Below are 115,343 nucleotides of genomic sequence, written 5' to 3'. Positions count from 1 at the left end.
CGTGATGCCCGAGACAGAAACGGAATCTATACTCTTCCATGCTTGGAAGGAGATTTTACAACACGAAGAGTTTGGTGTCGAAGACAGTTTCTTCAGTATTGGTGGCGACTCCCTGCGAGTCATCCATGTACTGGTTCTTCTGAAACCACATTATCCGCAGCTGAAAATCGCTGATTTCTTTGCAGAAAAAACAATTCGTGCTCTTGCTCGCCGAGCCATACTTTTAACGGAGCAACGTGAACCAGCGAAACGGACATCCACTGCAAATGGCATCATCACGCAACTTTCCGAACATCCGGTGGAACTGTCTACACAGCTTGGATATCCGAACATTCTTCAGCCTGAGCATGTGCTATTGACGGGTGCGACCGGTTATCTGGGCTCACATGTACTGCAACAGTTAATTGTGACGTCTTCGGCACGGATCTACGCGCTTGTTCGTCGCCCAAGCGATGGCACGACAGCAATGGCACGTTTAAGCAAAGTGATGCAAGGTTATTTCGGCAAACAACTTGCTGACCAGCTTGAAGATCGTGTTGTGATTGTTGAGGGGAATTTGGAGGAAAAGAACCTGGGTCTTGACGCTGAGCAACAATCGTTGCTTGAGTCAAGGATTGACCGTATCATTCACTGCGCGGCTGATGTTCGTCATTTCGGGGAGGCGGCGCAGTTCGCTAAAACCAATGTCGAAGGCACAGTTGCTCTGTTAGACCTGATACGTAACAAAAAAGGGGCTTCGTTCCATCACATATCAACGATGGGCATACCCGAAGATCTGGCCCTCAGTGGACAATGGGAATCGACATTGCAATATGACCGTTTCCCGGAAGATTTACATGTGGACAACGTTTACTCCGACAGTAAGCTCGAAGCGGAGAAAGTACTCATGACCGCCGCAGAAGAAGGCGTGCCAGTCAGTATCTACCGTGCAGGCAACCTGACATGTGATTCTCGTACGGGTCGTTTTCAGACCAATATCGATAGCAATGCGATCTACCGCATGATCAAAGCAATGTTATTGCTGGGCAAAGCGCCTGCCGCGGACTGGCTGATGGACTTTACCCCGATCAATTATGCCAGCGAAGCAATCGTGCATCTGGCCTTACGTCAGGATACGGCTGGACGTGTGTTCCACATCTGTAATCCGGAGCCGATCCGGTATGATGCCTTAGTAGAAGCCGTGAAACGTGCAGGTTACGATGTCGAAACGATGCCGTTTGAAGACTATCACCACTGGCTGTTTGATACAACCATTGCCAAAGAGCCAGAAGCTCTGCAACTTGCGATCGCTCAGTTGGAAGGTGACGGAGCGAAGGATTCAGCATATGCGTATGCATCGCCGGTAACAACGGCTTATGTCGAACCAGCAGGAATCTTCTGCGCCAAGACCGATGAGCGATTCATTCATACCATGCTGGGCTATGCGGTTCAGATCGGTTATTTCCCAGCAGCAATTCGTCCGAATTATGGTACAACCACGGTTGCAGATTAAACGATATGTTGGATAACGATATCAATAGAAATTAATAAAGCAAAAGCCACTTTATCGCGTTACGGCGATAAGTGGCTTTTTTGCATAAAGATGAGTCAAAAATGGCTAGCCCGTCATCATAACGTTCCCCTTTATACGCTATCTTTGCATCACAAAAACTATAGCCAGCGGATTATTGCAATGATAGCAAGATGAGCCGGATAGAAATAACGCCAGATCCACCGGGGTCCTTTCAAACGGAAACCTGCTTGGTAGTACTGTGCGATGGCAATACCAGTTGTTGCAATTACGCTGTACATCTGCAGAAAACTATGGTGCAGCATCAGGTAAAAGGCATTTAATATAACATGTGCCATAACCAGCATCGGCCCTTTGAAATAACGGAATAACAGCACGAGAAGCAGGCCATACATACCATAATCCATATGTGACCATTCCATTAACCATCCCGCCCCGATCGCAATCGGGATACTAATCAGCTTCGAAGGAAGCTTATCTAGGGCCAGCAGAACAAGCAGTGCCGACCACAGGGTCCAGACCACATTTAATGAAAAATGATTAAACGCAGCCATAAACGGAACTTGGGAAATCACTGCGATCCAGAATAACCGCCATATGTATTTCTGAACATTACGTGTATGCTTGTAGCCGATAAATACGGCAAAGGCATAGATTGGAAAAGCAATACGACCGATGATTCTCAGTTCAACCACATGTGGAAAAAACACAGCTCCGATATGATCTATCAACATCGTAATCATCGCAATCCACTGCATCATATCTGGTTATCCCTCCTCATCCCGACAATACCAGATGATCTATAGCATTTTAATCAGGATTCATGTTCACGCTCGACGTTACATTCATAATACATGAAGCTCTGATCCTGTGTATATCCTTCGGATTCATATAATGCTTGTGCCTGCCGATTGCTGATCGCCGTAGAAAGTACAATACGAAGAATCTGCTGTTTCTTCGCTTGCTTCATCACGGCCTGCATCAGCTTTCGGGCTATCCCCTGCTGCCGATATGTTGAGTCCACGAACAGGTCGTTGAGAATCCAGATCAGTCCCATCGAGACGGAACTATAACTGGGATAAATCTGTACCAAACCCATGACTGTGTCTGCGACTGAACCTTCTTCTCTCCCTTCGTTACACTCAGCAACAAAAATCATTGATTCTTGCTTACTCATTCGTTCTTTAATGAAAAAGGTCGCTGCCTCTAGATCCGAATGTTGACCATAAAATATGCGGTACTCATTAAAAAGCCTCGATACTTCCGAAATATCATTTAAAGTCGCTTGTCTAATTTTAATTGTCATTCTCTTTGTATTTTCCACGTACTTTTTCCCCCTCTTTCACTTCATTCATTTGCTTACGATACACATCCATCGAATCAAATCTTCCTTAAGTTCATTGTAAAAGAAATCATACCTTTCCCCCATTCATCAACAGGAGTAAAGTTTGCATTTATGTCCCCTTTCCCGAAACATGCCAGGCATAAAGTATATTTCTACCCAATTGTTGCACACTATAGTGATCGTTGTTCACTGACAGATGCTGTTTCATCTTGCAGTCAGGAGGAAAGCTCTATGAAAGAAAACATGCTCTTGCAAGTACAGTCCAGACTTATCGGTGTATCCGATATGATGTACCAGCCACTTCAGATTGGGCCCGTTTCCTGTACCGTGCTCTACATTCAATCCATTATTGATAACCAGGTCCTACGGGAAGCGATTGTCAAACCATTGCTTGAAGCGGCTGTACGAACCGAGGTCGGCTCCGACTTAATCGGCCAGATCGTAAGCGGGACTTTTTTTTCAATCGAAAATAGGCTCGCGGATACTGCGGAACTTGTTGTGAATGACCTTGTTTCCGGGAATGTTGCACTGTGGCTGGAAGGCATGTCAAGCATGCTTGTTTTTTCTATACCTAGTTATCAAAAACGTTCTGTTCCCGAATCCACCAATGAAGTCGTTGTCGTTGGCCCGCAAGAAGCTTTTATCGAAGATATCCACGTAAACATGTCGCTGTTACGTCACAAGATCAAACACCCTGATCTCAAGATGATTCAATTCAGCATCGGAAAATATACAAAAACTGAAGTATATGTAATCTACATTCAAGGACTGTGCAAACCTGATATTTTGGAAAATGTATTGACGAGTCTAGGTGAAATCAACATGGATAGTAGTCTGGGCGTGAGTTACCTCTCTGAATTCCTTGAAGATCATCCGCTCTCTCCTTTTCCACAATATCAATATACGGAACGGCCCGACTCGGTTGCGGCCGCTTTGGTTGAAGGACGGATCGCTGTAATGCAAGATGGTACTCCCTTCTCCCTGCTTATTCCGGTTACGTTCTTCTCTCTGATGCAATCATCCGAGGACTATTATCAGCGGTTTCATTCCGCTACGTTTATTCGGCTGATTCGTTTATTGTTTGCCATCGTCGCTTTCTTGCTACCCTCAGCCTATGTGGCGGTCACGACTTTTCATCCGGAGATCATCCCCACCAACTTGTTAATTACCATTGCATCGGCTAGAGAGAATATCCCGTTCCCGGCGCTGGTTGAAGCACTTCTGATGGAAATTACGTTTGAAGGGCTGCGGGAGGCCGGAATACGTATTCCAAAGCCACTGGGGCAAACGGTGTCCATTATTGGTGGAATCGTGGTGGGACAGGCCGCTGTTCAGGCGGGCATTGTCTCTGCACCTCTAGTCATTATCGTTTCGATTACGGGCATCGCCTCGTTTATCATTCCGCATTTCGAGCTCGGGCTAGCTTTCAGGTTACTGCGTTTTCCAGTGTTACTTATGGGCGGTACCCTTGGTTTGTTCGGGGTGGTCATCTCTGTCTACCTGATCTATTGGTACATGGTGAGTCTTCGCTCGTTCGGCGTTCCCTATATGCAACCCTTTGCTCCTTTCGTCTTGCGAGATCTCAAAGATACATTTATTCGTGTCCCTTGGTTCGGCATGAAAAAAAGAACCCAGGCTTACACACCGGATAATGAACCACGGCAGGATACGACATGAGAAACATCAGGGCTGCGAAAGATACGAATATCCAGCAGTGGTCACTAAAACTTGGACTAATCTGCATGTTTTGCATCGTCTGCACCGGGTGCTGGTCCAAAGTAGAAATTAATGAACGCACCTTTATAACCACTCTTTTTGTTGATACCACAGACAATCCAGGGGAGATCGAGGTCACGCTAAGCATGCCCCTGCCCAATCGTCTGTCTCCCGAAGGAAGCGGAACAGGTAAAGCTCCTTATGCATCGGTTTCCGCAACTGCGCCCACCATTGCTGATGCTATCGAGAAAATTCAGACGGATTTAACGCGGAAAATTTCATGGGGGCATACTCGTGTAATTGTCTTTGGACAAGATTATGCACGGGAGGGAATTGATGACACGATGGCCTGGATTTCACGCCAGCCACTCTTTCATCTAAGCAGTTACGCCATGGTTGCCCAAGGCAAAGCCAAAGACATCTCCGATTTGACACCTGTTTTTGAGGAAACCCCCAGCGATGTGTTACGGGAGTTTTCCACCGAGGAAAATTTGTTAAAGACACAGATGCTGAACATCCTTGCCGCTGACAAAATGAATCAAGGATTTGCCGCCTCCATATTAGACTCCCGGATAAAACCTATGGCGAGCGAAGAAGGCGAAACTAAAAAGTGGGTCAGCCAGATTGGTGGCGCTGTTTTCAGGCAGATGCGAATGGTTGATACGCTGACAGAGCAAGAGGCTCGCGGGGTGGCCTGGGCTTCAGAGAAACTGGATACATTGACACTATCCGTGCGTACACGCAAACAAAAGGCTAGTATGTCACTGTTTGATATGAAGTCCAAGATACAAGCTGAGCTCCGGAATGGCGAGCCTTTTTTCACCATTCATCTTACAGGGAAGGCTGAATTGATCTCCGTGATTCCCGTATTAAAAGTAAAAGATGTCCTCAGTGTTAAGGATATCGAACAAGCCGTCAATGAACAGATTACTGCATACCTAACTTCTGCGTTGCATAAGGCGAAGCGTCATGGGGCGGATATCCTTTCGCTCGGATATCGGCTTGAATGGAGGCATCCTGCAACCTGGAAAAAACTTCGTCCTGTCTGGAACCAGTATGTTAAGAATGAACTGCAGTTTGATGTGCATACCGCTGTCGACATCCAGTTTGTCGGCTCAGAGTCCAGTTTCTAGAATCTAAAATGTACAGCTGTCTGGGCTCTTTCAAGGAGGTTTGATCTTGTGTTTGCTGTCTTGCTCTTCGCGGGCCTATATTTACTGGATTGGCCTGCTGTTAAAACGAGTAAAAAATCCATAAAACGATCCTATTTTGCCGTACTTACGCTGTTCCTCGCTTGGAACACACTGGCATTGATCTGGCCGACCTGGCCCAATCCCAATCAGGTACTGTTGCTGTTATTCGGATGGGTTGACCATCTCATGTTATAAAGAAAGGGGAAACAGCCGTGAATCACCTTACCTCCGGACAGGCATACCGTTTTATGTTTGTGTACCTGTACTCCGAGCCTGTGGCTTTTCTTCTGCAGCGATTGTTCAAAATGAGCGGATATCAAGGCTGGATTTCAACCATTGGTGGGTTCCTGATTAGTTTGATCCTTCTGATGTTCACGTATCGTTTGGGCTCGCTCTACCCTGACCGAGCTTGGCTCTCCTATGGTGAAGAAGTGGTCGGCAAAATGATACATCGTTTTTTCACCAGTTTAATCGCGCTGTTATGTCTGTATCTGCTCTCCATTGATGTGGAGAACTTCATTATCTTTTTGCAATCGATGTACTTGCCCCAGACACCGATCTGGCTAACGTCCTCCATTACCCTTCTGTGTATTTGTTTGACAGCACGTTCAGGACTGGTAGCGATCGTTTTTATATCTGAGGGCATATTTCTGGTTCAGCTTCTCACCTCATCCTTGTTAATGCCCTCTGTGGGAGGCGGAGGTAACCCGGAAATCTTGATAGCTATGGCAACTCATCATGACTGGTCCGAAATTTTTATGGGCTCTATCTCCACTATGCCGTGGTTCTCTGAATGGATGCTGTTTCTATTCCTTGCTCCTGCTGTCGCATTCAGGCGTCCCATGTTTACAAGCATGGTGTGGGCAGGGTGCACTGTTGTCATCTTTATTCTGTTCTTCTGGGTCTTTATCCTGATGAATTTCGGTCCTTATGTGGCAGCGAGTCTAAGGTATCCTTTACTGGAATTGGTCCGTTTTGCACGATACGGTGATTTTCTGGACAACCTTGATCCTGTTCTGATCGCCATCTGGTCAACAACGATGTTTACACGCAGCTCCTTTCTGTTATACGTCTCCTCGGTCTGTCTATCCAGCATCAGCGGTGTACGGCAACACAAGTCCCTTACGTTTATTATTGCAGGGACGGCTGCCGTCATTGTGATGCAATATGCCAGAGATGCAGCTGCCTACGAGCTTGCAATCCGTTCCTACGCCATACCGGCTTTCACCCTGCTTGTGGAATCCATGCCCATCGTATACGTCGCCGTCTACTGGCTCCGATCAGGCAAACGTAAAAAAACGACGAAAGCCTCGCCAGCTCCGTCGCCCTAAACGCATATGGATTTTAATAGGTTTCTGAATTCAGCCGCTCTTGAACATGTCCTGGTTCAGGGAAAATAACTCCCTTTTTCAAAATGAGGTTTGCATACTGAGCACGTTCACCCGTTGCCACAATGACATAAGCTTTGGCGGCACGATCATAAAAATCAAAACGATCCTCGTATTCGAGTGCTTCGCTCATATCCTCGTATTCCTCGATTAACCGCCGATAATCTTCCCAGATGATCGGAATGACCGGATCACCTTTAACCACCTGCATGACAGCGGCTGGTCGCTCTACATAGGTGTCTAGCGGAAATAGCTGTAATATAGCTTCCAATAGCTGCACAGTGCCTATGCCATCACAACGTACTAAACGTTCAGCATGACTGGCAGCAGGGAAGTTCGCATCCGTTAGCACAAGTTCATCCCCATGTCCCATTTCGGACATCAATTTAAGTAACTCTGGCGGAAGAATCGCAGGAATATTTTTCAGCATTATTAAACGCTCCTTACATAACAAATTTTTTATTACTTTGGAAGCCGTTTCATCCCTATTCTAGCAGGATTTTTAACGTTTTGCATCGATGTGCTCCGCTCCTGCGGCACTACCATTTCCTTTGACAAAATTACTTGTTCCACATATAGTTGTTATAACAACTATATGAATTTTAGAGACATTTTCTACGGAAGCGAGGTTCATCAATTCATGGATTATTCTTTGGAGCAGTCCGTCGGATTTATGCTCGGACTCACCCACCGCAAAACATCTGCCCTTCTAGCGGCACAATTTAAACCCTACGATATTACCACAGAGCAATTTTCTGTGCTTTTTAATGTGGTACGTAAGGAAGGCGTTAATCAGAAAGAAATGGCAGGGTTTGTGTTCAAAGACCAGCCCACCACCGCACGGATTATCGATTTACTGGAGAAAAAAGGCTGGGTCGAGCGCCGCACGAGCGACCAGGACCGTAGAGCCTATCTGCTGTATCCTACCAAAGATGGCAAAGCATTAATTGATGTGCTTGTTCCAATTGAAAGAGAAATGAATAAAAAACTTGCTGAAGGTATACCGGAAGACCAGATGGAAGCATTTAAACATACTCTTTCCCTCATTAATCACAATCTGTAACTATTACAACTCAGGGGGAATGTTTCACCATGAAAGAACAATCTGCACCTGTCCGATTATGGACGACCGATTTTATTTTGCTCATGCTGTGTAATTTTCTATTATTTCTGCAGCTACACATGATCGTTTCACCATTACCTTCCTATGTACAGGATCGATTCCATGCCAATGCATTTCAAGTCAGCCTGTTCACCTGCCTGTTTGCATTAAGTGCCATCGTAGCACGACTCTTTTCTGCGAAAGCGCTTGAGAAAGGTTTTCGTAATGCGATGATCTATATTGGCTTGTCTGTAGCCCTGCTTGCTACGCTCGGCTATTATTTTGCTGCGGGTATCGCTGTTCTGCTTCTGCTCCGCATGGTGTTTGGGGTTGGATTCGGGCTCAGCAGCACTGCATTTCCAACCATGGCATCTGATATTGTACCCGTCAAACGAATGGGCGAAGGCATGGGTTACTTTGGATTGTCCACCAGTCTGGCGATGTCCATGGGGCCGATTATCGGTGTCACTTTGCTACAAGGAGCTGGGTTTGTCACCCTTATGCTCAGTACAGCCGGAGTGATTGCTGTGATCTATCCACTCAGTTACAGCCTGACACGTAAAAAAATAGCCAAGAAAAAGACTACGCAGGCTATTTCGATGCAATCGTCACATCAAGAGCAAGCTACTCGCGATGTTGCATCTGTTTCAGGAGCAAAACCGAGTTCTAAAGAAAAGGCTCCGTTTAACCGAAAACTGATCCTTCCAAGTGTGCTGAACGGTTTGCTGTCTATTACCTACGGCGGATTGGTTGGATTTATCGTTTTGTATGGCAAAGAAGCGCATCTCGCTAACCCAGCGCTGTTTTTCCTGTTTAATGCACTGGCTGTTCTACTCGTCAGACCGTTCGCCGGTCGAATTTACGACAGTAAGGGTCCTAAAGCTTTATTGATTCCTGGGGCAATATGTATCGCACTTGGACTTGTCACGCTTTCCTGGGCAACGACGATGCCCATCTTGTTTGTCGCTGCTTTTATCTATGGTATTGGATATGGCTCTATGCAATCATCCATACAGACCTGGATGATTCAAGTCGTCGCCCCTGCTCAAAGGGGGATGGCGAACGGGATGTTTTTGAACACACTTGATTTTGGTATTGCTACGGGTGCAATTCTGCTTGGCGCTATCGCTTCCTTGACAAGTTATACGGAAATGTACCGCTACTCTGTTTTATTTATGGCATTGTTCCTGCTGATCTATCTGATTCAGGGTAAACGAAGTGGCAGTTTCCAGATCGAAACACATCCGCTGTTATCCCATACACATATCACGGCAACGGATAGCGCTGCTTCACATGATACGAGTGATGTGCAAGTAGCACCTGATAAAAGAAACTAATAGATAATTACGTTTTCCTTCATAATATGTATTTACTGAGGCCTTACCTTAACATGGGTGTTCATAAAAATATCCACACTGACAATATCACCTGTGACGTATTCAGTACAAAAAACGCGTTTACATCTGGCAAGCAGCTACGCTGCTTTCTGAGACGTAAACGCGTTTTCAGGTTTCCCTTTAAAGTAAGGGAGTATTCCATCCACCCGTCAGTAAGGACTTTTTTTGCGGCGCAGTGGCGAAGGTCTGTATCCTTGGTCGGTTTCACTTTCTTGCACACGCCTTTTGCGTAGCTTGTCTTGACCGTCTTGCTTCTCTTTATTACCGTGCTTGTCTTCTTCGTCCTGCTTCTCCTGATCATCTTGCTTCTCATCACTCCCAGAAGTAGGCTCGCCTTTTTTCTCTGGTTTAACCGCCAGTAATGTGAGCAGACCTCCGACAGCACCTGACGCAGCCAGAATGCCAAAAAGCAAAAAATGGTGAGAACCGATCAACAAAGAAACAATGGGTGGACCGAGCGATACGCCGATAAAACGCATGCTGCTGAACAGGGCTGTAATGGTACCACGTTGCTTTTTGTCTACACCTTCTGTAATCAACGTGTCGAGGCATGGCAGTGCAGCACCAATACCCGCACTCCCTAGGGTGAACAATCCCACCACAACGTAAATATTATCGAACATGCCGATGATCCCCAGCGATACCGTTACCAAGGCTAGTCCGGCAAAACCGAGCCATTTCATGCGTGATTTATTTTTACCAATCCACTTGCCTGCGAAAAACGAAGCCAGACATAACGAAGCCAAAGGGATGGCCAAAACCAGTCCTTTGACTACACCTTTGAGCGCAAACTCACTCTCCAGCGTCTCAGAAAGATAATATAGGACGCCAAAAATAAGAAACATACAAATTCCACCGATCGCAAACAAAGCGTACAACCAGCGTCCCTTTACTTTGAGAACGTCACGGATAGAAGCAACAAATTCCGAAAATGTAGGCGGTTTTTCCTTCCTCTTCGGTGTTTTCACCAAAAATACTACGAGCACAAGTGAAATGAGGCATAGTACTGGAATCGCTAAAAACGGCGAATACCACAACCACACCGCCAGCGCAGCACCTAGAATCGGACTAAGCACTTTGCCAAAGGTGTTTGAAGTTTCAATAATACCCAGACTTTTGCTAACCTCATCTTCATTCTTGAACATATCTCCAACAAGAGGGATGACAATCGGAAATGCGCCTGCTGCACCCACTCCCTGCAAAAACCTTCCCCCAAGAATCGTCCAATAGGCGATATTACCGCTCATGAACCATGCGGCAATCCCGGCCACAGCACCTCCGGCTGCTGCAATGACAAGACTGGGAATAATCACGGCTTTCCTGCCGAATCGATCCGATAAATATCCTGCCAATGGAATGAGCAAGATGGCCACTACAGCATATACCGTTATTAGCATACTGACCTTGAATGAAGATACCTTCAATTCCCGTTCAATCTGTGGCAAAATCGGTATAAGCATGGAGTTCCCCAGTGTCATAATAACAGGGATGGAAGCAAGTGCGACAAGGTCCCACTTTTTATCAGACATACCCTAACCACCTTCGCAGATTCTACACACAACAGCGTTATTGTTGGTTAATCCGGGGGCGATTATTCAGCATATGTCAAAATGGATAGGTTCCATTAGCGGAATTGTTCGATCTTCCACTTTTCCAACAAATCCAACGTACGCTCCTCAAATATTCGGCCATCTTCCGGTTGGTCTACCTGATGCTGATGAACGTAGGCGTTAAAGTATGAGGACAATAGACGATACGCAAGCCGGCGTGCTTGCCCTTCTGGTGAGGATTCAAGGGAACGGCCGTAACCTGCGTGAAATGCGGCAGAATCCGTGTTGAGGATGGCCTCGTATTCCCGATCGGCGAACATCGAGCGATCTCCGTCAATAACAGCGGCAATGCTCATTCCCCCTTGTTTACCGTGCACGAGCACATTTGCTGCCCATAGGTCATTATGGACAAGCACAGGTTGTTTAATTTGATCAAAAAGAGCTTTATTTTGCTTGAAGATTGCCGTAATCTTTTCGCCTATGCCAGGCATAAACCCTACTAGGGCCGCTTTTTTGCTTGTTTCATCTGCGATAGCTATCAAGACCTCAGACCAGTGATCCGATCCACGAATCGTGCCATCCGCCTGAGGCCAACCGAATAATGCTCCTTCGATCCGATGCATGGTGGCTGTGTACATGCCTAATTGGGTATACAAATGATTTTTATCTTTCTCTTCGATAGACGCATGATCAAGCTGCACGCTTGGGATAAACGCCATAAACATATAGGTTCGCGGAACATCCTGAGCGCTGTCATCACAAGCCAGTACTTCCGGTGCAGGAATACCTGCCTTACGGTAATGCTCATAGACGACAGGTTCCGAGGCCATCATTGTGCGTTCAAATGAAAATAAAGGATCACACTCGGTTATCGGCTTACGATTTTCGTTCGTCAGTTGCAGTGGTTGTACACCCTCCGGTGCAAGGCGCAAAATGACGTCCGTAATCGCCGTATGCTCCAGTTGGATGCGATACGTCGTGTTAAACAGACCACCCTGCAGCAGTCCGTACTGTTTTACGACAACGTGATCTCCAAAATGTCGATGTACCAGTGCATGCAAAACTTCTGCTGATATTGGGCTATGTAAGCCCGAATGTTGGTGTTGGTTCTGATTTGCATGCTGTTGGTTATCTGAGTGTTGGTGTGCCATATTGTATTGCCTCCCTCTTTCCGTTCTCTCCTTGAAGGAACTATGCATTTATTTCGTATAAATAAACGAACAGACGGCGCCTTCAGGCACCGTCCCTTTATGGTCTATTCTAACATGTTACAGCTCAATTGTAAGTTTGCTTGCACCTGCTGATACCGTTACGATGATGCCTTGCTCGCCAGCTTCTTGTGATCCGCCATCCACGTTGGATACGGAATCAATGCCCCGAAGCACGATTTTCCATGGCTTGCCTGCACCTTCAGCACGAACTTCCAGCTTCGAACCGTTACGTGTGGCGGTCACTTGCAACTCACACTCAGCACTTTGATTTACAACAACCGCTTGCGCTGTCTGCCCGTCGGCAAGTTCAAACAAATGCAATGATACGTTGTCCGCAAAATCGTAATCCGGCTTGCTGTCTATCGCACCTACCGCGATCAAACTGTTCGGTCTGATCATCATTGGCAGTGTTTTGAAGTCATGATTTTCACTGATCCAGCGCCCACCTTGAACTTTTACCCCTGTCAGATAATTGGTCCATGTACCTTCTGGCAGGTAATAACGAACGTTACCTTCTTTGTTGAAGATCGGTGCAACCAGGATAGAATCTCCGAACATGTACTGTAAGTCAAGTGTCGCACAAGTCGGATCATCTGGATATTCCAGCACCATCGCCCGCATCATTGGCAATCCTTGCACAGAGGACTCTACCGCGGAATTAAACAGGTACGGCATCAGACTAAGCTTCAGCTTCGTAAAGTCACGCACAACATCGACAGCCTCTTCATCGAACAACCAAGGCACACGATACGATTCGTTACCGTGCAGGCGGCTGTGTGAAGAGAGTAACCCGAACTGTACCCAACGTTTGTATACATCAGGCTCGGCTGTCGCTTCAAAACCGCTAATGTCATGGCTCCAGAAGCCAAACCCGGAAAGACCGAGCGACAATCCACCGCGCAGTGATTCTGCCATGGACGAATAGTTGGACGAGCAATCGCCACCCCAGTGTACGGGGAATTGTTGACCACCTACGGTTGCTGAGCGGGCAAACAGAGCGGCTTCGTTTTTACCCAGGTTTTCTTCAAGTACATCAAATACCGCTTTGTTGTATAAGAAGGTATAATAGTTGTGCATTTTCACCGGATCGGAACCGTCATAATACACAACATCGGTCGGAATTCTTTCGCCAAAGTCGGTCTTGAAGCAGTCCACGCCCTGGTCAATCAAACCTTTCAGCTTGTCTTTGTACCATGCAGTTGCCTCTGGGTTCGTGAAGTCCACCAGCCCCATGCCCGCCTGCCATTTATCCCACTGCCATACACTGCCATCGGCTGTCTTGACAAGATAACCTTTTTCCATACCTTCATCGAACAGAATGGATTTCTCGGCAATATACGGGTTAATCCACGCACAGATTTTGAGTCCCTTGTCCTTCAACCGTCTCAACATGCCTTCCGGATCAGGGAACATATCTTTGTCCCATTCAAAATCACACCATTGATATTCCTTCATCCAGAAGCAGTCGAAGTGGAATACGGATAGTGGCAGATCACGATCAGCCATGCCATCAACAAAATGATTAACGGTCGCTTCATCATAATCTGTCGTAAACGATGTTGTTAGCCACAAACCAAATGTCCATGCCGGCGGCAGAGCCGGTTTACCTGTGAGCTTAGTGTAGTTATCCAGCACCTCTTTCGGATTAGCACCGCCGATAATGAAATATTCCAGCGTCTCACCCTGAACACTGAACTGCACTTTCGATACATTCTCGGAAGCGATCTCGTAGGATACCTTCTCAGGATGATTGACGAATACACCGTATCCTTTGTTCGACAGATAAAACGGAATGTTCTTGTACGCCTGTTCACTGCTTGTACCGCCATCCTCATTCCAGATATCCACAACCTGGCCATTTTTCACAAACGGGGTGAATCGTTCACCAAGGCCATAGACATACTCGCCCACACCCAGCTCCAGTTGTTCCCGGAAGAACGTACCTTCTGATGCTGACTCAATGTACGCCGGGCCTCTCCAGCCGCTTCCTGTCAGGCGTTTTTCATTATAATGGAAGCCGATATCCCAGCCTTTTGTTTTGTTCACGGTTACACGAAGATTTCCGCTTTTCAGCTCTGCACCGTTCTCATCCTGGGCAATTTGCACATCGGTATTCAGCGTGTTCAGTGCAAACTCGGGACCTGGATTAACTTTGCCCTTATGGTGGTTCAATTGCACACGAATAACATCAGGCATCGGGGAGCTGTAGGTTGCTTTGAGCAACGTTCCGTTCAGTGTATCGCCTTTGCGCTCAATGCGTTTCGTTGCTGCATATACAGTAAAGGAATCACCCTTTTGTACAATATCTCGAATATCCGCCGGATTTTGAACATGATATCCATCACGGATCTGCCAGTAGCCATCGGTAAATTTCATCTTGGATTACCTCCTTCAGTTATACTATAATGATATTGATATTAATGACGATTTTCTTCTTGGATTTTGATCATTTATATCAGTATTTTGATATTTCAAACGTAATTCTGACGAATTCCTATAATAATTTGCAAACGATTACATCTATTTATATGCATAAGGAGGTTTCATGATGGAACGCGAGCATTTACGGGAAGATCGAATCCACGGCAATGCCATGTATCCGGTCAGTGTGTACCCCGATATTCAGCAATTAAATGGGGACAGCATTCTCGATTGCCATTGGCATGATGAGATGGAGTTTACGATGGTGACGCAAGGCTCTGCTGTGTTTCAAATTGACATGAACCGGGTTGAGGTGAAGGCCGGAGAGGCTGTTTTTATTCATCGAGGTGAGATTCATGCAGGATATCTAATGGGCGATGAGCCTTGTATATTTTCTTCCATTGTGTTTCATTCGGATCTGCTCGGTAGTCATACGTTTGATGCGGTGCAGGAGAAGTTTATTGGACCTATTTTGCGAAAAAGTATACAGCTCCCCTATCACATCACAGCTGATGAAGCTTGGGGTTCAGAAGTTCTGGCCTATCTGAAACGCATCTTCGCAGATCACGCGAGCGGGACAGACACCTGTGAGATATCCACGAAAGCCTATCTCTATCTCATGCTTGCTCGCATGTTTGAACAGCGGAAGGTGCTTCCGCTCAAAAGCGCAGTTAACGGGGGCACACCGGATAAGATGGAGCGTCTAAAATTAGTGCTCAGTTACATTCATAAGCATTATCCTGAACCGCTGAAGCTGAAAGACCTGGCGGATGAAGCCAATATGAGCGAGGGACATTTCTGTCGTTTTTTCAAAAAGTTGGTGCAGAAGAGCCCTGTCGATTACATCAATTATTATCGGGTTCAGCAGGCCTGCGCACAGCTGGAGAATACGGATCATAAGATTGTTGATATCGCTATGGATGTTGGATTTGAGCATTTGAGTTATTTCATTACTACCTTTAAGAAACACAAGAACACAACACCGTCTCAGTATCGTAAAATATTTTCCGAAAATATGACACTGGTGCCTGTTACGTTTACAGAGACTTTGCTGGTTTAAAAAAGGAATGAATCACATCGACGGTTACCATTGATGAGTTTTTGATAGAATATATGTTTACAAGGTCAACAAAAAGGTGCCTTCAGCACGTAAGCTGCAAGCACCTTTTATTTACGTTAACCTCTATGGTTTGGTGGGTTGCTCTACTTTCTTAACGTCTTCCATGAAGAATACTCATGTACAGAAAAACCATTAAAGGAAGTGTGGACACTCGCCATTTTCTCTACCAGCTTCAACTGTTCTTCCATGTAGGCGTCTCCCTCTTCGTAAAAGGTAATGAAGTCGCCTTCCTTGCTTTGCTTCGTTTCCACCGCAATCGATATTTTCTTACCTACAGAAGCCGCATCGATAAGTTCATCCTTTGCCACATTGTAGATAGCAGCAGCTGTATCCCGATAAGCCATAATCGTAATGGAATCAAATTTGCGGATCATCCAGCTGCTTACCGCCATCGTTGAACCCGGAATTTTGTAATTGTCCAGCCAGAACGGCAGATCAGCGGCCACAGGCATTTTCATACGCGCAGCACGGTCTATAATATAATTCACATTTCCCTGCCACTGCGTAATGACGCTGGCTTGATTGATCTTCCACTGCGGATGCACATGAGGTTCAATGTCCAGATGAATCCCTGCAAATTTCTCGTTAGCCAGTGCCTGTGCTTGATAAGCTTCAATCCAGTCCATAAAGGAAGCTATCTGTTCCCTGCTTTCAGTCAGTCCCCAAGCGGAACGTCCGTCCATGATATCCACAGCGATATTTTGAGCCCGTGCAAGACGGATAAAGTTCTTATATTCAGGGATTTTAATGTCCCGGTTCATCTGCAGATAGATCGTATTAATGTTGTTGGCCTTCGCAAAACTTAAAATATCCTGCGCATTATTTCTAATTTGAGTCGTATCCCACACCCACGTCCCCCGCACTGGCCGATCCAGCTTGCCATGTATTGTGGCATAACTATCCACAGGTTCTACCGAACCTACCGCATCCACTCGGGTAGAACAGGCTGTGCTTAAACACAGTACCAGACAACTCATAAGCAAAATAAAACGAAATTCTTTTTTGATTTTCATATTTGTACACTCCCTTGAAGTTATGGCAGCTCTTACGTATAAATCCGGGTAAAAGGATGTCGTTTAAGATTCATTTTTCGCACGATTACGGAAGTACGATGAATTCAAACTGCTTTTATACGCAACATCAACTTTAAGACTCACGACGAAAGAATCATATAACTTATTTCGGGAATTCACAGTTCTGAATATATAGTCCAAAAGTCACAAAATTTAATGTTATATGTAAAAAATCAGAATTTCAATTACGACTTCAGTCTATATTTCCTTTTAATACTTCGATTCTGTAGACCCAGGAAGCGTTTTCTTCTCCAAAACAAAAAACCGCCCGAAGGCGGCGAGGCTTGCAATGAAACATCGATATTTATTACTCGATATACTCTCATTTGATGCTTTACCTTTGCTTTATCTGCTTAATCCACATTCGTTTCATCAAACAAAGAGACCCGTTCAATGCCCTCTGCAGAGATGCGTACCAGTCCGATGTCAGACAAACGCAGTTCAGGAATAACCACCAGCGCGAGCAGCGATAAGGTCATAAACGCATTGTTCAACGTACATCCAGCCGATTGCAGTGCTTCACTGATTGCTGCCGATTGTTCCGCTACCACCTCGAAAGGTTCCACCGACATCAGTCCCGCGATCCGAAGAGGAAACTCGGTTACACCCGAATCTGTTACAACAGCTACACCGCCCTGCATACGAATGACACGATTACCGGCCTCTGCCATAAGTGCATCATCGTTTCCGATGATTAACAGATTGTGGCTGTCATGGGCTACCGTCATGGCTATAGCTGCTGGCGAAGTGAACCCGATCCCGCCGACCAATGCCACTGCGCGATTTCCCGTTTGTTTATGGCGTTCCAGCACGGCAATTTTGCATACCTCACCAGCAGCAGGCAGAACCACCTTGCCGCCTTGCACATTCACTTGCACATGCTTCTCCTTCGTTTCCACATGATTTTCCGTCACATGGATGATGCGTGCGCCTATAGTTCCCTCCACAACAGGTGCAGACAGTTCCAGATCCTGCGGCTGGATGTTTGCTTCCAGCTTCACCGTATTGAGCGCTTCCTCAGGATAAGTGAACGTGTCCCACACAGCTGTCATTTTACCGTTCTCGGCTACGACTTGCCCTGCAGCAATCGTTGTGCCTACACGTACATCCGCAAGGCGTCCATCTAACAAAATAATATCGGCAATGTTACCCGGAATCACCGCTCCGATATCACGCGCCACACCAAAACGTTCTGCCGTATTAATCGTAGCCATCTGGAATGCTGTTACCGGCTTCACGCCCTGAGAAATGGCAAGTCGAACGACAAAGTCCATATGACCCTCTTTCAGCAAAGATTCCGAGCTGCGATCATCCGTTACCAGCATCATTCGCCGAGTATCGAGTCCAAGCTCCGTACATGCTTTAATCGTCTCCGCGACATCATGCCATGCAGAACCCTGCCGCATCTTCGCATACATCCCCAGCCGCAAGCGCTCCACTACATCTTCTTTCGTAACACACTCATGATCTCCTGTCACACCGCTCGCCGCATAAGCAGGCAGACGCCAGTCGTCCGAGGCCCAAGTAAAATGTCCATCAGCCACTTTGCCAGCGCGCAGAGTCGCCTGAATCTCCCCAATCATGGTCTCATCCCCGTACACCACTCCCGGGAAGTTCATCACTTCACCAAGGCCGATCATGTCCGGTCCCCATGATAGTGCCTCTGCTACCTCTTCCGGCCCAATATAAGCTCCTGTAGTCTCCAGCCCTGGATGAGTTGAAGGTACACATGAAGCTACTTGCATATAGGCTGCCATCGGTGTGGTACGTGCTTCATCCAGCATGAGCCGCAGTCCTTTAAGCCCAAGCACATTGGAAATTTCATGTGGATCAAAGAATCCACCTGTCGTACCGGAAGGCAGTACAGCTCTTGCAAACTCCGATACTTTCATCTGTGTGCTCTCAATATGGCAATGACCGTCTAATAGTCCCGGAGCAATATACTTTCCATCTGCCTCAATAATGCGGGTATGTTCTCCGATCGTATGGCTTACATCTCTGCCAACATACGCAATTCGTGCCCCTTGCACAGCGACAGACATATCCGGCAAGATTTCCCCTGATATCACGTTAACCAGAGTACCGCCCCGAATCACCAAAGTTGCCTTCTTATCTCCTCGGGCTGTAGCGACCAGATCCGGTACACAATCGGCCATCAGCGGCCGCTCAAAAGCTGTTGTTTTCAAATTACCTGCCTCCTTCGTTAGATTCCCTGTTCCGTTGCCTGCTCTTAAAATTTAAGTATTTGTTACTCATACAATGAATTTTTTTCCCCATCATCATGCAACGCTCCAAAAAATAGATTGTTACGATTATATGAGCCTGAGCTTCGTGTGTAAAGAAAAATTACATCTATTGAATACATGCACAAGGAGATTCACCTTATTTATCAATAACAACTAAGATATGTCTGCTCATGTCACTATTGTTAGCAACTTTCTCTTCATAGCATACACAAAAAAAGGCCAACCAGAACATGTCTGGCTGACCTCATCTTGCAAGAGTATTCACCCCAACATATCGCTCGGAGATTAGTGCTCTTTTTACTCCACACGAGTTGCAGGAATATCTTTCATCTCGTACCACTCTTCTGACTGTGAGGTGATAAATGGACTTGGTTTTCCTAAAGAGTATACATGCAGTAAATGCATTGCCCGGGTACAGGCGGTATAGAATAGCTTACGTTCCTGCTCACGGGAATAGGCATCAGCGGAGCCATTATAGATTAAGACTGCGTCAAACTCCACACCTTTCGCCAAATAAGCAGGAATCACATGAACGCCCTGTTCAAAAGCCAGCGTTGTTTTTTTGATCAGCTTAGGGGCAGTATTCAGCTTTTGACTTAGTAGGTTGTGAACTTCCTGGCTCTCTTCTGCCGTCTTGCAGATGACCGCTACGGATTCATACCCCTCCTGCATCAGATGATGAAGATCTGCCGTAATTTGCTGCACATGCTGCTTGGGATCAGAAGTCACGATGACTTTAGGTTTCTCTCCATTTCGGTTAAACGGGATGATCTCCTCCCCACCAGGAACCATGCCGCGTGTAAATTCCACTATCTCCATCGTAGAGCGGTAACTGCGTGTCAGCACAATGACCTCCGTGTTCTCTGGCCCGTATAAGTCACTTAATGGTCCAGTGCCGCTGAGTACGGATGAATGGGCATAAATAGCCTGGTTAAAATCACCCAGAGCCGTAATTTTCGCGTGTGGAAAGAGTCTTTTCATAAATGCGAGCTGAAAGGCAGAATAATCCTGAGCTTCATCAATAATGACATGGCGGATGTTCGAATTAATATGGAATCCTAGCAACAGTTCGCGCAAATACAGGTACGGCGTAATGTCCTCATAAGCCAACTCCTGGATCTTTAATCTGCGTAACGTCATGGTCGAGATTTCTTCCCAGTGGACAGGCAAAGGTTCCCTGTCAAGCAGACGAACCATCTGCGCCTGATCCTCGAACAGGTTTGCATACAACTGACGGACATCCACAAAACGTAGTGATTTGATCCATTTACGCAAAGGCTTCAGTCGGTCACTGACCACCATTCTCGCCAGAATCTCTCTTTCTTGCTGAAAATCATCAAACGTATGTGATTTCCCCTTTTGTTTACGTTTCAAGCGTTGGTAAGCGCGCTGCAAATCTTCCGCTTCCATTAGATCAAGCTGCTGATCAACCCACGGTGCACCTAGTTCACCTTTACCAAACGTCGAAAGTTCCTTAAGCAACCAATCGCGTAATAGTTCCAGGCGGCTAACAAGTTTGACAGACGAACCGAAGCTGTAAAATTTCGCTGCCATCGCTTCCGCATCGACAATCGCCTTACCCTGAAAACGAACTGGCTTGAATTTCATGCCTCCGGTTAACATGCTTTCTTTATAACGTGTAATGACTTTCAAAAATGATGCAGAGGACTTGAATCGTATGCTAGACATTCGTGCATCGTAAGCAGGCTCCTCCGTTCCTGTCAGCACATATTCCAGCTGGATGAATGGGTCTTCAAGCTGATATTCCCGTCCCAAACGGCGTTCCAGATACTCCTGAAACGTCGTCTGCAACATATTCTCTTCCCCAAGCTCTGGAAGTACCGTAGATACATAACTGTTAAACATCGGGTTCGGTGAAAAAAGAACCATCTGATCTGCTTGCAAATGCTCGCGGTATTTATAGAGAAGATAAGCGACTCGCTGGAGAGCGGCAGAGGTTTTGCCACTTCCTGCTGCGCCCTGAACAATCAGCATACGCGTCCGGTCATTACGAATGATCCGGTTCTGTTCCTTCTGGATCGTTGCCACAATGCTCTTCATCTGTGCATCAGACGTTCGGCTCAGCACAGCCTGAAGCAACTGATCTCCGATCGTTACCCCTGTATCAAACATGAAACGGATACGCCCATCCCGAATGACGAATTGACGTTTCATTTCTATCTCTCCACTAATCTCGCCGCTTGGGGTACGGTAAGAGATCGGTCCAGGCGCACCATCATAATACAGGTTGGAGATCGGTGCACGCCAGTCGTAGATCAGGAAGGACTCCTCTTTCTCGTCCAGCAGGGATGCAATGCCCAGATAGATACGTTCCGATTCCGGATATCCATCCTCCTTGAAATCAATTCGTCCGAAATAAGGTGAATGATGCAGTCGTTTCATTTTATCCAAAGCCGCAGCTGTATTCAGATGACTTCGTTCACGATCGGACAAAACCTGCGATTGTTGCCGCATACTCGTTGACGTCTCCCCGACATCATCGGCTTCACTAAAGTTCATTGTGACTTCATCCCAGAAATCCTTACGCATCCCCACCACTTCGTCACGGAAGGAGCCTACCTCTTCTTCCAATGTAGCGATTTTGCGCTCAATCTGATCAGTTACGGTATTCACCCGCTCCTGTTCCTGGTTCCACTGTTGCTCATTACTCATATGTTATGCGCCTCTCTTTCCCCGGATTGTGTCTTCGAATATCCATTTGACAAGCCCGAAAAGGCAATGGTATAATTATTAGAAAGTAAACATTTTAACTTTATGTTAATTAATTCTAATTTTCTGAAAACCATTTTATATTGTACCAGTGACAACGTCCCGATGCAAGCGGAGACGTTATTTGTTATTTTTGCTTGTGGTCTTGTCGCTTTGTTCATTGATCTAGGAGCTTTACCGCGTCACACAGTATTACCCACATGTGCCCGTCCCTCTACTTCCTCAAGTCCTCAATGGTTGCATTCCAGCGTGCTAATGCCCCCGTTTGATCTTTTAATTGAAACGTAATACCAGACGTAATTTCTGCATATGGTGCCTGATCGATCCGAATATGAAGGATGTTACACTCATACCGATCTCGCGGGTGAATCGTGTCCCCGAGTTCAGGAAGTAAACGGACTTCAAGCCGAATATGCAATATACGCTGACCATGCACTGCAATTAACGTAGCCTTACCCGTTTCCATCATATTCATACTCGTTTGTGTCCCTTGCCAGAGCGCCAACCGAAGGCAATCAGGGCTTATAGCGATAACTTCTCCCATGCTGATCATCGCCAGATGAGGCCATTGTCCACCAGTGACGGTTAATAACTGTATCGCTTCATGCTGTTTGCTCTCCAGATCGCTTCCGCCTAACCATTCCAAGAGTTCTCCATCCAACTGCCTGATCTCCATTTCTACCCCTCAGTTCATTCATAATGGTTACCATTGATTCCTATCGATTTTCAGCGATTCAGGTCACTTGCATTCACCGATAGAACAAACAACCCGGACGCTACTGTCCGGGCTTTATATTGCCTATATTGTATCTTATTTTGCCATCTAAGGCCATTTCAGCCAGTTTAGCATGTGGTCATGCGACTCTTTATCTTCACTTGAAGTGCGCACATGGTCCGCAAGTCGATTCAACCGCTCCAGCTGATATCCGTAATCGTATATCGCTGCAGCCACAATAGATAACCTTAACATGCCGTCCTTATCGACATCAAACTGGGTAATGGCCTGTTCCATGAAATGATCATTCTCGGTTACAAACAGTGCGGCCTCTTCGCCATTTGGTTTGAGTTTGTCTTCAAATTTGAGCAAGGCATGCTCATGAAATTTAATAACCCGTTCGAGATGAGTATCAAAAAACAAATCCATTTCCGGTGTTCGCTGTGCCTGAAAGTAATGGCGTTCTACCGAATCCAGTACATCATATCCTTTTTGCAAACTTAACAGCATTTGTTTATATACAACCATCTGACGGGTTTCACTGAATTTGGCACGTTTCATCTTCTTCTGCTCTTCTTCAAACAAATGATACTTGTCAGATAAAGACTTGATCGATCCGCCTAGATTACTTTTCTCTTCCCGAAAAACAACCTCTTTGATCTCATCGGAGATCGATGTACGAAGTAGCAGTGACATCCCATTAAACACACTCTGAATCTGCTTCACAAACTGCACCTTCGGTTTAGGAGGAAACACCGAGATATTAATCAGGAAGGCGGATATAATGCCCACGAGGGTTAACAAGAAGCGATTCAGCGCAAAGTGCCAATCTCCTGAAGCTTCCATAATCGATACCACCGTGACCAGTGTTAGCCCAACCGTTTCACCCATATTTAATTTAAGACAGATCATAATAACCAGCACAATAATCAAGCCCACGGCAATGGGCTCGTTGGACAGCACCATCCCACCCAGTAGCGCTACAATTGCGCCCAGCGTGGTCGTCTGCAACTGATCAAGGAAATATTTCCATGAACGATAGATGGAAGGTTGCATGGCAAATATCGCTGCGATCGCGGCAGGCACAGGAGATTGCGGGTTCAAGAACAAACTGCTCAGATATAAAGCCAGCGTGACCGCTATACCTGTCTTAAGTACACGTGCTCCAAATGACATGGCATCTCCCTCCTCTTTCCCGACCTGTTCGTTTACGTTTGATGATGATCATGTTCATTATTACCCCATATTTCTTATTTTGCCCGAATGAGTTCAGGAGAACGATTTATTGTACCATGAGAGCTTATGGCTTTGCATCTTCATTCTCATAAGTCTTAGACACGATTTCAAATAAGTAAATTATTTATATCGCCACTACGAAGACAGAAGAAGCTTCCTTCCCGTTTCTTTTGTCCTGAACCTTGGTTATGTAAGGGTTAATCTAAGAAAGAAAGTCACCACTTAGCCTTTAAAGACCTATGGTGACCTTCTATACATTTATACGTCCGTGCCTTCCCATTCCTGCTTGAACTGCTCCACAAACTGCACCATATACTCATGACGCCGCTGCGCCAGTTCCTTGCCGTAGGATGTATTCATCAGATCTTTAAGCTTGAATAACTTTTCGTAAAAATGATTGATCGTCGTGCTGCGCCCATTGCGATATTCCTCACGGGTCATCTGTTCCCGAGGCGGTAAGGATGGATCATACATTTCACGCCCACGGGCTCCTGAAAAGGCAAACGTACGGGCAATTCCAATCGCCCCCAGCGCATCAAGCCGGTCTGCGTCCTGCACCACTTGTGCTTCCAACGATTCGACTGCAGCCCCTTGCCCACCCGCATAGGATATCGTACTGATTATGTTTACTACCACTTCCCGTGTGGAAGGCTCTAGTAGTGGCTGGTTGTCCAGCCAAGTGTTCAGCTTTGCCATACCGGCCTCCAAGCTGTCATTGAGCTTCTCATCCGGTACATCATGCAATAGTGCAGCCAGCTCGCATACAAACGGATCTGCACCCATGTGCCGTGCTAGCCTGACCGCCAGGGCAGTGACACGCTGAATATGTGTCCAGTCATGTCCGTCGGAATGTTTGGAAGCCTCATCTTGCACAAAGATACGAGCCGCTTCCAAAATGCTTTCATTAGTGGATGAATCTAATGTCATCAGGATTCTCCGCCTTCACGTGCTTGTTCACGCGGGACACGTCTCGCCACACCTGTCTTGATTGCCGCTTCAATAACACGATTGCGCATCGATTTGACAATCTTATCATTAAATACACTTGGGATAATGTAATAACGTGTACGCTCTTCATCTGAGATGGACGAGGCGATCGCTTGAGCAGCAGCCAGTTTCATCTCTTCATTAATTTCCGTCGCCCGGCAATCGAGAACAGCTCTGAACATACCTGGGAAACAAAGCACGTTGTTAATCTGGTTCGGATAATCCGAACGTCCGGTTGCCATGACCGCAACAATATCTTCAACCAAAGCCGGCATAACCTCAGGTACCGGGTTCGCCATGGCAAATACGATAGGATTGTCCGCCATTGTCTGCACATCTTCACGTGTCAATAGATTACCGCGGGACAATCCAATAAATACGTCGGCATCACGGATAACTTCGCGGAGGGAACCTGTCTCCAGATCGGGATTGGTACGTGCCGCATATTCCGTCCATACATCATTATCATAGGAATTCGTACGTACGATCGCTCCGTCGCGATCCACACCGATCAGCCGCTTCGCTCCTGCAGATAATAAGATATTACTGCAAGCTACACCCGCCGCTCCGATGCCACACACGACAATTTTCACCTCGTCGATAGACTTGCCAACCAGTTTGAGCGCATTGATCAGACCTGCATACAATACAACGGCTGTACCATGCTGATCATCATGAAATACCGGAATATCAAGCTCTTCATTTAACCGACGTTCGATCTCGAAACAGCGCGGAGAAGAAATATCCTCGAGGTTAATGCCGCCAAATGCAGGTGATATCGCTTTCACAGTGCGAATGATCTCTTCGGTATCCTGTGTATCCAGGCAGATCGGGAACGCATCCACACCTGCGAATTGTTTGAACAGCATCGCCTTTCCTTCCATTACCGGCATGGCTGCACGCGGGCCAATATTACCAAGTCCAAGCACTGCGCTACCATCAGAAACCACCGCTACGGTATTCCGTTTAATCGTTAATGAAAAAGCTTTGCCGGGCTCTTCTGATATAGCCGAACATACCCGAGCCACATCCGGTGTGTACACACGGGACAGATCTTCCCGGTTGTGAATCGGTGTCTTCGGTGTAACTTCAATCTTGCCGCCCAGATGCAGCAGGAATGTACGATCTGATACGTTAACGATGGACACGCCTTTAAGCTGGCGTACTGCTTCTATAATTTTGCTGTTATCCTGTGAATCGGTGACCGCGACAGTCAAGTCGCGCACACTGACATCCTGATTGGTCGAAATGACGTCGATGGCAATAATGTCTCCTCCAGCTTCCGAGATGGCCGAGGCCACTTCGCCAAACTTGATATCTTTCGTTGTCATTTCCAGCCGTATAATAATGCTGTTGCCGTCCAGATTTCTCTGATTCATTTCAATTCCTCCCAGACAATGAAAGTCTTAAGTTGACAAGTTACGTGTTTGTCTTCGCTACGTGGACACGATTATCCTTTATCTTGTCCAAAAAAAGCCCTCAAGTCCCATAAGAGACAAAATAAAATGGATTGTCCTGGCACCTGTTTGAAGGCTCAAGACAATCCATTTTAATATCTCTCTAGGTGTAACATTCGTTCATTTATCGGAGTGCATTCCTAAGGCTCATGTTTCCGATAAACTCCAATGCCCTATTCATATCTCCCGTTAAACTTACTTACGATTCGCCGCTCTGCGCAATACACGAATGTCGTATGGCTGTAAGTCCAGACTTGATTCAACCGCTTCTCCACTAAGTACATCTGTATACGACGGACCGTCCAACTGAACCTGTTTCTCGTGCTCGGTGTAGTTCTGAATGAACACATAATCGGAATTACCGTCGGTACGAACATGTGCAGTAGTCCCTGCAGCCAAGTCTGATTTCAGACCACGCTCCAGATCCAGTTTAGCAATCAGCTTGCCGTAAAAGTCATCATAGAACGGCGCTTTCATCCGTGCAGCCATATAATAAGCTTTCCCTGAACCAAGCTCGTTCACCGTCAAAGCTGGACGGCCAGCGTAGAAATCAGAACGATATACCGCAAGTGACCTCGCACCTTCTAGATGGATTAGATCGCAAAGCTCAATTGCATCATACTCCGAAGTGAGTCCCAATTCATTCCCCTGCGCTGGAATAATTCCATTGAGTTCACGATCATGCAATCCGTCGATCTCTTCTGACCAGATGCCGAGCGTTTTACGAAGCGGTCCCGGGAATCCACCCAGGAAACACAGATCATTCTCGTTTACAATGCCAGACCAGTAGGTTGCCACAAATGTACCGCCCTGCTCTACAAACTTCTCGATCCGTTCGCCTACTCCTTCACGAACGAGGTAAAGCATCGGTGCCACTAACACTTTGTACTTGGATAGATCAGCTTCCATATCGATGACATCAACCGCTACGCCCTTTTTCCAGAACGCTTCGTAGTGAGCTTCTACTGTCTGCTCGTATTTCACCCCGATGTTGCGTGGACCTTGGGAGTCGTTGACAGCCCAGCGGTTCTCCCAATCAAAGATAATTGCAACTTCAGCAGGAACCGTAGTTCCTACAATATCCTCCATGCTCTGCAGTGCTGTACCTACATCGGTCACATCCTGAAACACACGGGTATGCTCTGTGCCTACATGGTCTACTACCGCACCGTGTAACTTCTCACTTGATCCGCGGCTTTTTCTCCACTGGAAGTACTGAACACTATCTGATCCATGAGCTACCGCCTGTAAGGAGGACAACAGGTGCATGCCAGGACGCTTCAGCTTGCTTACATCCTGCCAGTTCGTAGAGCTTGGCGTGCTCTCCATGAGCAGGAAAGGCTGTCCGCCTTTGATTGAACGAACAATATCATGCATCATCGCAATCCGGGATGCCTGTTTCGCATCGTCCTCTGCATCATGCCATGTCGGATAACTGTCCCAAGAGAGGAAATCCAGAATATTTGCGAACTTCCAATAGTTCAAACCGCCGTAAAATTCCATCAGATTCGTCGTTACCGGCAAGTTTGGATTTTTTGCCTTAAGCGGCTTCGTTTCGTGTACGATGAAATCCGCTGTCTGATCCGTTACGAAACGACGCCAGTCCAGATTCATCGCATGAACCTGAGTTTCGCCGTGTGGTGCCGGAGACTCGACTTGACTCCAATCCGTTACCGTATGGCTCCAAAATGTTGTCCACCACGCGTGATTCAATTCATCTAGTGTTTTGTACTTGTTTTGAACCCATCCGCGGAAGGCTTGCTGACAATAGTCACAGTGACAATCCCCACCAAACTCATTTGAAATATGCCAGCCGATGACAGCCGGGTGATCCGAGTAACGTTCCGCCAGCTTGCTGTTCATCGCCGTTACTTTTTCCCGGTACACCGGAGAGGTATAACAGTGGTTATGGCGGAAACCATGCAGATTACGAACCCGATTTTCCGAGACACGCAACACTTCAGGATATTTTGCCGACATCCAGGCCGGTCTGGCACCGCTTGGTGTTGCGAGGAACGCATAGATCCCGTTCGCGGCAAAACGGTCCAGCACCTGATCCAGCCATTCAAACGTATACACGCCTTCTTCCGGCTCTAGGGATACCCAGGAGAAAATACCGATGGACATCACATTACACTTCGCCAGTTTCATTAAACGAATGTCCTCTTCAAGTACCTCTGGATAACGAAGCCACTGCTCCGGGTTGTAATCAGCACCATGAAGCATGTGCGGGGCTTTGGAACTTACGGGTGGAAATTTGTACGTCATTTATGAAAACTCCCTTGCTGTTGAATTACGATAATTTACCTATGCATATCTTTTAAACAAAAGTTGTAACATTCAATTCTTGCGTCGCAGTTAATGCTTTAAATGATTCAAGCTTGCGCCCTTTAAAATCAAACATCGTCAGATTACCCCAGTTGTTCGGGTGCCCCACAGACCATTCTTCTTTACTCGGAATCCACGCAGGCTCCCAATAATAGAATCCATGGCCCAGACCGCCGGGAACATCACGAATAATCTGTAACATATCCTTCAGATATCGGGTTTGTCCTTCTACCGTTGCAGGATAACCTGGCAGTAGCATGTCTTCCTGATTCATGATCCATTCGATGCCTTCTGGCTGTTCCAACGTCCACGGGTATGCCGTTTCAACCACGTTGATTGGTTTGCCGTAGCGTTTGGCCAGATCATTCAAGTTATCACGCAACGCGTCCAGTGTTCCATGCCACCAAGGATAATAAGACAGACCGATGACATCAAACTCTACACCTAACGCCTCGAAACGATCGTAGAACTTACGGCTTTCGGCATTGTCGCCACCGCGGTCAATATGAATCATGATTTGAATGGAGGGATCAACGGATTTAACCGCTGCAATACCATACTTCACAAGCCCTGCAAAACGTTGCCACTGTTCGTCTGTATCATGCTCTTCACCACCGACACGTCCATCATCCCATAACATGCCTGGCGTAATTTCATTACCAACCTGAACCATATCCGGCAAGGCATCGTGTTCTTTCAATGTGCGAAGCACATCCGCCGTATATGTGCATACAGCCAGTTTAAGCTGTTCGTAGGACAGGTTCTCCCATGCTTTCGGTTTCCACTGATTCGCCGGATCGGCCCAGCGATCAGAGTAATGGAAATCGAGCAGAAACTGTAATCCCTGTGCCTTGATTCGTTTGGCTACTTCTACCGTGCGCTCCAGATTACAGTATCCGCCGATGGGATCATTCCAGATGCGAAGACGGATCGCATTCGCATCATTCAGTTTGAGAATGGTCAGCAAATCTTCCTCTTTGCCATCCACATCACAATATGTTCCCCCATGCTGTTCGATCTCGTCCATAAATGACACATCCATGCCGAGAACAAATGGTTGATTGGTTGATGAATTCAAAATATCAGCCTCCAGTGATTAGGGATTGAGGCTCAGCCTTTTACTGAGCCCAGTGTCATACCTTTTACAAAGAAACGTTGCAGGAATGGATACACAATGAGAATCGGCGCACTTCCGATAAAGATTTGGGCTGCACGCACCGTCGTTTGCGAGATCGTTGCCATTTCCTGCGGATTCATCGCCATCGTGCTCATGTCACGTTTGATAATGACCGTCTGCATGAAGGTTGCCAAAGGATAATCTTTCGCATTGTTCATGTACAAGAGACCGTCAAACCACGAATTCCAGTGAAACACCATGCTGAACAGTGCAATCGTTGCAATGGAAGGCATGGAGATCGGCAGGAAGATGCTGAACAAGGTTCTGAAATGGTTCGCTCCGTCAATCAGTGCCGCCTCTTCCAGCTCTTTCGGAATGCCGCGGAAGAAGTTAAGCATCAGGATGACCAGGAACGTATTGACTGCACCCGGAAGCACCAGCACCCAGAAGGAATCCATTAGACCAATCTTTTGAATAACCATGTAGAACGGTACCAAACCGCCGTTGAAAATCATGCTGAAGACGAAAATCCAGGAGTATACCGTTCTGCCTTTGAACTCACTATTTTCCTTGGATAGCGGATATGCCGCCAGGAAAGTAATCAGGAGTGTAATACCTGTACCAATGACGGTACGAAGCAGTGAAATCCAGAGTGAGTTCAGGAAAATCGGATTATTCATTGTTTTTTTATAGGCTTCGAGGGAAAACCCTACCGGCCAGAGACTGACCAGATTTGCATCTGCCGCAGCCTTGTTACTGAACGATACAGCCAGTACATGAATCATTGGCACAATACACATGATAGCAATCAGAATAAGAAAACTGATATTGATGACATTGAAAATGCGATATGATGGTGATTTATGATACATCGTAGTCCCTTCCTTCTCTGTTCATTCGATTAGAATATGCGGTATCCGGCGTATTTCTTAGCCAGGCTGTAGGATACGAGGATCAGAACCATACTGATCACGGATTTGAACAATCCGATCGCAGTTGCAAAACCCATCTCTCCATTTTCCAGCGCCGAGCGATATACGAATGTATCGATGATGTCTCCTGATTGATATACGAGCGGATTGTACAGGTTGAAGATCTGATCGAATCCAGCGTTGAGTACGTTACCCAAAGCCAGCGTTCCAACGACCATCAACATCGGTACAAGCGAAGGAATCGTAATGTGAAGTGTTTGCTTCCAGCGGTTTGCTCCGTCGATCTCTGCCGCTTCATACAGCGCCGGGTTAATGCCCGCGAGGGCTGCCAGGAAAACAATCATGTTATACCCGAATTCCTTCCACACATCCGTCAAAATGATCGTTGGTCGGAACAAACTGTTATCTCCAAGGAAGAAGTAGGGTCCGAGGCCAAATGTGCCGAGCACCCGGTTTACAAGTCCTCCCGTCGACAACAGATCAAGCAGAATTCCGCCCAGGATAACCCAGGACAAGAAGTGAGGCAGATATACGAGCGTCTGGATCGTACGCTGAATGGCCATCTTGCGAACTTCATTGAGCAGAATGGCGAACACAAACGGGACAAACAAATTAAAAATCAGTTTGAGTACCGCGATGATGAGGGTATTCCAGATAACCTGCAAACTATCATCACGTTCAAATAAATATCTAAAGTTATCAAGCCCGACCCAATCCGAGCCGCTGATACCCATCCATGGTTTGTAGTCTTGGAATGCCATAACGATTCCGCCCATAGGCACATAACTGAAAATAATCAGAAAGATGATGGCTGGCAGCAGCATTACGTGGAATGGCCAAGTTCGTTTTAAAGTTCTCATGATTGCTCCCCCTGTAATTCTTCCTACTCAAGTACTCCTGAGTGGCTCTATAGGCAAATTATATCAACCTACCAGCACCCCAAAACAGCGCATAAAAGCAATATAAATGGCACAAAAGCAACTACTTTGGACATGTACTGGAAAGAGGGACTCTTGGAGCTGTATTCCCCCGTTTCGCAGGTTTTTTTATGCATTCTTCAAGGTTTGAAAAATGAAAAAACGCACAGACTTTTATCGTCTGTGCGTCACGTTTGGCTTTACATTTTCATCGTGTATAGCCGATTATTTTTTCACGCCGTCATACCATTCGTTCACTTCTTGAGTGATCTGATCGCCGCCACCGGATTTCCATGTTTGAACAAAGGTATCAAACGAATCGACCGGACTCTTGCCATAGATGATCTCATTAAAGGTCTGGTTCTCGATTTTGTTGAGGTAATCCAGTTTGGACTTCATCGTTTTCGTTGTAGGCCCTGTGAACATGTCTTTGAAAGAAATATCTTTCTGTTCCAGCAACACTTTCGCTGCTGCAGGCGTTTCAGGTCCGTAGTTCACCGCTACGTCTTTTTCCAGCTTCGTTTGCGGCTCTTTACCGTCTGCAAGATTCATCAATGCTTTCATCTGAGCATCCGGAATACGCGCGCCGTCACGAACAAGCAGGTAACGTACGACGTTGACATATCCACCATCGATTTCATCCGGTTTTTTCTGTTTGCCGCTCGCATCCAATTGATAGTCGTATCCATCGAACAAACCGTTATCATATTCACTTCCTGGCTTCGGATCTGCATAATTATCAAACAGGTAGTTTTGATACGTAAAGAATGCTTCTGGATGTGCCATATCTTTTTTGATCAATGTCACACCGTTAACAAACTGTGTTCCGTGACGCATCGCTTTACCATCGGGTCCAGCCGGGATAGCAATGGGCTTCCATACGGCACTTGGTACGTTCTTCACGGTATCGATCAATGGCCATCCACTCATCCAGTAAGGGCCAGGGATAATTCCTGCTGTACCTGCCACTGCCGGCTCAGCCGTTTTGTTCTCATCCCACAGCGCTGCTTCCTGAGGAATGTATCCTTTTGTCAGCCATTCATTCAGTTTTGTCAACCCTTGTTTCATGCCTGAGTTAATCGAACCATACTCCAGCTTGCCATCTGCACCTACATTCCATTGGGAAGGCAATGTACCATAAGCGCCGAAGATCCAAGATGGATCACCCATCCATGTATTCATGGATTTCTTGAAACCAATGCTCAGGGGTGTTACTTTATCCGGCGCAAGACCATCCGGATTTTTGTTTTTGAATGCATCCATAACCACTTCCAGCTCATCAATGGTTGTTGGTGCTTTCAAATTCAGCTTGTCCAGCCAGTCTTGACGAATCCAGAGCAGGTAGTCGTTGTTGTATGCGTAATCCAGTACGGGAATACCCATTCTTTTACCGTCACGGCTGTATTGATTCCATACGTTTGGATCTTGCTCCATCGCTTTTTTCCATGTGTCTGAAGCATATTTATCGAACAACGGTCCAACTTCCTGATACATACCCGAGTCGATTAAGTCTTGAGCCACCAGATTGTCCGGTTGTCCAATCGTAACGATATCAGGCATTTCCTGACCGGAAGACATCGCCAAACGCAATTTTGTTGCGAATGCACTGTTCGTATCCGTCACGGACCAAAGGGATTTGATATCAATACCAAATTTGTCCTTTGCCCATTTGGTAGCTACGTTATTTTCCATGGATTCACCGTTTTTAAATTTCAGTTCCGGGTCAATCCCCCAAGCCGTCGTGATCGTTACTGCAGGATCATACTTTTCTTTGTATTCATTTTGAGCTCCTGTGGAGCTGGGTGTTGCACTCTCTTTGCTTTCATTGCCACCTGAACATCCTGCAAGCACGACAGTCAGACACAGCGTTGTAGCGAGAAGCGACAAGAATCTCTTTTTCGTTGATTGCGCTCTCATGTTGTTCCCCCTTAAATCGTTTTGGTTACCCTTTCATTATAGGACGGGTCAGGTACATCAGCCTATGATACGAAATCAAGATTTCTGCACCTTTGCCAACCTATATGCTCGAATGATGTTGTATTTATGTCTGATCCCGGAATTCATTCGGTGTCAACCCATAATGTTTTTTGAACATTTTGCTGAAATATTGCGGATTTTGATATCCAAGTTCACTTGTGATCTCATATATTTTTTTATTCGTATTTTTAAGCAAATACAGCGCCCGCTCCATACGCATGCGAATCATATAATCTCCCAGGCCCTCGCCTGTCTCTGCTTTATATATTTTCGAAAGATATACCGGATGTAAATAGACTTTATCCGCAATCATCTTCACGGAGAGGTCTTGCCCGGTGTCTCTGGTCACCAGTTCCTGCACCTGTTTAATGACATGTCTACGACTCTGTGCTCCCTCCTGATCGGACAATTCCTCCTGCAGCTTCGCCAGCATATCCATGGCCCAGCGCCTTAGCTTCTCTGGAGATTGGATCAATTGATGAGCCAGCAACAAGTCAAACCCCGCATGGTCGATCTCGTGCACCAAGTGACCCTGTTTGTGGGCGATGTACATAAAAGCATTGGTAACCGACAAGTACATCTCATACACATACTCTCTGGACAAGCAAACCTGATCCGCCGCGTCAAAAACGGCATTCAACTTGGCGGCTGCTGTCCCCCATTGTTTGGTCTCCAGTAGCTGCGGCAGTACCGGTGGCTTGTACAACTCTTCAAGAGCCTGAGCCGCATCATTTTCGGGGCGCTTGTTGATGGTATTTTCCATATCCATATAGATGATCTTGTGTTCTTCCGGTCCAGAAAGGACAAGAGAACCCAGGCTTTTTCGATAAACGTTGGTGAGTTCTTTAAAAGGAAACGGAGGGGTCACAACGATGGATAAATCTCCTTGAAGATAACGCACCACATGCTCCCGGAAGGTCTCGGCGACATTACGTAATGGACTGTTAACCAACAGGGATTCTTCCGCCTGTTCCCTGTTCTGTAGGAACATCACCAAGCAATCATGTGGCCCGCGGCTGAACCAGACATGATAGGTCTCCCCGAGCACTTCCTCGGCGATATTTCCAACAGCAAAATCCATCAAATCAATGGACTGCTGATCCATGGATGCAAAACGTCCAGCAAGACGAATCAGCATCATCGCAGCAGGGTGTTCCGGCTCTATATGAAGCTCATATTGCTCTAATTGCTCGCGCAGCGCTTTCGACGAAACCTCTCGGCCAAGCAGCAAATCATGCATAAGGTTCTCTCTCAGAATCTTGTAATCGGATTTACGACTGTACAGGAGACGATGATATTTGTCGAACTCATCCCACTCATCCCGCAGAGAGGTAATCGCCGCTGATACCGAATTCATAAACTCATCATCATTAACAGGTTTTAAAATATAGTCAGCCGCCTGCAATTGAATTGCCTTTTTAGCATAATCAAAATCACTGTGACCTGTCAGCAGGATACAGCGCACATGAGGCCAGCGCCGGTTTACTTCCGAAATCAGATCAAGGCCTGTCATACCTGGCATGCGAATATCCGTCACGACGATGTCCACTGCATTTTCTTCCATAATCTCCAGCGCTTCCTTGCCCGATGCTGCACGCAACACCGTTGTGACTCCAAGTTCCCCCCAAGGAATCGTTAACTCCAAACTTTCTGTTACATATGTTTCATCATCCACAAGCAATATATCAATCAATGTGGTCACTCCCTAGTCCCTTATATTCACTCTTTGTCTTTCAGCAGAGGTTGCTGTTCCACTGGCCATGACAAGGTCACACGAATTCCCCCGAGCTCTGATTCCGCCAGCTCAATGCCACCCTTCCCTCCATACCTGAGTTGTAACCTCTGATTCACGTTCCACAATCCGCAGCCCATCTCCTGATCCATCGTACCTGCAAGTTTGATCAGCATCGCTTCTCGCTCTTCTTGCGTCATTCCTTGACCATCATCTTCGACAATCAAAAAAAGTGTACCGTCTCGTTGCTCACCGGACACCCGGATCTCTCCGGCTTCTGCATCCGCTTCGATACCATGGATGACCGCATTTTCAACCAGAGGTTGTACGATTAGCGGTGGCACTTCGATCCGCAACATATCTTCTGGCAGGTCCAGCGTGTAGTGGATACGTTCCATACGCATACGTTGAATTTCAAGATAGTTGGTCACAAATTCAATCTCTTCAGATAACGGAACAACATCCCGCTCCTGTCTTGTAGTGTACCTGTAATACCTCGATAGATTATGCGACATAGCCACAACGGCATCGACTCGCTTCAGCTTCGCCATACTCGTAATGAACGAAAAGCAATTATAGAAGAAATGCGGGTTAATCTGTGACTGCAATTGCTTTAAACGTGCTTCCCGGACATGGATTTGCTCAAGGTATACATGCTCAAACAACTGCTGAATCTTTTCCACCATGGAATTAAAACGTTCAGACAAAAAACTGAACTCATTACGGCCTTTGGGCTCAATACGAACCGAATAATCTTCTTGCTTCAATCGCTGGAAACCGCGAATCAGTTGCTTTACTGGTACTTGAACTTGCACATATAACAAGTACGCCGCAATACAACTCATCAGCAGCAGACAAATCATTGCAGAATAAAACAGCTGATTCGACTGGTGAATCGGTTTCAAAATATCTGAAAGCGGCATGTAATCGACCAAATACCAGCCGGTTGTACTCGATTTCACAGAATTGACCATGTATGGCTCATTTCCAATGACGATCGTGCGATTTTCTACGTCTTGCAGTGTGTGGCTAGATAATTCTTTGATTAATTGATTAGTTAACGTACGATCTGATGTCCGGTTATAGATCACCCCTGTCCCTTCGCGAAAATAGAACGGGTCATGCCTGCCGTCGCCTTTGAATTTATCGAGCATGTCACGGATATTATCGCTATCGAACTCCAGCTTGATAATCGTTTCTGCATTCTCCGCAGGATTCTCGATGCCATAAGGCGACACCGTAATCCAGCTGAATTTGAACCGATCATTTTGCCCGTCCTTAATCTTGTGCACATCCCAGCCAGAGATGAGGCTTTCTTTTAAAGCCTGCTTGTCATAAGTACGGGCATCCCTTTCCGAGATCACCCTGCCAAGCGATGGAGAGTACAGATATAATTTGGTCTCCCAGTTAGAAGAGCTTTCCTGGATACTCAGCTTGTTCTGGATTCGCTTGACGAGATTGATGGCATCCAGATCAAAATAACGGCTCTCCGCAAATATGCGCCGAAAGCTTGCAATATCGGGGTCATGAATCAGCAGGTTCGGCCAAGACGATAATAATTCAATATGGGTATTGACCTGATTCTGGAAAAATTCAAGCTGATTGCTGTTCGAACGATTAAGCTCAGTCCTTAGTACGGCTGTTGTTTTATGATTGGAATACCAGTACAGGAGCACAACGGGAATAAGCATGATCAGAATTAAAATGACCATCTTGGAAAACAGATTTGTCCGGTATGACATGGAAGTTTCATCTCGCTTTATTTGTTTTCTACTTTTACTATAGAAGTGGAACTAACGATTTTACACAATCCACTCCGATGACAGAATAACCTTCCATTCGCTGTTATCCCCAGATTTTTTGATTCCTTTTATAAAAGGGGAAATCCGGTGATAAAGGCGACCGCTTCGCTCTCCAGGTTTTTTCTGTCCTCTCCGTTAACGTGTAAAAAAGAGTTAACTTATATCGTGACATTAATTGTAATCAAATTGGTTGTAAATACAATCTATTTCTTGAACGAGGGCAAACCAAATCAATAGAGTGCCCCACTATCCATTTTAAGCGTTAAAGCCCCTATGAAAAAGGAGATAAAACCAATTTATCAGCACTAAATTCAACTTCTGTTCACGAAAAAAACCGGCATATCTGCCGGTTCCGTCCGTATAAGCCAAGCTTGTTTTTTATGTTTTCCTTCTGCAAGTGATTCATTATATATGTTATGTACTTGAAACTAGAGTCTGTTTATCACGAACTAAGGAATGTCATAATCAAAAACCGTATTTCTTCCATCGACTTCCACATCTAATACAATATCCTTCAATCTGCCCCTCACTTCGAGCGGGCTTTCCGCCACACCTGAAAATTCAAGTGTACCCGTGAATGTCTTCCTCGGCTCAATCCGAATCGGTCTCGCCTCTAGATGAACCGACTGTAATGATTCGGACAGCGGATCATCCTGATTTGAATAGCTTCCATACAAATCAGGTTTAACCATTACAGCAACCGCAGAGTTACTGTAATTTTTCAGCGTCAATTCACAGGTTGCCAAGGCATATCCATTAGATGACACATCATAGGTGCATGAGCTGTCATTCTGCATGTAAGATATGCTATTCATACCTGTTGCTCCCCATTTCACCACGTACATCAACTTGTCTGTCATAAATGAATAACAGAGTATGATAGCCAGAACAGCAATCCATAACGTTTTTGCTACAAGTGGAAACGTACACATGATCTCTTTACGCGTAAGATAATATCCACAGGCAAGCATTCCAAGTCCAAAGTACATCGTGATGTGTACACCACTTAAATAGGATGTGGTATACGGAGAAATACCAATGAATAATAACAGCGAATCCCCTACTGAGAAACCGAGATGATGTTTAAAGGTAAAGATGATGGCAAACAGCAATAATCCCCCTGAGAACACAAGCCTGGTTCTCGACACGAAAGCACCTCCTAATCAACCACCTGATTATATCATATTTTTCCTATTTTTGATTAACGATCCAGACACAAAAAAAGGAGTTATCGGTTTTTACCGATAACATCCCTTTTGGAGTCCTGCCTGATGAGATGCATTGGATGATGGAATCATGCGATCTCTCAGGACAGCTCTTTTATTATTTTTGAGCCAAAAATGCATCCAGTTGCTCTTGTTTGGCTGCGATAATCTTATCGATGCCTGCTGCTTTCAATTTTTCCAAATACTTCGGAATCATTTCATTCGGATCAACGGCACCCGAAGTCATTCCCGGCTTAAATTGTTTGTTGACGTTATTTACGGCCGCAATTTCATTTTTAACCGACTGGCTGTTAAACGTGAAACCAAGGGCAGGAGATTTTACACCTTTTGCGTTAAACTCTTTGAACTTTTCCCATTTCTGTGGATCTTCGTTATCCCACAGATAGTTCAGGAACTGGTTACCCAGTTGCCATTGTGCACCTGGATTGTAGGTACGGCTGTTTGCATCTACGCCGTCAGGCAACTTAATGATGTTCTCTTGACCTTCTACTTTTACATAGTGTTTGCCTTCAATACCGAAGTTGAGCAAATTGTTAATTTCTTTGTCAGAGTGTAACAAGTTAATGACTTGCATTGCTTTCTCCGGTTGTTCGGAAGAACGGGAGATCGCAAGCATTGCACCAGAGGCATCCCCAGTTGTAATCGTTGGACTGGTCATCTCAATTTGCGTGAGCGGATGACCTACATAACCTTCCTCTTCCTTGTCTTTACCTGGCTTCATACCATCCGTCCACATGAAGGCTTTACCGGCTTTCGCCTGATCTTTCGGGAATACATTGGACGTAGCTGCATCACTGTTGATGTAACCCGCTTGATACCATTTACGTGCAAGTTCGGCTGCTTCTTTGAATTCCGGTGTTTCCACCTCGTTCAAAACGGTAGTCTCTCCTGCGGTCTTAGAGATTACGCCAGGTACAGATGCATCACCGAGGTAATCCCAATCCAGATTTTCCAAGAGTCCATTACCATTCGTATTGGACATGTAGAACGGAGTAACAGACGGTTCGTTCTCTTTAATTGTTTTGAGCAGTGGTTCCAGATCAGCCCATGTTTTAACTGCTGTCAGGTCCAGTTTGTATTTATCAGCCAGATCCTTGCGCACCAGCACGCCACGTGTGGCAGCAAGCTCCTTGTTCGTTGGTACACCATAGTTCACGCCATCTACCTGGGAACCTTCCAGGAAAGCAGGGTCCAGATTTTTCTTGATATCCTGACCGTATTTATCAAGCAGTTCATTCAGCGGCAAGAATGCGCCCTTCGCCACGTTTACCGTGTAATTCTGCCAAGCAGCGGTAAAGATAATGTCTGCTTTTTCCCCTGATGAGATCATCAGGTTCAGCTTGTTATCCCACTGTCCCCAGTCCACAGCATTAATTTTGATGGTTGCCCCAATCTTGGGCTCCATCTTTTTATTAATTTCTGCTTCCACAAGAGCGACATCTTTCTGAGGTGTTCCCGGATAGAACAAGGAAACCTCATAAGGCTTTTCATTGTTTGTGTTCGGCGTACTGCCCTCAGCACCAGGTGTTGCAGAGTTTCCCTTGTCTGACGAACAGCCTGCAAGCACCAGTGCCAGTGCCATGGCCGCCGCCGTCATACGTGACCATACTTTTAACGATTGAACCAATTGAACCCCTCCTGTTCATATAATGGACCATTGTCTTCCACACGTTTACCGTTCTTCCCCAATTCCTCATAAACGGCAAGCTTTCTGTATATGCCCTTTCGTCTATCTTCGATTGACCATACTCCCTCCCTAACCGGCCGGAGTTATCCTTTCACAGCACCTACTGTCAGACCTTTGATGAAGTAACGCTGAAAGAACGGGTACGCCAGTACGATTGGACCGATACCGACGACAGCCATCGCCATTTGCAACGTTTTGTTTGGCAGATTGAGAAGTCCGCCCTGCGATGAGATCTGTGAAGAAACGTTAGAGTTGGTTGTTAAATATTGAATATCGAGCAGCGTCCGGTACATAAGGTACTGAAGGCTAATCGTCCGGTTATCCGAAATAAAAATCATACTAAGATACCAGTCATTCCAATAGTTCAGCGTACTGAACAGCGCCACGGTTGCCATAACCGGCAATGAAAGCGGCAGTACGATTCGCAAAAACGTTTTCAATTCACCTGCTCCATCGATACGTGCCGATTCCAGAATCGAAACGGGAATGGAGTTCGCGAAGAAAGTACGCATGACAAGTACAAAGAACGGTGATAAGAGCAACGGCAAGATCAAAGCGAGAATCGAGTTTTTCAAATCCAGCACGTTGACGTAAACCAGATACCAGGGAACAAGTCCACCGTTAAATAACATGGTGAAGAAGATGAAAAAGGCGAACCAACCTCGGTATGGCAGATCTCTCCGTGATAGTGGATAAGCATATAATGCGGTCAGCGCAACACTCGTAATCGTACCAACAACCGTTACGATGATAGAAATTCCATACGAGTGGATGATCTGATCCATATCTTTAAAGAGGAATTCATAGGCCGTGAGGCTGAATTGCTCCGGTATAAGCTTGTAGCCATTCGCAATAACCGTTGTTTCGTCCGAGAAAGAGATGGCGAAGACCAGTATGATCGGCACGATACAGGCAATGGCATAGAATAAAAACATGAAATGAATGACAGCAGCAGAACGCTTGGATACAGCTAATGGATCACGTGTTTTCACAACTGACTTGCCTCCTCTCAAAATAGTGCATTATCTTTGTCGATCCGTCTGACGATGGTGTTGGACACCAGCACCAGTACAAATCCGACAATCGCTTGATATAGACCTGCTGCAGATGACATCCCGATGTCTCCACCAATGAGGAATGTCCGATATACATACGTATCAAGAACGTTGGTTACAGGGAACAACGCACCTGATTCCAGCGGAACCTGATAGAACAAGCTGAAGTCTGCATAGAAGATCCGGCCAATCTGAAGCAATGTCATAATGACAATCAGCGGGATCAAAAACGGAATGGTGATAAAACGAATCTGATGCCACTTCGATGCACCATCCAGCACAGCCGCTTCATAATATTCTTCATCAATGCCCACAACAGCGGCCAGATAAATGACGGCATAATAACCGATATTTTTCCACGTATTCACAAGCGGCAAGATGTACGGCCAATACTTCGGTTCCGAGTACCAGTCAATTGGCTGTCCTCCGAACATTTGCAGTATGGTTGAGTTCATGAATCCCGAGTCCTTGCCGAGGAAAGCCAAAACGAGATAACTAACCACAATCATCGATAGAAAATAAGGTAACAACATCAGCGACTGATACAGTTTGGACATCGCTTTGTTTTTAACTTCGTTAAGCAAAATGGCGAGACCTACACCGACAGTAAGATTGAGTGCAATAAACACGGTGTTGTATGCAAGGGTGTTTCGCGTAATTTCCCATGCATCGCTGGTCGAGAACAGGTATTTAAAATTGTCCCACCCGCTCCACGGGCTTCCCCAGATTCCATCCGCGTAGTTTACATTTTTGAATGCGATCAGAACGCCGAACATCGGCATATAATTGTTTACCAGCAGAAACAGAATGCCTGGCAAAAACATCAGGTAAAGTACCTTGTACTTGCCAAGATTGTACAACACGGACTTGCGCTTTCGAACCGTGCCTTCCGGTATCTCCGATATCCGTACGCCCTTACCCGCTTGGGGTTGTGTCTTCATAACGTGTTCTCCCTCACTCCTCTTGAATTCTTCCTCAGGATGAAGCTCCGTGCGCCTCCTGTGGTTCAAGTATACGGCGGGGCGATCAAGTCCTCTATCTGCTGTGGTGACCTATTCAGTTATCAAATTATGACTTTGATGCCATAAAAAACAAACAAAAAGCGCAGCATGCTGCGCCTGATTACATGGTTCTGGATTGTTTGCGAAACTCCTGTGGTGTAATGCCGGTACATTTTTTGAACATTTTCGTAAAATGAGAGTAATTATAGTATCCGACCTTACCCGCAATATCCGTTACCTTGACGGTGGATTGAGATAACAACGTTTTCGCCATGGCCACTCTGCGCTGAAGGATAAACTCGGACAGAGACATTCCCTTTTCTTTACGGAACAAACGTGACAAATATGCCGGGTTAAATCCGGCAAAAGCAGCCAGTTCCTCCCGCATCAGTTCTTCTCCAATGTGGTTTTCAATATAGATACATAACTGATCTACAATCGACATCGGGTTCTGATCATCCGGGTACAATACGGGAATGACACGATCTATGAGATCCAGAGTCCATTGTTTCAACTGCGGTAATGACCTCGTGACTACGGCTTCTTCCGGCTCCCGTTCTCCGGGGTACAAGCTGCGGATGGATACATTTTTCTGATGCAGCAGCGGGTAGACAACGTGCAACATCGCATGATAATAGAGCCGTAACATCTCTGGAGATAACCCATCCTGGGCAGCAAGTAAATCAAAAATTTCATCCACACGTTCACGCAAATCTTCTACCTTGCCGGTTTCAAAAAGGATAGACAGCTCCGAGAACCACGGGATAGGCAAAAACCGATCCTCCTGATCCCGCTCATCATACACAAAAACCTCTTCGAGCTCTTTAATGTTGCGGCGCTCCATGTCCATGAGTTCATTCAACATGCCTTGCAATTCGGTTACAGCTACCGGTGCACCTACATAACAGGATAGCCGGCAGTAGAAGTATGTGCCGCACTCCTGAATGTAACGCTGACAACGTTGCTCCGCTTCACTAGCTGCAAGGATGACATCATCTTGCTCATAGGCTAGCACTATATTTAAGCCACTGTGATCCTGGAACACTTCACCCGGTTTCTCTCCGAGTAATATTTCTCTCGCTGCATTGCGTAGAGCATATTCCAGTACCTCTTCATCGCGCAGATTAAATTCACGTACCCACTCTTCAACGGAGATTACGATGGGCAGTACACGAACCTCAGGATCAATCTCTGCACCGTACAGTTCGGCAAGTTTTTGCAGCCGTTGTGGAGTAAGTGCACTTCGCTGAGATACTGCGTCCTTCCAGAAACGTTCCGTCAGGAGTGGTTTATGGGTTTTCCAGCGTTTGTATACGGTTTCGTAAACTTCGTTCGTTCGTGTGCGTTGCTCTCCGTCTCTAATCTTCTCCAATGCTCTTGTAACTACTTTGAGCAGTTGGTCTGCGGGAGCAGGTTTCAACAGATAATCAAAACTATTCAGTTTGATGGCGGTCTGGGCATAATCGAAGAGCGCATGACCTGTCAGAAAAATCGTCAGAATGCCAGGGTCATGCTTCAATACCCAGCTCTGCAGGTCGAGCCCGGTTTCCCCGGGCATCTCGATGTCGCAAATCAGAATGTCGATAGCATGGGTTCGGATGACCTGCCGGGCTTCCTCCACATCACATGCACCGAATACCTGGTCAATTCCGGCTGCATTCCAGTCCACTCCCTCCAGCATGGCTTGCAGGGCATACACTTCATCATCCACGATCAACAGGTTCCGCATGATTTCCTCCTTCTTGCTCCTCGGTCTGAGCAGGCAAATAAATGCTTACTGCAGCGCCTCCGTCTATCCTATTTTCAAACGTTAACCCGGCCTCCGGACCATACTTCACCAGTAACCGATGTGCAACATTCCATATCCCGATGTGTTGCCCCCCGGGATCTTTGGCATATTCTCCCCGTTGTAGTTGTTCTAGTAGCACGGGCTTGAACCCGACCCCGTTGTCCACAATCTGTAGCAGGAGCATACCATCTTCGGCCTGACTACTGGACGTTTCCGTCAGACGCGCGGTAATCCGAATCACAAACGACTGCATTCTGCGTTGAAAACCATGGATAATTGCATTTTCGACAAAAGGCTGAATTGTCAGCGGCGGAAGCACAACATGTCCCACTTCTGGATCGATATCCAGTTCAAAATCCAGCTTGCTCGGGAACCTTAACTTCTGAATTTCAAGATAATGTCGAATGTGCTCCATCTCTTCGTTTAGCGTGATCACTCGTTTGCCAGCCCTTAAGCTGGATCTGAAATAATCAGCCAGATGACCAGCCATCTGTTGCACCAGTTCATGTTTTTGCAAGGAAGCGAGGCTATGAATAATATTCAGGGAATTCAGATAAAAGTGAGGATTAATCTGCATCTGCAATTGCTTGAACTCCGCCTCTCGCGTACGCAGTTGCTCTTCATATACATCAATCTTCAAATGTTGAATTTCCTGAATCATCTGATTGAAGCTACGTGTCACAAACTCCAGTTCAGACGAAGACGGTGCCTCCAGCGTTACATCGAGTTCCCCTCGGCTAACCCTTCTCATTCCCCGAATAAGCGCATTCATTGGACGGAACAGAAGCTGTCTTAGGAAGAAAAGTGCTGTGATCAAAATAACGGCCGCCCCGATCGGAAGTAGCCTGATGATCTGTTGGAAAAACGGCAGGTTACGCATCATATCTTCCTCTGGCAACAAGACGATATAATTCATATCCGACATGGCTGAGGGAATACCCACCATTAAATACTGACGAGCAGTACTATCCGGCTCCGAGATGACCTGATACGGACTCTCCAAATCGGTCAAATGATCGCCGACCAGCTTGATCTGCCCCTTATTTAACGTAGAATCAGATAATGCTCTGCCATCAGGTGTAACGATCACCGCTCCACCTCTGTCACCTGATTCAGCAAACTGTTGTGTGTCATTCAGCGCATTCATATCGACCAGTGCGCCAGCATAGAACTGCTGATTGATACGTACCGTTTTCACAAGTGCATTAAATGATCCTCCGCGGACGATGCTCCATTCCGGCCTTTGGATATCCCCTTCGAGCTGCCGCATCTGTGCAGGCATATTGCGCTGTACCACCGATTTTTTAATATCATAATTGCCCGCGGTTGCCAGCAACAGGTCATCATTCACCGCATCATACAAATAAAAAGAATCGATAAGATTATAGAAACCGATATCGGTCATAAACTTGTTCATGATTCGCTGCTTGGCAATGATGTAATCTCCGCTTCCGTATTCAAGAAAAAACAGCGAGATAATATCAGGGTCACGCTCACCCAAGCTGTATAAATATCGATTGGTTTCCTGTAATACACGCTCATTTTGTTCCACGTTTTTGGCCAAATGATTCATATTGGTGAGGGATACCTTATCACGTACGACCTTCATGGCATACACATTGTTATAGTACAACAGCATAAACAGCGGTAGCATGATTAACGTAAGTCCCACAATAAATTTAAAGCGTAATGAACGGATCAAGTTCATACATTAACGTCCTTTTGATTCAGGCTGGCTGAATTTTTTCTAATTTCTACCTGAAGATGGCATGTATATTGTAATCACCTCAGTTTGCCGTTGTCTATCAGGTTCGGTGACCCGCTGATGTGTGTTATCGTGACTTGCTATAGTCGTAGTCCCCTGTCGTGTGTTTGCTCGTTTCACTCATATAATTCTCTGGATGTAAAAAAAATCCTGCTCTATAAGTTGAACTAAAGACGTTTACACCGGGGCACTCCAATAACAGAATAACCTTCCAATCGCTGTTATCCCCAGATTTTTTGATTCCCTTTTATTAAAGGGAAAATCCGGTGATAAAGGCGAGCGCTCCGCTTTTCCAGGTTTTTTCTGTCCTCTCCGTTTTTGTGTAAATGAATAGTTCAATTTATAAAAGCAGGACATATCCTTAGATAATCACCACCTCCTTGAACATGCGGGTCTGACATGCATAGGATATAGCACTCCCAGGATCAATGACCAGGGAGTGCAGGAGGCTGTCATCATGATGAATATTCAACTTGTCCCGTTGCATTATGTATATTTGGCATTTATTGTCCTGATTATCGCTGTCATGGTTCGGCGCAAAGATACAACCATTATCTGTGTCGCAGGCATTATGACCATCGGACTGCTGGCAACTGAAACATTAAGTGGCTCCGTCACCGGGGTTTTTAACAGTTTTATCTATGCAACGAAGGAATTGTTAAGTACAATCTTTATCATCTCAATTATCGTAGCGATGAGCCGTGTTCTGATCCGTACAGGTATTAATGAAATCATGGTCACACCGCTCACCCGATTTATTCGCACGCCTCAAGCTGCATACTGGGGCATTGGACTTATCATGATGGTCGTATCTTTATTTTTCTGGCCATCTCCTGCAGTAGCCTTGATTGGAGCAGTACTTTTGCCGGTAGCGGTTCGTGTAGGTTTACCTCCGATTGGAGCCGCCATTGCAATGAACCTGTTTGGGCATGGCATTGCCTTGTCAGGGGATTACATTATCCAAGGTGCTCCCAAACTTACTGCAGACGCAGCAGGTATTCCAGTTACGTCAGTAATGGTTGCGAGTGTTCCTCTCGTCGTCGTCATGGGCACGGTATCTACTCTTACCGCCTTTTGGATGCTTCGCAAAGAAATGAAGACCCCCAAATGGAAGGAACAGGAGTTTGCTCCACGGCAGCAGCCGGCGTCTAAGTCACAGTCAGAACCAAATGAGTCTGCACCAGTTACCACATTGCCTCTTCGTCTGAGAAAAATATTCGCTATACTCATTCCGTTGTTATTCGCACTGGATGTCGTACTGATGTTTGTGCTGAACCTTCAGGGCGGGGATGCAACGGCACTAATCGGGGGAACCGCCGTCGTTATTCTGATTGCTGTTTCCATTGCCGCACACCGCCATAACGGATCAGAGGAAACGACTAATTATCTTATCGAAGGATTCCAGTTCGGATTCAAAGTATTTGGTCCGGTCATTCCGATTGCCGCATTCTTTTATCTCGGGGATGCTGCTATAACGGAGTTATTTATGAATCCACTTCCTGAAGGCTCACACGGGATCGTCAATGATCTTGGCGTTGCATTTGCGGGGATTGTGCCAATGAATGGAACCGTCGGGGCGATTACGATGACCGTCACTGGAGCTGTAACCGGTCTGGATGGCTCTGGTTTTTCGGGAATTTCCCTCGTAGGTTCCATTGCTGCCATGTTTGCAGGTACGACAAACTCGGCTCCGGTACTTACCGCACTGGGCCAGGTAGCCGCAATCTGGGTTGGCGGCGGAACGTTGATTCCGTGGGCATTAATTCCGGCTGCCGCAATTTGCGGGGTCAGCCCGTTTGAACTTGCGAGGCGTAATCTGAAACCGGTTATCATCGGATTAACGGTAACTACAATTGTAGCGATCTTTCTCATTTAAATGTGACGCGTGATCTGGCAAAGTCCCACAGCTCCGGTTTCTGCAGGCTGGCTAGATCTCTCATTGCTATGTAAGGATCACCCTCTAACCCTAGTACATGGGCGAAGGCAGGCTCTGTTTTCCACCCTGCTTGCTTAAGTCTGCGAATCTCGCGTTGCCCTACCTCTCCCCATAACTGCAACAAACTCCATTCGACCTGCATATGTAAGTAGGCATTCTGCTGATCGACAGGAGTTGCTTGGGCAAATATTTCAACAGGCCATAATCCCAAGCTCAGTTTACATGTGACATATACGTTCTGACCTGAGGCACTATCTCCGAACGTCCACTCTGTCCTTCCGTTCACCGCAATGCTCTCTAGTTGCCTAGCCATCTTAACTTGGAAAGCGTTCAGATCTTCTGAATAACACAGGATGTCCAGATCACTATCAGGAAGATGCACGTCAATCGGTACCGTCCCCGCAGGGAACGCAGCGTGGGCAGAAAGCATGAAAAGTAGTCCGCTCTCGTGCAACACACGGTAAGCATCTTGTTGCTGTTGATTGCCAACCGACAGGTGCGCCATTACTTTTTCGGTCGTATCCAGCCTCCCGTTCACACTCATTGCGGATGATTTCCTGCAGAAATTACTTGTTTCACTCGCCCCACTTGACCGTTTGTCAATCTCACCTTGATTCCATGAGGATGTGAAGGAGACTTGGTTAACAGATCCTTGACGATTCCTCTCGTGAGTTTGCCACTGGATTGATCCTGTTTCAGTACGATATCGACCTCTAAACCAGGTCTGATGTCAGCTCTTTTTTGTCCATTCAACTTGTTCACCTTCTCTATTAACATAATACTGTCTGATATAAAGACTTTATCTATTGTAGACGTTTCGATTGTAAAACAAAAGCCTAGAACTTATTTCCAATCAATTTGCAGCATACCCGCCAAACCGAGGTTCAATGAATAACTTCACGACAAACAGCCGCAAAGCATCATTGGTTCAGCTTGATTGCGGCTGTGATTAGCTTAGACTTACTAAAAAAATCTTACTTTCCAACACATTCTAGGTGCAGCTGATTTTACAGATGAATCTTTCAATCGCTCTCAATCGCCTGCACTACGGATGCTTTCGTGGTAATGAGGACGACACCCCGCCCTTGGCAGCTTCACGAGCTTTCACAGCCAGAAGTTCAGATACGGTAACAAATTGATAACCCTGTTCCTGCAGTTTGGGCAAAATCATTCGAAGAGCATCAATCGTATGGGATTTACTTTCCACTTTGTCATGAAACAAAACGATGTCTCCATTACGAGCATTATTTAATACTTTGTTTGTAATCGCTGATACACCAGGTAGAGCCCAGTCTCGAGTATCCTGATGCCAAGACCATAATACGATCGTATAGCCCTTCTGCTTCGCCGCCTGAATCACCATATCGTTATAATACCCCCCAGGAGGTCTGAACAACAGTGGGCGCTCCGCACCAGCATTTACAATCGAAGCTTCTGCCTCTTGCATGTCTTTCAAGTACTTGTCCGCTGTTGTTGAACGAACCGCATACGTGTGTGCAAATGTATGATTTGCGATCTCATGTCCTTCACGTTGCTCCTGCATGACGATGTCAGGAAATTTCTCTGCCCATTTGCCGAGTACAAAAAAAGTTCCCTTCGCATGATACTGTTTGAGCAAAGCTAAAATCTGCGGTGTCTGAACAGGGTCTGGTCCATCATCAAAAGTCAGAGCGATCAGTTTGTCCTGCGTGGGGACTTCCCATACGATCTCTCCCCGTTCTTCATAATACTGACGGTTCTTCTGCACTGGCTTGGCATACGCCCAACTTGTCGAACTGCCAAGGATTGTTCCAGTCAGTACGAACAATGCGATGAATCGGGTAGCTTTCAGGTTCATGTCATATCCTCACTTTGAATTTCATACGTCAAACTCTACGTTAGCATTGCCCGATTCATGCGAACTCATGAATAATCCATTAATCGTTTTTAAGAGCTGTTGCCTCTACATCATTGATATAACGACGTAATCTGGCTGCAACATCGCGTGTAATCTCTCCGTTCTCATACAGCTGTTGTATTGTATTGCGTTGCTCCTGAATAGCTACCATCTGAAGTTCCAGTTTATCCTGATTGAACGGATCTTCCGTCGTCTTATCCTGATTCCACGCACGTAACTTTGCGATCACCCGTTCATATTTGGAAATAACCGCGAGAGCCGCCACACGATTGGAGTCATTCATATGTGCCCGGATGGCTTTGATTGCTGCCTGAGAGGTGCGTAGCTTCACCTTGCGGAACAGTTCGGCATTTTCAAGCATAAAGGGCTGATCTGGTTTGCTGGAACGGTTGGTGAACAGTTGACCCAGCATTCGTCCAATCTCATTGAGCGACGCCAGCAGTTGAGTGTTCGTCCGGTTGGAGAGCATCATCTCCTTACGATCCAGCCAGTTATCACATTTGAAAGCCGCTTCAGGCCCAAGGGCATTTTCATCCATCATCACTTCAATCTCTTTGCGCTCAGCCCGGGTAGCAATTAGATTGATCGCTGTTTCCTGCTTCTGCATTGCTTTACGATTATCTGCTGTAAACTGCCCTGTCGCCTGTTTAATATATTTGGACAGGTCAGACACAACGGCCAGTGCGGCAGCTTTATTTTCATCGTTCATTTCAGACTTGACTGCTCGAATAGCGGCATTCAGCATAATGTCCTGTGCTCTGCGTTCAGATTTCTGAGGTGTATTTTCATCGGAGGATTTCCCCTCTTCCTTGGCTAACACAGGTAACAACGCGCTCGCCGCAATCAGAGAGAACAAAATAACACCAGCCGCCAGAAAAATAATTAAATCACGTTCGGGAAAAGGCGACCCGTCCTGAAGCACAAATGGAATCGAAAATGCTCCAGCCAGTGTCACTGCACCTCTTACTCCCGATAGAGAGAGAATAGTAATCTCCTTGAAGCGTGGTTTGCCAATAGCGGACTTCGCACGTAGCCATTCATTGACTTGCCAGAACAGATAAATCCACAAGAAACGTAACAACACAAGTAGAACGGAGATGATCAGTACATAACCCAGCACCTCGAAGTTATTGAATGATACGTTAACAAAGATCTTACTAAGCACATCGGGAACCTGCACGCCGAGAATGACAAACACCAGACCATTCAATATAAATAAAATAACAGACCAAGTGCTCGCAGACACCACTTGCATCTTAATCTGAACCGATTCTGCCCGGTCACGCTCAATCGCATGAATGATCCCGCCTGCAACCACGGCCAGAATGCCGGAGACCCCGATTTCTTCACTCAAGAGGTAGATGACGAATGGAGTCAGAATCTGAAGCAACATATGAATCGTTACATCTTCCATGCCCAGTCTGCGAATCCATACCCCGAGCCGAATAAACAAAAAAGACATGAGCGCACCAGCAAGCAGACCTCCTACGGCAATGATAATGAAACTGAATGTGGCTTGAGTGAGTGAGAAGACACCCGTAACCGTAGCTGCGATAGCAAATTTAAATGCAACCAGGCCCGAAGCATCATTCATTAATGCTTCTCCTTCAAGAAGTCTATGTATACTTTTGGGCAGATGTACACGTCCGGCCATAGCACCTACAGCAACTGCATCTGTCGGAGAAAGAATGGCCGCAAGCGCAAATGCGGCAGGAAGTGGAATGGTCGGAATCAGCCAGTGTATGGCATATCCGGCAACAGCAACCGTAACAAATACCAGTCCCAGTGCAAGCAAAAGAATCGGTGCTCGCAGATTCCATAGTTCGTTCCTTGGCGTTCTTTTTCCATCGTTATACAATAAGGGCGCAATAAATAGCACAAAAAACAATTCCGGATTCAATGGTAGATGTACACCTGCTGGTAGCAGGGCTACAGCTACTCCCAGTGCAATCTGAATAAGCGGAACGGGAATAAAAGGGACAAACCGGTTCAACACGTTAGATAGACCGATCAGTCCGAGGAGTGCAAGTACCGCAATGAATAGTTCCATGATGACAACCCTTTCCGCTATATAAGTCATGAATCGTTCGTGATGTCTTTATTTTAACAAAAGCATTGATGTTTATAACAAAGTTTTCATATTCATTTACCCACTTCAATCATGCTGATACACATCGTACCGAAACATTTTGATTGAGTTCATATATAAGATGTACAATATGTTAAGGACATACTCAGTCGGAAAGGAACGTTCAACTATGGCTTTTGGGATTAAACGGCAAGAACTTACAGCTTGGAAAGAACGAGTCGCTCGCGGTGAAATCGCCTATCTCACTCATTTCTGGATCGATTCCAGATTTCCCGGCATAACCAGTGTCACCAAAGTAGGCTGTGCAGACCTTGACCGCCTGGAACAATGGTGTCGTGAACACGGGTTAGACCCGCGTTATATTCACCGAAGACAGCCCTTCCCTCATTTTGACTTAATGGGCAGCCGGCAGAAAGATATTCTTATACAGGAAGGCTTCAGCGATCATGTATCTCGCTTTCATCTATAGCTCTGTTATAACACGCAAAACGCCAGTCTTCACATATTCATACCCGGTACCGGGTACAAATGCATGAGGACTGACGTCTTCAGGTGTCATATGCATTAACGATAGGTCTGCTCGAAAGATTTCATATTTTCCAGCAGCTTCATTTCTATTTTTTTGAGCATGCCCAGCATTAACTGCTGTTCTTCCTCCGTAAGCGCTTGTAACAGTTCCCATGTCATGCGGCCACGATTAGCATTCAACGTTCTGGCTAATTGCTCTCCCTCATCCGTTAAGGATAGCCAGACGATTCTGCGATCTTCCTCGCTGCGTTCACGTTGAATCAAATTTTCGCTTTCAAGTTGATTAAGTACAATCGTCGTAGCTCCAGAGGACAGACTAAGCTGACGCGCAACATCAACTGCCATGCAGCGTTTTTCACGTAAAATCATGCCCAATATATGGCTTTTTGTTGGATTCAGCTTGCAGTTCGTTTCTGACTTTTGCTGTTGATCCAATACTTTGTTTTTATATCTGAAGAAGGCCTCCAACAATTGATCAACGTTTGCCAATTGCGAGTTTCGCTCCGTATTCGGGCTCATATCCGTTCCTCCTGCCTTTCATTGTAACCTGCCTTATATTGTAACATATTTACACACATTTGGTTGTGAAAAAAAAGATTGCCTGGTGAGCAAAATGGTTGCGTCCCTTTATGTTGATAAAAAAATTGAATTTGGCCTATTGTATATAAAGAACACTTTGTTTATAATAACGTATATCTACTAGGTTACTTTTAGTTACTTAATTATTTAAATAAATTTGTTATCATAAAGTAAACTTCCGTCCACTACTAGATTTTCACTACTATATAGCAAGGGAATAATGTACATGAAATTGATGAAATCTCAGACAAACGATACACTCTACACGGATGTCTGCATTGTCGGGGCAGGGCCCGGAGGCGCCTTGCTTTCATATTTGCTTAACCAGAAAGGTATCTCTACATTACTCATTGAGCGACAGCCTCATCTGCATAAATCATTCCGTGGAGAACTGCTGAATGCAGATGGCGAAGCTATTTTGAACAAACACGGATTATATTCCCATATTCAAGAGCAGGGCTTGTTGCATCTAGAGCAGATTCAATATTGGGAAGAAGGAAACATCATCCATACCATTAACCCCGATCCAAGCAAAGGGGAGCATCATGTTGGCGTTCACGTACCACAAGATCATCTCCTCGAAGCGATTACGGCCCAGACTGAAGCGCTAAGCCCGTTATATCAGGTTCGCTTCAATACAGTCATGACCGGGTTGCTTCGGGACAAAGATGGTCATGTTGTTGGCATTAACGTGCGTCAAAACGGTGTTCCTGCCTCCATTAGAGCATCTGTCGTTATTGGAGCGGACGGTAGATATTCGGCGGTGCGCAAACATGCCGGCCTTGCACCCGAGATTCGCAAACACGGCTACGATCTGTTATGGGCTCGTATTCCTGCCCCACCAGGATGGGAACCTGCCGTTCGTATGGCAAGTATGGATGGGCAACAACTCGCGTTATTTTCACAATACGGCGGTTATGTACAGATTGGATGGAACATTCCCGAAGGAGGATATGCTAAGTTGCGTGAACAACCCTTTGCTCCTTTTGTAGGCAAGCTGGTAGCAGCTTTCCCCTGTCTTGCGGATTCTGTCGCTGCGCATATTAAGGACTGGAGTGACTTTGTGCTACTGTCTGTAGAGAGCAGTTATAGCTCCAAGTGGGCGGAGGATAATGTCGTACTCATTGGCGATGCTGCTCATACGATGACACCTACAGGAGCATTTGGCTTGAATGCTGCGCTTGAGGATGCCGATGTTCTTGCCGAACTGCTTATGCAGATGGCACAAAATAAATTCACATCTTCCGATGTGCTACAGCAACTGCAGGTCATTCGTGGCTCCAAAGTACAGCAACAACTGGCACGCCAAGTGCACATGGAGTCCTCTTTTCAGCAACGGTATGAATCCTTTCGCTGATTGCGAATCCATGAATACACAACATCAGCGTATTTCTTTTTTCGTGATATATTTTTCCGTTCAATCTAAAAAACCTCCACGCCAATGGAGGTTTTTCTGGGTTAAATCAAGCCTCGCTTGCATTCATCGCACTTACTCGCAGCTCTTTAAGTGGTAAAGCTTGCATCTCTGGATGCTGTAGCGTTACTGTGCGGCTCTCTCCTGGCAATAGATCAAAATAGTTATCACTGAATCGAACCCGGCCAACCGGCAACTCCAGCTTCACCATACGTGCAATGGCGACACTCGCATTAACGGTTACGGATTGTTCTTCCTCGTTTACATGAACGCTGAGCCGTGAGTGCGGTAACATCACATCTTTGGGATCACGCAAAAAGTAACGATTCATGGGTGCAACAAACCCTTCGGCTTGCAATTCCACCATCACTTCTTCCGCCCGTTTGGTTCCAAGCACTTCGGCTTCCTCTAAAGCTGTGATCTGCATAGATGACTGAGCGGGCACCTTCACTCCATATGCTGAAGTGTACAGTCGCTCTCCAGTCAGACCATAAACATTCAGTCGAAGTTGTCCTCCCACTTCATCCTGTGTATCATTAACTACCCATACGTTAAGCGAATGTCCTGGCTCATGCTCGAGCGACAATAGTACAGGATGAAAGAACGTTTTGGCATAATAAAAGGAAGCCTTCGGCAGCAGTTCATAATCGATCATCGACCAGCTTGTTCCCGGCCAGCTATCATTCAGCTGCCATACCAGCGCACCGCTGTTACGGTCATTGATTCGCCTGAAATGTTCTATCCCATAGCGTAGCCCCTCTGCCTGGGTCAACATGGAGAAGTTCATGTAATCCTCTACATTTTGTGGAATGCCCGTGTACCCTTCCATTAGCAAAATACCTTTCTGATGATTCGTATCCTTATTACGATAGGCCATTTCGGGACTCCCCCAGTAAAACTGGCCGGCAGGTATATTTTTCTCCAGCGTATACCGATTAGCTGAAGCATGCATGCCAAATTCACTGCTGAAGAGTGCTTGATCCTTTTTATAATTTTTGAACGTGACCCCTTCAATGCTATAGTCCAGCACAGGTACTTCTCCCTGTTTCCTCGGGTATACAGAACCGTGCCACACTTGCCAGTTGTGCCGATCTCCGGTATCCGGGTCATTCGCATCCTGTCCATGATCTGCGCCATAAGGTGAAGAAGGCCAGTACGGCCTGGACGGATCAAGCCGCTCCAATGCCTCAGGAATCAGTTCGTGGTAAATCTGTTCGCCGTAGAACGGACTTGTGATATCACCGCTAGCTGTTTTCATGTCATACAGCCAGTCGATTTCATTGTTGCCACACCAGATCGCTAGCGAAGCCCGGTTACGTAAACGAAGTACGTTATTCTCGACCTCTTGCTGTACATTTTGCATGAAGTCACGATTGAAATCCGGAAATAAAGCGTTGGCAAAGGCAAAATCCTGCCAGACAAGTACCCCTTGCCGATCACATTCGTCGTAAAAGACTTCTTTCTCATAGATGCCGCCTGCCCACACACGCAGCATGTTCATATGTGCTTCAACGGACAGTTCCACAAGCTCGCGGTACCGCGAATTCGGAATCGTTCCAATCAGCTGATCGGCAGGTATCCAGTTTGCTCCCTTGGCGTAGATTTTGACCCCGTTCAGGATAAAAGCAAACCGGCTCTCTCCCTGCTCATTATGCAAAGCTAGCTCAATCGTCCGTATGCCATATGACTGACAGTACCGATCCACTGCTATATCATCTGCATACAGCGTAACTTCAAGTGTGTACAGATAGGGTTCCCCCAGATCATGAGTCCACCATAGGCAGGGATGAGCCACATCTAACGTTACCTCTGCCTCCCCCTGTTTTACAGGCAAAGAAATAGCACTGGCTACAACCTCTCCATGCTTATCCAGAAGCCGGATATCACAAGTAGTCACAACTGGTTGTGTCCGTTCTTGCTTGCTACGCAAAGATAAAACAGATTGTACCTCTGCAGTGACTTGTACTTGAGCCTGTTCCTTGCTTACGGCGTTGGTTCGGGCATACACATGTTGCAGTTTGGCAATCGTGCTTCGCTCCAGACGGACCGCTCCCCAGATCCCTACCGTAACGATGCGCGGCCCCCAGTCCCAGCCAAAATTCATAGCCGCTTTACGCAGCCACGGGCGTTCTTTCGTATACGAAGACCAGTCAAACGTCTCCTTCTCACGATGATGAAGATGAAGCGGGTCAAAGCGTACCGCAATCGCATTCCAACCGCTTCGCACCAGACGGGTCACATCCAATGTATGAGACATCAGCATATTAGCGGTTTTTCCAACCTCATGTCCATTGACATATACCGTTGCAAACGTGTCCAAGCCTTCAAACACAAGTTCAATACGCTCCTCGGAAGATGCACCCGCGTCCAAATTAAAGGTGGTGCGATACCACCACTCCTTCTGCTCGATCCAGCGACTCTTGACATCGTTATGTCCAAAATAAATCGGATCTATAATGCCGCGCTCTGCAAGTGCCCCATGAACATCACCAGGCACGGTTGCCCCGATCCAGAATCGGTCATCCAGCGCTGCAGCGGCAACATCCATTGCTCGCTTTTCTCCAACCTCGTAATGTTGTATCTTCCACTGTCCTGATAAATCCTGACTTGTACGACAAACGTTGACCATTGTACTCCTGCTCCTCCCGTCTAGCTGCCTGAAGATTTAAATGCAAGTGCCTGCTCCCGGTATTCACTCGGTGTTTTGCCTGTATGCTTTTTGAACAGTCTGCTGAAATACTTCACATCTTCATAACCGCTAATTGCTGCGATTTCACTGACCTTTGCCGGAGACACAACGAGCATATCCATTGCCCGCCTGATCCTCATATCTGTAACAAAGTCACCAAAGGTTACACCCATTTCTTTTTTAAACAATTCACTAAGATGTCCTGGATGCAAATGAACCTGCCCGGCCACCTGCTGCAAGCTAATATCCTGTGCCAGTGCATTTTCAATATAACCTATCGCTTTCTGCACATGTGCGGCCTGCCCTTGTCCCATACGACTGTGATATGCCTGCATCACATCATATAAATGGTGGAACAATTCATCCCCGATCTCTGCCGGTTTCTTGTCGGTTTCAGGGGTCCATGGCTCAAGCCTGGAGGGTTGTTCCCTTCCAATCGCTTGAAGTGTTCGCGCTAGCCAGCGGTGTCCTGCAATGATCACCGAATGTAGACAAGCTACATATGATCCTGGTGTGACATCAGGTTCTGCAATCAACCTCGTAATCAGTTCACGTATCCATGTTGTAAGTGTGACTGGATCATTGTCCATGAGCAACGTACCGAGGGTGGTCTCCTCCTCATGTGTCAACACCGTTTTGCCACCTCGCCTGCCATTAACCTCTTGATATCGCCACACTTTGGAATCCAGCAGTCCACGGTACTGTAAAGCTAACAACGCCGTTTGATAACTACGGTGCAATTCAGAAGAGTGGTTAACAGGTTCACCAAGCACAGCGCGAAGTGAACATTTCAACCATGCCTCCATACGATCTATGCCTTCCTTGATCCTGTATACGCTTACTTCATTTTCGGAAGCCACAGGTAGAACACAGACAATATATTGTTTGTCAACCTGAGCAATCGTTCCTGGGAGCACTTCTTCAATCATATTCTGCACTGCAAACCGGAGCAGCGCATCGGAAGAGCGGCCCCAACCCTCTGCCTCAATCACAACAACTTGCCTGCTCACAGGCCGTTTGTCCTCACTAACTTGCTCTATGGATTGAACGGGGAGCGCATGTTCCTCATCAAATGCGAGAAAGGATGGGCAACTCCCCGAATTCGTATGACCTTCGATCACCCATCTGGCAAACTTCCTCTCCCGGTTCTCACGTAACAATTGTCCCTCACGGGACTTCTGTGCCCATCGTTCTGTAATTCTTCCTTTGGCCTGCAGCACCGTTTTGATGATCTCTTCCGGTTTGCTCGTTTTCAAGAGATAGTCTGTGACTCCATTACGGATCGCTTGCTGGGCGTAAGAGAAATCATCGTAACCCGATAAAATAATGACCTCCAGCTCCGGAAGCAGATGCTGTACTTCTTCCGCTAGCTCCAGCCCCGACTTGCCGTTCATTCGAATATCGGTCATCAAAATATGCGGGTGTTCCTCCGCTAGTCGAGTTAAAGCCTCCTCGGCAGAAGCAGCTGGCGGAAGAATCTCAATGCCAAGTTCATGCCAGGCGATCACACTCGCGAGCCCTGTGCGAATGATGACTTCGTCGTCCACAATCAATAATCTCATGGCGATTCCTCCAGAATTGGAATGGAGAACGAAATTCGGGTGCCCCCACCCTTTTTGCTGTGTATTTCAAGTAACGCATCCGTCCCATAGTGAAGAAACAGTCTTTCGTTTACATTACGGAGACCATACCCTCCATCGGACAACGACTGCCCCAGTTGCTTCCCTTGGGAATGACTGCCCTGCGGCAACATGTTACTCTCATCCGCGGGGATAATACTGGCCCGCAATTGCTCCAATTGTTCCAGTTCCATGCCCGCACCGTCGTCCAGTACCAAAATGTTCATGCGCTCAACCGCGGAATCCTTCTGAATCATAATCGTTATCGTGCCTTGGTTTCCTGCCTGTTGAATCCCGTGAATCATCGCATTCTCCACCAGTGGCTGTAGCAGAAGCTTTAACATCATTCGTTGCTCCAATGCAGGATCAACAATATAATGCAGCACGAATTGATCCGGAAAACGAATCGACTGTACCCGTACATAATGACGGATATGCGCAATCTCCTGGGCAACCGGGCAGTAATCCTGTCCCTTATTCAAACTGATTCGTAGAAAATCACTTAGTCCCTCTACCATATCCGCGATCCGGTTTTCTTTGGACATCAGCGCGATCCAATGAATGGAGGAGAGCGTGTTATACAGAAAATGAGGATTAATCTGAGCCTGGAGTACACGCAGATCTGCTTCTTTTTTGCGAGCTTCCCCACGAATGATCTCTTCCTTAAGCGATTCAATATGTGCACCAAGCAGATTATAACTTTCCCCAAGCTTGCCAATCTCGTCATCACTTTCTGCTCGAAATAACGGTAAGGGACGCTTCGGGTCAACTCGAGACAAATGTCTGGTTAATACAATCAGCGGCCTCGTAATCCTGCGAACCGTGAACCAGACCAAGCCACCGCTGATTAACGCTGACAAGGCAACCGCAATTGCTGTCAAAATGATAATGTAACTATTCTCTGAACGGTATTGCTCGTAAGGAACCATACCAACCAGCGTCCACCCCGTCAGTTCCTCAGGGTAATAAAGGACCGTACGTTTTCTTTCTTCCTCACCATACGTAGTCGTCCCACTATGCCCCTTCTGAATGCGCGTAATCAGTCCCGGTTCGAGATCAGATACATGTAGCCCAAGCCGGGATTTATCCATGGAGGACAGAACCTCTCCTGTGTTGCCAATCAGTTCAAGGCTACCTTCCCCTCTACCCAGTCCAAATGCTGGCCATCCTTTAGAGATCGCATTTTCATTTAAACTGATGCTAAGCCAGCCGATGGGACGATAATTGTGGATGCTGCGAATTGGCCTGATCAACGTAATAACGTTTTGAATTCCAGCATAATTGCGAACGGGATATACACCCGTCCACCTTTTATCCGCGTTTCCACTAGGGAGAGATGGGGAAAACAGACTACCTCCGTCCGGTTCATACCAAGTGGCCGTGGACAACGCAGCATCAAAGCGTCCGGGGTAAATGGCAATGTTCGCAATGTACTTTTTGGATGCAGCCAGATTGGTCATTCGTCCCACAATGTCCAGACGATCCGTCTCATGATCCTCGTCCCGGCTTAAATACTGCTGAATATCCCGTTCTCCAATGAGGAAAATCGATAAATTCTCTGCATCCTGAAGCATATAACGAAGATTCGCTTCCACTTGCTTGAGTGTATCCATCCCCGATAGCTTCGTTTTTTCCTCCGTGATCCGTGAAGAGAATAGGAAAGCAAATAGTCCAAGCGCTACAAGTGGCACAATCATCGAAGCTGTGACCACCACGGACAATTTTCGTTGCAGTGATGATGTAAGCCAGCGAACCAACTCTGTTCCTCCTTTGGATACGCTCCTCGCTTACCCTTTGACTGCGCCTGCTGTCATGCCCTTCATCACCTGTTCCTGAAAGATTAAATAGACAATGATCGTAGGAATAACCGATAAGGTCATGGCAGCAAGCGTTAGACCATAATCCGTCTGATATCCATCTGCGAAGTTTGCAATGGCAAGCGGTAACGTTTTCAATCCTGTTTTATTAATAAATACAAGGGCAAAGGAAAAGTCGTTCCACGCATGTAAAAAACTCAAAATGGTCACCGTAGACAGTGCAGGAAGCGACATGGGAAGCATGATACGGGTAAAAAGCCCCCAAAGTCCGGTTCCATCCATAAAAGCGGCCTCTTCAATATCCCGCGGAATGCTGACTAGATAAGCTGTCAACACAAAGATTGCCGTTGGCAAAGCAAACGCAGTATACGGCAGGATCAAAGCCCAATACGTATTGAGCAAGGACATCTGTTTCATCAAAATAAACAACGGAACGAGTGTACTATGGATCGGGATGAGCATGCCTACAACGAAAAACGTCATAATCAGCCCTTTCCAGCGAAACTGGAACCGCGCCAGAATGAATGAAGCCAGCGCCGCGATAAACAGCGTCAGGATCAGCGAGCCGATCGATACGGTTAGTGAATTGCCAAAGGCCGTTCCGAGCTTCGAGCTTTCCCAGGCATTTGTAAAATTGACCACATTCCAGTGTGCCGGTAGACCAAAAGGTCTGCTGTAGAAATCCTCATTTGTTTTGAACGCACTAATCACAAGCCAATAAAACGGATACAATGTTAAAATACCATAGACCGTCAGCAGCGTCCAAAAGATTCCTTTACGAATCTGCCGAATGGAATGCCCTGCATGGCCTCGTGGTGTTGATATAGTCACAGGTGTTGTTCGCATAAGCGTGCCTCCTTTCTATCCGTTTTCTTTACGCTTCCGACTGGTCACCCACTGGCTTGTTCCGATGAGTAACAAGGAAATTAGAACAATCGTTGTAGAGATCGCACTACCAAAACCATATCGGTACGTTGTAAACGTAGAGTTATACATATACGTAGCGAGCAACTCCGTTGCGTGAGCTGGCCCACCTTTTGTCATGATATAGACCAGATCAAAGGACTTCAGACTGCCTGAAATACATAAGATAATGGCAACTTGTACCGTGCCCCAAATCATCGGCAGAGAAATAGAAACCAGTTTGCGGATTCCAGATGCGCCATCTATTTTGGCTGCGTCATGGATTTCACCCGGGATGTTCTGCAAAGCGGAGATGAAAATAATCAAATACAGTCCAACAAAACTCCAGAGCAAGGGTGGCACAAGAGAAAATATCGCGATCTTTGCATCGGACAGCCATTGCAGCTTCCAGCTCTCCAGCCCTAGTGCATCCAGCAGGAAATTCAAGATACCGATCTGTGGATGATAGATATACTGCCAGATCATTCCGATGACCACGGTGGACAATACCATCGGCAGAAATACGGCCGAGCGCAGAAAGCGCTGGAGCGGGTTGCTTTTGTGTAACATAACTGCCAACATGAGTGCTAATGGAATCTGGCCAAACACCGAAGCCAGCACAAAAATGACATTATTTTTCAAAGCCCTCCAAAAGATCGCGTCATTCCAGATCTCCACATAGTTGCTGAGGCCAATATATGTCGATGCACCAATGCCAGACCAGTTAAAAAAGCCGTAATATGCAGACCACACAACAGGCACAAACACAAACAATGCATAGATAATAACTGCCGGAGCAAGCCCCAGCATAATAAAACGCCGACTTTGCAATGCGTTCAATGGCTTCACTTCCCCTCGTATTGCCTTTCTAATCTGTCCGGTAACGGACGTTAATCTCTTATCTAAAAACCCCTCCCCTGCCGGGAAGGGGAATGAACTGTACTTTACTTTATTTAGGTTAGGTTAATCAGCCTCTATAAGCAGGAAACAATCTATTGTTTCATCGCATTCGCTTGAGCTGCCTGAATTCGGCCTGCAATATCTTCCGCTTTGCCGCCCATCAGCAGCTCCTGTAACCCGTTATTAATCACTTCAACCGTAGCCGATCCCAGTTTGGAATCGTATACCGGCGTAATCTTCACTTCCTGCATTAGATCGTACAATTCTACAAACAACGGATGAGCTTTGGACTTATCCAGATCAATCTTATAGCTGACCAATGTACTGCTGTCTAGCGTAGCTTTTTGACCTTCCGGACCAGCCAGGGCGTAGAATAGCTCCATCGCGGCGTCTTTTTGAGCACCACTCAACTTTTTGCTAACACCAAGACCCGTTCCTACAACGCCTGATGTTGTTCTTGGTTCACCTTTGCCACCTTCAACTGGAGGCAAAATCGTAATATGTGTATTTTTCAGCACCTCTTCCGGTGCATTGTTAACGAGGTTGGCGAGCGCCCACCCACCGTTCATGACCATCGCCGTTTTCCCTTGAAAATATAGTTGCATCATCTGGGTTTCATCAATACTGTTGAATCCGTCCTGAAAAGCCTTCATGTTTCCAAGCTCCTGCATTTTCTTCAGCGCTTCAACAAATTGCGGATCAGTGAAACTTGCACCATCCTGAGCTACGGCTTTCAAAAACCAGTCTGTACCCGTCACCCGATCAGCCAGCGTACTGAAAATGGTAGACTGGGCAACCCAGTTCGTTTTGTTACCGAGAGCCATCGGAATGATTCCTTTTTCGTTAAACGAAGCAACCGCCTGTTCCAATTCAGCCCACGTTTCAGGAACCTTTACGTTATTCTCTTTGAAGAGTGCCTCATTGTAATAAATAAAAGAGCTGGGCGCTAGATTCATGGGAACGGAATAAATATTTCCATCTACTGTGTATCCATCCAGTGCATTCGGAATAAAATTCTCTTTCCATTCCGGCTTCGCATCCAGATCTGCGTTGATCGGCTGCAACAGATCTCCTTTAACAAACTCCTTGGTCATTGCATCCGGCCACATCACGAAGAGATCCGGCATCTCATTGGCTGCTGCAACCGTACGTAACCTTGTTTTGAGACCGTCCGTAGGCAAGCCTTCATCCACCACTTCGATATCTGGATGCGCGGTACGGAAATCTTCAATAATTTTACGCATCGCTACCGCTTTAGCGTCTTGCCCTGTCCAGTTATGCCAGATGCTCACGGTGACTTTGTCACTGCCGCTACCACCTTCGGAAGAATCACCGCTTGAGCACCCTGCCAAAATGACGGCGAATAAGGTTAGTGCCGCTATGCCTGAAAACCATTTTTTCCACATCGTTATACTCCCCCTTGAGCACTTAATATCTGTATTGTAAATGGTAACGCTACCATAACGTAAGGTGACGATCCACGGATGCAGGGGTGAATAATATCGGTTCACTGTTTACATATCAAAAAAAGCCCTCCCGGGACAATGTCATGAAGTCAAGACTAACTTCAATCCCATTGCTCTCAGGGAGAGACTTTAAAATTGGACGTATACTCCATGTGCTGAACATGTATTGCATGATTCAAAGATATAATAGCTGGATAAGTTCGTATTAAAGGATTCTACATGTTAATCGTTCGGTTATTGAAGACTGTTTTTCACCAATGCTGCAAAAGCTTCAGAACCTTCGGCGGTCAGATGCACCCCGTCTTTTTCAAAATATTCGTCATGCCCTTCACTAGCCTGATTCCAATCAATAAGAGAAACATTACTGTAACTGGAGGCTGCATCCGTCAGAGCCTTGTTCACCGTTCGCTCCCAAGGACGCGGCACACGTACCGTGACAAGATAAACCCGTGTTTTATCCTTCAATCCATCAAGTACGGACTTTAAATTTTTGGAATTAAAGGAACCGTTCGTTCCAAGCTCAAGTACCACCTGATTGCCCATTTGCTTGTTACGCTTCAGATCCCTCAGCACATCTCCAGCCTGCCACATCTGACGGCCGACATGGCCATCTACGTACACACCGGATATGCTCTGCTCCAGATAAGGCTTGGCATCCAGAATAACGGAATCTCCGATAATTGTATATTGGACTTTTCCATTCTTAGTGACAGGTGTCACAGGTTTATCCGTTGCCCCTGAATCCGTTGCATCGGTTGTGCCTTCATCTGGTTTCGAACCCGATGGGTCGGTTTCTTTGTTTCCTGAATCAGACGAATTGGAAGCAGGATTATTGTCAGGATTAGATGGTGAGTTGCCCTGATCCCGGCTATCGCTGGATGAATCGTCCGGCTTGGCCGATTTAGACCCATCTGTAGATGCAGTTCCAGGCTTGTGACTCCCATTCGTTTTCCCGTCTGACGTCGACTCCGTACCTGACTGAACAGATGGATTCTTTTCCCCGGAATCCGAAGGTTTTGTTGTAACGGGTACAACGTCCTGACCCTTTTCTTCAGCAGACTTTTCGCCATTGAACACCGTAGACAGGGACACCGAATGTGAATCTGAATTGGCTGCTACTGGCAGTACCGTCTGCGATATGGCATAACATAGTAACAGGAACGTCATCAGCAGGCCTGTTCGTTTCCACCATACCTGACGGGGAACGAAAGAGGTACGCCCTCTTCCCCACAGTTTTGACAAGGAATCCCGAAAACCGTTATAACGAATCGGGTTTTCAATATATTTTAGCGACATCGATGCAAGTACAACCGTTGCAACGACTTGTAGCAACATACGTACAGGATGTGCACCCCCTGTATTTACAACAGGACTGGTCAGAACAATAATCGGATAATGCCACAGATATATTCCATACGAACGTTCACCAATCCAGCGCAATGGCTTTGCCCCAATAATCCTTGCCAGCAAAGACGAAGGATGGGCAAGTACTGCCACCAGCAGGGTTGCGGCAATCGCTTGTATCACCATGCCCCCCTGATACAGGAACGAGTCGTATTCGCTCGTATTCAGCATCATATAGATTAGCACCGCTAGGGCAGCAATTCCTGATCCGTCCAATACGAGCCGATTCATCGCAGGCAATGTGCCAGACAGCTTCCGGCTTGGCCAGACTACAGCTAACGCTGCCCCGGCAAGCAAGGCAAATGCACGGGTATCTGTTCCATAATATACACGGCTCGGGTCCAAATCCGGGTTGTACATGATGGCCATGGCGCCAGCTGAAAGTTCAGCTGCAACGACAATGGAGACGACCAGCCATCCCTTTCTTTTGAACAAAACGATCGCTGCAATTAACAGAAGCGGCCAAAGCAGATAAAACTGCTCCTCAACAGCCAGTGACCAGAAATGTCCAAAAGGTGATGGCGGACCGAAACTTTCAAAATACGAAACATGGTGAAAGATATACCACCAATTACTTATGTACGTAACACCGGATAAGATATCCCCTTTGAGTGAAGCAAGCCGGGACGAGTCTGTACATAACAGCCAGAGCATCACAACCGCTGTCATGGTTAGCATGCCAGGCAACAAGCGCCTAAACCGCCTTAACCAGAAATCTCCAAGCGCAATGCGCCCATGTTCCCGCCACTGGGATAACAAAATATCGGTAATCAGATAGCCTGACAGAACAAAAAATATACCTACACCGAGCAGCCCGCCCGGAATGAAATCCAAATTTAAATGATAAGCAATCACGCCAAGTACCGCGATGGCTCGTAAGCCATCCAGTCCGTTCATATGCCTCTTTTTTTTCACTGATTGTGACATGCTCGCCCCTCCTTGTTACTGCGAGTCCACATCCATCGAGATCGGGGCATCCTGTTACACTGGCTCATTCTAGTTGTTATTAACATACGTATTGCACCTTCCATCTTTCATTTACAACATAAAGAAGACGAACTGCCTATAGATTTAGTTGTATTGATTGTGAATCTAACTTATATTTTCTCGTGATTTCACGATTACGTTTAGCATTATACGCCTGAAAACAACTTCATAATTGACAAGAATAGTTACAAACCCGTTTAACCGATGTAACCTTTTCTGCCAGCATAATCAGCTGTAAAATCATACTCTATATTTAATGTTTAATATAGTGCTTTTCATCGACTGGACATAATTACCTGAACTTATTCAATAGAAAAAGGCCGCCGACTTGCTCAGCAGCCACTATCCATTATAAACCTAACTCAGAGCGGATTGAAAGTTTTGCTTATAATTGCTTCTTCCTTCCTAGGACTCTAGAGGTGGAACGAGAATATCATTGCATTGAATCCAGCTTGCGTCTGTGAATCATTAAAACAAATAATCCTGCTGTAATCGCACCATATACGAGCGGTATAATTATTACCATTAGCTTCTTAAATAGACTTTGTGCATCATAATTAATTAACACATCTATAGTACTACTTAGAGGAGGCAACAGATAAATCATTGGTGTAAATCCGTCTGGCAACACCTGTTCTATACCTTTCACAGAAAGTGTAATAACAATGAGCACACTCAGCATTAAAAAAGACATGACTCGGGAACGAACAAACTTAGAACTAAACCAGCAGGCTAAAGCAATTCCCAGCCAAGATGAAACCAAATGATAAATCAGGGCCATGCCTAGCTCTTCAACACTCGGAGTTCGATCAAACTTTTGAAAAATGGCTGGGAACGAAACGGCATACAGAGCGAGTGGAATCGTAAAAAGCCAGCAATATAACAATTTCGCAACATAAAGTTTTACCAAACCGCCACTATGCAATACCGTAACCGATTCCTGATTTGTCGTTTCCATATCAATCAACGTATAACAAATAACAACAGAAATAATAAAAATAAATGTTGTTGAAAATGCATAACTAGCCATTACTGGATTCGGAACGACACTGTATACGAAAATAATCCCCATAAAAAATACAAAAGTAGCCGGACCATAGCGATAAGAACGCATGAAACAGGTATGTAAATATGACAGTAATGAAATCATTAGCCTAGCTCCTTTCTCGTTAGACTAACAATCTCTCCACCTTTATTTATAAATTCGGGTAAAAAACTACGATAATCTTTATACATAAAAGTCATGACCATATAACCATTTTCACTTCTTTTATATGTAATATCGGGGAAAAATTCAAGAAGATGATCAACAACGCTTAAATCTATGCTGCCTTCCAGCTCAAAATATACAACCTTCTGCTCAGAAGACGTATGTATACTCTCCTTACTCAGTCTTCCTTGATGAATCCAGTATGTGTTGCTTTCCAATTGACTTGCTAATAACGGATCGTGCACGGCTGCCAAAATCGATGTCCCTTCTTCCTTAATTTTGTTCAGAGAATGAAGCAAATGCCCCGTTGACTCTTCATCCAATCCTGAGAAAGGCTCATCTAATACCAGAAGGTCTGGCGGCTTAATCATAGCTTGCATTACATTTGTTTTCTGCAACATTCCTTTTGAGAAATGACTCATCTTCAACTGATCACTCTGTTCAAGACGAAACAAATCATGCAACTCCTTGATACGTTCTTTCAACTCTTTCTTAGTCATACCTGATATTCTGCCCATGTGTGTCAGATACTCCGTCGAAGTCATCCTTAGTTTCGATAATCGATCCGGGGTATATCCAATCACCAGATTCCTATGCTCAAGTAACCTTTGACCCGACGTTAATGGAATTAATCCACTCACCATTCGGAGCATCGTACTTTTCCCGGAACCGTTGTTTCCTCTTATAATAATGCAATTTCCTTGGCTAATCACAAGCGATACATCTGTTAAAATTTCTCGGCCGCCGTATTTCTTAGAAGCTTCTTTTAATGTTAATAACGCCTTCATTGTCACCTTTCCACCACCCTTTACTAACGATCCCGTTTTCTTTCTAATGTGATCCATGAATAGTAGAGCATCCAAAATAGAGGTGGAAATAGAGCTACTGCAATATATCGATGGTGATATGGGAGCGTAAAAATGGTACCTACTGAGATCGGCACGATCAGAGCAAACAAAAACAAGTACTTTTTCCAATGTTTATTCATGATAGATGCTACCTCCTTCCTTCGTCCAGAACCTGACATGAACATTCATTTAAACGGAATATGTGCCTCTTTTAACTGGATTTGTAAGAACACCGTCCTTATTTTAACATATTTAAGATTAAAGGGATGTCTAATGAATAAATAATTCAGATGAAACTAGATTCAATGTACACCGTTGACTAAAGAGACCTATCGACGTCTAGGCAGTTCGATTGAAGTCTAGCAACACAAAAAACGAAGTGCTGGTATGTCAGCACTTCGTCTGTACACTTTTTAGGTTGAACATCCTTGTTCAGGCTCATTAGAGCAACAATTCACTCCAGATTTGTTCTGGAATAGCTTAATTACACTTGCTGTATCCGCAGTTACTGCATGTTTTGCAGCCCTCCACATTGATCAAGGACGCCGAGCCGCATGAAGGACATAAGTCGATAGATTGTATAGGAGTCTTTTGCCCCTCACCTCCAGCATCGTCCAGTTGTGAGGTCGGTGTCTGCGTGTTCAGCAGAACTTCCTTTGTATTGTTGCTGCTGTTCATACGCTTAGCACTGATCGGATTCTTCACTCCAATATCCTCATTTATCTGAACATGGCTTTCCAACGCTTTCGCGACGGCATCCGCAATGGATTCCACACGATTAGCTCCAAAACCAATGGCCCCTGAACCTCCGATGCCTTTCAGATGTTTGATAAGCAACTCCACCTTATGACCATGATCGCCATATCGCAAGAATAGAGAGCACACCCGGCCCAGTGCCTCCGCCATCGCAAACACGTCGGAGCCTGCCTTGCCTACGTTGAGGAAAATCTCACCCGGTGTTCCGTCCAGATCATTAATCGTAATGTAAGCCATGCCAAACGGCGTATGCATCTTATACGTTGCTCCGCGCAATACTTGTGGACGACGTTTATATTGTTTATCCACCACACCCGTAGTCTGTTCTCCCAAGTCTGGCAAACTGGACTCTCGCTCTGCATACACCGGATTTGCTACCGAAACGGACTCAGCTACCAGACTGTTGAATTCCTCTTTATCCGCATTCTGCCCCTCAATAGCTGAGGTGTCTTCTTTCTTCGAAGTAGAAAGTACTTGAACATCTCTACTGCCGTCCCGATAGATCGTTACCCCTTTACAACCTAGATCAAAAGCTAGCTCATACAGCTCTGCCGTATCCTGCACCGTAAAATCAGCCGGACAGTTTGCCGTTTTTGAGATCGAACTGTCCACCCACTTCTGAATGGCAGCTTGCACGCGAATATGATTTTCGGCCGAAAGATCCATCGCCGTCACATAATAATCCGGTAGGGACTCACCAGGATGTTGCTCCAGCCACTCCTCAGCAATCGGCACAAACTGTTCATCATACCCAAGACGGCTCTGGCGAAAATACTTAAAAGCAAAATACGGCTCAATGCCAGTCGATGTGCCCACCATCGTTCCGGTACTTCCCGTAGGCGCCTGAGTAATCAGCGTCACGTTACGAATTCCTTTTTGACGGATCGCCTCTCCAACCTCTGGGTACGTCGCGATCATCTGTTTCATAAATCCACTTTGTAAGTAAGGTTCTGCCTCAAACGCCGGGAACGCCCCCTTCTCCGCGGCAATCTCCGCTGAAGCGAGATAGACTTCCTTTGCCATAAATCCATACAGTTTATTGAGAAAATCTAGCGATTCAAGACTGCCATAACGGATACGCAGTTTGATCATCAGCTCCGCAAGTCCCATGGTTCCTAGCCCCACCCGGCGTTCACGTTGCTGATTTAATCGATTTTCTTCAAAATGATACGGCGTCGCGTCAATCACATTGTCCAGAAATCTTGCCGAAATGCGCGTCGTTTCCGCCAGCTCTTCCCATGCCACATCGTGGTTTGTTTCATCATAGAATTTGGACAAATTGATTGCTGACAAATTACATACGCCCCAGCCTGGAAGGCCCTGTTCCCCACAAGGATTAGTACAGATGATCGGATTAAAATACCAGCTGTTCGACATCTGATTGTAATACTCCATAAATACAACACCGGGTTCGGCTGATTTCCAGGCGGATTCAATAATCGTATACCATATTTCACGTGCCTTCACTGTCCGGTATGGAATAACGTTATGGCCTGCCTCTTTCCATTTGGTCAGATCCCCATCCCACTGCGAATCATAGTCCGGGTCACTCGTATCGGGAAAAACAAGCTCCCAATCACCGTCCTGCTTCACAGCCTCCATGAACGCATTGCTTACGCAGACCGACAGATTGGCATTGGTCACTTGCCCCATCGTTTGTTTAACCGTAATAAAATCCAGCACGTCCGGGTGCCAATCGTTCATCATCAGCATCAGCGCACCCCTGCGGCTACCGCCTTGTTCGATAAGCCCCGTCGTATAACTGAACAAACCGCCCCAGGATACCGATCCGCTGGACGAGCCGTTCACACCTTTCACCACAGCCCGCCGCGGACGAAGGGATGACAGATTGATACCCACGCCACCGCCGCGAGCCATAATTTCAGTCATTTCGGTCAACGTCTTCATGATGCCGCCCCGGCTGTCTTGCGGAGAAGGAATGACATAACAGTTAAACAGCGTCAACTCATCACTGGCCCCTGCACCAGCAGCAATACGTCCACCAGGAACCAGTTTCCAGTCATCCAGCACCAAGCGAAACTTCTTCTCCCAAACAGCCTGTTGTTCAGGTGTCGATTCAACAGCTGCCATCGCTCGGGCAAGACGATCCCACATCTCTTCCGGTGTTTTCTCTATCGTAAGTGTCAACTTTTCCACATCGGTCTCAATGATCGTATCGCTACGTGTCCGCACTTTAACTAGTTGTGCCTGCCGTTCAACAATCTCACCGACTTCCTTCACCGGAAACTTGGGATCATCTTTCGTTAATACAAGTACTACATCTCCGACTTTTGCATGATTTGAATCGGCGTCCTTCCATGCGTACCGATCGAGAAATATTTTCTCGCTGAGCCCTTCCAGCTTATGTTTGTTCTCATGATGCTTCACTTGTTGGTTCGTTCCTGTATTGTTGGATGCCATCTCTGCAATCAACCTCCCCGAATAAACCGTTCATTTTAAATTCAATGCTGTCTTTGAGAATAATTTATGCCTAGATACTACATGTAGTGATTTATAACCATTATATTACACTATATGTTGATTTTCTATGTGATCTATATCATAGATCCTCTGAAACGGGTTATGAACTTGCCTTCCTTCGTCCATACTATTACCTACGAATAACACAAGAACGGAGAGGAAGCATCATGAACCGGAAACATCCGCATCATATGAATCAACCTGTAGCTGACTTACCTGTTCCTCTTGAGTTTGATCGAAGCTGGCTGGAACAGCTTGAATCTCGTTTGGACAAGGGCGGCCCATGGGGGGATTACCGACTCTTTCAACTCGGTATTCAGGCGGAAGAAACGAATCTCATTCCGAACTTTGACGAAATTCAATGTCTGAAACATTTGCAAGATCTGACCCCACTTCCTCACCAAATGGATACGGCACGCAAAGTATTATTCGAAATGTCAGGCCGAGCCATTCTCGCCGACGAAGTAGGTCTGGGCAAAACGATTGAAGCCGGCCTGATTTTGAAAGAATATATGGTTCGTGGTCTTGTATCTAAAGTGTTAATTCTTGTCCCCGCTTCTCTGGTATTGCAATGGGTACGTGAACTCAATTCCAAATTTGGCATCCCGGCAGTTGCACAGAAAAAGGCTTATTCCTGGCAAAATGACGTTGTTGTTGCTTCTATGGACACTGCCAAGAGAGACCCGCACAAAGATATGTTACTAGGTATGGACTATGACATGATCATCATTGATGAAGCACATAAACTCAAAAATAAAAAAACAACCAATTATCAATTCATGCTGCAATTACGCAAAAAATACTGCCTGCTACTCACTGCTACGCCTGTGCAGAACGACATGAGCGAGCTTTTCAATCTCATTAACCTGCTGAAGCCCGGTCAGCTTGGTCGTCAAGGCGATTTTGCCGCCAACTTTGTCGTCGATAAACGTGTGCCCAAAAATCAGGAGCAGCTCAAAGATGAGCTGTCCAAAGTCATGATCCGTAACAGGCGTGGCGAAGGCCCCGTGCAATTTACAAAACGCAACGTCTCTAACGTGGATCTGCAACTTTCGCCTGAAGAGCAAGCACTCTATGACGGGGTAACCTCGTTTGTCAAAGATCAATACCAGGAAGCAGGCGGCAACCTTAGCAGCATGCTTTCGCTCGTTACGTTGCAACGGGAAGTCTGTAGCAGTCGGGACGCTGTGTTTGTAACACTCGTCAATCTGTCCAAAAAGCTACCGCTGGATTCTCCACTGCGGGATAAAATCTGGGAACTGGTGGCTCATATCAAGGCGATTAAAGAAAATACAAAAGCCGAAAAAACGATGGAACTGATTCGAGATATGAATGAAAAAGTCATTATTTTCACGGAATACCGAGCGACGCAGGAATATCTGCTGAATTATTTTCGTAACAACGGACTAACGGCTGTTCCCTATCGGGGCGGGATGAATCGAGGCAAAAAGGACTGGATGATGGATCTTTTCCGTGGCCGTGTTCAGGCGATGATTGCAACGGAAGCTGGTGGTGAAGGCATCAACCTGCAATTCTGTCACCATATGATTAACTTTGATCTACCGTGGAACCCGATGCGGGTAGAACAGCGGATTGGCCGGGTTCATCGGCTCGGTCAGCAGAATGACGTTAACATTTTCAACCTGTCTACGAAAGGTACGATTGAGGAACATATCCTGCATCTGTTGCATGAGAAAATTAATATGTTCGAGATGGTCATCGGTGGACTGGATGTCATTCTCGAACGGCTCGAGAAAAAGGAATCGATCGAAAAGAGTCTGTACAAAATTATGCTGGAATCGCAGAACGAAGAGGATATTCGCCGTAAAATGAACTCGCTCGGACAGTCGCTGAACACAATTCAGCGCGAAGTTGCTGACGAGGTGCCTTTAATCACCAAACTTGATCTTCACAAAGGGGGTAACTGATATCCATGACAATGTCACCGCATGAGATCCAAGCTTACGTCCTAACCTATCTGGAAGCTTTGGATTGCCAGATCATGGAGCGGTCACCTGCTCATGTGACGGTTAAATTATCACCTGAAGCAGACAAGGCATTAACGAACCGTCCGTATTACTGGGGATTTGTGGAGCGTGTAGGGGTGGAGCCTGAGACCATGTCATTTACTTTTGTTTTTGACCCGGAAGCTTATCAGCAGATCACTGAGGCGGCGGAAGCCAAGGCCAAAGCGTCTCAGCCTGTTCAAACGCCACCTGAAGCGAAGCCTGATGCTCCGAAAGAAACGATACTCGGACGTTATTTTGGCATCACGCCTTCCATGCCGCAGCTTGGTCCCGGACGCATTCTGCGAGAAGATGTCGTGTATGGTAGCCGCAGATTACAGCAGATATTTGCTGCAGCACGCGAAGGTGGCGCCTTCGTAAACCTGTTTGAACAAGCCGCCAAACGCCAGATCAGGGCCACATCTCCGGCTGTGTATGAACCTTGGCTAGGGGTTTGTTTTAAAGTCGAGTTTGCTTGTGACCTGAAACGGGAGGAATTACACTTCCTTGGCATTTCACTAAGATCGGGTGAAATCATCGAAAAGTTCGGAAGCAAGCTGAGCCGGCGTGATCTCAGTCCAAGACTGGCTGAAAATATGCATGCTCAGTCACCGAAAATTTCGCTCGCTGATGCAGGGGCTGCTCTCGAATCACATCTCACCGCTCACTTAAGCAGGCTCGATTATAGCTGGGCGGAAAAAGCGAAAGAACGCCTGCAACTCGAACTCGATGTGGTGGACGCCTACTATGAAGCCGTACTGCGAGAAGACATGCCTGAGACTGAGGTTACTGAAGATGAAACGGTTCGTCCTGTTATTAATCGGGTTCGCGGCATATTAGAACCGGTCCCAGCTGACGTGGAAATGGCCGCCGAATCTACCATACAACAGACGCAAGATGATGTAGACCCTGACCAAGAAAAAGCAAAACAGGCGGTCATAGATCGTGAAGCGATGAAACTGCAGTACGAGAACAGACGAACCGAGATGATCTGGCAATATGAGCCGAAGGTGAAGGTCACTGCCATAAGTAGCGGCATGTTTCACTTAAGATAAGACGAAGACACTACTTTTCCTGCAAATGCTGGCAAAAGTAGTGTTTATTCATAACCATTGAACCGACAGGTTGCATCACCCTTTGCATCCCCTATACTTTACAATGAAGTCAGGAAGAAGGTGTTTACGATGAAAAAACGGCCCCGGTCAAAACGACGAAATATCAGGCATTGCCTATCGGTCTTCTTGAGCATGATCATCTGCTTTGCTCTTCTCTCCATCTGGCCGACGGCTCATGCAGCGGCACCAACTAACAGGTTTGCACCCGCTTCTGTAGAGCAATTCGCGCAACTGCAAGTGAACGCACTCGGTACCTCCAATCCAGATTGGCTTGTAGCGAAACTTGAATATTATCCATTAGGTCCAGGTAACCATGGCTGGTTTGTGCATGCCAGGATTCAGGACAAGCCCGTTGGATATATGATTATTTCCACAACTCCGCAAGGGCAGCTCCTTCTCAGTGAGTATGGTCAGGGAGAACAATCCCTGTATAATAACGAACTACTAGGACAGGCTCTGGAACGACAGGGTTTGGATGTAAAAACATTACAAACCTCAGGCGGAAAGCTTACACTTCTATATGCTCCTCCTCTTTTGGCTTATTGGAAAGTGGAACGTGTAAATCATCCCGCGATGTACATCGATGCATCCAATGGAGACTTGTTGCCAGTTGATCAGTTAGAACGTGTAGAGACTGGCTCTGGAACGAAATTTTTCGAGTTAAAGGAGTTGCAACAACAGATACCCATACTTGATACAACAAGATTGCAGACGAGTCCTGTTATTCTACAGCCTGCTTTTGACCCTTCATCTCAACTAACCTGGCTGACATCTGAACCTCTGCAACCCTCTCAAGTGAAGCAACAGCTCCAGCAGAACTATAGAGAAGCCCTTGTCTTCTCAGCAGAAGAATGGAATCTGTTCTACGGTGGTCCTTTGCCAGTAAGCGGATACCAGATATGGAGTATTGCAGGTTCAACGTTTGATCTTTACGTTGGTCTTGGTGGTTTTAACTCCACACAACGCTTCATTCCCTTGAACAAGCTTTTGCATGATGGACATTTCTACAAGACTAATCCTTAATACATGTACTCATAATCTTTTTTATAACTCAAAATGATTCATAAAAAGACGCATCCTAATACAGGATTGCGTCTTCTTGAATTGGCACTCGTGTTCGTCTTTTTGAAGAATCGGTTCAACTCTTCTCTGATCTTCGTTTTTTCTTGTCTACCCATAAGGATACCGCAAATGGAATCATGCCAAACCATTTCATGGACCAGGGTTCTTTCCTTCTGCTTTGTGCTCTCCGTTCCTTTCGCTCATCTTTCGGCGTGTCGATGTAATGTACTACACGTTGCGTAATATATTTAACCAGTTCATCACTTTTAGCCATATAGCAGCCTCCCTCTTCTTCCGCACCTTCGTGATCTAACGTTATCCCTATTGTGCGCAAGACGTGATTGAACTAAACATTTTTTTGTGCAAATAGCGTATGAAATGATCTAAAATGCACAGTCTAATGCCAAAGGTATCCATCCTGCCTTTTTCTCTTCAACACTTATATTTTGAAGGAGTGTATAATTCGATGTTTAAGCTACTTCTGACAACTTCTATAGCCCTGCTGATTAGTGTTTATTCTATGACCGGTTTCTCCTCTGCTTCTACACTGACTCTTCACGATCCATCTGCCTATCGGCCGTCCATCATGCCAATTACCGATGGCGATGCCTATCATTCAAGTCATCATGCTTTTGCCGCACCCGTTATCCTGCTGGATGTTGGCCACGGAGGTATTGACGGAGGAACATCCGAAGCAGGTGTTCTGGAAAAAGACATTAATTTAGCGATCAGTCAAAAGATATACTTGCTGCTTCGCGGCAAAGGTTACACCGTCATCATTAACCGTCTGGGTGATTACGCACTTAGTGATGAGAACCGTTGGTTAAACAGTCGCTCACGTCACATCAGGGATCTCGCACAGCGCAAAAGCCTTAGTGAGGAAGTCAGCACCGATATCGTCGTTAGCATTCATGCGAACTGGAGCCCTCGTTCAGCTACGCACGGTCCGGTAGTGCTTCATCAGAAAGAGGGACGCAGTTATCTGCTGGCACAATCGATCCAGGATGCCATGAACCAATTGTGCGGTACACACCGTGAAGTGGTCTGGGGCAAACCGTTTTACATGCTAAATTATGTGAAACATCCGGCAGTCATTGTGGAGACCGGGTTTTTAAGCAATCCAGCCGACCGGGCCAGAATCAGTGACCCGGCAGAGCAAAAGCGAATTGCCCAGTCGATTGCGGATGGTATTATTTATTATCTGTCGGTAGTGTAGGTGCAACCTGCCAGTGCCATACATCCCTTACCATATCACCGATTCCTACAAACTGAACTTGATTCTGCAGGCGGGAGACCGACTCCCGTATCACTGCCGAAGTATTCATGCCTGTATGACCGACATGACCAATGACAACACAGCTTTTCTTCTCAACTGCTCGCTGAGCAGCCAAATCAAGTTGCTTGCGAATATGTGCCTTTGAATTTTGATCATCCAAAAAAATGTCATTGCCCACAGGCGGCATATTTTTGGCTATGGCAAGATCGCCAACCACGGAACGAAAATTTGTACGGCTATCCACAAAGAAGAGGCCGCGTTCCAGGCATACATCCAGCACAATGGACATGATGCGTTTATCCGATGTGATTTTAGAACCCATATGGTTGTTCATGCCGATGGCATAAGGCACATCATCAATTGCCTTTTCAACCCGTTCACGAACCTGCTCATCTGTCAGATTGGATGTGATTGCCCCTGGCCCAAGCCACTCCGGCTTGCCTTTCTTGGGTTCCATCGGCATATGCACAATTACATCCATGCCTTTCTCATGTGCAGCAATCGCATCCTTCTTCGTCGTTTTCAAAAAAGGCATCACAGCTACAGTCAGCTTCACAGGCATATCAAGAATCTCCTTCGTACCCTTCATATCGTTGCCCACATCATCGATAATGATGGCCATTCGATTGAACTGAGATGATGATGAAGCCGGCTCCGGTAACATGGCTGGTCTGGCAGAAACCCCAGTTCCTCCTGCTCCAATAATAGCTATGATGAAACACAGGAAGATCCGCATTTGAAACCTCATTTTAACCGAATATCCCTGTTTCGCTTGATTTCGTATCATATCCTGCAGCCTCCTTCAAACGTGGTGTTCTCATTGTTTGATTTCAGACGCAGTTCTATGTAAGCTCCCTTTCCCAATTCATTCTAGGAACATCTGAATGTTGTTGATTGTGTTACACATATAGGAACGGTTCTTTTGCATCGATAAAATGAACCGGAATATCCCCAACGAGCAGCTGTAACCATTCCGCCATATGTTTCATTCCCCATTCTTCGCTTCGTTCATGACCAATGACTAACATAGCCTTGTTTAACCCAAGCATTGATGCATCATTAACATATGCACACAACGTCCATTCCGTAATCTCGCCGCAGATCATGACGTCCAGTTGTTGCTCTTTCATGAGTTCCATCGGCATCGATTCTTTGCCTAATCCGAGGCTTCCGCCTCCAACAAGGATTCCGATACGGGAACATGTCATATCCTGGCTGCCCACGACCTGCAATACATTTATCATTAGCTTTTCCTTTAACTCTTCGGCCAGATCGCGAAGCTGCATGGGTTCAATCTCATAAATCCACGGAAAAGCATAATCAACCTGATTTGGCTCCCAGCCCAGCTCTCGAATCAGACCGGTATAGATTCGATCCGGCTTCGCCATGTGCATATAATCGTGATATCTCCAGATCGCCATGCCGTAATCCTCAATAAGCTTGCGCTTGGCTTCATATACCGGATCTTGCTGTATCCAGTCGAGCTGATCTGCCCCGGTATAAAAGGTAGGCTCATGTGTAATAATCAGATTAGCTCCTGCTGCATGAGCCTGCCGAATAACCTCGACCGTTGCCATATACGTCGTCACAATGCCTGTCACTACAGTGTCCGCTTCTCCTGTAACAAGAACATCGCCCGTTGGTGATAGACGCTGATCTCCACAGGAATCCTGCATAACCGTCTCCATCACTTGCTGTACATTCACGTGGATTCCCCCTACATTTTAAAATGGTTATCAACCTTTAACTGCACCCACAATGATACCTTTGGTCAGGTACTTCTGAAGGAAAGGAAATACGACCAGAATAGGCAATATACCGATAATCGCCATCGCCATGCGGACTGCCGTACTTGGCAGATCAGCAGCATTGGCCCCAAGCATACTGCTGGCCTGACCTGACTTGAGAAACTGAATGTTATTCATCAGACGAATCAGCATGTTTTGTATTCCATAGTACTGGGGCTTCGTAATAAAATAAAGGGCGTTAATCCAGTCATTCCAATACGCCAGTCCCATAAACAGTCCGACTGTTGCCAGTACGGGTACAGACAGAGGTAACATCATACGGTAGAAAATACGGAGCTCTGAAGCTCCATCAATCTGAGCCGATTCGATCAGTTCAACAGGTACATTATTTTTATAAAAATTTCGAATAAGCAGTACATAAAATCCATTCGTTAATAGATTCGGGATAATCAGGGCGGCCAGTGTATCTTTGATCTGAAAGTATTTCGTCCACAGAATGTAGGAAGGTACAATTCCTCCGCTGAACAGCATCGTGAAAAATACAATGAACGCCAGCACATTGCGATATTTGAAATCCTGGCGCGACATCGGGTAAGCCAGCATGCTTGTAATTAACAACCCAAGTGCCGTTCCCAATGTAGTAACAAGAAAAGATACACCGTACGCCCGCACAAATGTAGAAGCAGAAGACCACATGTATACATAAGCATCCACGCTCATTTTTTCAGGAAAGAAACTGTAACCGTTACGAATTAACGAGGACTCTTCCGTAAAGGATGCCATGATGATCAGCATAAATGGTAGAAATGCCAGTAACGTAAACATAACCATAGCGACGATGGAAAACACATGAAAAGCGCGTTCACCTTTAGTTTGTATCACTCGTGTTTCCCCCTAAAATAATGCATTTTCAGGATTTACCTTTTTGACAATTGCATTCGCAGCCATGACCAAAATGAATCCCACAACCGATTGATACAAGCCAGCAGCGGCTGACATCCCAATATCATTGACCTGCATTAGCGCCCGGTACACATACGTATCAATGGTCTGCGTTGTGCTGTACAGCGCTCCGGCATTCATAGGCACCTGATAGAACAAGCCGAAGTCGGAGTTGAATATGCGCCCAATGGACATCAGGGTCAGTATAATAATGGTTGGCTTCAATAAAGGTAGCGTAATCATGCGAATCTGCTTGAGTTTGCCCGCCCCGTCGATCTTGGCCGCTTCATAGATACTTTTGTCAATCCCGGAGATAAAGGCGATATACACAATGGAACCGTAGCCGGCTGTTTTCCACAATTGTATAAACACGAGCAGATAGGGCCAATACTTGGCCTCGGAATACCAGTTAATCTCTGGAATACCAAGGGGTTTCAATATTGAATTGTTAATAAAACCGCTGTCTGCATTCAGGAAGGCAAACACGATATAGGACAGAACCACCATCGAAATCAGGTTAGGTAAAACAAGTCCCGACTGGAACAGCTTAGACCAAACGCTTTTTAACAATTCCGACATTAGAATTGCAATCAAGATCGACAGCATCGTCCCCAGTACGATAAACGCCAAATTGTATAACAAAGTGTTGCGAGTCATAATCCAGGCATCACTCGTCTGAAATAAAAATTTGAAATTATCAAAGCCTACCCAATCACTTCCGAATATGCCCTTGGCATAGTTCACATCTTTGAACGCGATAAAGATACCGGTCATTGGCAAATAATTGTTGATTAGAAAATATAACAGACCAGGAGCAGCGAGCAGCAGTAGCGGCAATGTTTTTCTGAGCCCTCCGGATTTGGTTTTCACAGTCATCGCTCCATTCTCATCCTTAATGCAAAGCGCTGCAATGCTTCTTAGCTATACAGCGCCCCACATTAAACGTTTATCCACGTTTTATTTCTTCTGCTGCGCGATCCACTCATCCAGCTGTTTCTGTTTGCTCGCAATAATATCCGAAGCTCCCGCATCATTTAATGCTTTTACGAATTGAGGAATCGTCGCATCAGGATCAAGAACACCCGTTACAAGCGCAGGTAAAAATTGATTGACCACATTGGTAACAGCACTCATTTGTGTCTTCACTTCACTCGGATCAAAGATAAATCCGAAGTACGGTGAGCGCTCTGTCTCCTTGTTCTCCTTCAGTTTCAACTCCACATCCGACCAATTAACGCCCTCCAGCTGGTATTGCAATGATTCCGAGCCTACAATCCCCGTGCTCAGCATCGCTGTATACGGAACGGTAGATGCATCCATGCCATCCGGGAACTTCACATGATGCTCATCTACTTTGACATAGTCCTCTCCTTCAATACCGTACAGAATCGTATTAATCAACTGCTGATCAGTATACAACATGTTCAGAAACTTGACGGAGCCTTCGGGAACCTTGGTTGTACTGGACACCATCCAGCTCACCAGATTAACTGCACCGGTATCAAAGTAGTACGGCACCAGACGTTTCATTTCGAGGTTTTTGCCCGTTTGTGCACTCAGCGCTTTAGCTGCTTCCATCCCGCTGTATCCGCCCAGGAAGGAAAAACCGCGCCCTGAAGCAATCGTATCGGAGAAAGAAATGGATGTCGTCGCGGCATCTTTCTCTAGAAACCCTTTTTCAAACCAATTTCTCATCATCTTGGTGCCCTGTTTGAATGCATCTGTGTCATAGAAATTTTGAACTTTTCCGTCATTACCTACAACCACACCAATACCGGTTGTATCTGACAGGAAATCGATCTTGTGCATCCCTTTAAGCGCCAGAACGAGATTGGTATCACTTGGATTCACATTGACTGGACCGAAGGGAATCACGTCTGGATGTTTTTGTTTGACTGCCTCAAATACAGCCGGCAGATCATCCAGTGACGTCATTTGATCCGCTGTAAGACCGGATTCCTTCAGCATGTCGGCATTGTATACGATGTTGGTTGGCAGCGACATGCCTTTATTTACCGGAACACCGTAAATATGTCCGTCCATCGTGGTTGCTTCAAGCAGATTCGGACCAAAGTCCTTTTCCAAAATCTGCGTCAACTCTTTACCATATTGCGGCAATAGTTCCTCCAGTGGGTATAACTGGTTTTTGGATGCATAGTTCGTGAATTGCCCCAACGTTGTGAACACATCCATTTGCTCACCACTTTGTAGTGCAAGATTTACTTTTTGAGCATAATCAGCCGGACCATATAGTCTGAAATCCACCTCAACCCCGATTTTCGGAACGGTAATGGCATTGATTGCGGCTGTAACTTTACTGATATCATCGGGAATACGGTTAAATGAAGGCATGGCGAACACCACTTTGTCCACCTTCTGTGAACCGTTCCCCTCTTGCGCACTTGAAGATGAAGATTCCGTCCCACATCCCGCCAGAAGAGAACCGCAAAGCACCAGTGACAGCAGGGAACCCCATAATCTCTTTGTTTTCATCTTGCTTCATGACCTCCTTATGTCGTGCTTGTATTCGTTTTCATTTTATAAAATTGGAGTGATTACAGCTTTAACAAAAACGGTCTGTTTTTTCGTAAAAACGGTTTAAATTTTGCATCAGTTCAGTTAAAACAAAAACCCTGCTTCAAAATGAAGCAGAGTCGTACATTATGGGCAAATGTCCCTGAATTCCAAACGTTAAACTCCATTCTTCTCCCGGTCATAACTTTGTCTGGATCTGTAGGCGTTGGGCGTTTCTCCTGTAAGCTTTTTGAAAACGGTAGAAAAGTATGAAATAGTTTCGTATCCGGTTTCCATCGCAATCTGTCCGATACTCAGGCGGCTTTCAATTAACATAAGTTTTGCCGCTTTAATTCGATAGTCATTCAGATATTCCTTCATCGTTAGTCCCGTTTCTTGTTTGAATACCTTCGCAAGATAGTCCGGCGTTAGAAATACACTAGCAGCCACTTCATCACGATTTAGATCCTTGGTGTAGTTGTCGTGTATATAACGCATCGCTTTATCGACAATACCTTCCGAACGTTGACTTTCCTTAATCGTTTCGACTGTACGTTCTGTGACAAGGTGAGCCCATTTCATAAAATCAAAAAGGCTGTGCTCCGATTTAACATACAACTGCTGCGCAAGCTGATCCGTAAACAGCTGATGTGCCTGTACGTTTTTCTTAGCCAAAATCGCATAAACCACTTGAAGGAAATCCTCACGTATCACTTGCAACGTTTCAGCATGCAGCTGGTTTTTGGCAACGAGTTGTTCCAAATCTTTTTTCAGCCGGTTCACAATCTGGGCTTTCTCCCGCTCGATAAACAAGCTGGTATACAACTCTGTATCCAGATCGTATCGTTCCGGTTGTTCTCGTTGAAATACGGTATGCTGTCCATGAACTTTGCCTCGAAACATCACATTTGAATGATCCATGCGTTCCAGTTCTGTCTTTACACCAGACAGCTCGTTAATCGGTTTCGCCTCGCTAATATAACAGGTTCCCATACATTTCAAGTATTCATTCATCAATTGAATCAGCAATGCAGCTCGTTCTTCTAGTTGAACCTGGCTAGTATCATCTTCGTCCAAAATAACAGCAACATACAACATGCTATTTTTCTGATAAGAAACAATCCGGTCATACTCAAGTCGCAACAGCATAATTTCGGAACTGAGATTGGCAAATGCATATCGAAACGTACTTTCATTCCATTTTTCATCGATCTCGGATAAAAATACACTTGCAAGCACCAGCACATACGACTGCTCTGTCTTGATCGTCAGCTCCCGTTTAAGAATCTCCCCCTGAATCAGATCGAGCCGGGGCGAGATGGTAGCCATCAGAATATCGGTCCAGAAGCTGGCCTCGACCAGTCCTTTATTTTTCAGCCACGCCATGCCGAATTTCTGATACTCTCCCATCTGCCTTCTCCACTTCAATCCACCCACCGCCTTCATGACAGCTGCCTCAAGCTTCTCCTGATTCAAGGGTTTGAGCAGATAAGAGTCCGCATTAAATGAAATCGCAGTGGAAGCAAAGTCAAAACTCTCGTGACACGTAAAAAATATAAATGCACAGTCATATCCTTGTTCCCTGATCCACTGAATCATCTCAATTCCGGAACCTCTCGGCATCTCAATGTCACAAATGACCAAATCGGGAATACCTGCGTCAAACAACGTCTGTGCATCCTGAACACAGTGAGCCTGTGATACTTCGTTAAAACCATATGCTGTCCAAGGGATAAGTTCTGTTAACACCTGAACCGTAGGGATATCGTCGTCAATCAACATGCACTTCATCAATTTTCCCCCACTCTAATGCTAGACTCAGAAATGGACACCGGAATCGTTTCGTTTGAAACAGGTATCCGTATTTCGATTTTGGCTCCTGAAGATTCCCCTCCGCTCGACAGCACCAGCAAATTATCCTGTTTGTATAATAACTGCAATGTTTTATGAATATTTGCGATGCCTACGTGCTCACCTTCATCCCCTGCCCTTATGGATGTTTGGAATTGTTGAAGCCACGCTTGCGGGAATCCTTCACCGTTGTCCTCAATCACGATCTGAACATAAGCCCCATCATCTGCTGTCCGCTCCATGTGTACCCGGATAAAAATAGATAACATTTCTCCATACGTAAGGGCATGTTTGAAGCAATTTTCCACAAATGTCTGAATCAACAGTTGCGGAATACGAATATCACCCGCTGCCGCTTCCAGGTCCGTCATATAAAAGATCTGATCCGGGTAGCGAATTTCCTGCATACGAATGTAATTTTCAACATGCCCCATCTCTTCATCAATGCTGACAAGCATCTGTTCCGCCTTGAACATATAACGGAGATGCTGGGATAACATCTGGATCATACGCCGAATTTCTTCATTCCGGTTTTGATAGGTGAGACTGGAGATGGTAGATATGGCATTCAGATAAAAATGAGGTCTGATCTGCATCTGTAACACTTTCAACTCTGCGCGGCTCTTCTCAATTTTCTCTTCATAGGATTGAATCTTCAGATGTGTAATCTCATGAACCATCGATTGGAATGCATGGAACAGTTTCATAAATTCAAGCGAATACTCTCTGGAAGGAGGAGGGAATAACGTCTGTCCTTTTTCAACTTCTTTGGCAGCTCGGACCAATTCCAGGATCGGACGAAGCATCTCCTTGGTGATAAATCTCATGACAAGCGGCACGACGACCATGGAGACGACACCCAGCACGATGATCAGCCATTGAATTAATTTCAGTCCGGAAAATACACTTTGTTTCGCAACGATATTGGTCATATGACCGAATTCGGCAATCGGTTTGCTCACAAAAAGGTAACGACTACCCAGCTCCTGCTCGGTCGCTGCCAAATCCTTTGTTATTGTCATGACATTTCCACTGACCGTTGTCAGAATACGACCATCTTGACCACTTAACATAAATTGGCTGGCTGAATCTGCTTCCCGACTTGTGCGTGAAAGTAAATGATCAGCCTGAACAAACGTCCCAAAGCTCACTTCCCCGTACGTGATACATTTGAACAAATAAAATACGTCGTTCACTTGTACAATGCTCCACTGACCTTCCTTATGATCCTGTATCTGAATGTCCCGCCAGTTCTGGTGCTTCAAAAAGTCGGATAAAGCCAGTTTATTCGAGGAATTGATCCGATTGCCAAACAAGGTCAGCAGTCTTTCATCACGTGCAATTTGAACAAACATGCCATCGCTGGCATAATTATTCGTCATTTTGGACTTGAGCGCGTTGATCAGCCGCATTTCTTTAAAGTAGTCCCCTTCGTGACCAGAACGTATATATTGCTCCCCATAGTCCCTGGCGAAATCGGCTTGATTCTCGAATACCTCCATCAGGTCTTTGGCGTAGATATCCAGGTTATTATGAATAGATTCCGTGTAGATCGCCAGTGTGTGTTCCGAATTGCTAACGATGTGATTCTGAACCACTTGGAGCGAATAAATGTTGCTCAAAAGAAGAGCTGCGAAGAGAATAACCAAAATAACCGTGATCTGGGTGTACAGTCTGAATACGATGCTTCTGTTACGGAATAAGTGTTTTCTCTTCATGCGTTCCCTCTTCTCTTGTCTTCCGTGCTTGACCGGATAATCAACCAGCCCCTGAACAGTCGCTGATGACACACGACCCCCAGAGGCTTGGTACAGATCTATGATAATTGCTTATTCGTTAGGCCGTCTGCCCTGTCCTGCCCATTCCAGTGCAAGAGCGATATAGACATTCCAAAAATCCCAGTCATGCACCCCCGGACTCTCCGTGTAGGTCACAGGAACATGCTCACGTTGCAGGAAATCCCGAAAACGTTGATTCACATCCAATAAAAAGTCCTCAGTGCCGCAGGCCATATAAATGTCAGGGATCGACGCGCCCTTTTTCTTTAACCGCATCACCAAAGCTTCCGGATCTTTATCACTACCTTGCAGCTGGCTCAGATCCCCGAAAACCCGGCTGAAGTATTTATAATCCGCTACTCCGTCAGAGTAACCCGGCTGCGCATTCGCTATTTTGTATGGCAAAATCGCCGAGGAGAGTGCAATGATGCCACCGAAATGCTCCGCATATTTCAGACCATTCCGGATCGCACCATACCCTCCCATCGACAATCCGCCGATATATGTGTCCTCACGGCGCATAGAGAGAGGAAATAACCTGCGTGTGAATTCTACCAATTCCTTGCCTACATATTGGCCGTAAAGATCACCCTTATCTTCATTATCCAGATAAAAATGATTTTCACCTGCCGGCATAAACACAGCGAACCGGTGCCGGTCAGCAAGCTCGCGAATACGCGAGAAGGTGATCCAGTCCCACTGGCTGCCAGAGTATCCGTTCAGCAGGTATATAGACTTCAGCGGCTCCTGTTCGTTCGCTACTTCGGACTGACCCGGAATGACAGGCAAGTCTAAAGGTAGCAGAGCATTAAACGATACCTCTCTGCGCATGCTTTTTGAGAAAAAGTTCACCTGTACTGTAGCCATTTTAGCAATTTCCTTCCTGATTATGGTTTAGATCCGATAAGCTTCGAGATGCCCTGACGGGTCCGTGTAGTGTATCATGGATTGATACGTTTGGAGGTCAACCGTCAGACTGCACTGTTGCCCTTCCAGCTTCCAGTTCAGACAGAGCTGATTATCCGGCGAATCCAGAACGCTGAATTCGCCCTGAAAAGCCTGATGGCTGTTGCGGAAGCGGATCAACTTCATAAGACGCTGCACCACTTTTTTGTCCAACTGCTGCTCGATATCCTCCATTGTGTAATTCTGCCGATTAATCTCTCGACCTTCACCCGTTTCGGCTACCCGTGCCAGATCATTCTTCCCGGCGAACAGTCCGACATAATAGACCTGGGGAATGCCTGGTACAAAAAACTGAATGGCACGCGCAGCCAGATAAGCATCATCATCCTCGTTCAAAGCACTGTAATATGTGCACCTGATCTGATGCACGTTGAAACCATCCTCTGACTTATGTTTATCTGACAGAATCAAGCTAAGGTTGGCTCCCCGCTCCAGACAGATATCCACCAGCCGCTGCGCCTCATCTGTGCGTATCAGTCCATCAAGATCGGGCTTGACCGGAATGCCGTCATGACAGTCCAGCATGGTGAACTGATTGGCAGGTCTGTCCGCCAGATAATGACGTAATTCCCGGCTTGAGCGGTTGACTAACGTCTCCAGCACCCGGTATGGCAATATAAAATCATAAATCCAGCAGCCAAAATCGGCCAGTTTGTACTGTACACTGTAATGGGCGTGAACCTCCGGCAACAACTCGATCTCCAGTTCGTCCGCTAGTGACTTCACCCAGTCAAGGAAAACGTAAATATCCGGTTCAACAAAGAAACAACTGGTCCCCAGCTTCTTTATAACATAGCCAACGGCATCCAGTCTCACAATTTTGACATTGTTACTTTTGAAGTTCTCAAAAAATGAACGCAGCAGTTGCTGTGTGATCGCCGCACGTATATCCAGATCAATCTGCTCTGAGGGGTCTGTTTTGCCAAACGTTGTCCATACCTTCTCCTCTTCACCGCTCTCATGGATTTTAAACGTAGAGTAGGGTACCTCACGACGCAAAAACATCTGGTCAATATCCTTCTGCACAGGCACTCCATCCGTCCAAACCTTATCCAGAGTCAAGAAGAGATCGGCATATTCGGATGATCGGCCTTTCAGCAGAAAATCCTGAAAATAAGGCGACTGCTGTGAAATATGGTTAACCATCAGATCAACCAGTATATCCGTATGTTCGCCTATTGATCGAATGTCATCCCATGTACCGAAGGCAGGATCAATCTCCAGATAAGTTAATGGAGCGAATCCACGGTCTCCTGATGAAGGAAAAGGCGGCAGAATGTGCACGCCTCCTGTAAACAGACCAGCCAGTTCGTTCTGAAGCAAATGATTCAGTGTACTCAGATTGCCACCAAGCGAATCCGGATAGGTAATTAACTGAACCTGATTTTTAAGCAAAATGCTCCCCCTCTTCCAGTCCATACTGTTCTCTGATTGCCCCCAGAGCTGGCAGTTCTACAATCGCACCGTGATACTTCAATTTGTACGCGCTTACAGCAAAACCCGATTTTAAGGCTTCCTGAACTGTGTAACCTTTTACCAGACCTGTATAGAACCCTGACCAGAACGCGTCACCCGCTCCTGTAGTATCTACAACCTTCGTTGCACAGGTCGCAAATTCCACTGTTTCTTGGCCATTCGAAACCAGTGCTCCCTCTTCACCTAACGTCAGAATGACCAGTCGTGCCCCTAACGCTAGAAAATGTTTCAGATGTTCCTCGGCAGATGCTTCACCAAAAAGACGATCTGCATCATCCTTGGAAGGTTTAATGAAATCCACCTGCGGAATAATCGATTGCACATAAGCCGCACCATCTTCTCCCGGTTGCCAGATCATCTTATGGAAATTGGGATCAAAACCGATCAATACACCATGCTTCCTTGCTTCAACAATAACCTTTTCAATGGTTTCTCTGGCAGGTTGGCGAGATAACGGCCAGCAAGAGAAATGAACGATTTTGGAATTGCGAAGCCATTCCACGAGAGTTGCCTCAAATGATAGTTGAAAATCGGCCGCCCGATAGAAAATCGGGACAGGTGTACCCTTGCTTTTGCTAACAACAACCATGCTTGTCGCTTCATTAACGCGCCGAACCCCGCGAGTATCCATGCCCGCTTCATTCAGACGGTTCAGCAGAAAAGTGCCGAATCCGTCCTCCCCTACAGCTGAGACGATATGCGAACGGATACCCAGCCGATTGACATTAATGGCAATGTTGGAGGGGGAACCTCCAACAAAACGCGTATACCCGTCAGAACCCAGATGATCACCATATTCATTCGATATCATATCTACTAACAGTTCCCCTATGGCCAAGAGATCATTGAAGCGATCCTCCAGTTTCATCCGTTCATCCAGCCCAATCATCCTGATTCCTCCCTGAACCAATCACGGTATTCATTCAAAAAGCTGTCACCTGACTGACATGACTCCTTTATTGTAGGGCTATCTGCTGTACAATACTTTCATTAAGACGATCACTTTTTTCAAAAATCAGAGGTTGCCCTCTCCGGTTAACGTTTTAACGCCTGAGCTAAACGCTCAATATACTCCGTTCGAATCAGCTGACTACTCTCTGCCTCGGGAGCAACATGCTCTGAAGCATGATAACACCCGGGATACAAGTGAAATTCAACCTTAACTCCTGCTCTGGACAGACGAGACACATACTCTAAGATCTCATCCCGGAACAGATCCAGCTCACCCACGCAAATATACGCAGGCGGCAGGCCTGTAAGATCGGTAGCAAGGCTGGGAGAAGCATATACAGGAACTTCAATGTTAAATTGGTGTCCGAGATACATCTTCCAGGCCGCTACATTATGCGCCCGATTCCATATCGAAGGATGTGTCATCTCATAGCTGGACGATGTGCCATTCCGATGATCCAGCATCGGATATAGCGGTAGCTGAAAGCACAGTTCAGGCCCTTTGCGATCTCTTGTCAAAAGGGTGAGGGCTACCGCCAGCCCGCCTCCTGCACTGGCTCCCCCAACGGCTATACGCTTCAGATCTATGCCTCGTGCCTCGGCTTCTTCTGACATCCATTGAAGTGTGCTATAACAGTCCTCAAGTCCTGCAGGATAAGGATGTTCGGGTGCCAATCGATAATTCGGAGAGACAACGATGCAATCAGCTCGAATCGCAAAATCCGTACAGAGCTGGTCATCCCCTTCTGGACTTCCCAGAATCATTCCTCCCCCATGAATCCATAGCAGTGCCGGCCTCTCTTGTGTATTCTCATGTACAGGTGAATAAATGCGCAGTTGCAGTTCGTTTCCATCCGATCCTTGAATATACTCATTTACGATTTGAACTGCGTCTGAAGTCTGATCAACTTGTGATACATTCAGATCTGCATTTGTACGTGCTCTCATCAGGTCTTCAGGCAGCTGTATAACTTCAAGTCCTAACAGACCCGCCCTTAGCTCCGGTGCAACTCTATTAATAAAATCCATTCTGTATCCCCCTGTCTCGATCCAATGTTTAATTAATGAAGCTATAGTCATGAACGATATAAGTTGAACAATCGATATATACAAGAACATTATTACGAAAAATATAATGAACAAAGATATGCTTACACCTTATATATCAACCGGTTGACATATATAGCAAACAAGAAGAGTGCTTTCTTGAAAGCACCCCTTCTATGTCGTTTCCCGCTCAATCAGCTGGACTGGGAACAGGTTTGTACCCGAAGCAATTTCTTCTCCCTGAATCTGTTGTAGAACCAAGCCGATGATTCGTTCAGCCATCTCCTGTATTGGCTGCCGTATACTACTCAGACGTGGACTGAGCAGAGAAGCGATTTTCACATCATCATAACCGATAATTCGCATATCCTCAGGGATACGTTTTCCCGCCTGGCGAGAAGCCTGCACAGCTTCAGCAGCGATGACATCACTGCTCGCAAATATACCATCAACGGCTGGATGCTGCTCCAGGAAGCCTATGATCTCCTCTTGAATCTCCAGCTCATCCCCGGCTGAAGCATCCAGTTGCAGATGAATCGGTTCAAGTCCTGCATGCTGCATCACGGCTTCATATCCTTGTGCTCGGCCATTTGCCAGCAAAGCGACATGGTGTGGCCCTCCAATCCCTCGATAGAGAAAGGCTGGCTGGCTGCAATTTTTATCAAGGAGTAGCTGCGTAGCCAGCCTGCCCCCCATCTCGTTATCCGAAGAAACGACCGGAATGTTGTCGGCCACTTCACGATCCAATGAAACAATCGGAAGATTCAGATTCAGGTAATGCTGTACATCAAGAACAGAACTGCCTGTAATGATGGCATCCACCTTGTTTTTTTTCAACATATCAATATATTTGCTTTCTTTACTAACATCTCGATTGGAGTTGCACAATAAAAGCTTATAACCAGAATTGTCCGCATAATACTCCAGATGATAAGTCATCTCACTGAAAAAAGGGTGGGATACATCTGGAATGATCAGACCAATCATATTCGATTTTTTACGAAACAAAGCTCTGGCCATCTCGTTGGGTTGATAATCAAGCTCTTTCATTACCCGATAGACCTTTTCGCGCGTTTCTTCGCTAATGTATCCTCTATTATTTAATACGCGGGACACGGTTGTAACCGATACTCCTGCTTTTTTGGCAACATCATCAATCTTGGGCATAACCGTTAACCACCTTGCTCTTTTTAATCCATTATAAGCTTAATCGTTTTCCATTTCACTCCAGTTCACTTCTTGGTACTTCAGTGTTACTTCAGTGTTACTTCAGTGCTATTTCAGTGCCCCCTCTGTAATCCCCTTGATAATCTGTTTTTGCAGAAGCAAATACATGATCAGTACCGGAATAATCGTCATAATCAACCCAGCCATGAGCGGCGCATAATCCACTGAATAGGACGAGAAGAAATTGTACGTAGATAGTGGTAATGTTTTGTGCTCCGGCGATAACAGCACCAGGCTTGGTAGCAAGTAGTCATTCCAGATCCATAACACATCCAGCACAATTAATGTCACAAATACCGGCCTTAACAAAGGAAGCACAATCTGGAAGAACGTCCGCATACGCGAACTCCCTTCGATAAAAGCAGATTCTTCGAGTTCATAAGGGATACCCTTGATAAATCCATGGAACGTAAATACGCCAAAAGGTACACCGAAACCCAGGTACATAAACAGCAAGGTTATTTTGGAGTCGAGCAGACTCATATTGCCGTATAACATCACCAGTGGGATCATTAAAACTTGAAACGGAAGAGCAAGTGAAGCCAGCATCGCATAGAAAAGAATGCCATTCACACGCCATTTAAAACGAACAAACAGATACCCCGTCATGGATGAGAAAAAAAGAATCAGCAACACGGAGCCGACGGTAATCAGCAACGAGTTCAGAAATCCATCCAGAAAATTCATATTGTCAAATGCACTGACATAGTTGTCCAGTTGAATTCCCGTTGGCAACGATAACGGATTTTCTACGAACTGCTGGGTCGATTTGAATGAGTTCATAATAATCAACAAAAACGGCGTGAGAAAAAGAAACAGCAACACGTATAGTAGTATTTTCTTCAACGAAGGAAGGAATTGGCGGATCGACATCAGGACTCGACCTCCAATCTCTTCAGCAGATACGATTGCGTCAACGCAATAATGGCGACTACGGCGAAGAGCACCACAGCCTCCGCTTGACCGACCCCGTACTGGTTAGACAGAAATGCCTTTTGCACGATATGATAAGTCGCGAGCTCCGTAGAGTTAAACGGCCCCCCTTTGGTCAACGCAAGGTTAATATCATAGGTCAGGAACGATCGAGAAATCGAAATAAATACACAGATCACAATGGCTGGAATGGTGAGCGGTAACATGATCCGGCGTATCGTTGCCATGCGGCTTGCCCCATCGATGCTGGCAGCCTCGAGCACATCATTCGGAACCCCGGCAAAGCCGGCAATATAGATGATCATGAGATAACCAATCAACTGCCATGACGTTGTGATGACGAGCGCCCAGAAAGCTGTGTCTGTATTGGTTAACCAGGATGTTTCAAACCAAGACCAGCCATACTTTTGCCCTAAGTAAGGAAGTACTTGTGAGAACAAAGTCTGCCAAAGATATCCGAGAATGATGCCCCCAATCAGATTGGGTGTAAAAAAACCAGTGCGAAGCCATTGCTCGCCTCTCCCACCACCCGTCAGCACAAGAGCAATAAAAAAAGCAGCAGCGTTTGCGATAATGACAGTGAAAAATACATATTTAAGGGTAAACCATAATTGAGTCCAGAACACGGTATCCTGCCAAACCGCGATATAATTGGATATACCAATAAATGTGTTATCCCCGGTACGAACATCCCAATTGGTGAACGTAAGGTACAATCCAACGATGAACGGGATCACAACCACTGCGAGAAAAGCGACAACGGAAGGAGCTCCAAACAGTAAGAAGGTTCCCGCGTTTCTCATCCGTATTTTTCTATCCATGTTGACCTCCTGTGGTTCCCTTGGTAACGGCTTGATGAAAGATTTGATGAACGATTGGAATATTGGAGGATGCGCCCCCTGTATGGATGCACATCCCCTTTCGAACGTTTATAATTCTATTTTCCTGCCTGACTAGCCCAGTAAGCTTGCACTTCCTCTGCCAGTCCATTTCGATCAATTACACCAGCCAAATATTTTTGCATAGATGCACCCGTCTTCGCCCAATAATCCTGTGGTAAATAATTAATCACACTGATATTCAACACTTTACCTTGGTCTACGTAACTACTCACTGCTTCAGATAAAATGTTACTGCTTTTCACTTTGACGTCTTTGTATGGCAGTGCCAGCCCCATTTGCGCTACAATCGCATCCTGCCCCTCATCACTCGTCACCATCCACTGAATGAATGCTTTGGCCGCAGTCTGTTGCGCTTCCGTAGAACCTGAATTATCAATAGCAAAGAGTTTCGGTTCACTGTAAGCTACTTGAGTATTTTCGTAATCTTCAGGGTTGTTGCTAATCGGAACAGGGATAATGCCAAACTCTTTGTCGCGGCCTTCCAGATTACCTATAACAGCCCATGTCCAGTCACCCATGAAATAAAAAGCCGCATCTCCTTTGGCGAAATCCGTACTATCCTTGGTGTAATCTGCCACGAGTGGATCTTTACTACGTGCGTTGTATTTTTTCAGCAGATCGAAGGTATCGATTAATCCGTTAAATGCAGCATTGTCCGTGAGCTTCGCAGTTCCATTTTCCAAGTCCTTCACGAACTTACGATTGTCTTCCACGTTGCTCGATTGAAGAGAATAGGTAAGTCCCAGATAATGCGCTCCAAGTGACCAGTCTGCGCCATGAAGCATGACAGGTGCTTTGCCAGCCGCCTCTACTTTTTTGAAAACAGCTTCCAGATCGTCACGAGTTTTAATGCTGTTTGGATCAAAAGGGCCACCCATCGCCTCTTCTACAACCCGTTTATTGTATAAAAGGCCATACCCCTGTGCTGTCCAAGGGATACCCAAAAACTGACCATCCAGTAGCGCTCCATCTACCGCACCAGGCTTCGTTAACCCTTCATACGTTGACTTTTCCGAATCCAGATTGAGGAATTTGTCTTTATATTGCAAGATTGTGCCTGCATCCAGATTGGCAATTGTTGCCGGATTGCCTGAAGCAAGCAAGGATTGGAACTTCTCCAGCTGCGCTCCACCAATCGGGGTAGGAATAAGCTCAATGGTTACCTCAGGATGCAGCTCATGATACGTCTTGAACAATTTCTCAAAAACACCGTTGACTTCTGCGGATGTGTTAAAAAAGGTCAATTTCACCTCTTTTGAAGCCTCTCCAGCCTGTTTGTCAGAGCCCTTTGCTGAAGAATCCGTTGTTTTACCCGAGGAACAGGCGGTAATGACCAACATCAGTATCAATACGCCAACAAACTGTACCCACGTCTTTTTCATTTCTTAACTTCCCCCCTGATGTTTGTTATGAATGCGTTTACATTTTGAATACAGCTTTATCATAAACACTGATGATTCGATATGTCAACCGGTTGACATAAATTTTAAACAGCGCTGTTATCCTATGAAAATAGCATTCGAGTCAAAAAAACATAAAAAATTACAAACAACTGCAATATATCGGGTATTTTTTACAGGAATAATATAGTAGAATTTACAAAGCAAATCCTTTTTTTTGTAAAAAGATCTATCCCAATCGTTTCTGAGAGGATGTGATGCCTCCCTTTTCGAAGTTATGCCGAGAAATTTATTTTTCTTGTCCAGGCTTTCGCAAGTCACTTATATTGAGGAGAGTGAACACATTGAAGATGAAGTTTAAATTTAAAAAATCAGTCAACCTGTTGTTAGCCTGCTTAACTGCCCTCCCCCTAATGTTGACTCCAACCAACGTATCTGCAGCAAGTGACGCCAACATCAACTTATCCTCGGAAAAACAAGTAATCCGTGGCTTTGGTGGTATCAACCATCCGGTTTGGGTTGGTGACTTAACTGCAGCACAACGTGAAACCGCTTTCGGAAATGGTCAGAATCAGCTAGGATTCTCTGTACTCCGAATCTGGGTAGACCCGAACCCCAATAATTGGGCTCTTGAAGTTGCTACAGCCAAACGTGCGATTGAAAAGGGAGCTATCGTTTTTGCCTCGCCTTGGAACCCTCCAAGCAGCATGGTTGAGACGTTTAATCGAAATGGTGATACCAATGCTAAGCGGTTACGTTATGACAAATACGCTGCTTACGCACAACATCTGAATGACTTTGTAACATTTATGAAAAATAACGGCGTGAATCTGTATGCCATATCCGTTCAAAATGAACCGGATTATGCCCATGACTGGACCTGGTGGACTCCACAGGAAATCCTGCGTTTCATGAAAGAAAATGCAGGTAGCATCCAAGGTACCAAAGTCATGGCTCCAGAATCCTTCCAATACCTGAAAAACATATCCGACCCAATCCTGAATGATCCACAAGCACTTGCTAACATGGACATTTTGGGAGCGCATTTGTATGGAACACAGGTCAACAATTTTGCTTATCCTCTTTTCAAACAGAAAGGAGCTGGCAAAGAGCTTTGGATGACCGAAGTGTACTATCCAAACAGTGACAACAATTCCGCTGACCGCTGGCCGGAAGCCTTAGACGTCTCCTACCACATGCATAATGCCATGGTTGAAGGCGACTTCCAAGCCTATGTATGGTGGTATATCCGCAGGCAATATGGACCAATGAAGGAAGACGGTACAATCAGTAAGCGCGGATACAATATGGCCCATTTCTCCAAATTTGTTCGCCCAGGCTATGTCAGAGTAGATGCTTCCAAAAATCCGGATACAAATACTTACGTGTCCGCTTACAAAGGTGATAACAAGGTCGTCATCGTAGCCATTAACCGTAGCACTTCGGCAAAAAGTCAACGCTTTGTGTTGCAAAATGGCAATGCATCCACTGTATCTTCGTATGTAACAGACAGCAGTCGTAATCTGGCAAGTCTTGCACCAATTAACGTTTCCAATGGCGCATTCACAGCTCAACTCCCAGCACAGAGTGTAACAACATTTGTTGCTAATATTACTGGCGGCAACGGTGGCGGCAATGTAGGCACGGGCACCACATATGAGGCCGAAACAGGAACAACACTTACGGATGCAGTCATTGAAACAGCTTATCCGGGCTTCACCGGTTCTGGATATGTTAACTTCAACGCTTATACAGGCTCCGCAATCCAATGGAATGATATCAATAACACAATCACAGGCACCAAAAATGTAAAGTTTCGTTACGCTTTGGAAAGTGGTACGCGGACTCTAGATATTTATGTTAATGGCACAAAAGTACTCAGTAATGAGCCCTTTACTCAAACAGGAAGCTGGTCTACTTGGGGTGAAAAAACAATTCAAGTACCTATGAATTCAGGTACGAATACACTCCGAATCGTAACAACAGGTACAGAGGGACCCAACATTGATAACATTACGGTGACAGCAGCATCATAAGTTATCTGATTCTAAACCTTTTTCTTTTTTAGCTGGGCAAAAAGTAGCCAAGCTCCCATGTGGAATAGACCTAAGTTGCTCTACTCGTCTATTTTGAGACAATACTGTAATTAAAGACTGTTGATTGTTCTTTATATCATTAGATAGAAAAAGACCTCTTAGGCTATTGCTAAGAGGTCTTTTTCTATCTAATGCGGTCGAGAGGACTCGAACCTCCACGGGGGGTTAGCCCACACGGACCTGAACCGTGCGCGTCTGCCAATTCCGCCACGACCGCATATATTGTATCTTTCCAACTAATATCGGCGACAAGAATTAATATACCACGCGTAGTTTAACATGTCAACACATCTATTCATCACCAAATAAGTGCGAAACAGATATGTATCCGATTCGCACTTATCAGGCCTGCTTCAGATTAAGCTTATATATCCGTAAGTAGTGGACTTATTAGAAAATTGGTTAAATAAACAATTTTCTATAGCTTGGACGGCCAGTTGCCGTACCATGCATAACCGCCTCTTCTTTCCTTTTCTATATCGCTCAGCTTATATTTCACAACGCCATCACGTCCCACAAAGATCGGTTTGTCCGTACCGAGTTCATAGAAACGTGCCCAAATCGGTGATGCACTGGAATCAGCAATAATTCGGCTATCCCCATTCGCTCTCTCATACCGATATCCTGTAATTTTCACTTTATTAAACCAGGCTTCGGCACCTTTGATAGATGCAGTGATTCTTGAATTAGCCGGTCTCGTTTTCAGAAACTTCACAATGTTCACGCTTTCACCTGCCGTTAATGAAGGCACTTCATAGATTCTGGCTCCCGCAGGTCTAAGTGAACTGGAATCATGCTGTTGTCCCCAGGCCGTTAACTTCCCACCGGATACCACCTGGGTATTCAGGATAGCATCGACTCCTTTGGAAACTGCATTTTTACTGCGATTTGCAAGAGAACTGTCGATAAAGGAGAAGTTCCCCTTACGTCCTGCGACTTCATCAAGCATGTACATCACATTAATCATCGCATCATCATTATAGGTAATATGTTTATGATAGCCGGAACTTTGATAGACTTGAGGCCAACCGCCATTGGAATACTGCATATTAAGCAAAAAGTTGATGCCCTTGACCGCTGCAGCAGAGTATCGCGGATCATTTGTTTTTTTGAATTCACTTGCTAGCCTTCTGATTTCTGAGTATGTAGCTTTGTTATCGATCGTTGATTTGGCCCATTCACCTGACGTCTGACTGTAATCTTTTCTCCAGCCTCCATCAGGGCGCTGATTCTTTAAGATATCGGACATACTCGCCGTTGTACCGGAAGCATCAGCTGCCGATACGGTCGGTACAGGAAGGATAGCCATTCCCGCTACGGAGAATACCATAGAACACGCCAGTACAAATGTTACTAATTTTTTTGCTTTCACTCGACAACACTCTCCCCCATTCACAAATTTGATTACCTTTATCACATATATTCCAATGAAAACAATTTAAATACAAATTATGTATTTAATATGGTTATAATATGCAATAAATATATTTTTGTCAATATATGCAACAAACCAAAAAAATTTGTTAAACAGAATGGTTTCCTTTTTAGCTCATAACAATCTTGTTTATTATCCAAGTTCTCTCATATGAAACACAAATGACTTTTTTGTAATCTTTAACTCCCTAATTTCAACAAAATGATAACTAAAATCGATAATTCCGCTAACATTGAGGCTAAATGAACACCTTTAAACAGGTTTGACAATTACGCATTTATGCAATATAGTTTCAAATAGTTACAAAAACTTAATTATTCATTTGCCGAGTTTCAGGATTGAAAACGGGGGAACCATTTTGGGTGAATTATTCTTATACATAGGAAATATAGGGAACCTTCTACCGAACCCTTAGCTAACTCCGTAGGCATCGAAGGGAGAACATTGATTTTGAAAAAACTGATTATTTCCATTTTTGGGGCTGCTGTACTATTTACATCCGGGGCAACAAGCACAGAGGCAAGCACAATTAATACGATGGTTAACAATATGACAGGCATCCCGTACAAATGGGGCGGCACAACCATGGCTGGCTTCGATTGTTCCGGGTTTATGAGATATCTTTTCAACAAATATAGCATTGAGCTCCCTCGCACGTCGCAACAACAAGCGAAAGCCGGAACACCTGTCTCCAAAGCAAGCATTCGTACAGGAGATCTGGTCTTCTTCAACACAACAGGTAGAGGCATCTCACATACAGGAGTATACATCGGTGGAGGTCAATTCGCACATGCCTCCAGCAGCAAAGGTGTCAGCATCACCAAGTTGTCCAATCCGTATTTCAGTGATCGTTATGTAACCGCAAGACGGGTGACAGGTCAATTTATGTATAACAAAATGTTGGGTAAACTTTAATTGAATTTAAAGAACGGGGAGTAGCCTTTGGCTACCTCCTTACAGTAAAGAAAGTAAAGATGAGCTATAAAAAAACAAGGTCATACGCCTCTATTAAAGAGGTGTATGACCTTGTTAATTTTTGTTTTACTTCATTCACTAATGGAGCGCCTTCTGCACCCTCATTGCTCCCTGTGACAGAGCATGTCCGCCGCCCACTGCACCAGCAACAGCTACCGTCTCCATGATCTCCTGATCGGTCGCTCCCTTGGACCGGGCTTCCTCCACATGATAGAACGTGCACACTTCGTTATTAGCAAACAAACCGATACCTAGCGCAATTAACTGCTTGGTTTTGGCGTCAAGCACACCCGGCTGGAAGCACTCTCCCGTAAACTCATGATATGATTTCACCACATCCGGGAGAACGTCGCTTAATGCGCCAATCTGATCCTTATACGCATGAACTTTATCATTCATCAATGTCATGACTTGCAACACACCCTTTCGGCTGTAAATACAGCGAATTGTTCCACTGTACCTATCTTCTCTCGCGTGCGTCGCAAATATGCCTGATCCTGATGGTAATTCCAAACATTTGGTGTAGCAGACATTCTCTTTGAAGGAGCTTTCCGGTAACGTGAATCCGTTAAGCTAAGCACTCATGTCATTTATTCACTTAAAACACTTTGACGAGGCTCACTGAACAGCTGATAACGGTAAGACCGATCCAGCTTCACAACACGGCGATTTTGCCTGCGAATAAGTACTTGCTCATCATCCCAGGCTACCACGATGCCCGTTACATCATTAGACTCCAGTTCATCCCGCACTACTCTTACCTTCTCCCCTGACAAACGCAGGGCATCCAATTCTGTATCACTAATCATGTCATAACTCCTATACTCAAATTTCTTTACAAAAAGAGACCTAAATGAAAAGTCATTTAGGTCTCACGTGACTGTATTGGACTGTCATGTCATTCGAAAAAAATGTCCCGACTGAGAGTTACCGCTGCGCGTGCTCTTTGCTGTCGTTCTTCTCGAACCAAAAATCAAGCACTTTGGCGGACATCACACGTTCTTCAAGGTACTCTACTTGGTGCGGTGTAAATTGTTCTTTCCAAGAGAAGGACAACTCTTCACACAAGCCTACAATCGTCAGTAATTCTGACCAGGCAACATAGCGTTTGTACCAGAAAAATTGAGGATGTTCAATCATATAGGGATAAAGGTCATCGAATTCCGTATGTTTACAATCCAGGGCACGTTCAAAATGAACTTTCGATTCCGCCAGCTTATCAATAAAGAATTGTTCTGTTGCCGGTTGGTTCCCCATGGTGTTGCCTCCTCTCCCTAACATAACCCCATTATAAAGGAAATCTAAGGCCATGCAAAGTCATACTTCAAAAATTAGGCCCAATTTCCTTCAAAAAGTCACATTTCATTATCGTCGAATTGCACGGTGCCATTATTCAGTGAACGAATGCGTACAAGAGCTTCTACTGGAATCCCTTGTTCACGGATGGTGCGAGCACCAGCCTGGAAGCTCTTCTCCACCACAACACCAAATCCCACAAGTTCTGCGCCGGAACGCTCAATAATTTTAATTACGCCGCGGGCTGCATCTCCGTTTGCAATAATGTCATCAATGAACAAAATGCGGTCATTTTCATGAATGTATTCGCGAGACACCATAATATCCGTTACGATTCCTTTCGTAAAGGATGGTACACGTTCGCAGTAGGCATCAGGATCGGCCAGAAGCGTTTTTTTGCGGCGGGCAAATACCAAAGGTACTCCCAGTTCATGTGCTGCGGCAAAAGCAACCGGAATCCCTGATGATTCCACCGTAATCACCCGAGTAACTCCACTCTCGCGAAAACGAGCAGCAAACTCCCGTCCCATCTCCATCGTTAATGCAGGATCAATCTGATGGTTCAGAAGACCATCCAGTTTCAATACCTGATCCGAGATGACGACACCCTCTTGTAAAATTCGTTGTTTTAATACGTCCATGATTTGACCTCCCAAGCCTATCCTATGAGGTATAAAGTATCATATATCCAGCTACAAGTTCAAGCGAAATCAACCCTAAGTCCACAGAACCTGATAATTCAGAGTCGTTAGCCGATCCTGCAGTCATGACTTTCATTGGTCAAGCATAACTTGTACTATGGTACCCGCATGTCCAACAATCCCGGGACCTGAAAGGGGAAACACATGAAACAGGTATTCCGGGTGCTACAGATTGCATTCACATACATCGGAACTGTTGTCGGGGCCGGCTTTGCCACAGGACAGGAAATATTGCAGTTTTTTACCCAATATGGCAAGTGGGCCACAATCACCATTGCTTTGTCCACCATGCTCTTTGTCTGGCTCGGAACCAAAATGATGCTTATTGCTCATGATACCCGTTCGCGTTCCTATGAGGATCTTAACAAACATCTGTTTGGTCACAAAGCTGGCAAATGGATTACATGGATTACTCTTATTGTTCTGATCGGTGTAAACAGCGTGATGCTCGCCGGGGCGGGTTCTGTCTTTATGGAACATCTGGGTTTGCACTACCAAACAGGTTTGATCATCACTTTGATCGGTACATATCTTCTTCTGGGACGTGGAATGCAGGCCATTCTGCAAATGAACAGTATTGTGGTGCCCATGATGCTTCTGCTGTCCCTGCTTATGATTTTCAGTACGCTACATCATCCGGGTGTCTTTCGTTTTGTCACACTGACAACAGATAGCAATCCGTTTCAGGCATGGATTTCCCCATTACTTTACACCGCATTTAACCTTGCGCTCGCTCAAGCGGTACTTGTACCTGTAGGCAGTCAGATTCGTCATCGCAATACATTAAAATGGGGCGGAATTCTAGGCGGGATTGGCGTAGGTTTTATGCTGATGGCAGCCCATTTTGCAATGTCGGCCCAGATGCCAGGCATCGTACAGTTTGAAATCCCTATGGGAAGTATCGCTTTTCAACTGGGATGGATAGTGCAATCTGTATATGTCTCATTGATTTTCATGGAAATATTTACAACGTTTGTTGCCGACATCTACGGCATGACTTTGCAACTTAGACAACATATCGATGTTCATCCCCGGTTGATTACACTAGTCATCATGATGTTATGTTACTCGTTTAGCCAATTTGGATTCAGCTCCCTTTTATCCGTTCTTTATCCCATTTTCGGATGCATGGCACTCTTTTGGGCGGGTAAGCTCATTAGGGATCGCTGGGGTACATTTCGTGGTCGGAATAATATGAATTGAAGGCTTAGATATGAGATTGAAGCAGTTTAAATGGATAAAGTTATGGTACAATTTAAAGTAAACCTTAGTAAAGGATGGGTTCTGATGAAAAAAGCAGACAACTTGGCCTCCTAAATTCGTTTTAGATAAAATTTAGGAGGCTCATCTAATGAATTTTAACAAAATTGATTTTAACACTTGGAATAGAACAGACATATTTCATCACTATATGAATCAAAATACTTCATTCAGCCTAACCAATGAAATGGATGTAACTGCTGTATATCAACTCATCAAACAAAAAGAATATCGATTCTATCCTGCATTTATCTTTTTAATTTCAAGTGTGGTTAACTCAAATCGTGCTTTTAGAACGGGTTACAACAAGGATGGAGATCTGGGATATTGGGATATGCTGGAACCGCTCTATACCATCTTTGATCACTCATCTGAGTCGTTCTCTGCCATTTGGACTCGTGTTACCGATGATTTCAACACGTTTCAAGATGCCTACATTATCGATGTAGAAAAATATAAACGTTCAGGCAAATTGTTTCCCAAGACACCTATACCTGAAAATGTGTTTTCCCTTTCGATGATTCCTTGGACATCTTTTACTGGATTTAACTTAAATATCAACAATAATAACCGTTACCTTCTTCCCATCATTACGGCAGGGAGATTCATCCACAAAGGTAATTCGATATTTTTACCATTATCACTACAGGTTCATCACTCAGTTTGTGATGGTTTCCATGCCGGATTGTTCATGAATGCTGTTCAGGAATTAGCAAACAATCCAGAGGATTGGCTGTTGTAAAATACGTTATATACAAAAATGCCGCTGTATCACTACAGCGGCTTGTTTCATATATTTGCTTTCCCAGTTTTACGACTGAAATTGCAAGTACATTTTTTTCAAATCATTCACCGATCTACCCAGCGAGTAAAATGTTTTGGCTTTTTCACAAGCGGAACGAGCCAGTTCATAGCGATATGCCGGGTCCAGCATGACCTTTTCCAAGGCATCAGCCAGCGCAGTTGGATCTTCAGGCGGTACGAGCAGTCCATTTACACCATCCTCAATCTGTTCAGGGATTCCCCCCACATCGGTGCCTACAAGCGCCAGACAGCTAAGCGCCGCTTCGGCGAACACTGAACCGAAGGCTTCTGCACGCGATGGCAGTACAAACACATCAAAGAATGGCATAAACTCTTCAGGATGTAGCGTATATCCATAAAAAATCGTTTCATTATAAATTCCCAGACGCTGTGCGAGCTCTTCCAGATCAGGACGAATCGGTCCATCTCCAATAATATGAAGTACATAATCATGTCCCCTATCCTTTAACTCCGCACACGCTTTAAACAAAATATCTAGCCCCTTGGCAGGAACAAGCCGGCAGACCGTTACCAGTTGCGGGACCGCATTATCATGGGGAATCGGTTTGAACCGCTTCTCATCAAAACCATTAGGAATAATGCCGATGCGGTCTGGATGTTTCACATACGGGCTCAAATATCGACGGAACGAATCAGATACCGTTAGCAGACGCTCGGCACGATACTCAAGCTCTCCATAGATGGCCTGCAGGAATTGATGTTCCAGCCCATCAGGCTCTATACGGCCATTCAAAATAAGCTCTCTCTCATAACTGGAGTGAATGGTTTGAATGAGGGGAACCTCAGGAAATACCGACTTCATGGCAAGCCCTGCAATAGGATGATGCGCATGAATCAGATCATAGGGCTTCTGAATGCGAAGCTTGGTCCACCATAGATAGTCACGATATGTCTGAATATACTTTTGTACCACAGGACTATCCTGATAGAGGGTCCAGTCAAACGTATCAAACTGTACTTCCTCTCTCCCTTTGTTACGAATACGTTTGGGCAAGGAAAACAGGTCCATCTCCCATCTTGGGCTTGCAAACCTCTCCTGCATATAAGGAATCATAGAGGATACACCTCCGGGCTGCTCTGGAGGAAAGAATAGAGCCTGTAGCAATTTCAACGTCATTATCCCCCTTTCCAACTTCATTTCTCTTTTTCCACATTTATTTATGATATATTAGAACATATGTTCAGTAAAGCGGCTCTTGAGCCTCCAACTCCGTTCTTTACACGAAAATGTATTTTCATGCATTTTATTGCATATCATTAATGTTTATTATGACATAGAAAAGCAAGAACATCCACCGCTTTGACAACTTAATTATTGAGTCGTATATACAACATATTCAGTCAACTCCACATGCAGAAGCTTATGTTTTACATTTGTCTCTTCATCAAAGGACTAAGCTGAGTATAGAAAACTAGACGCACAAGTGTTAACAGCTTCCAGGTCCTTCCTCATGACGTTCTCAACAACTCGTCACGAATTCTTGCTACAATTCAACCGGTTTCTCGTAAATGCTGAACCCATCATGCTTACCTGCATAGCCGAATCCATTTCCTGCATAAAACGTGTTTAATGTGACATTGTCAGCCCCGCAATCCAATCGTACGAGAGACTTATTTGCGAATTGTATGCCACGACTCGACCATTCCAATATGGACTTCCCCAGACCTGTTCGAGCATATTTTCTTCGTATGGCAAGTCGATGTAGATAGAGCGCCCCATCTTCCGCGTGGGCCTGATCTCCCCACAGCTTGAGATCCCATGGACTTGGCTTCTGCATGAGAATGACCATTCCAGCAATCTGCGCTTCTTTTTTGAAAACAAAGACGTCCCCTCGGCGAATGGCCGAAGGTGTATCATGAGAATCTTCCCCTTGTAACAATGCATTCCATTGGGAAGAGCCTTTACTTTTCAACCAGGATGCCGTCTCTGCAAGCAATGAGAGCACCTCTTCCGTGTCCTCCGGCTGTGCTTGAACAGCTTCAAAGCCATCATTAATGTACTGGCTGTGAATGGTGAATGTGTGTGTCATCATGTCCCTCCTATATGCTCTAGTTTCGACTGCTCGCTTCCCTTGGTTTGGACTACGTCCAAATCCAAAAGTCGCTCCCATTCGATACCATCACAACTTCATTAATTAAAGAACTAGTCGTAATATACCGAGAAAAGTTTTTTTCGTCAAAATCAAAACCAAAAAGCATAAAGACAAAAAAAATGGATAAAAGGCTTTCGCCTCTTACCCATCCATTCTGGCTTCATCAATAATTTGATTCCTGTACAGCATGGTGAGATGTAATGAGTCGAATTCAATCTCTCTGTTTAGCTCCCTCATTAGCACTTCTACCAGGGTTTTACGCTGTTCACTTGTGCCTGGTACATCGTAATCCATATAACCTGTCAGATCGGAATGTGACGTATCGATGGTCGCTGTGCCCACGGGCAGACCTCCGCGCTCCTGAACGAAAAGATCATAGATTCTGAACTCCCGATCCTTGTTCCTGAGCATTACATAACATGCTTCTTCCGCCTCTTCTGGCTCAATCATATCTCCGATCGCATCAATGGAGTTATCTTGCTCTTCATCTTCCTCCAGCTCTTCGGAAAAATCACGATGCACCCATTCTAGCGTCTGCAACTCGTTCCCCTGATGCCATATCCGAATGGTAATCGTATCAATGATCTCCTCATCCAGTTCCCGTACAAGCAATTCTGCCGCAGCTTCCTGTACCATGTCGTCAGGTTCTTCGTACCAGTGAATCTCCCCCTGTGCATCGGCTCCATACTGTTTGAGCGTAGCCTCTGCTACCTCTTCCCCTTCAACATCATTGAATACATAGCTAGATAAGTTACGACCGGCACTGATCATCTCCATTTCCAGCAAATGTTCCTGGTCTTCATATGTAAACGATCCATCCCGAGATGCGGGAATGATATTCAGCTCGCCTGGAAAGTCATCACCATAACGGCTCTCTTCGTCATACAGGTCATCATCTTCCGTAGCCGCAGTTCCGCGATAAGACCATAACGTCTCCTCACTTCGTTCCGCTGGTTGCAGGACGGAATACAACGCGCCACAGGTCACCAAAACTTCATAGTAGGATGCCGCCACCGCATCTGCAAGCGCACGAACATAAGCATGTACCTTATCAATAATGAGCTGCTCTACTTCCTCTTCTATAGACTCCTGTTCCAGTTGAAGGCTGCCTGACAGACGCTCCCCTTCTCTGTAGATCAGTAAAAGCGAGCCTGTATATCTGCCATCTACCATAATATCCTGCACTTCACCACTTGCTGTGCGCAGATCCGCCGTTAAATCAATCTGTACCATTGACAGTCCTCCTCATTCCTAACGTATTCTCTTAGGATGCCCCTAGAGACAGTAGTTTATGAGGCACTGTACATTTTCGAACGATGATGGAGCCTTTTTCGTAGATCAAGTAAGTAAGAAGCGGAAGATTTATACGGACAAAATATACTTGTGGATCGCGTGCGCAACCCCTTCATCATTGTTGGACAAGGTCACTTCATCGGATGCGGCCTTAACCTCTTCTGGAGAGTTATCCATCGCAATCCCTTTACCGGCAAAAGTGAGCATCGTAATATCATTGAAATAGTTACCAATGGCCATGATCTCGGATGGCACAATACCTTTGGAATCAGCCAGCCTTTTAAGCGCCGTACCTTTGGAAGCTTCGGGATGCATCAGATCAATGAAAAAGTCACCGCTACGTGTCATGTAATACGGCAGATTCCAGGACGTCCACTCGCGCTGGACCATATCCATCTGCTCGATGGGGCCAAAAGCTGTAAACTTCGCCAGAGGTTCAGTCATATCTGCCCAACGGGGTAGCTTAAGCGGCTCAGCCAGGAAATTATAATACATCTGCCTTACCTGTAATTCCAAACCTTCGGGTTGATCTACATATAGACCAAAGGCGGTATTGATGTCAAAATGCACATCATTTTCACGGCAGTACATCATAATAGGTTCAAGTCCCTGGGTATCCAGAGCAAACTGATGAATAACTTCACGTGTCTCCACATGCGCAGTAACCGCACCATTATGCGTGATAACATAACCATTCAGACCCATCTGTTTCATAAAAGGAATCGTGTTGGCCGGGCCTCGGCCTGAACAAAGCACAATCTCTGCCCCTTGGCGTGAGGCCTGAATCAGTGTTTCTTGTGTCCATTCAGTCAATTCATGATCATCATTCAATAAAGTTCCGTCAACATCCAGTGCAATCAATTTGTACGTCATATGCTTCTCATCCCATCTGTGTTTAGTTGGTTGCATTGTTATTTCGCAAACAAGTCAGCTCTTCTGCAGTTAACTCGCGGTAACTCCCGATTGCCAGATCGGAATCCAGCTTAAGTTCTCCCATGGCTACACGTTTCAAATAGATGACACGTTTGTCCACAGCCTGGAACATGCGTTTGACCTGATGAAACTTCCCCTCATGGATAATAAGCGAAATAAGTGATACGATGCCTTCATCTGTTTCTTCATATCCCAGCACAGTCAGCTCCGCCGGCATGGCCTCATACCCGTCATCGAGTCTAACGCCGGCTGCGAAACGCTGCACGTCATCCACATCCACTTTCCCGAGCACCCGTGCTTCGTATGTTTTGGGTACATGTTTTCGAGGCGATAACAGATCATGGGCAAGAGGGCCATCATTTGTCAAAATAAGAAGTCCCTCCGTATCTTTGTCCAGCCTCCCTACCGGGAATGGTTGAAAGATCCGATCTTCTTTGCGCAGCAGATCCAGCACCGTTTTATCCCGAGCATCTTCCGTCGCAGATACAACACCGGGCGGTTTGTGAAGCATCAGATAGATCATTTCACGGTAAACAATCCGCTCACCATCCGCTTCAATGATGTTTATTGCCGGATCAACCTGAATGCCGCTGTCCTTTACCGCTTTGCCATCCACATGAATACGTCCCTGCTTCACCATTTTTTTAAGCTCGCTGCGTGTACCTACACCCATATGACTCAAAATTTTATCCAATCGCTGTGTTTGTTTGCCTTTCCCACTCATACCGATGTCCACCTCCATCCTGCAGGGTATTCATTTTTCAATACACCATCCAGCCATTTGCCCCAGCCGGCCGCATATCCATCCACGCATACGAGCACATACCCCTTAGGCGCTGCTCCTTCCAGAAGGTTAAGCCGTTCTTGCTCTATATTCAGCGTTTCCCCTTTCAAGTACCTTACTGCTTCTCCATCTTCAGAAGACAGATGCACACTTCGATGTGCCTCGGATGCACGCAAAGCGCACGCCAGGGGATGGGACGGAACGAATCTCCCATTTTTAACCGTGCCCATAAACCATCCGGGGCGAATCACTTTCAACCCTTCCAGACGGGCAGCACCTACCGTTGACTGGTATACACGATCCCCGTAACATACCGTTTCACCTTCAAGCGGTATAACCAGATTCTCATTTACAAACTGAGCATAGACCGCTAATGGATCAACGGAGCTGGAATCCGAAGCTCTTCCTTGCCCTCGGTCAGACTTGCGACCACCAGCCTCTTTCCCTTTCTTGCCTGGTTTCGCGGTGTGTTTACCACCGCGTGTACTTTTGTCGTTGCTTGCTCTAGATTCAACCCGTAACAAACGTTCCTTTTTACGATCGGCTTTGGTTATAGGAAGCGAAGCCGATCGTAAAAAGGAACGATCCTCACTCGGTTCATGCAACAATCTGGACTCAGGCACACGTTGTCCAGCACCACGTTTTTCTTCATGTAACTCTTTACCTAACTCTAGATTAGATTCATCAGAGTGTTTGATCACAGCAACATAATGTCCCTCTCCTTCTAACAAGTGAGGCCACAATCGGGCTGTGCCACGCGTCTGATCCAGCACTTCTTCTGTCTCGGTCGCCTGATCTGGCAACATCTCACGCACCCAATCCGGACGTCCTGGGGCAAATCCAGCGGTATCAGCAATATTAACTACAGCAAAATCACGATTTAACTTCAAAAACTCGGCAATCATCGCTTCGTTTTCCTCCGGCGCAAAGGTACAGGTCGAATAAACAATCGTTCCTCCTGGAGCCAATAACCGCGCTGCCGTTTCGAGAATATCTCGCTGCATCAACACACACTTCTCCACAGAATGATGTTCCCAGGATTTCACCATGTCTTCATCCTTACGGAACATGCCTTCGCCTGAGCACGGTGCATCGATCAACACTTTATCAAAATAATGAGGAAACGCATCCGCGATGCGCTCAGGTGACTCATTCAGCACAACGGCATTTCTTACGCCGTACAGCTCCACGTTTTTGGCAAGTGCTTTGGTACGCTCTGAATGAATGTCATTCGTGACAAGCACCCCCTTACCTTGCAACTTGGCAGCAATCTGGGTTGTTTTCCCCCCAGGAGCAGCACACAAGTCGAGCACGCGATCTCCAGGCTGGACGTTCAGTTGCTCCACGGGAGCCATTGCACTCGGTTCCTGAATATAATAGAGACCCGCGTGGTAATAAGGATGCAGGCCAGGCTTCACCCCATGAGGCACGTAAAAACCCGTTTCGCACCACGGAATAGGTCTTAAGTCAAACGGGGCAATCTCTTTAAATTGTTCCATTGATATTTTAAGCGTATTTACGCGGAGCCCGGCATGCGGGGATTGTTCATACGATTGTATAAAAGATTCAAATTCATCGCCAAGCAAACGTTTCATTCGCTCTGCGAAGTCCAAAGGCAACTGTACGGCCATAGTTCCACTCATCCTATCCTGTTAAAATGACATATTGCTCTATGTTATCATATCCTGATTTTGCTTGCCTATCCTATCATGTGTATTCCACTACAGCGTGTAATGTAGTATAATGCTAATAGATTGTTTTATCAGCAAAAATTCGGTTGTTTATGCATATTATCCCAGCCTGCATTTTTGTTGCAAATTTTATCTCGATATGAAAAATGGGGGATGAACAATGAATTCCAAGAAGAAAAAGAAAAGCGCTACAATCCTTATCTTCCTCGGCATACTAGTCGTCATGATTGCTGCGCTGGTTCTCGTGAACCAACAATCCAAGAAACAGATGGATACTGTAGAAAACGCTTATGGCATTGCAGCTTCCAAGCTTAATCCGGCTACAAGAGAGTTGCTCAAAGATCCTAACTATCAACAAATCATTCTGCCGGCTGATCTGAAAACCAGAATTGATAACAAAGATAGCTTCTTTGTTTATTTCTTTGCTTCCGACTGCTCACACTGCCGTGCAACGACACCACAATTGATGCCGCTGGTAGACAGTGAAGGAATTAAGCTTCCACAGTTTAACCTGCGCGAGTTCGAATCCGGCTGGACAGATTACAACATTGAATTCACACCTACTCTCGTTTATTACCAAGATGGCGTTGAGAAAGACCGCATGGTTGGCGGTTTGAAAGAGAACGGAAGCGACAACGGTTATACTCTGGACGACTACAAGCAATTTTTTGATAAGTATAAAGGCAGTGCAACTCCAAGTAAAAGCTAGTTCAATGAACTTTGGTAAAATTAAATTCAAAAACACCCCGATCATTCCTGTAAAGGAGTCGTCGGGGTGTCTTGTTATACAAACATAGGATGTAGGACCCTAATTATTTGCTTGATGATTAGCGTTCTCGTCGTGCTCTTGTAACTCCGTCTGCTGTAGTGCCTTCATTTTCTCTTCGTAAATTCGTCCCCGGGTTGGACTTCGCCGCTGCGGAACATTAGGTTTCAGCTCCAGCGACCTTTTCTGTATATGCTGTACAAGTGCCTTATCCTCAATAAGGATAGACAGATCACGATACTCCAGTTTTTCAGAATCATGATCTTGTAACTCGTTTACAATTCTGTGAACGTCAGCTTTCAAATCGCCCAGATGGATACCGAGAATACTGTCAGGATACGATTCCAGCAGTTCGAGAGAACTTTGCAGCATCATTCGTCCACCGCGAAAATTACGATTTCTATAGTGATACAGTCCCACCGCGATTTGCAGCAGGCCTTTGTATAGCGGGTCTCGATCTCTTTCCAACCACAATTCTTCAAGCACCTCATGACACTCGAAATAATCCCGATCCCGATTAAAATAAATCAGATAATCAATGTAGAGCGGTTCATAACTGCTCATCTGGATTTTCGCCCTTTCTGGCGTTGTTCAGAAGTTCCTTCACATCATCCAGCAGCACTTTGAGCCCCTCCATATCATTCCGTTCCCAGCAGTCATTGAATCGTCTCTGTGCTTCAATTGCCTCATGAACCAGATGATAGAAATAAAGCTGTTGAATGATACTGAGCGTTCTTGACACAATATTGGAATCATCCTCGAAAGCCTTCTGCGCTTCCAGAATCTGCAGACGGATCGCTGACATCTCATTATCGAGGACGAAAGCGGCCTCTGCTGTTTTCTTAAGTCTCGCTCGCATGTCTTCCGGCAGACTTTCCCGGTATTTATAGCTCAAAGAATGTTCAATCGTTGCCCAAAAATTCATGGCAAGTGTCCGAATCTGAATTTCGGCAAGCACTTTTTTCTGCCCCAAGGCCGTCTGTACAGGATACTCAATGATCATATGAAAACTGCGATAACCACTTTCTTTGAAGTTGGTTATATAATCTTTTTCAATCAATACGGTTAAATCTTTCCGTGCTCTGATGTACTCGGCAACACGCCTAATATCATCCACGAATTGACACATAATCCGAATACCCGCAATATCCTCTATCCCCGTCTCCACATCATCCAGTGCCACATTCAGACGTCTTGATTTTTCCAGAATACTGGAGATTTTTTTAACACGGCCCGTAACGAATTCTATCGGGGCATATTCTTCCCGTTTCTTCAATTCGGCCCGCATCGTTTTGAATTTGACCTTCAATTCCTCTACCGCTTGTTCATAAGGAAGTAAAAATGTACCCCAGTCTCTACCGTCCATCGTTAAGCCTCCTGTCTCTATAGCATCCCCTGTTCTTATCCATTATACATGATGTTTGCCGGGGGGAAGAGTCCCGATCCATTCTACACTCTCCCACGCTTCTATTATTCCGTGTTCTGGGGGTATATCGCTCTTTAACGGTGGTCTGCACCAACCGCCTCTGAAATATGATGATATCCGTCCTTACGCAGTAATTCGCGCAATCCAGCATGGATTTTACGGTTTACTTCTGGTCCTTCATAGATTAACGCAGTATAGATTTCTACCAGGCTTGCTCCGGCTTTAATTTTCTCATAAGCATCCTCACTGGTAAAAATGCCACCGGAGCCGATGATGGGGAGCTTGCCTTCAGTCTGTCTGTATACCTGACGAATGATTTCTGTTGAACGTTCACGTAGCGGCTTTCCACTGAGCCCGCCCGTTTCCTTCGCGTGCTGATGCGAGAGACCTTCGCGACTAATCGTTGTATTCGTCGCAATGATACCCGACACCCCACTCGCCGCAATCGTACCAACCATATATTCGAGTTCTTGCTCATTCACGTCAGGAGCTATTTTGACAAGTACGGATTTGGCTGCTCCACCAACCTTAGCCTGTTGGCGATTCATCTCTTCCATTACTGCAGCCAGCAGTTCTTTCAATTCATTCCCATGTTGCAGATTACGCAAATCCGGTGTATTTGGTGAACTGATATTGACCACAAACAAATCTGCATAAGTATATAACGCTTGTATACATTTCGCATAATCCAGATGAGCTTCCTCATTTGGAGTGACTTTATTTTTTCCAATATTGACCGCTACAGGGATACGACGCTCTTGAAGACGCGCAAGTTCACCCGCCATCGCTTCTGCACCGAGATTGTTGAAGCCCATCCGGTTCACCAGCGCTTCATCTGGCGGTAAACGGAATAGGCGGGGTTGATCATTGCCAGACTGTGCGAGCGGTGTCACCGTTCCAACCTCCATAAATCCGAACCCAATCGAAGAGAAACCGGTAACAGCCTGTCCGTTTTTATCCAGACCTGCGGCTAGACCAACCGGTGTAGGAAAATGACAACCGAACATGTCCACCGCCAGATCCGGGGTTTCACGCACGCCGTACATGACACGTAGTCCGGATGGAACTGGACGGACACTACCCACACCGCTTAGGCCACCAATAATCAGATGATGGGCCTGTTCAGGGTCCATTTTAAACAATAAAGGTTTAGCAAGACTTTTGTATAACAAATCACTCACTCCGTTCTGGTTCGGTACGCCATATGGCCGCTCTCCGTCTCTTATATGTAAAAAAACTCTACACACAAGTCTAGCCGTTTCTCCTTCAAAAAGAAAGTCATTTACGCATAGACAAACAAATTTCAAATCAGATGATCTAAGCATAAGAAATCGACCTACCCACTGGAAATAGCAGGCTGAATTCTTTACAATGAAAGCATAGTTACTCTAGACCATTTCGATACCTATGAAGGAGGAAAAAAGCCATGGCTCAGAAACGTAAACCACCTGCATTGCAACAAAAAAAAGAAGAGGTCAATCGCAAAGCCATCATATGGACAGCAGCCAGCGTTGGCGGTTTGATCGTTATCATTGGTGCTTTGCTTATTATTGCCAATATGTAGTTGAATCAGCATCGACTAACCGAACTTACATATAGTAATCTCTGAGCTTAAAGGGAACTTTACGATTATATCAGAGAACTGCAGGGTCAATTTAGCCAGTGATATGTTTTGTTTGGATTGTTCTGCTGAGGAACAAGTTTGTACTTATACCGCTGTTCGGCTTTTGGCACAGATGTTAGCTCTGGGAGCAGATTTTTACCAATGCGCACCGGAGTTCCTTGTGGAGCAAGAGCGAACAACTCTTCCACATCCGCTTTGCTCATCCTCACACATCCAAGGGACTCATCAAGGCCGATGCTATCAGGCTCATTAGTCCCGTGGATGGCATAATTCGTATTCGAGAGCTGCATGCCTCGAGTCCCGAACTCCCCATTAGAGTGGCCATTCGGGTTAACCACTTTATCCGTAATGACATAAGAACCCTCAGGCGTCCGCTCTCCGCCCAGACCCACTTCATACATCCGAATGATCGTATCTCCGCTGATGAGTGCCAACCTGTGGTTACTCTTGTCGATCACAATCTCAAGCGGCTCTTCAAAAAATGGCTGTCCCCCTAACGTATCAGCAAACGGTGCCTTTGTCTTCTTGGATGATGCGGTAGCCTGTTGTTTCCCGTTACCGTTAGAACTTGCCTCTTGAGCCTTGGCTTGATGAGTGGCTAACAGCTGTGGAAACATCTCACTCATTTCAGCTGAAGTTTCTCCCAAAATATTGTTAGGAAACGGCTGGGCCAGTGCTGTGACAGTCTTTGGCCAGGCTTTGTGTTGTTTATGATATGAAAGGATTGCACTTGACAACGCTGCGGCTGTCTCCTGTTTAGCTGTCCACGCGGAGGCCATACGTTTGATCTTAGAGGATACTTTAGGCGGTTCACAGTTACATTGTTCTGCATCATAACTCTGGGCCGTGAGCTTGCCTTTTTCATTGGTCTGCATAATGTATTTGACTGGCATATCCCGCTTCCAGACAGACCATTTCTCTGATGTCTGCATTCCGAGAACAGCCGTCGTATTCATTCCGGCACCTGATCCGGACCAGGCAGCAGCAAGAGCATCCCCTCCATCATTTCCATTGCCAAATCCGGCCGCTGTGAATACATTGCTCTGCTCTGTGGACGTTGGACTCACTCCTTGTTGCTCTTTAGCAAGCTCTGCAGGAGGTGTGTCGTCCTCTGACTCCAAGGCTTCAGACAGGGCATCCGTCGCCCCTTTCTGGGCACCAGGGGCATCTGCAGGCGGTAAACCCGCCAAAAGTAGTACCATTAACAGAGTCAGCCACATTTTGCGTCTGCGTTTCTTTTTCTCCTTAAGCTCAGACATCTCTACTAACTTATCCTGATAGTCCATCCATATGTCAGCAGGAGCTTTACTCCGCTCGAAAGCTTCATACACTTCGCCCGCTTGCTGAAAACAATAATTGGCCTTTCCTTCCTGTCCTTCGCCAAGGTACTCTTTGCCTAACAAATACCATGCCATTTTATTATCTGGATGTTTCTTGACATATGACCTTAGATCCGTATTTTGCATCTAATCCTCCATTATTCCGGCTTAAGCTTATAGAGTTATATATCGGCATCCAGCGTCAAAATATGCATAGGACTTCAGTACTTGGTACTAACCATTTGAATTTAACATATAAAAAAGCACACCTCCTGTCTCTGCGACAAAAAATGTGCTTTGATGTACATGAAATAAAAAAACTTAACCTTCTTTATTAAAAGGCTCGTCCGCTACTTTAATGGAGTCTGTAGGGCAACCATCGCA

Annotated in this window: 95 protein-coding genes, 1 tRNA gene and 1 riboswitch (2 of these 97 running past the window's edge); of the genes, 21 read left to right on the top strand and 75 right to left on the bottom strand. The window is 45.8% G+C overall.

From position 1 onward, the window contains the following. A protein-coding gene (locus MHI38_RS26825) for an amino acid adenylation domain-containing protein (protein ID WP_154886444.1) crosses the window boundary here: on the top strand, positions 1-1,492 show its end. It extends 2,213 nt beyond the left edge of the window; the window shows 1,492 of its 3,705 coding nt (coding positions 2,214-3,705); its start codon lies off the left edge, out of view; the stop codon is at positions 1,490-1,492. A gap of 158 nt (positions 1,493-1,650) precedes the next feature. On the opposite strand, the gene MHI38_RS26820 is transcribed toward MHI38_RS26825, so the two are convergent. Beyond that, positions 1,651-2,271 (bottom strand): TraX family protein, encoded by a 621-nt coding sequence (locus MHI38_RS26820; protein ID WP_253495521.1) that lies wholly within the window; start codon positions 2,269-2,271, stop codon positions 1,651-1,653. Between the two features lie 53 nt (positions 2,272-2,324). Next, the gene (locus MHI38_RS26815) at positions 2,325-2,816 is read right to left on the bottom strand and encodes a GNAT family N-acetyltransferase (protein ID WP_154887396.1); all 492 of its coding nucleotides are present in this window, start codon (positions 2,814-2,816) and stop codon (positions 2,325-2,327) included. 270 nt (positions 2,817-3,086) lie between these two features. Between MHI38_RS26815 and MHI38_RS26810 the strand changes: the two genes are divergently transcribed. The 4 genes from MHI38_RS26810 to MHI38_RS26795 are packed head-to-tail and all read left to right on the top strand — an operon-like array spanning position 3,087 to position 7,095. Continuing rightward, positions 3,087-4,532 (top strand): spore germination protein, encoded by a 1,446-nt coding sequence (locus tag MHI38_RS26810; protein WP_154886446.1) that lies wholly within the window; start codon positions 3,087-3,089, stop codon positions 4,530-4,532. After that, positions 4,529-5,704 (top strand): Ger(x)C family spore germination protein, encoded by a 1,176-nt coding sequence (locus MHI38_RS26805; RefSeq protein ID WP_154886448.1) that lies wholly within the window; start codon positions 4,529-4,531, stop codon positions 5,702-5,704. The genes MHI38_RS26810 and MHI38_RS26805 overlap by 4 nt, the downstream gene beginning before the upstream one ends. A gap of 48 nt (positions 5,705-5,752) precedes the next feature. After that, complete coding sequence (locus MHI38_RS26800) at positions 5,753-5,959, top strand: hypothetical protein (protein WP_090924428.1); 207 nt, start codon at positions 5,753-5,755, stop codon at positions 5,957-5,959. Between the two features lie 17 nt (positions 5,960-5,976). Then, a complete protein-coding gene (locus MHI38_RS26795; protein ID WP_154886450.1) occupies positions 5,977-7,095 on the top strand; it encodes a GerAB/ArcD/ProY family transporter in 1,119 nt (372 codons plus the stop codon). A gap of 13 nt (positions 7,096-7,108) precedes the next feature. Here MHI38_RS26795 and MHI38_RS26790 read toward each other — a convergent pair whose 3' ends face one another. Continuing rightward, positions 7,109-7,582, bottom strand: a complete 474-nt coding sequence (locus MHI38_RS26790; protein ID WP_154886452.1) for an RbsD/FucU family protein — start codon at positions 7,580-7,582, stop codon at positions 7,109-7,111. A gap of 210 nt (positions 7,583-7,792) precedes the next feature. On the opposite strand from MHI38_RS26790, the gene MHI38_RS26785 reads away from it, so the two are divergent. Together MHI38_RS26785 and MHI38_RS26780 are read left to right on the top strand one after the other, a co-directional pair. Next, positions 7,793-8,215, top strand: a complete 423-nt coding sequence (locus MHI38_RS26785; protein ID WP_090924425.1) for a MarR family winged helix-turn-helix transcriptional regulator — start codon at positions 7,793-7,795, stop codon at positions 8,213-8,215. Between the two features lie 29 nt (positions 8,216-8,244). After that, entirely contained in the window at positions 8,245-9,591 is a 1,347-nt protein-coding gene (locus MHI38_RS26780) for an MFS transporter (protein ID WP_308722052.1), read from the top strand. A gap of 209 nt (positions 9,592-9,800) precedes the next feature. On the opposite strand, the gene MHI38_RS26775 is transcribed toward MHI38_RS26780, so the two are convergent. The 3 genes from MHI38_RS26775 to yicI form a co-directional block, all read right to left on the bottom strand. Then, positions 9,801-11,180: an MFS transporter gene (locus MHI38_RS26775; protein WP_308722053.1), complete on the bottom strand. Its 1,380-nt coding sequence runs from the start codon at positions 11,178-11,180 to the stop codon at positions 9,801-9,803. 95 nt (positions 11,181-11,275) lie between these two features. Further along, entirely contained in the window at positions 11,276-12,352 is a 1,077-nt protein-coding gene (locus MHI38_RS26770) for a phosphotransferase family protein (RefSeq protein ID WP_186809555.1), read from the bottom strand. A gap of 117 nt (positions 12,353-12,469) precedes the next feature. Beyond that, the gene (gene yicI / locus MHI38_RS26765; RefSeq protein ID WP_154886460.1) at positions 12,470-14,788 is read right to left on the bottom strand and encodes an alpha-xylosidase; all 2,319 of its coding nucleotides are present in this window, start codon (positions 14,786-14,788) and stop codon (positions 12,470-12,472) included. A gap of 172 nt (positions 14,789-14,960) precedes the next feature. On the opposite strand from yicI, the gene MHI38_RS26760 reads away from it, so the two are divergent. After that, entirely contained in the window at positions 14,961-15,893 is a 933-nt protein-coding gene (locus tag MHI38_RS26760; protein ID WP_341181875.1) for an AraC family transcriptional regulator, read from the top strand. A gap of 143 nt (positions 15,894-16,036) precedes the next feature. Here the strand turns inward: MHI38_RS26760 and MHI38_RS26755 are convergent, their stop codons facing one another. From MHI38_RS26755 to MHI38_RS26660, 20 genes are all read right to left on the bottom strand, one after another. Further along, entirely contained in the window at positions 16,037-16,966 is a 930-nt protein-coding gene (locus tag MHI38_RS26755) for a hypothetical protein (RefSeq protein WP_154886462.1), read from the bottom strand. A gap of 413 nt (positions 16,967-17,379) precedes the next feature. After that, positions 17,380-19,182: an adenine deaminase gene (locus tag MHI38_RS26750; RefSeq protein WP_154887401.1), complete on the bottom strand. Its 1,803-nt coding sequence runs from the start codon at positions 19,180-19,182 to the stop codon at positions 17,380-17,382. A 387-nt stretch (positions 19,183-19,569) separates the two neighbouring features. Further along, the gene (helD, locus tag MHI38_RS26745) at positions 19,570-21,945 is read right to left on the bottom strand and encodes an RNA polymerase recycling motor HelD (RefSeq protein ID WP_154886464.1); all 2,376 of its coding nucleotides are present in this window, start codon (positions 21,943-21,945) and stop codon (positions 19,570-19,572) included. A gap of 271 nt (positions 21,946-22,216) precedes the next feature. Further along, positions 22,217-22,648, bottom strand: a complete 432-nt coding sequence (locus MHI38_RS26740; protein WP_341181874.1) for a pyridoxamine 5'-phosphate oxidase family protein — start codon at positions 22,646-22,648, stop codon at positions 22,217-22,219. Positions 22,649-22,825: 177 nt separating this feature from the next. Next, positions 22,826-23,893, bottom strand: a complete 1,068-nt coding sequence (locus MHI38_RS26735; protein WP_090924416.1) for an FUSC family protein — start codon at positions 23,891-23,893, stop codon at positions 22,826-22,828. A gap of 318 nt (positions 23,894-24,211) precedes the next feature. After that, entirely contained in the window at positions 24,212-24,880 is a 669-nt protein-coding gene (locus tag MHI38_RS26730; RefSeq protein WP_154886468.1) for an HD domain-containing protein, read from the bottom strand. Beyond that, positions 24,880-26,319, bottom strand: coding sequence for an NAD-dependent malic enzyme (locus tag MHI38_RS26725; protein ID WP_154886469.1), 1,440 nt, complete (start codon positions 26,317-26,319; stop codon positions 24,880-24,882). The genes MHI38_RS26730 and MHI38_RS26725 overlap by 1 nt, the downstream gene beginning before the upstream one ends. Before the next feature lie 273 nt (positions 26,320-26,592). Further along, positions 26,593-28,665, bottom strand: coding sequence for a beta-galactosidase (locus MHI38_RS26720; protein ID WP_154886471.1), 2,073 nt, complete (start codon positions 28,663-28,665; stop codon positions 26,593-26,595). Positions 28,666-28,717: 52 nt separating this feature from the next. Further along, entirely contained in the window at positions 28,718-29,803 is a 1,086-nt protein-coding gene (locus MHI38_RS26715) for a glycosyl hydrolase 53 family protein (RefSeq protein WP_154886474.1), read from the bottom strand. A 32-nt stretch (positions 29,804-29,835) separates the two neighbouring features. Continuing rightward, complete coding sequence (locus MHI38_RS26710; RefSeq protein WP_090924410.1) at positions 29,836-30,714, bottom strand: carbohydrate ABC transporter permease; 879 nt, start codon at positions 30,712-30,714, stop codon at positions 29,836-29,838. Positions 30,715-30,743: 29 nt separating this feature from the next. Next, on the bottom strand, positions 30,744-31,634 hold the full coding sequence (locus MHI38_RS26705) for an ABC transporter permease (protein WP_090924409.1): 891 nt from the start codon (positions 31,632-31,634) through the stop codon (positions 30,744-30,746). A 282-nt stretch (positions 31,635-31,916) separates the two neighbouring features. Continuing rightward, complete coding sequence (locus MHI38_RS26700) at positions 31,917-33,608, bottom strand: extracellular solute-binding protein (protein WP_154886476.1); 1,692 nt, start codon at positions 33,606-33,608, stop codon at positions 31,917-31,919. A 124-nt stretch (positions 33,609-33,732) separates the two neighbouring features. After that, positions 33,733-35,361, bottom strand: a complete 1,629-nt coding sequence (locus tag MHI38_RS26695; RefSeq protein ID WP_154886478.1) for a response regulator — start codon at positions 35,359-35,361, stop codon at positions 33,733-33,735. Between the two features lie 26 nt (positions 35,362-35,387). Next, positions 35,388-37,142, bottom strand: a complete 1,755-nt coding sequence (locus MHI38_RS26690; RefSeq protein WP_154886480.1) for a sensor histidine kinase — start codon at positions 37,140-37,142, stop codon at positions 35,388-35,390. A gap of 509 nt (positions 37,143-37,651) precedes the next feature. Further along, entirely contained in the window at positions 37,652-38,350 is a 699-nt protein-coding gene (locus tag MHI38_RS26685) for a hypothetical protein (protein WP_154886482.1), read from the bottom strand. Positions 38,351-38,525: 175 nt separating this feature from the next. Next, positions 38,526-40,055: an ABC transporter substrate-binding protein gene (locus tag MHI38_RS26680; RefSeq protein ID WP_090924404.1), complete on the bottom strand. Its 1,530-nt coding sequence runs from the start codon at positions 40,053-40,055 to the stop codon at positions 38,526-38,528. 143 nt (positions 40,056-40,198) lie between these two features. Next, positions 40,199-41,107 (bottom strand): carbohydrate ABC transporter permease, encoded by a 909-nt coding sequence (locus MHI38_RS26675; RefSeq protein ID WP_090924403.1) that lies wholly within the window; start codon positions 41,105-41,107, stop codon positions 40,199-40,201. Between the two features lie 17 nt (positions 41,108-41,124). Further along, a complete protein-coding gene (locus MHI38_RS26670) occupies positions 41,125-42,111 on the bottom strand; it encodes an ABC transporter permease (RefSeq protein WP_186809556.1) in 987 nt (328 codons plus the stop codon). A 181-nt stretch (positions 42,112-42,292) separates the two neighbouring features. Then, entirely contained in the window at positions 42,293-43,900 is a 1,608-nt protein-coding gene (locus MHI38_RS26665) for a response regulator transcription factor (RefSeq protein ID WP_154886484.1), read from the bottom strand. Then, entirely contained in the window at positions 43,875-45,668 is a 1,794-nt protein-coding gene (locus MHI38_RS26660; protein ID WP_090924401.1) for a sensor histidine kinase, read from the bottom strand. The genes MHI38_RS26665 and MHI38_RS26660 overlap by 26 nt, the downstream gene beginning before the upstream one ends. A gap of 517 nt (positions 45,669-46,185) precedes the next feature. On the opposite strand from MHI38_RS26660, the gene MHI38_RS26655 reads away from it, so the two are divergent. Further along, positions 46,186-47,601, top strand: a complete 1,416-nt coding sequence (locus tag MHI38_RS26655) for a hypothetical protein (RefSeq protein ID WP_253500242.1) — start codon at positions 46,186-46,188, stop codon at positions 47,599-47,601. Here the strand turns inward: MHI38_RS26655 and MHI38_RS26650 are convergent. From MHI38_RS26650 to MHI38_RS26635, 4 genes are all read right to left on the bottom strand, one after another. Further along, on the bottom strand, positions 47,594-48,205 hold the full coding sequence (locus MHI38_RS26650; protein WP_154886486.1) for a DUF4269 domain-containing protein: 612 nt from the start codon (positions 48,203-48,205) through the stop codon (positions 47,594-47,596). The genes MHI38_RS26655 and MHI38_RS26650 overlap by 8 nt on opposite strands. Continuing rightward, the gene (locus tag MHI38_RS26645; RefSeq protein WP_090924399.1) at positions 48,202-48,414 is read right to left on the bottom strand and encodes a YwbE family protein; all 213 of its coding nucleotides are present in this window, start codon (positions 48,412-48,414) and stop codon (positions 48,202-48,204) included. Before MHI38_RS26645 ends, MHI38_RS26650 begins: the two co-directional genes overlap by 4 nt. A gap of 292 nt (positions 48,415-48,706) precedes the next feature. After that, positions 48,707-49,498, bottom strand: coding sequence for a polysaccharide deacetylase family protein (locus MHI38_RS26640; RefSeq protein WP_154886488.1), 792 nt, complete (start codon positions 49,496-49,498; stop codon positions 48,707-48,709). A gap of 79 nt (positions 49,499-49,577) precedes the next feature. Next, positions 49,578-51,608, bottom strand: coding sequence for a Na+/H+ antiporter (locus MHI38_RS26635; RefSeq protein WP_154886491.1), 2,031 nt, complete (start codon positions 51,606-51,608; stop codon positions 49,578-49,580). Between the two features lie 208 nt (positions 51,609-51,816). Here MHI38_RS26635 and MHI38_RS26630 point away from each other — a divergent pair, with 208 nt between their 5' ends. Continuing rightward, a complete protein-coding gene (locus tag MHI38_RS26630; RefSeq protein ID WP_154886493.1) occupies positions 51,817-52,116 on the top strand; it encodes a hypothetical protein in 300 nt (99 codons plus the stop codon). 95 nt (positions 52,117-52,211) lie between these two features. Here MHI38_RS26630 and MHI38_RS26625 read toward each other — a convergent pair whose 3' ends face one another. Further along, positions 52,212-52,694, bottom strand: coding sequence for a MarR family winged helix-turn-helix transcriptional regulator (locus MHI38_RS26625; RefSeq protein ID WP_090924395.1), 483 nt, complete (start codon positions 52,692-52,694; stop codon positions 52,212-52,214). A gap of 286 nt (positions 52,695-52,980) precedes the next feature. Between MHI38_RS26625 and MHI38_RS26620 the strand changes: the two genes are divergently transcribed. Then, positions 52,981-54,111: an FAD-dependent monooxygenase gene (locus MHI38_RS26620; protein ID WP_308722058.1), complete on the top strand. Its 1,131-nt coding sequence runs from the start codon at positions 52,981-52,983 to the stop codon at positions 54,109-54,111. A gap of 106 nt (positions 54,112-54,217) precedes the next feature. On the opposite strand, the gene MHI38_RS26615 is transcribed toward MHI38_RS26620, so the two are convergent. The 11 genes from MHI38_RS26615 to MHI38_RS26565 all read right to left on the bottom strand — a co-directional run bounded on the left by MHI38_RS26615 (position 54,218) and on the right by MHI38_RS26565 (position 71,188). After that, a complete protein-coding gene (locus tag MHI38_RS26615) occupies positions 54,218-56,797 on the bottom strand; it encodes a beta-mannosidase (protein ID WP_341181873.1) in 2,580 nt (859 codons plus the stop codon). Positions 56,798-56,817: 20 nt separating this feature from the next. Continuing rightward, positions 56,818-58,419 carry a helix-turn-helix domain-containing protein gene (locus MHI38_RS26610; RefSeq protein ID WP_341181872.1) on the bottom strand — a complete coding sequence of 534 codons (1,602 nt, stop codon included), beginning with the start codon at positions 58,417-58,419 and terminating at the stop codon, positions 56,818-56,820. Beyond that, a complete protein-coding gene (locus tag MHI38_RS26605) occupies positions 58,416-60,233 on the bottom strand; it encodes a sensor histidine kinase (protein WP_253495577.1) in 1,818 nt (605 codons plus the stop codon). Before MHI38_RS26605 ends, MHI38_RS26610 begins: the two co-directional genes overlap by 4 nt. Positions 60,234-60,263: 30 nt before the next feature. Continuing rightward, positions 60,264-61,139 (bottom strand): carbohydrate ABC transporter permease, encoded by an 876-nt coding sequence (locus MHI38_RS26600; RefSeq protein WP_154886502.1) that lies wholly within the window; start codon positions 61,137-61,139, stop codon positions 60,264-60,266. 15 nt (positions 61,140-61,154) lie between these two features. Beyond that, positions 61,155-62,036 carry a carbohydrate ABC transporter permease gene (locus MHI38_RS26595; protein WP_154886504.1) on the bottom strand — a complete coding sequence of 294 codons (882 nt, stop codon included), beginning with the start codon at positions 62,034-62,036 and terminating at the stop codon, positions 61,155-61,157. Between the two features lie 152 nt (positions 62,037-62,188). Further along, entirely contained in the window at positions 62,189-63,502 is a 1,314-nt protein-coding gene (locus tag MHI38_RS26590; protein WP_154886506.1) for an extracellular solute-binding protein, read from the bottom strand. 294 nt (positions 63,503-63,796) lie between these two features. Continuing rightward, positions 63,797-65,893 (bottom strand): acyltransferase family protein, encoded by a 2,097-nt coding sequence (locus MHI38_RS26585; RefSeq protein WP_341181871.1) that lies wholly within the window; start codon positions 65,891-65,893, stop codon positions 63,797-63,799. Between the two features lie 493 nt (positions 65,894-66,386). Next, positions 66,387-67,103: a hypothetical protein gene (locus MHI38_RS26580; RefSeq protein ID WP_308722063.1), complete on the bottom strand. Its 717-nt coding sequence runs from the start codon at positions 67,101-67,103 to the stop codon at positions 66,387-66,389. Further along, positions 67,103-67,951, bottom strand: coding sequence for an ABC transporter ATP-binding protein (locus tag MHI38_RS26575; protein WP_308722264.1), 849 nt, complete (start codon positions 67,949-67,951; stop codon positions 67,103-67,105). The genes MHI38_RS26580 and MHI38_RS26575 overlap by 1 nt, the downstream gene beginning before the upstream one ends. Positions 67,952-67,974: 23 nt before the next feature. Next, positions 67,975-68,151, bottom strand: coding sequence for a hypothetical protein (locus tag MHI38_RS26570; RefSeq protein ID WP_167375840.1), 177 nt, complete (start codon positions 68,149-68,151; stop codon positions 67,975-67,977). 340 nt (positions 68,152-68,491) lie between these two features. Further along, positions 68,492-71,188, bottom strand: coding sequence for an adenosylcobalamin-dependent ribonucleoside-diphosphate reductase (locus tag MHI38_RS26565; RefSeq protein ID WP_341181870.1), 2,697 nt, complete (start codon positions 71,186-71,188; stop codon positions 68,492-68,494). Positions 71,189-71,415: 227 nt separating this feature from the next. Between MHI38_RS26565 and MHI38_RS26560 the strand changes: the two genes are divergently transcribed. From MHI38_RS26560 to MHI38_RS26550, 3 genes are all read left to right on the top strand, one after another. Beyond that, on the top strand, positions 71,416-73,176 hold the full coding sequence (locus MHI38_RS26560; RefSeq protein ID WP_154960090.1) for an SNF2-related protein: 1,761 nt from the start codon (positions 71,416-71,418) through the stop codon (positions 73,174-73,176). 5 nt (positions 73,177-73,181) lie between these two features. Then, complete coding sequence (locus MHI38_RS26555) at positions 73,182-74,309, top strand: YqhG family protein (RefSeq protein ID WP_341181869.1); 1,128 nt, start codon at positions 73,182-73,184, stop codon at positions 74,307-74,309. A 129-nt stretch (positions 74,310-74,438) separates the two neighbouring features. Then, positions 74,439-75,392, top strand: a complete 954-nt coding sequence (locus tag MHI38_RS26550; RefSeq protein ID WP_341181868.1) for a hypothetical protein — start codon at positions 74,439-74,441, stop codon at positions 75,390-75,392. Positions 75,393-75,507: 115 nt separating this feature from the next. Here MHI38_RS26550 and MHI38_RS26545 read toward each other — a convergent pair whose 3' ends face one another. Beyond that, a complete protein-coding gene (locus tag MHI38_RS26545; protein WP_090924381.1) occupies positions 75,508-75,705 on the bottom strand; it encodes a YqzE family protein in 198 nt (65 codons plus the stop codon). Between the two features lie 192 nt (positions 75,706-75,897). Between MHI38_RS26545 and MHI38_RS26540 the strand changes: the two genes are divergently transcribed. Continuing rightward, a complete protein-coding gene (locus MHI38_RS26540) occupies positions 75,898-76,647 on the top strand; it encodes an N-acetylmuramoyl-L-alanine amidase family protein (protein ID WP_341181867.1) in 750 nt (249 codons plus the stop codon). Here the strand turns inward: MHI38_RS26540 and MHI38_RS26535 are convergent. From MHI38_RS26535 to MHI38_RS26465, 15 genes are all read right to left on the bottom strand, one after another. Further along, positions 76,622-77,494, bottom strand: coding sequence for a divergent polysaccharide deacetylase family protein (locus MHI38_RS26535; protein WP_253495608.1), 873 nt, complete (start codon positions 77,492-77,494; stop codon positions 76,622-76,624). The genes MHI38_RS26540 and MHI38_RS26535 overlap by 26 nt on opposite strands. Before the next feature lie 112 nt (positions 77,495-77,606). After that, positions 77,607-78,413: a Nif3-like dinuclear metal center hexameric protein gene (locus MHI38_RS26530; protein ID WP_221786541.1), complete on the bottom strand. Its 807-nt coding sequence runs from the start codon at positions 78,411-78,413 to the stop codon at positions 77,607-77,609. Positions 78,414-78,443: 30 nt separating this feature from the next. Next, positions 78,444-79,337, bottom strand: a complete 894-nt coding sequence (locus tag MHI38_RS26525; RefSeq protein ID WP_154886526.1) for a carbohydrate ABC transporter permease — start codon at positions 79,335-79,337, stop codon at positions 78,444-78,446. 12 nt (positions 79,338-79,349) lie between these two features. Continuing rightward, positions 79,350-80,273 (bottom strand): ABC transporter permease, encoded by a 924-nt coding sequence (locus tag MHI38_RS26520; RefSeq protein ID WP_221786540.1) that lies wholly within the window; start codon positions 80,271-80,273, stop codon positions 79,350-79,352. A gap of 81 nt (positions 80,274-80,354) precedes the next feature. After that, positions 80,355-81,890, bottom strand: a complete 1,536-nt coding sequence (locus MHI38_RS26515; protein ID WP_308722067.1) for an ABC transporter substrate-binding protein — start codon at positions 81,888-81,890, stop codon at positions 80,355-80,357. 198 nt (positions 81,891-82,088) lie between these two features. After that, positions 82,089-83,702 (bottom strand): helix-turn-helix domain-containing protein, encoded by a 1,614-nt coding sequence (locus tag MHI38_RS26510; RefSeq protein ID WP_154960082.1) that lies wholly within the window; start codon positions 83,700-83,702, stop codon positions 82,089-82,091. After that, positions 83,702-85,480: a sensor histidine kinase gene (locus MHI38_RS26505; protein WP_260510643.1), complete on the bottom strand. Its 1,779-nt coding sequence runs from the start codon at positions 85,478-85,480 to the stop codon at positions 83,702-83,704. The genes MHI38_RS26510 and MHI38_RS26505 overlap by 1 nt, the downstream gene beginning before the upstream one ends. Before the next feature lie 111 nt (positions 85,481-85,591). Next, positions 85,592-86,407 carry an alpha/beta hydrolase gene (locus tag MHI38_RS26500; protein WP_308722069.1) on the bottom strand — a complete coding sequence of 272 codons (816 nt, stop codon included), beginning with the start codon at positions 86,405-86,407 and terminating at the stop codon, positions 85,592-85,594. A gap of 27 nt (positions 86,408-86,434) precedes the next feature. Beyond that, positions 86,435-87,904, bottom strand: coding sequence for a sucrose phosphorylase (gtfA, locus tag MHI38_RS26495; protein ID WP_154960128.1), 1,470 nt, complete (start codon positions 87,902-87,904; stop codon positions 86,435-86,437). Further along, a complete protein-coding gene (locus MHI38_RS26490) occupies positions 87,894-88,871 on the bottom strand; it encodes a carbohydrate kinase family protein (RefSeq protein WP_090924372.1) in 978 nt (325 codons plus the stop codon). Before MHI38_RS26490 ends, gtfA begins: the two co-directional genes overlap by 11 nt. Positions 88,872-89,017: 146 nt before the next feature. Then, positions 89,018-89,962, bottom strand: a complete 945-nt coding sequence (locus MHI38_RS26485) for an alpha/beta hydrolase (protein WP_341181866.1) — start codon at positions 89,960-89,962, stop codon at positions 89,018-89,020. Between the two features lie 192 nt (positions 89,963-90,154). Beyond that, positions 90,155-91,147: a LacI family DNA-binding transcriptional regulator gene (locus tag MHI38_RS26480; RefSeq protein ID WP_221786535.1), complete on the bottom strand. Its 993-nt coding sequence runs from the start codon at positions 91,145-91,147 to the stop codon at positions 90,155-90,157. Between the two features lie 108 nt (positions 91,148-91,255). Continuing rightward, the gene (locus MHI38_RS26475; protein ID WP_090924369.1) at positions 91,256-92,080 is read right to left on the bottom strand and encodes a carbohydrate ABC transporter permease; all 825 of its coding nucleotides are present in this window, start codon (positions 92,078-92,080) and stop codon (positions 91,256-91,258) included. Beyond that, the gene (locus tag MHI38_RS26470; protein WP_090924368.1) at positions 92,080-92,961 is read right to left on the bottom strand and encodes a carbohydrate ABC transporter permease; all 882 of its coding nucleotides are present in this window, start codon (positions 92,959-92,961) and stop codon (positions 92,080-92,082) included. Before MHI38_RS26470 ends, MHI38_RS26475 begins: the two co-directional genes overlap by 1 nt. A gap of 116 nt (positions 92,962-93,077) precedes the next feature. Next, entirely contained in the window at positions 93,078-94,424 is a 1,347-nt protein-coding gene (locus MHI38_RS26465) for an ABC transporter substrate-binding protein (protein WP_341181865.1), read from the bottom strand. A 368-nt stretch (positions 94,425-94,792) separates the two neighbouring features. Here MHI38_RS26465 and MHI38_RS26460 point away from each other — a divergent pair, with 368 nt between their 5' ends. Next, positions 94,793-96,478: a carbohydrate-binding protein gene (locus MHI38_RS26460; RefSeq protein ID WP_154887411.1), complete on the top strand. Its 1,686-nt coding sequence runs from the start codon at positions 94,793-94,795 to the stop codon at positions 96,476-96,478. 192 nt (positions 96,479-96,670) lie between these two features. Here the strand turns inward: MHI38_RS26460 and MHI38_RS26455 are convergent. Beyond that, positions 96,671-96,755, bottom strand: a tRNA-Leu gene (locus MHI38_RS26455). A gap of 201 nt (positions 96,756-96,956) precedes the next feature. Continuing rightward, entirely contained in the window at positions 96,957-97,910 is a 954-nt protein-coding gene (gene pelA / locus MHI38_RS26450) for a pectate lyase (protein WP_244159453.1), read from the bottom strand. A 376-nt stretch (positions 97,911-98,286) separates the two neighbouring features. Beyond that, positions 98,287-98,418, top strand: a riboswitch (cyclic di-AMP (ydaO/yuaA leader). A gap of 5 nt (positions 98,419-98,423) precedes the next feature. On the opposite strand from pelA, the gene MHI38_RS26445 reads away from it, so the two are divergent. After that, entirely contained in the window at positions 98,424-98,888 is a 465-nt protein-coding gene (locus tag MHI38_RS26445; RefSeq protein WP_145412618.1) for a C40 family peptidase, read from the top strand. Positions 98,889-99,026: 138 nt separating this feature from the next. On the opposite strand, the gene MHI38_RS26440 is transcribed toward MHI38_RS26445, so the two are convergent. The 4 genes from MHI38_RS26440 to MHI38_RS26425 all read right to left on the bottom strand — a co-directional run bounded on the left by MHI38_RS26440 (position 99,027) and on the right by MHI38_RS26425 (position 100,885). Next, a complete protein-coding gene (locus MHI38_RS26440) occupies positions 99,027-99,356 on the bottom strand; it encodes a carboxymuconolactone decarboxylase family protein (RefSeq protein WP_090924755.1) in 330 nt (109 codons plus the stop codon). 182 nt (positions 99,357-99,538) lie between these two features. Continuing rightward, entirely contained in the window at positions 99,539-99,757 is a 219-nt protein-coding gene (locus MHI38_RS26435) for a hypothetical protein (protein WP_090924754.1), read from the bottom strand. Positions 99,758-99,875: 118 nt separating this feature from the next. Then, positions 99,876-100,205 (bottom strand): hypothetical protein, encoded by a 330-nt coding sequence (locus MHI38_RS26430; protein ID WP_024629266.1) that lies wholly within the window; start codon positions 100,203-100,205, stop codon positions 99,876-99,878. Between the two features lie 98 nt (positions 100,206-100,303). Further along, entirely contained in the window at positions 100,304-100,885 is a 582-nt protein-coding gene (locus MHI38_RS26425; RefSeq protein WP_090924753.1) for a xanthine phosphoribosyltransferase, read from the bottom strand. 204 nt (positions 100,886-101,089) lie between these two features. Here MHI38_RS26425 and MHI38_RS26420 point away from each other — a divergent pair, with 204 nt between their 5' ends. Next, positions 101,090-102,148: a YkvI family membrane protein gene (locus MHI38_RS26420; protein ID WP_221786533.1), complete on the top strand. Its 1,059-nt coding sequence runs from the start codon at positions 101,090-101,092 to the stop codon at positions 102,146-102,148. A gap of 148 nt (positions 102,149-102,296) precedes the next feature. Continuing rightward, positions 102,297-102,947, top strand: a complete 651-nt coding sequence (gene catA / locus MHI38_RS26415; protein WP_154886545.1) for a type A chloramphenicol O-acetyltransferase — start codon at positions 102,297-102,299, stop codon at positions 102,945-102,947. Positions 102,948-103,016: 69 nt separating this feature from the next. Here catA and MHI38_RS26410 read toward each other — a convergent pair whose 3' ends face one another. From MHI38_RS26410 to MHI38_RS26385, 6 genes are all read right to left on the bottom strand, one after another. After that, a complete protein-coding gene (locus tag MHI38_RS26410; protein ID WP_221786532.1) occupies positions 103,017-104,141 on the bottom strand; it encodes a glycosyltransferase family 4 protein in 1,125 nt (374 codons plus the stop codon). 373 nt (positions 104,142-104,514) lie between these two features. Then, positions 104,515-105,060, bottom strand: coding sequence for a GNAT family N-acetyltransferase (locus MHI38_RS26405; protein WP_341181864.1), 546 nt, complete (start codon positions 105,058-105,060; stop codon positions 104,515-104,517). A 204-nt stretch (positions 105,061-105,264) separates the two neighbouring features. Next, on the bottom strand, positions 105,265-106,356 hold the full coding sequence (locus MHI38_RS26400) for a hypothetical protein (protein WP_341181863.1): 1,092 nt from the start codon (positions 106,354-106,356) through the stop codon (positions 105,265-105,267). A 129-nt stretch (positions 106,357-106,485) separates the two neighbouring features. Beyond that, on the bottom strand, positions 106,486-107,289 hold the full coding sequence (locus MHI38_RS26395; protein ID WP_341181862.1) for a Cof-type HAD-IIB family hydrolase: 804 nt from the start codon (positions 107,287-107,289) through the stop codon (positions 106,486-106,488). 22 nt (positions 107,290-107,311) lie between these two features. Further along, positions 107,312-108,073, bottom strand: coding sequence for a pseudouridine synthase (locus MHI38_RS26390; RefSeq protein WP_154886553.1), 762 nt, complete (start codon positions 108,071-108,073; stop codon positions 107,312-107,314). Next, a complete protein-coding gene (locus MHI38_RS26385; protein WP_341181861.1) occupies positions 108,070-109,764 on the bottom strand; it encodes an RsmB/NOP family class I SAM-dependent RNA methyltransferase in 1,695 nt (564 codons plus the stop codon). Before MHI38_RS26385 ends, MHI38_RS26390 begins: the two co-directional genes overlap by 4 nt. Positions 109,765-109,984: 220 nt before the next feature. Here MHI38_RS26385 and MHI38_RS26380 point away from each other — a divergent pair, with 220 nt between their 5' ends. Then, positions 109,985-110,533, top strand: coding sequence for a thioredoxin family protein (locus tag MHI38_RS26380; RefSeq protein WP_090924746.1), 549 nt, complete (start codon positions 109,985-109,987; stop codon positions 110,531-110,533). Between the two features lie 99 nt (positions 110,534-110,632). On the opposite strand, the gene MHI38_RS26375 is transcribed toward MHI38_RS26380, so the two are convergent. From MHI38_RS26375 to MHI38_RS26365, 3 genes are all read right to left on the bottom strand, one after another. Then, positions 110,633-111,154 carry a DUF309 domain-containing protein gene (locus tag MHI38_RS26375; RefSeq protein ID WP_154886556.1) on the bottom strand — a complete coding sequence of 174 codons (522 nt, stop codon included), beginning with the start codon at positions 111,152-111,154 and terminating at the stop codon, positions 110,633-110,635. Further along, positions 111,141-111,956 carry a GTP pyrophosphokinase gene (locus tag MHI38_RS26370; protein WP_090924744.1) on the bottom strand — a complete coding sequence of 272 codons (816 nt, stop codon included), beginning with the start codon at positions 111,954-111,956 and terminating at the stop codon, positions 111,141-111,143. The genes MHI38_RS26375 and MHI38_RS26370 overlap by 14 nt, the downstream gene beginning before the upstream one ends. A 134-nt stretch (positions 111,957-112,090) precedes the next feature. Next, positions 112,091-113,188, bottom strand: a complete 1,098-nt coding sequence (locus MHI38_RS26365) for a quinone-dependent dihydroorotate dehydrogenase (protein WP_154886558.1) — start codon at positions 113,186-113,188, stop codon at positions 112,091-112,093. A gap of 254 nt (positions 113,189-113,442) precedes the next feature. On the opposite strand from MHI38_RS26365, the gene MHI38_RS26360 reads away from it, so the two are divergent. Beyond that, on the top strand, positions 113,443-113,580 hold the full coding sequence (locus MHI38_RS26360) for a hypothetical protein (protein WP_167375854.1): 138 nt from the start codon (positions 113,443-113,445) through the stop codon (positions 113,578-113,580). A gap of 86 nt (positions 113,581-113,666) precedes the next feature. Here the strand turns inward: MHI38_RS26360 and MHI38_RS26355 are convergent, their stop codons facing one another. Further along, on the bottom strand, positions 113,667-115,055 hold the full coding sequence (locus MHI38_RS26355) for a L,D-transpeptidase (protein ID WP_261769171.1): 1,389 nt from the start codon (positions 115,053-115,055) through the stop codon (positions 113,667-113,669). A gap of 225 nt (positions 115,056-115,280) precedes the next feature. Continuing rightward, positions 115,281-115,343, bottom strand: partial view of a ferredoxin gene (locus tag MHI38_RS26350; RefSeq protein WP_090924741.1) — the 3' portion only. It continues 180 nt past the right edge of the window; the window shows 63 of its 243 coding nt (coding positions 181-243); its start codon lies off the right edge, out of view — the gene reads right to left on this strand; it ends in the stop codon at positions 115,281-115,283.

Source organism: Paenibacillus sp. FSL K6-1558, assembly GCF_038002565.1.
GTDB classification, from domain to species: domain Bacteria; phylum Bacillota; class Bacilli; order Paenibacillales; family Paenibacillaceae; genus Paenibacillus; species Paenibacillus polysaccharolyticus.
The sequence above is the reverse complement of the archived record's forward strand: the minus strand, read 5'-3'. Positions and strand labels throughout refer to the sequence as shown.

Bases quoted from the DNA above. Each gene is read 5' to 3' on its own strand.
- MHI38_RS26820 (WP_253495521.1), bottom strand. From the start codon at position 2,271: ATGATGCAGTGGATTGCGATGATTACGATGTTGATAGATCATATCGGA.
- MHI38_RS26815 (WP_154887396.1), bottom strand. From the start codon at position 2,816: ATGACAATTAAAATTAGACAAGCGACTTTAAATGATATTTCGGAAGTA.
- MHI38_RS26810 (WP_154886446.1), top strand. From the start codon at position 3,087: ATGAAAGAAAACATGCTCTTGCAAGTACAGTCCAGACTTATCGGTGTA.
- MHI38_RS26805 (WP_154886448.1), top strand. From the start codon at position 4,529: ATGAGAAACATCAGGGCTGCGAAAGATACGAATATCCAGCAGTGGTCA.
- MHI38_RS26790 (WP_154886452.1), bottom strand. From the start codon at position 7,582: ATGCTGAAAAATATTCCTGCGATTCTTCCGCCAGAGTTACTTAAATTG.
- MHI38_RS26785 (WP_090924425.1), top strand. From the start codon at position 7,793: ATGGATTATTCTTTGGAGCAGTCCGTCGGATTTATGCTCGGACTCACC.
- MHI38_RS26780 (WP_308722052.1), top strand. From the start codon at position 8,245: ATGAAAGAACAATCTGCACCTGTCCGATTATGGACGACCGATTTTATT.
- MHI38_RS26775 (WP_308722053.1), bottom strand. From the start codon at position 11,180: ATGTCTGATAAAAAGTGGGACCTTGTCGCACTTGCTTCCATCCCTGTT.
- MHI38_RS26770 (WP_186809555.1), bottom strand. From the start codon at position 12,352: ATGGCACACCAACACTCAGATAACCAACAGCATGCAAATCAGAACCAA.
- yicI (WP_154886460.1), bottom strand. From the start codon at position 14,788: ATGAAATTTACCGATGGCTACTGGCAGATCCGTGATGGATATCATGTT.
- MHI38_RS26760 (WP_341181875.1), top strand. From the start codon at position 14,961: ATGGAACGCGAGCATTTACGGGAAGATCGAATCCACGGCAATGCCATG.
- MHI38_RS26755 (WP_154886462.1), bottom strand. From the start codon at position 16,966: ATGAAAATCAAAAAAGAATTTCGTTTTATTTTGCTTATGAGTTGTCTG.
- MHI38_RS26750 (WP_154887401.1), bottom strand. From the start codon at position 19,182: ATGGCCGATTGTGTACCGGATCTGGTCGCTACAGCCCGAGGAGATAAG.
- helD (WP_154886464.1), bottom strand. From the start codon at position 21,945: ATGAGTAATGAGCAACAGTGGAACCAGGAACAGGAGCGGGTGAATACC.
- MHI38_RS26735 (WP_090924416.1), bottom strand. From the start codon at position 23,893: ATGTCATTTGGAGCACGTGTACTTAAGACAGGTATAGCGGTCACGCTG.
- MHI38_RS26730 (WP_154886468.1), bottom strand. From the start codon at position 24,880: ATGACATTAGATTCATCCACTAATGAAAGCATTTTGGAAGCGGCTCGT.
- MHI38_RS26725 (WP_154886469.1), bottom strand. From the start codon at position 26,319: ATGAATCAGAGAAATCTGGACGGCAACAGCATTATTATACGGCTGGAA.
- MHI38_RS26720 (WP_154886471.1), bottom strand. From the start codon at position 28,665: ATGACGTACAAATTTCCACCCGTAAGTTCCAAAGCCCCGCACATGCTT.
- MHI38_RS26710 (WP_090924410.1), bottom strand. From the start codon at position 30,714: ATGTATCATAAATCACCATCATATCGCATTTTCAATGTCATCAATATC.
- MHI38_RS26705 (WP_090924409.1), bottom strand. From the start codon at position 31,634: ATGAGAACTTTAAAACGAACTTGGCCATTCCACGTAATGCTGCTGCCA.
- MHI38_RS26700 (WP_154886476.1), bottom strand. From the start codon at position 33,608: ATGAGAGCGCAATCAACGAAAAAGAGATTCTTGTCGCTTCTCGCTACA.
- MHI38_RS26690 (WP_154886480.1), bottom strand. From the start codon at position 37,142: ATGTCATACCGGACAAATCTGTTTTCCAAGATGGTCATTTTAATTCTG.
- MHI38_RS26670 (WP_186809556.1), bottom strand. From the start codon at position 42,111: ATGAAGACACAACCCCAAGCGGGTAAGGGCGTACGGATATCGGAGATA.
- MHI38_RS26665 (WP_154886484.1), bottom strand. From the start codon at position 43,900: ATGCGGAACCTGTTGATCGTGGATGATGAAGTGTATGCCCTGCAAGCC.
- MHI38_RS26660 (WP_090924401.1), bottom strand. From the start codon at position 45,668: ATGAACTTGATCCGTTCATTACGCTTTAAATTTATTGTGGGACTTACG.
- MHI38_RS26655 (WP_253500242.1), top strand. From the start codon at position 46,186: ATGAATATTCAACTTGTCCCGTTGCATTATGTATATTTGGCATTTATT.
- MHI38_RS26650 (WP_154886486.1), bottom strand. From the start codon at position 48,205: ATGAGTGTGAACGGGAGGCTGGATACGACCGAAAAAGTAATGGCGCAC.
- MHI38_RS26640 (WP_154886488.1), bottom strand. From the start codon at position 49,498: ATGAACCTGAAAGCTACCCGATTCATCGCATTGTTCGTACTGACTGGA.
- MHI38_RS26635 (WP_154886491.1), bottom strand. From the start codon at position 51,608: ATGGAACTATTCATTGCGGTACTTGCACTCCTCGGACTGATCGGTCTA.
- MHI38_RS26630 (WP_154886493.1), top strand. From the start codon at position 51,817: ATGGCTTTTGGGATTAAACGGCAAGAACTTACAGCTTGGAAAGAACGA.
- MHI38_RS26625 (WP_090924395.1), bottom strand. From the start codon at position 52,694: ATGAGCCCGAATACGGAGCGAAACTCGCAATTGGCAAACGTTGATCAA.
- MHI38_RS26620 (WP_308722058.1), top strand. From the start codon at position 52,981: ATGAAATTGATGAAATCTCAGACAAACGATACACTCTACACGGATGTC.
- MHI38_RS26615 (WP_341181873.1), bottom strand. From the start codon at position 56,797: ATGGTCAACGTTTGTCGTACAAGTCAGGATTTATCAGGACAGTGGAAG.
- MHI38_RS26610 (WP_341181872.1), bottom strand. From the start codon at position 58,419: ATGAGATTATTGATTGTGGACGACGAAGTCATCATTCGCACAGGGCTC.
- MHI38_RS26600 (WP_154886502.1), bottom strand. From the start codon at position 61,139: ATGCGAACAACACCTGTGACTATATCAACACCACGAGGCCATGCAGGG.
- MHI38_RS26590 (WP_154886506.1), bottom strand. From the start codon at position 63,502: ATGTGGAAAAAATGGTTTTCAGGCATAGCGGCACTAACCTTATTCGCC.
- MHI38_RS26585 (WP_341181871.1), bottom strand. From the start codon at position 65,893: ATGTCACAATCAGTGAAAAAAAAGAGGCATATGAACGGACTGGATGGC.
- MHI38_RS26580 (WP_308722063.1), bottom strand. From the start codon at position 67,103: ATGATTTCATTACTGTCATATTTACATACCTGTTTCATGCGTTCTTAT.
- MHI38_RS26575 (WP_308722264.1), bottom strand. From the start codon at position 67,951: ATGAAGGCGTTATTAACATTAAAAGAAGCTTCTAAGAAATACGGCGGC.
- MHI38_RS26570 (WP_167375840.1), bottom strand. From the start codon at position 68,151: ATGAATAAACATTGGAAAAAGTACTTGTTTTTGTTTGCTCTGATCGTG.
- MHI38_RS26565 (WP_341181870.1), bottom strand. From the start codon at position 71,188: ATGGCATCCAACAATACAGGAACGAACCAACAAGTGAAGCATCATGAG.
- MHI38_RS26560 (WP_154960090.1), top strand. From the start codon at position 71,416: ATGAACCGGAAACATCCGCATCATATGAATCAACCTGTAGCTGACTTA.
- MHI38_RS26555 (WP_341181869.1), top strand. From the start codon at position 73,182: ATGACAATGTCACCGCATGAGATCCAAGCTTACGTCCTAACCTATCTG.
- MHI38_RS26550 (WP_341181868.1), top strand. From the start codon at position 74,439: ATGAAAAAACGGCCCCGGTCAAAACGACGAAATATCAGGCATTGCCTA.
- MHI38_RS26545 (WP_090924381.1), bottom strand. From the start codon at position 75,705: ATGGCTAAAAGTGATGAACTGGTTAAATATATTACGCAACGTGTAGTA.
- MHI38_RS26540 (WP_341181867.1), top strand. From the start codon at position 75,898: ATGTTTAAGCTACTTCTGACAACTTCTATAGCCCTGCTGATTAGTGTT.
- MHI38_RS26535 (WP_253495608.1), bottom strand. From the start codon at position 77,494: ATGATACGAAATCAAGCGAAACAGGGATATTCGGTTAAAATGAGGTTT.
- MHI38_RS26520 (WP_221786540.1), bottom strand. From the start codon at position 80,273: ATGACTGTGAAAACCAAATCCGGAGGGCTCAGAAAAACATTGCCGCTA.
- MHI38_RS26515 (WP_308722067.1), bottom strand. From the start codon at position 81,890: ATGAAAACAAAGAGATTATGGGGTTCCCTGCTGTCACTGGTGCTTTGC.
- MHI38_RS26510 (WP_154960082.1), bottom strand. From the start codon at position 83,702: ATGAAGTGCATGTTGATTGACGACGATATCCCTACGGTTCAGGTGTTA.
- MHI38_RS26505 (WP_260510643.1), bottom strand. From the start codon at position 85,480: ATGAAGAGAAAACACTTATTCCGTAACAGAAGCATCGTATTCAGACTG.
- MHI38_RS26500 (WP_308722069.1), bottom strand. From the start codon at position 86,407: ATGGCTACAGTACAGGTGAACTTTTTCTCAAAAAGCATGCGCAGAGAG.
- MHI38_RS26490 (WP_090924372.1), bottom strand. From the start codon at position 88,871: ATGATTGGGCTGGATGAACGGATGAAACTGGAGGATCGCTTCAATGAT.
- MHI38_RS26485 (WP_341181866.1), bottom strand. From the start codon at position 89,962: ATGGATTTTATTAATAGAGTTGCACCGGAGCTAAGGGCGGGTCTGTTA.
- MHI38_RS26480 (WP_221786535.1), bottom strand. From the start codon at position 91,147: ATGCCCAAGATTGATGATGTTGCCAAAAAAGCAGGAGTATCGGTTACA.
- MHI38_RS26475 (WP_090924369.1), bottom strand. From the start codon at position 92,080: ATGTCGATCCGCCAATTCCTTCCTTCGTTGAAGAAAATACTACTATAC.
- MHI38_RS26470 (WP_090924368.1), bottom strand. From the start codon at position 92,961: ATGGATAGAAAAATACGGATGAGAAACGCGGGAACCTTCTTACTGTTT.
- MHI38_RS26465 (WP_341181865.1), bottom strand. From the start codon at position 94,424: ATGAAAAAGACGTGGGTACAGTTTGTTGGCGTATTGATACTGATGTTG.
- MHI38_RS26460 (WP_154887411.1), top strand. From the start codon at position 94,793: ATGAAGTTTAAATTTAAAAAATCAGTCAACCTGTTGTTAGCCTGCTTA.
- MHI38_RS26440 (WP_090924755.1), bottom strand. From the start codon at position 99,356: ATGACATTGATGAATGATAAAGTTCATGCGTATAAGGATCAGATTGGC.
- MHI38_RS26435 (WP_090924754.1), bottom strand. From the start codon at position 99,757: ATGATTAGTGATACAGAATTGGATGCCCTGCGTTTGTCAGGGGAGAAG.
- MHI38_RS26430 (WP_024629266.1), bottom strand. From the start codon at position 100,205: ATGGGGAACCAACCGGCAACAGAACAATTCTTTATTGATAAGCTGGCG.
- MHI38_RS26425 (WP_090924753.1), bottom strand. From the start codon at position 100,885: ATGGACGTATTAAAACAACGAATTTTACAAGAGGGTGTCGTCATCTCG.
- MHI38_RS26420 (WP_221786533.1), top strand. From the start codon at position 101,090: ATGAAACAGGTATTCCGGGTGCTACAGATTGCATTCACATACATCGGA.
- catA (WP_154886545.1), top strand. From the start codon at position 102,297: ATGAATTTTAACAAAATTGATTTTAACACTTGGAATAGAACAGACATA.
- MHI38_RS26405 (WP_341181864.1), bottom strand. From the start codon at position 105,060: ATGACACACACATTCACCATTCACAGCCAGTACATTAATGATGGCTTT.
- MHI38_RS26400 (WP_341181863.1), bottom strand. From the start codon at position 106,356: ATGGTACAGATTGATTTAACGGCGGATCTGCGCACAGCAAGTGGTGAA.
- MHI38_RS26395 (WP_341181862.1), bottom strand. From the start codon at position 107,289: ATGACGTACAAATTGATTGCACTGGATGTTGACGGAACTTTATTGAAT.
- MHI38_RS26390 (WP_154886553.1), bottom strand. From the start codon at position 108,073: ATGAGTGGGAAAGGCAAACAAACACAGCGATTGGATAAAATTTTGAGT.
- MHI38_RS26385 (WP_341181861.1), bottom strand. From the start codon at position 109,764: ATGGCCGTACAGTTGCCTTTGGACTTCGCAGAGCGAATGAAACGTTTG.
- MHI38_RS26380 (WP_090924746.1), top strand. From the start codon at position 109,985: ATGAATTCCAAGAAGAAAAAGAAAAGCGCTACAATCCTTATCTTCCTC.
- MHI38_RS26375 (WP_154886556.1), bottom strand. From the start codon at position 111,154: ATGAGCAGTTATGAACCGCTCTACATTGATTATCTGATTTATTTTAAT.
- MHI38_RS26370 (WP_090924744.1), bottom strand. From the start codon at position 111,956: ATGGACGGTAGAGACTGGGGTACATTTTTACTTCCTTATGAACAAGCG.
- MHI38_RS26360 (WP_167375854.1), top strand. From the start codon at position 113,443: ATGGCTCAGAAACGTAAACCACCTGCATTGCAACAAAAAAAAGAAGAG.
- MHI38_RS26355 (WP_261769171.1), bottom strand. From the start codon at position 115,055: ATGGCATGGTATTTGTTAGGCAAAGAGTACCTTGGCGAAGGACAGGAA.